We start from the raw sequence: 115,343 nt of genomic DNA on the forward strand, positions 1-115,343 counted from the left end.
TCAGCCCACCGCCCTGCGCATACCGCATACCTCCGGCATACCGCAACAATCATGAAACGTCAGATCCCCACCCGCCATAGCGAGTTCAACCTCAGTAGTACTCCGCAAGGGCATCGATGAGTTCGGCCATCGCCTTGGCCGGGTCCTGCCAGTAGAGCGCGATCTTGCCGTCAAGGGTCAGTATCTCCAGGTACGCGTCCTTCTCCATCTGCACACCGAAGATCCGGACGCCGGAATACCCTCTCGCGGCTTGGACGAGCCGATGCGTCCAGGCGTTTCCGATCGTGGCGGCTGTTCCGCAGAGGACGATCGGGCTTCCCCGCAGGAGTGCCTGTGACGTCTGCTCGGGAATTGATTCGCCGACCAGGACCGTGCCGCCGTGGACGACCTTGTACCCGGCCCGTGCGAGGGGCATGGCGATTGCCTCGGCGAGGTGCTCCTCACCCTCGGTGTGCGCGATCAGAACCTGTACCACTTGTCTCCCCCCGGTCTCGCGGATCGGACTGGATCGCAGATCGACGAATCAACGGATCAACGGATCAGCGGGTCAACGAATGGCCTTGATCAACTGACCGATTCCGATGTCCCAGTCCTTCGCGAGGTCCGCGTACTTGAGATCGGCGAGGATCGCCGGCGCCGATCCACCGAACTTCACCGGAAGAATGCGGATGTCGTGGCCTTCGAGTTGGCGGTACAGGGCGGACATCCACTCGCGCGAGGTCCATGGGCTCATGACACCGTCCGGCGCCGCCGAGTAGCACAGGATCAGGTATGAGGTGCCTGCCAGTCCGGCGTTGATCCGTTCGACGATGGAGTCGCCCAGTGCGATGTCCCATTCGTCGAACCACACGGTGTGGCCGACCGAGGAAAGGTCCCGGGCGAGGCGCTCCGCAGTCGCTGCGTCGTCTTTCCGGTGACTGACAAAGACATGAGCCAATTCGGTTCCCAAGGGTTGTCGGCCAGCACTCGGTCACCCCATGTTACGCACGAACCCCGCAGCCGGGTCCTCCTCGGTCGCGGTCAACTGTCCGTTCCGGAAGGGCCGTTCAGGCACCGTGGTTCTTCCTCCGTGACTCGTCGTCCCCACCCCGGACTTCCGCCTCGCGGCCGAGTTCTGGCAGATCGCCGACCCGCGCACCGCATTGCTGACCAACGCCATCGTCGGCGGCACCCCTGCCTACCGCCGTGAGTTCACCCAGGGCGACACCTCCACCGGGCCGGACGATTTCGACGACTGGGTCACCCGCGCCGTTCTCAACCCGGCGCGCCCGCTCTTCCGGGAGGCCCGATACCTTCTCGCCGAAGAGCCCGAACTCCACGACACCGCGCTGTACCACTCCCTACGGGCCGCCATCGCCGCGGGCAACGCCGCCCGTGGCGGTATCGCCGACTACCTCGGCCGCAAATCCACTGACCTCGCGCATCCGCTGAGCGTTCTGCAGGACATCGGCGTGATCACCCACGAAGCCGACGCCTTCCGCCGCAACCGTTCCGCCTACCGCATCGCCGAACCGCTCGTCACCTTCTACCACGCGGTCATGCGCCCGGCCTGGGGCGACCTGGAACGCCCCGGGCGGGCACCCGCCGTATGGCGCCGTGTCCAGTCCACCTTCCGCAGCAAAGTCGTGGGCCCGCGATTCGAGCAGGTCTGCCGGGAATGGGCCCGCTGGCACGCGGCGCCCGACACTCACTGCGGACAGGTCGCGCGCGTGGCCGGCGGCACGGTCAACGACCCCGCCGCCAAGACCGGCCACGAAGTCGACGTCGCCGTCCACGGCGAGGCCCACAACGGCCGCGAGACGCTGCTTGCCATCGGCGAAGCGAAGTGGAACGACGTGATGGGGGTCGGGCACCTGGAACGCCTCCGGCACATCCGCGGCCTTCTGACCGCGCGCGGCTCGGCCACCGAGGCGACGAGGCTGCACTGCTTCAGCGGTACCGGCTTCACCGATGAAGTGCATCACCTGGCCAAGAACGACCCCACGATCCAACTGATCGACCTGGCCCGCCTCTACCACGGGGAATGACCGCGGATCCGTAGACCCGGACGGCGGTCTCCACCCCGTCAGCACTCGATGATGTTCACCGCCAGCCCGCCCCGAGCCGTCTCCTTGTACTTGACCGACATGTCGGCGCCCGTGTCCTTCATCGTCTTGATGACCTTGTCCAGCGACACCTTGTGCGAGCCGTCGCCCCGCATGGCCATCCGTGCCGCGGTGACCGCCTTCACCGCGGCCATGCCGTTGCGTTCGATGCACGGGATCTGGACGAGGCCGCCCACCGGGTCGCAGGTGAGGCCGAGGTTGTGCTCCATGCCGATCTCGGCGGCGTTCTCGACCTGTTCGGGGGAGCCGCCCAGGACCTCGGCCAGGGCGCCCGCTGCCATGGAGCAGGCGGAGCCGACCTCGCCCTGGCAGCCGACCTCGGCACCGGAGATGGACGCGTTCTCCTTGAAGAGCATGCCGATCGCGCCCGCGGCCAGCAGGAAGCGGACCACGCCGTCCTCATCGGCGCCCGGAACGAAGTTGATGTAGTAGTGCAGTACCGCCGGGATGATGCCCGCCGCCCCGTTCGTCGGGGCTGTCACCACGCGGCCGCCTGCCGCGTTCTCCTCGTTCACGGCCATGGCGTACAGCGTGATCCACTCCATGGAGCGGGCCAACGGGTCGCCCTCCGCCCGGAGTTGACGGGCGGAGACGGCGGCGCGGCGGCGTACTCGCAGTCCGCCCGGCAGGATGCCCTCGCGGGACATGCCGCGTGAGACGCAGGCCCGCATCACCTGCCAGATCTCCAGCAGGCCCGCGCGGATTTCGTCCTCCGTGCGCCAGGCCCGTTCGTTCTCCAGCATCAGCGCGGAGATCGACAGGCCCGTGTCCTTCGTCAGGCGCAGGAGCTCGTCGCCCGTGCGGAAGGGGTACTTGAGCACCGTGTCGTCGAGCTTGATCCGGTCCGCGCCCACCGCGTCCCCGTCGATGACGAAGCCGCCGCCCACGGAGTAGTACGTCTTCGTCAGCAGCTCCGTGCCCGAGGTGTCGTACGCCCAGAGCGTCATGCCGTTGGCGTGGTACGGCAGTGCCTTGCGGCGGTGGAGGACGAGGTCCCTGTCGAAGTCGAAGGGGATCTCGTGCGTGCCGAGCAGGCTGATCGTGCCCGAGCCCTTGATCGACTCCACCCGGCCGTCCGCCCCCTCCACGTCCACCGTGCGCGGGGAGGCGCCCTCCAGGCCGAGCAGCACCGCCTTGGGCGTGCCGTGGCCGTGGCCGGTCGCGCCCAGGGAGCCGTACAACTCGACGCGGAGGGAGGCGACGGAGCCGAGCAGCTCCTCGTTGCGCAGGCGGCGGGCGAACATGCGTGCCGCGCGCATCGGGCCGACCGTGTGGGAGCTGGACGGGCCGATGCCGATCGAGAACAGGTCGAAGACCGAGACGGCCACGGTGACTCCTCAGAACAGGGGTGGTGCGGGGGCGCCCGGCGGGCGCAGGGAGCGGGGCACCGCGCACTTCCGGTTCCAGTGTGCGCGGTGCCCCGAGAAAGGCGACGGAAGGCGACGAACGGCGGCCTACTTGGTGAGCCCCGGATACAGCGGGTGCTTCTCCGCCAGCGCCGTCACCCGGGCCTTCAGCGCCCCCACGTCGTACGACGGCTTCAGCGCCTCGGCGATCACGTCCGCCACCTCGGCGAAGTCCTCGGCGGTGAAGCCGCGGGTCGCCAGGGCCGGCGTACCGATGCGGAGCCCCGAGGTCACCATCGGCGGGCGAGGGTCGTTCGGGACGGCGTTGCGGTTGACCGTGATGCCGACCTCGTGGAGGCGGTCCTCGGCCTGCTGACCGTCGAGCTCGGAGTTCCGCAGGTCGACGAGGACCAGGTGCACGTCCGTGCCGCCGGAGAGGACGTCCACGCCCACGGCCTTCACGTCGTCCCGCACCAGGCGCTCGGCGAGGATGCGGGCCCCGTCCAGCGTCCGGCGCTGCCGCTCCTTGAAGTCCTGCGAGGCGGCGACCTTGAAGGAGACGGCCTTGGCGGCGATCACGTGTTCCAGCGGGCCGCCCTGCTGACCGGGGAAGACCGCCGAGTTGATCTTCTTGGCGAGGTCCTGGACGGAAAGGATCACGCCACCGCGCGGGCCGCCCAGCGTCTTGTGGGTCGTGGTCGTGACGACGTGTGCGTGCGGGACCGGGTTCGGGTGCAGCCCGGCCGCCACCAGACCCGCGAAGTGGGCCATGTCGACCATGAGGTACGCGCCGACCTCGTCCGCGATCCGCCGGAACGCGGCGAAGTCCAGCCGGCGCGGGTACGCCGACCAGCCCGCCACGATCAGCTTCGGCTTGGACTCCTTGGCCAGCTTCTCCACCTCGGCCATGTCGACCAGGCCGTCCTCGCCCACGTGGTAGGCGACGACGTTGTAGAGCTTGCCGGAGAAGTTGATCTTCATGCCGTGGGTCAGGTGCCCGCCGTGCGCGAGGCTCAGACCCATGATCGTGTCGCCGGGCTTGAGCAGCGCGAACATCGCGGCCGCGTTGGCCTGCGCGCCCGAGTGCGGCTGGACGTTGGCGTGCTCGGCGCCGAAGAGCTCCTTGATGCGGTCGATGGCGATCTGCTCGACCACGTCGACGTGCTCGCAGCCGCCGTAGTAGCGGCGGCCCGGGTAGCCCTCGGCGTACTTGTTGGTCAGCACCGAGCCCTGGGCCTCCATGACCGCGACCGGAGCGAAGTTCTCCGAGGCGATCATCTCCAGGGTGGACTGCTGGCGGTGCAGCTCGGCGTCGACGGCGGCGGCGACGTCCGGGTCCAGCTCGTGCAGGGGTGTGTTCAGGACAGACATACGGCTACGACTCCTCAGCCGGCGGAAAAGGCGGCGTACTCGTCGGCGGAGAGCAGGTCGGCCGGCTCCTCCGTGACGCGTACCTTGAACAGCCAGCCGCCCTCGAAGGGGGCGGAGTTCACCAGCGACGGGTCGTTGACCACGTCCTCGTTGATCTCGGTGACCTCACCGGTGACCGGGGCGTACAGGTCACTGACGGACTTGGTCGACTCCAGCTCGCCGCAGGTCTCGCCCGCGGTCACCGTGGCACCGGCCTCCGGGAGCTGGACGAAGACGACATCGCCGAGCGCGTTCGCCGCGTGCTCCGTGATGCCGACCGTCGCGACGCCGTCCTCGGCGCCCGACAGCCACTCGTGCTCCTTGCTGTAGCGCAGGTGCTGGGGGTTGCTCATGGCCTGAATTCTCCTGTATGCGCGGGAGTGCTGATGAAGGGGGACTGCTGGAACTGCTGGTGGGCACAGGTTATGTGCGCAGGGTCAGGGTCTCGCTACGGGCCGCGCCCAGCGTCTGACACGCTCAGCGCGTCGTCGGGAGCGACAGCCAAGTCCCAACGACCCGAGCGGGTCCCGTATTTGCTCTGGCGGCCGGGAGGGTCGTCGCTGGGCAGGCACGACCTGTCAAACTCCCCGGAGCGATCCATGGGGAGAGTCTCCCGGCTTCAGCCGGGAGAGAACTTCAATTCTGGCGCTTGTAGAACGGCAGCGCCACGACGCGGTACGGCTCGTGGCTACCCCGAATGTCCACACCGACACCCGGGGTGTCCACGGCCGCGTGCGCCGCGTCGACGTACGCCATCGCGATCGGCCTGCCCAGGGTGGGCGAGGGGGCGCCGGAGGTGACCTCGCCGATCACCCGGCCGTCGGCGACCACCGCGTACCCGGCGCGCGGGACCCGGCGCCCCTCGGCCACCAGCCCGACGAGGACGCGCGGAGGGTTGGCCTCGGCACGGGAGGCGGCCTCGGCCAGCGCCGCCCGCCCCACGAAGTCCCCCTCCTTCTCGAACTTCACGACCCGCCCGAGCCCCGCGTCGAAGGGGGTGAGCGAGGTCGACAGCTCGTGCCCGTACAGCGGCATGCCCGCCTCCAGGCGCAGGGTGTCCCGGCAGGACAGGCCGCAGGGCACGAGCCCCACCGGGGAACCCGCCTTGGTCAGCGCCTGCCACAGCTCGACGGCGTGCTCCGGCTTCACGAACAGCTCGAAGCCGTCCTCGCCGGTGTACCCGGTGCGCGCGATGAGCGCCGGGACGCCCGCGACCGTGCCGGGCAGGCCCGCGTAGTACTTCAGGCCGTCCAGGTCGGCGTCGGTCAGGGACTTGAGGATGCCGGGGGACTCGGGGCCCTGGACGGCGATCAGCGCGTACGCGTCCCGGTCGTCGCGCACGGACGCGTCGAAGCCCTCGGCGCGTTCGGTCAGCGCGTCCAGCACCACCTGGGCGTTGGAAGCGTTGGCCACGACCAGGTAGTGAGGAGACGCGGCCTCGGTTTCGGCCAGCCGGTAGACGATCAGGTCGTCGAGGATGCCGCCGTCCTCGCGGCAGATCATGGTGTAGCGGGCGCGGCCGGCCTTGACGCCCCCGATGTTGCCGACCAGCGCGTAGTCGAGCAGTGCGGCGGCGCCCGGACCGGTGACCGTGATCTCGCCCATGTGCGAGAGGTCGAAGAGGCCCGCCTTGGTGCGCACGGCGAGGTGCTCGTCGCGCTCGGAGCCGTAGCGCAGGGGCATGTCCCAGCCGGCGAAGTCGGTCATCGTCGCGCCGAGCGAGCGGTGCACGGCGTCGAGCGCGGTATGGCGCGGTCCAACAGGTCCAACAGGGGAGTTGCTGCTCATCGGTTCTGCTCCCAGGGCATGACGGGCGAGGAAAGTTCCTCCCCATCTGTCATCGGAACCTGAGAGGTTCATCATGACCGTACGTACTGCTGGTCATGACTTGCACCTTGGGTGGAGCCACCACGACAGCGGCTCGCTTTTCAGATGTGCCTCGCCCGCGCGGTAACGGGGCCTGAGAGATTCAAGGGAGGGACTTGCTCCTTCGGCGCCCCGGCGAAACGGTGCTGGGGACTCTCCCGCGCGGATTCAAGCGGCCGGTATGCAGTTGGCGGGCACATCATTGCACGCATCGGTGCGGCACGGCAGGGGGACCTCGCACAGCCCGCGCACAGCGTCCACAGGGAGACACGGCAGGCGACACAGCGTCCTGTAGCAGGCTTGTGTCGGTACGCGGACAGAAACAGGAGGCATACGCCATTACCTTCTCTTTACGCTTTACGGGCATGGGACTCCGTACCCATTGGGGAGGACGAACACGGTGAACAGGACCACGGCGTACGCGACGACCTCGGGCATCGCGCTGCCCGAGCAGCCCACTGCCCCGGCCCGGGAGGCGTGCGGCCCGTTCCCGAAGGCGGTCGTCCGCGATCTGCGGGAGCGCTCGGGGCGCAGCCCGCACGGACTCTCCTTCGGACCCGACGACCTCGTCGTGGTCACCGGCCTGCCCGGTAGCGGCAAGTCGACGCTGATGCGCCGCGCGGTGCCGGGCGTACGTATCGACTCCCAGGACACCCGCGACCGCTTCGACGCGCGCCTGGCGCGCTTCCTGCCGTACGCGGTCTACCGGCCGTTCGTACGGTTCGCGCACTACGCGGGTCTGCGCCGCGCCCTGCGTGCCGGCGGGGGAGTCGTCGTGCACGACTGCGGTACTCAGGCGTGGGTGCGCGGCTGGCTCGCCCGCGAGGCCCGCCGCCGGGGCGGCGTCCTGCATCTGCTGCTGCTCGATGTCACCCCCGGCCAGGCCCGTGACGGCCAGCGCGAGCGCGGCCGCGGGGTCTCCCGGTACGCCTTCGTCCGGCACCGCGGTGCCATGGCCCGGCTGCTGCGCTCCGTGGAGACGGGAGACCTGCCGGACGGCTGCGGCTCGGCGGTCCTCATCGACCGGGACGCGGCGAACGCGCTCAAGCGGATCGACTTCGCGGGCTGAGCCGATTTCGCGGGCTGAGCCGACGGGCCGAGCTGCTCTTAGGGCCTGAGCCGACCTCGCGGCCTGAGCCGACCTCGCGGCCTGAGCCGACCTCGCGGCCTGAGCCGACCTCGCGGCCTGAGCCGACCTCGCGGCCTGAGTCGACCTCGCGGCCTGAGTCGACCTCGCGGCCTCAGCCGACGGGCCGAGCCGGCCTCATGGCCTGAATCGACTTCGCGGGCCTGGTGGCCGTATCCCCCCTACGCGCTAGGGTTTTCGCCACCAGGGCAACACAGGACAAGCGGCAGGCAGAGATGGACTTCCCGGCGGACTTCCCGGCACAGGCGCACCCCCAAGGTCACGGCGGATGGCCCGGCAACGAGCTGGAGGAGGTCCTCTCCGTCTCGCTCGGCCAGCCCTCGGCGGGCGGCCGGATCATCGAGGTCCTCGGCCGCAGCTTCCTCTGGGTGCCGCTGCCCGAGGGCGGCGGTCCCCGCAGCGGCCCGCTCGACCTGCCCGGCATGGAGATCGAGGGGCAGGCGTACGTCCCGGTCTTCAGCTCGGAGGAACAGTTCCGCCAGGTCGTCGGCACCCACATGGGGTACGCGGTCGCGCCCGCAGCCGAGTTCGCGCGCGGGCTGCCCCCGCAGGTCGGCATCGCGCTGAACCCGGACGGCGTCGTCGGCGTACCGCTCCCGCCGCCCGCCGTGGCCGAGCTCTGCCAGGCCGGCCGGACCCCGCTGGACGGTGCGAGCGGCGCCCGCGTACGCCTGTTCGAGCCCGACTGGCAGGACGATCCGGTCGACTTCCTCACCGCCGCCTCCGCCGAGTTCGACGGCACCGGCGTCGTCCTCACCGCCCGCCGCTGCCTGGCCGCCATCGAGACCGCCGACCCGGTGATGTTCGTAGGCGTGGAGCTGTCCGCATGGGAGGCCGACTCACGTACCCTCCCGATGGACGCCCTGGGCCGGGCGTTGGGTAAGACCCCGGTGAAGTGGCCGGTAAACCTGGTCCTCATGGACGTAACCCAGGACCCGGTGGCCGACTGGCTGCGCAACAGGGTCCGCCCCTTCTACCAACGCTGACTGCAACCGCGCCCCTTAAGGGGCGCGGGGCTGTGTTGACATACGGCTCCGCCGCGCGGGCGCGACAAGCCACAAACAACTGGCAGTCAACGGATCACAGCCAGCCCCTAGCTCCCACGGCACAACCCAGAGGAGCGCCTAAGCTGGTTTCATATCCAGGGTCCAGGTCTCCAAGGTCCAACTCGAAGGGCGGTAAACGTGAGCGCGAGCGGCACGGCCGCAGCCGGGCAGGTAGAGCACATGCTGCGCCAGGTGACGCCCGGGCGTTACGACGCCTACGAGGCGCTCCTCCGCGCGCTCGCGACCCCGTCCTCCGGCCAGGTCTGGATGCTGTTGTGGCACGGCCAGGCGGGCTCCCCCGACGCCCAGTACGGGAACATGGAGGTGGACGGCTACGGCTACGCCCCGTGCGTCACCTCCGCCCAGGAACTCTCCGCCAGCGGCTGGAACCGCTCGTACGAGGTGGTCGACGGAGTCGACGTCGCCCGGACCCTCTACCCCGACCACTACGGCCTGTGGCTCAATCCGCATGCCCCGGGCGGCGGCGTCGGCATCCCCTGGCTCGATCTGCGCCGGATCGCCACGGGCCTGGAGCGCCAGCCCTCGGGCCCCCTCCGCCTCTCCGAACCGGGCATCGAGATCCCGCAGTTCTACGCCCTGCTCTCGCAGAACGCGCACCGCACCCCGGCCGTCCGCTCCCTGCGCCGCGCCTGGGTGCAGCCCGCGCTCGGCGCGCCGTACCTCGCCATCGGCCTCGACGTGTACGACACCTCGCCGCCCGCCGTCGACTCGGTGCGCGCGATGATGCAGCAGTCCATCGGCGCGGTCCCGGACGGGCTGCCCGTCTCGACCGTGGCGATGTCCGACGAGTACGACCCGGTCGCGATGTGGCTGCGCGCCAACACCCGCCCGTTCTACGACCGCGAGGCCCATGGCGCCGCCCCCGCCGGGGACTACGGCTATCCGCCGGTCCCCGGCCACCAACCGGGCGCCGCTGCTCCCCGGGCGTACTGACCGGCATCTGCCGCACCCGACGGCACCCGCCGACGGCCCAGAACCCGCTGTAGCCCGGCCGACCCGCCGTCCAGGCACCCCACGCCGTCCGGCAGACCTGCCGGACGGGCCGGTTCGCCGAAGGGCTGATCTGTCGGCAGGGCGCTCTCGTGCCGTCGCGTGGGTCGGCGTTCGGCTGGTCTGCCGCCCGTATACCCTCGCGCCGTCCGGTCGGCCTGCCGTCGGGCGGGTTCGTCGTCCGGTCGGTCCGCTGACCGACCGGTCAGGAAGCCCTCGGCCCGCTCTGTATCACCATTCGGAACACCCGATTCCCGGCCGAGCGGCATCCGCGGAACCTCTCGCACCCTTGTGCCCACCGACTGCCGCCTGTATCAGGCAAGTTAACTGCACGCATCCTTGATGTACCGGAAGCTTGCGTTTTGGTGAGTGTTCAGATCTCAGGTAGGTATCACCGCTATGCGGACTGTTCTCGGTCGGGTGCCGCGTCTGTAGTGTGCGGGGGTCAACACGCATTCCTCACAGCGGACCCCCGGAGTGGCCCCCTATGCGCATACGCAGATCCCGAGCCGCCAGGGCGATCACGGCCGCGTTGACGGTCGGTCTGATCGCCACCGGTTGCGCCAGCGAGCGAGACACGGAGGACGAGAACGGCGGCGAGGACACGTTCGTGTTCGGCGCCCCGGGCGACCCGGGCTCGCTGGACCCGGCACTCGCGAGCGACGGTGAGACCTTCCGGGTCACTCGCCAGGCCTTCGAAGCGCTCCTTGAGCACGAGTCGGGCGGCAGTGAGCTCGTCGGCGGTCTCGCCGAGAGCTGGGAGAGCAACGACGAGGGCACCGTCTGGACCTTCAACCTCCGCAAGGGCGTGAAGTTCCACGACGGCGAGGACTTCAACGCCGAGGCCGTGTGCGCCAACTACGACCACTGGTTCAACTGGACGGGCACCTACCAGTCCAGCGCGGTCTCCTACTACTGGCAGTCCATCATGGGCGGCTTCGCGAGCAACGAGGACGAGGAGACGGCGGAGGCGAACTACAAGTCCTGCACCGCTCAGGACGAGAACACCGCCGTCATCGAGGTCAAGGAGCCCTCCGCGAACCTGCCGGGCGGCTTCTCCCTCCAGGCCCTGGCCATCCACTCGCCGAAGGCCATCGAGGAGTACGAGAAGCAGGAGGCGACCGCCAAGGGCGACGCCATCACGTACCCCAAGTACAGCCAGGAGGCCGGCACGGTCGCCGGCACCGGCCCGTACCGGATCACGAAGTGGAACAAGGGCAACAAGGAAGTCACCCTTGAGCGCTTCGACGACTACTGGGGCGACAAGGCCAAGGTGAAGAACCTGGTCATCCGCACCATCGACACCGAGGAGGGCCGCCGCCAGGCGCTCCAGGCCGGTGACATCGACGGTTACGACCTCGTCTCGCCCGCCGACGTCAAGACCCTGGAGGACGAGGGCTTCGAGGTCCCGACCCGCGGTGTCTTCAACCTCTTCTACCTCGGCATGACCCAGGAGAAGAACGCGGCGCTGAAGAAGAAGGAAGTCCGCCAGGCCATCGCGCACGCCCTCGACCGCGAGAACCTGGTCAAGACCCAGCTGCCCGAGGGCGGCAAGGTGGCCACGCAGTTCATGCCGGACACGGTCGCCGGCTACTCGGACGACGTGACGACGTACGAGTACGACACGGCCAAGGCCGAGCAGCTCCTCGCGGACGCCGGTGAGAGCGGCCTGGAGATCGAGTTCTGCTACCCGACCGAGGTCACCCGCCCCTACATGCCCGCCCCCCAGGACCTCTTCGAGCTGATGAAGGCCGACCTGGAGAAGGCCGGCATCAAGGTCACCCCGAAGCCCATGAAGTGGGCCCCGGACTACCTCGACGCCACCGAGGCCGGCTCCTGCGCCCTGCACATGCTGGGCTGGACCGGTGACTTCAACGACGGCTACAACTTCATCGGCACCTGGTTCGCCGGGTACGACACCCAGTGGGGCTTCAAGAACCAGGAGCTCTTCGACGCGGTGAACGCCGGTTCGGAGCTGGGTGACGCGGACGAGCGCACCGCGGCGTACAAGAACGCCAACGAGGTCATCATGGACTACCTGCCGGGTGTCCCGATCTCCTCCTCCCCGCCTGCCATCGCGTTCGCCAAGAATGTCAACCCGCCGAACGTTTCCCCGCTGACCCAGGAGAACTTCGCGGAAGTCTCCTTCAAGTAGGCAGAGACAGGCACAGCACAGGTCCGCCCGGCCGCTGCAACTCGGCGACCGGGCGGACCCGTATCTGAAGTCACACACGCTAGAAAGGGGCATGCGGGGTGCTGCGTCTCGTCGTACGAAGACTGCTCCAACTCATTCCCACCCTGCTCGGCCTGTCGGTTCTGCTGTTCCTCTGGCTGAACCGGCTGCCCGGCGGACCCGCCTCAGCGATCCTGGGGGAGAGAGCCACCGAGGCCGAAGTGGCGCGCATCAACCGCGCGCTGGGGCTCGACGAGCCCCTCCATATCCAGTACTGGCGCTTCCTCAGGCGGATCACCGAACTCGACCTGGGCACCTCCGTGCAGACCGGACAGCCGGTGTGGGACGAGTTCACGCTGCGCTTCCCCGCCACCATGGAGCTGTCCGTCGCCGCGATCCTCATCGCCGTGGCGGTCGGCGTCCCGCTCGGTTACTTCGCCGCCCGCAAGCGGGGCGGCTGGCTGGACGTCACGGCGGTCTCCGGTTCACTCGTCGGGATCTGCGTCCCGGTCTTCTTCCTCGCCCTCATCCTCAAGGGGATCTTCGCCGTCGAACTCGGGATCTTCCCCAGCTTCGGCCGCCAGTCCACCGGTATCAACGCCACCGACGTGACCGGGTTCGCCGTCCTGGACGGCATTCTCACCGGGGAGTTCGACGCCTCCTGGGACGCCATCACCCATCTGGTGCTGCCCGCCGTCACCCTGGCCTCCATCCCCCTCGCCGTCATCGTGCGCATGACCCGCGCCAGCGTTCTGGAGGTGCTGGGCGAGGACTACGTCCGCACCGCCGAGTCCAAGGGCCTGCAGCGGCGCGTCGTACGGGGACGGCACGTGCTGCGCAACGCCATGCTGCCGGTGGTCACCGCCGTCGGCCTGCTCACCGGCTCGCTGCTGTCGGGGGCCGTCCTCACCGAGTCCGTCTTCGCCTTCGGCGGCATCGGCTCCTTCATCCGGACCGCGATCGACAGCCGTGACTACCCGGTGCTCGTCGGCTTCATCATGTTCATCGCGATGGTGTACGTCCTGATCAATCTGCTGGTGGACGTGGCGTACAGCCTCATCGACCCGAGAGTGCGGGTGCACTGACGTGAGCACCACGAAAACCGAGAAGATCCAGCGCCTCGCGGAGCTTACCGCCCAGCACGAGACCACGACCGGCGCCAGTCTGTGGCGGGAAGCCTTCCGGCGGCTGAAGTCCAGCAAGATGGCGATCATCGGGGCCGGCATCATCGCCGTCTTCGTCGTCCTCGCCGTCGTCGGCCCCTGGACCGCCCCCTACTCGCCGACGGCACAGACCTGGCGCGGGGATGTCCTGGTCAACCAGGGCCAGTTCGTCGGACCGCGCGGCGAGAACTGGCTCGGCCTCGACCACCTGGGCCGGGACATGTTCTCGCGCATGCTGGTCGGCGCCCGGCAGACACTGCTCGTCGGTGTCGTGGCGACCCTCATCGGGCTCGTCGTGGGCTTCCTCATCGGCGGGATCTCGGGCGCCGCGGCCACGCTCGGCGGCGCGGCGGGCAAGCGCCTCGACTCCTTCGTCATGCGCGTCACCGACATGATGCTGGCCCTGCCCTCGCTGCTGCTCGCCGTCTCCGTCGCCGCGGTCATGGGCCAGTCCCTGACCACCGTGATGATCGCTGTGGGTGTCGTCCAGGTGCCGATCTTCGCCCGGCTGCTGCGCGGTTCGATGCTCGCCCAGGGCGGCGCCGACTATGTGCTGGCCGCCCGTGCCCTCGGCGTCCGCAGAAGGCGCATCGTCCTCACCCAGATCATGCCCAACTCCCTGAGCCCGGTGATCGTTCAGGCGACGCTGTCCCTGGCCACCGCGATCATCGAGGCGGCCGCCCTGTCCTACCTGGGCCTCGGCAACCCCGATCCGGCGGTTCCCGAGTGGGGTGTCATGCTGTCCCAGGCGCAGCGCTTCTTCGACAACGCGCCGATGATGGCGGTCTATCCGGCCGTCGGCATCATCATCACCGCCCTCGGCTTCACCCTGCTCGGCGAGGCCATGCGGGAAGCCCTCGACCCGAAGTTGCGAGGCTGAACCACCATGCCACTTCTCACAGTCGACGAACTGACCGTCACTTTCGGCGGCGGGCACGGCCGCAAGGAGTCGAGGGCCGTCGACGGCGTCTCGTTCGCCGTCGGCCAGGGCCAGGTCGTGGGACTGGTCGGTGAATCCGGCTGCGGCAAGTCCGTCACCTCCCTGGCACTGATGGGGCTGCTGCCGCGCAAGGGCGTCACGGTCGGCGGCCGTGCCGACTTCGACGGCGCCGACCTGCTCACCATGGACCGGAACAAGCTGCGCGATCTGCGCGGCAGCCGCATCGCCATGATCTTCCAGGACCCGCTGTCCTCCCTCAACCCGGTCGTTCCCATCGGCGTCCAGGTCACCGAGATCCTCCGGCGCCACCGGGGACTCAAGGGCGAGCCCGCCCGCAAGGAGGCGGCCCATCTCCTCGACCGGGTCGGCATCCCCGACCCCACCCGGCGGCTCAAGGAATACCCGCATCAGATGTCCGGCGGGATGCGTCAGCGCGCCCTGATCGCCATGGCGGTGGCCTGCGCCCCGAGCCTGCTCATCGCCGACGAACCCACCACGGCCCTCGATGTGACGATCCAGGCCCAGATCCTGGAACTGCTCAAGGAACTGGTGGACCAGGAGGGCACCGCGCTGCTGATGATCACCCACGACCTGGGCGTGGTGGCCGGACTCTGCGACCAGGTCAACGTTCTGTACGCGGGCAAGGTCGTGGAGTCCGCCGGGCGCCGCGAACTGTTCGCCCACCCCACCCACCCCTACGCGCACGGACTGCTGGGCTCCATCCCGCGCCTGGACGCGCCGCGCGGCGACCCGCTCAACCCGATCCGGGGCTCCATCAACGACCGGATCGCCTGGGCCGAGGGCTGCGCCTTCGCCCCCCGCTGCGACCGCTACGAGCTGGACTGCCTGACGGGCACGCCCCGGCTCACCGAACCTCGCGCGGCCGGTCACCAGGTGCGTTGCGTCAACCCCGTACTCAAAGACGCCCGGGCCGAGGAGGTCCCCGCATGAGCCTGCTCGTACTGGACGGAGTGAAGGTCCACTTCCCGGTCAAGGAAGGCATCCTCTTCAACCGCACGGTCGGCCACGTCCACGCGGTCGACGGTGTCTCGCTCACGGTTGAGGCCGGTCAGACCTACGGCCTGGTCGGCGAGTCGGGCTGCGGGAAGACCACGCTCGGGCGGGCCGTGCTGCGCCTGGTGGACATCACCGAGGGCGAGGTCGTACTGGACGGCACCGATCTGGCGAAACTGCCCGAAGAGGAGATGCGCCGTTTCCGCCACCGCCTCCAGATGGTCTTCCAGGACCCGCTGGGCTCCCTCAACCCCCGGCAGAACATCGAGTCGATCCTCTCGGAGGGCATGCTCGCCCACGGTATCGGCGCCACTCAGGAGGAGCGCCGGGAGAGAATCAAGAAGATCCTGGCCAGGGTCGGTCTCCCGACCAACGCCCTGTCCCGCTATCCGCACGAGTTCTCCGGCGGCCAGCGCCAGCGCATCGGCATCGCCCGTGCCCTGGTCCTGGAACCCGATGTGATCATCTGCGACGAGCCGGTGTCGGCGCTGGACGTATCCATCCAGGCGCAGGTGATCAATCTTCTGGAAGAGCTCCAGGAGGAGCTGGGCCTGACCTACGTGGTGATCGCCCACGATCTGGCCGTGGTCCGCCACATCTCCGATGTGATCGGTGTGATGTATCTGGGCGCCCTGGTGGAGGAGGCGCCGAGCGACGCCCTGTACGCGGAACCGAGGCACCCTTACACCAAGGCCCTGATGTCGGCGGTGCCGGTGCCCGACCCGGAGGTCGAGGACCGGCGTGAGCGCATCCTGCTCACCGGCGACCTGCCCTCGCCGGCCAATCCGCCCACCGGGTGCCGCTTCCACACCCGCTGCCCGTGGGTGCAGGACACCCGCTGCGCGACCGACCGGCCCGAGCTGACAGACATCGGCGGCGGGCACCGGGTTGCCTGCCACTACGCCGCCGAGATAGCGGCCGGGACGGTGCGGCGGACCGTGGGCGAAGTGGCGCCGGCGGCACGGGAGGGGATGGCCGACCGCCTGCTGTCCGCGGAGGCGGAGAAAGCAGAAGAGGTGGAGACGATGGAGACGATGGAGGAGGCGGAGAGGGTGGACAAGGCTGTGTAACGGGTCCGGTACATCGGGGTCCACGGCCTGACGTACGTGATCATCGCTCACGACCTGTCCGTCGTACGGCACGTGTCGGACCGGATCGCGGTGATGTACCTCGGCAAGATCGTCGAACTCGCCGACCGCGAAGCGCTGTACAAGGCGCCGATGCACCCGTACACCAAGGCGCTGATGTCGGCCGTACCGATCCCCGACCCCAGGCGCCGTGCGGCCAAGGGCGAGCGCATCCTGCTCAAGGGCGACGTGCCCTCGCCGATCTCGCCGCCGAGCGGCTGCCGCTTCCACACCCGGTGCTGGAAGGCGACCGAGGTCTGCAGGACGACCGGGCCGCCGCTGGTGGAGCTGAAGCCGGGGCCGAGCGTGGCCTGCCACCACCCCGAGGCCGCATCCGATGTGCGGCTACCGCAGGAGTCGGAGTCGGATTCGGAGTCGACCGAGAAGTAGGGTCTGAAGCCTGGTGTGAGCCCCTGCCTTGTAATGTAAGGCAGGGGCTTGCGTGTGGGTGAGAATGTTCGGGTGAGAATGGGTGGGTGATCCAGGACCTCTTCACTCCCTCCATCCAGCACTCGCTGGACCTGATAGGCATCTTCGTCTTCGCCATCTCCGGCGCGCTGCTGGCCGTCCGCAAGAACTTCGACGTCTTCGGCATCGCCGTCCTCGCCGAGGTCACCGCGCTGGGCGGAGGGCTGTTCCGGGACCTGGTCATCGGTGCGGTACCGCCCGCCGCGTTCACCGACCTCGGCTACTTCCTGACCCCGCTTCTCGCCACCCTGCTCGTCTTCTTCCTCCACCCCGAGGTGGAGCGCATCCAGACCGGCGTGAACGTCTTCGACGCGGCCGGCCTCGGCCTGTTCGCCGTCACGGGCACGACGAAGGCGTACGAGTACGGCCTGGGCCTCACCGCCTCCGCGGCCCTCGGCCTCGCGACCGCGGTCGGGGGCGGTGTGCTGCGGGACGTCCTCGCCAACGAGGTGCCGTCGCTGCTGCGCTGGGACCGGGACCTGTACGCGGTGCCCGCGATGGTGGGCGCGGGTGTGGTCGTCCTCTGCATCCGCTTCGACGCGCTGACGACCCTCACATCGGGGCTGGCGGCGGTGAGCGCGTTCGCGCTGAGGCTGCTGGCGATGCGGTTCAGCTGGCGGGCGCCTCGGGCGTGGAACCGGAGGTCGGCGGCGAGCGAAACCTAAAAAGCTACCGCTTAGTAGTCACTTGTTGTACGGTACCGCCATGGCTCAGGCATCCCAGGCGACCATCGGTGACAGCGAGTTCGACCGCGACACCGCCGTCACACCGCGCGAACCCGGCGTCTACGACATCGACCTCTCGGCAGGCTGGACGATCGTCAACGCCGTCAACGGCGGCTACCTGCTCGCCGCCCTGGGCCGTGCCCTCGCGGACGCGCTGCCGCACCGGGACCCGTTCACGGTCTCCGCGCACTACCTGACCGCCTCCCAGCCGGGCCCCGCGGTCATCCGCACGTCCACCGTCCGCACCGGCCGCACCCTCTCCACCGGTCAGGCCTCCCTCTTCCAGTGCGACGACGAGGGCCGCGAGGTCGAACGCATCCGCGTCCTCGCCTCCTACGGCGACCTCGACTCCCTCCCCGACGACGTCCGTACGGTCGCCGAGCCGCCGGCGATCCCGCCCATCGAGCAGTGCTTCGGGTCGCAGGACGCTCCCGGCCCGATCCCGGGGAGCTCGGCCCTCATCGACCGGCTGATGCTCAAGCTCGACCCCGCGACGCTCGGCTGGGCCCTCGGCGCGCCCTCCGGCAAGGGCGAGATGCGGGCGTGGTTCGGCCTGGCGGACGGCCGGGACGCGGATCCGTTCGCGCTGCTGCTCGCGGTGGACGCGCTGCCGCCGACCGCTTTCGAGCTGGGCCTGTCGGGATGGGTGCCGACGGTCGAGCTGACGGTCCACGTACGGTCCCGTCCGGCGCCGGGCCCACTGCGGGTGTCGATCACGACGCGCAACCTGGCGGGTGGGTTCCTGGAGGAGGACGCGGAGGTCTGGGACAGCGCGGACCGGCTGGTGGCGCAGTCGCGGCAGTTGGCACGGGTGCGTCTGGGCTGAGGGGCCCGGGACTGTGACGGCAGCCGGCGGCGGCGGCCGTCTCCGTTCACGGGGCTGTACCAGAGGGGAGTTGCGGGGGAGATGTGAACTCCCAGGTCAGGCGAGGGGTGTTGGGGGCGTTGGTTCCATGCCCGCCTCAGGACTCCCTCATCTGTTCTGGAGTTGTTCCGCATGAAGCGTGCGCGTCTCGTCCCCGCCGTGGCCCTGCTGGCCGCCGCGCCCCTGTTCCTGGTGGCATGCGGCTCGGGCGACTCCTCGTCGTCCGCCTCGGACAGCGGTGACTCCGGGCAGCAGCAGAGCTGCCGGGCGCCGTCGGGCATACCGTCGGACATGCCTTCGGGGGCTCCCTCCGGTGCGCCTTCGGGGGCACCCTCGGACATGCCGTCAGGGATGCCGTCCGGGGCGCCGAGCGGTGGCCCCGGTGGTGGTCAGGGCGGCGGCCCCGGCGGTGATGGTGGGTGCGGTGGCCCGGGTGGTCAGCCGGGGCAGGCGTCCGGTGGGGCGGCGACGGCCACGGAATCGGCGACGGACGCGGACGCGGATGCGACTGTGGATGCGGCTGTGGAGTCGGACAGCTGACCTCGGGGGACCGGTCACCCGAGCCAGTGACGGCGGCCGATGCTGATGAGCCGGAGCCGTCGGCCGGCCAGGCGGGTCACGCGGTCGCGCTCCTCCTGGGGGGCGCCCAGGGCCTCGACGAAGAGTGAGGCCGTGATCAGCATCTGGTCGACGTACAGACCCGCGAGCATCAGCAGGTCGTCGTCGCTCCAGCCCGCGAAGTCCGGGTGCTTGGCGAGTCCGGTTCTCACCTCGTGGGCGAAACGGTCCAGCTCGTGCTTGATCGCCTCGCGTACGGGCTGGACGCCGCCGTGGATCTCGCGGGCGATGAAGCGGACGTGGGCGGGGTGCGCGTCCACGTGGCGGGCGATCAGGTCGACGGCGTTCGCGATGAGTTCGTCGCTGTCGCCGATCGCGGTCATCAGGCTTCCGATGACGGGGTGCAGGCTGCCGAGCGCCTCCTCGACGAGTGCGACGCCGAGGTCCGCCGTCGAGCGGAAGTGGCGGTAGAAGGCGGTCGGGGCGACTCCGACGGCGCGGGTGACCTCGCGCAGGCCCAGGCTGCTCAGGCTCTGCTCCTCCAGCAGGGCCAGCGCCGCGTCCAGCAGGGCCTGTCGGGTCTTCTGTTTCTGCGCCTGCCGGATGCCGAGGGTGTGACTCATGCCATGGAGTCAACAACCGTTCTCTGGAATTGCAAAGCCGTGGGGCGCGCTAGACTCATAAGTCAGTGAACAAGTGTAACTACAAGCGTTCACCGAAACGACATGAGAGGCACAACTGTCATGCTGGTCCTCGTCGCCGCGCTCCTTCTGTTCGGCATGGTGCTGGGCACCGTGGCTCATGTACCGGTCTCCGTCAGCCTCGCCGCCGCGGCCGTCATCGGCCTCTGGCTCGCCGTCTTCGCGTACCGCGAGCGCCACGGTCGTGGGCGCCGCACCGCCAACTGACTCCGTCGGGAGCTGACCTGTCATGGAACTCACCGCTACGTCTCAAGGACCTACCCGTACCCGTACCGGTGTCGGTGTCCGGGACGCCGACGGTATGGCCGTCGCGTCCTTCATCCTCGGCCTGCTCGGCCTCCTGGTCCTCAATGTCTTCCTCGGGCCCGTTGCCATCGCCCTGGCCTGCGTGTCCCTCTGGCGTGGCACGGCTCGGCGCGGGCGGGCGTATCTGGGCCTGGGGTTGGGGGTGGCGGATCTGCTGGTGCTGGTCACGGTGATGCAGCTGAGCGGCACGGTGTCGTGGAGCTTCTAGGGGTTTTCCCACTCGCACCGCCCGTGCGGCTCAGGTGACGGGTGCCGCTTTCCTGCGGGGGTGTCTCGTCGGCGGCGGCTTCCGGCGAGTGCGTCCGGCTCCGCCGCTGTGTCTGCCCGCCAGTTCTCCCAGCAGCTCAGCAGACGCCTTTCGGCCTCACGACCCTGTTGCCAGGCATGGCGTGAATGGGCCGCCCCAGGGGCCGCGCCTGGGCAGGTGCACCATGCCGGGGCGGAGGCCGGAGACCGTAGAATCGGGCCCATCATGGCTTACCTCGACCACGCAGCGACGACCCCGATGCTCCCCGAGGCGGCGGAGGTGCTGACCGCCCAGCTGAGCGTCACCGGCAACGCCTCCTCGCTGCACGCGGCCGGCCGCAGGGCCCGGCGTACCGTCGAGGAGGCCCGTGAGACGCTCGCCGAGGCCCTGGGCGCCCGCCCCAGTGAGATCGTGTTCACCTCCGGAGGCACCGAGGCCGACAATCTCGCGGTCAAGGGCCTGTACTGGTCCCGCCGCGACGCCGACCCGGCCCGCACCCGGGTCCTCGCCAGCCCTGTCGAGCACCACGCGGTCCTGGACGCCGTCCACTGGCTCGGCGAACACGAGGGCGCCACCGTCGAGTACCTCCCGGTCGACTCGTACGGCCGAGTCCACCCGGACGCGCTGCGCGAGGCCATCGCCCGCAACCCCGACGACGTGGCCCTGGCGGCCGTGATGTGGGCGAACAACGAGATCGGCACGGTCATGCCGATGCGTGAACTCGCCGATGCGGCCGCCGAGTTCGGCGTCCCGTTGCACGCCGACGCCGTCCAGGCATTCGGTCAGGTCCCCGTCGGATTCGGCGATTCCGGCCTCGCCGCGATGGCCGTGTCCAGCCACAAGATCGGCGGCCCGTACGGCATCGGCGCGCTGGTCCTCGGCCGCGAGTACAGCCCCGTACCCGTACTGCACGGAGGCGGCCAGGAGCGCCACGTCCGCTCCGGCACCCTTGACGTCCCGGCCATCGCCTCCTTCGCGGTCGCGGGGCGGCTGGCCGCCGAGCAGCGTGAGTGGTTCGCCCGGGAGATCGGCGCCCTGCGGGACGACCTGATCGCCGCGGTCCGATCCGCCGTCCCCGACGCGATCCTCGGCGGCGACCCGGCCGACGAGGGCCGTCTCCCCGCCAACGCCCACTTCACGTTCCCTGGCTGCGAGGGCGACTCCCTGCTCCTGCTGCTGGACGCGCAGGGCATCGAGTGCTCCACGGGCTCCGCCTGCACGGCGGGCGTCGCCCAGCCCAGCCACGTACTCCTCGCCACCGGCACCGACCCGGACCTGGCCCGCGGCACCCTCCGCTTCTCCCTCGGCCACACCTCCACGGAGGCCGATGTCGAGGCGCTCGCGAAGGCGATCGGCCCGGCGGTGGAACGGGCCCGGGCGGCGGGTCTCACCTGAGCGACCGAGCACTGGGGCGGGCGCGTTCCCATCGCCCGCACATTGCACACATGGCACATGACACATGGCGCACATGGCAAGGTCACCCGCGCTCTCAGGACGTTTGTGACGGCCTTGAAGCCGTCCTCCGACCCGGAACGGCTGTCCCTGAAGCGGCCATCAGCGCCTCATCAGGCGATTCGTGCCAGGCCGACGGACAGCCCGGCGGGCGGTCAAGAGCCATCAGAACGTCCTGGAGCCGGGCCCCTCTCGCCGCACCGGAGCGACGATGGCGCGAGCCGTTGGCACGGCGGGCGGCGGGGACCACCCGCACTTCCCCGGACCTGCTCAGGCAGGGGACCCCGCCGCGAGCCATACAGCCGTGCGCTCAGTGGTGCGTGCCCGTGCCCAGCAGCTCCGGCAGCGGGTTGACCAGGCCGTCGCCCGGCGACTGCCGCTGCGCCCCGGCCGTCGGCCAGACCGCGGGGCAGTGGGTGCCCCGGGGCGGGGTGCGGAGCGTGGTCAGGTAGGTGTCGATCGCGGTACGGGCGCAGGGGCTCAGCCAGTAGTCGCCGTGGCCGACACCGTCGTACGTCAGCAGCACGGCCTCCCGGCCGATCTGCCGGGCCGCGTTGGAACCCCAGGAGTACGGGGTGGCCACGTCGTAGCGGCTGTTGGTCACCAGGATCGGTGGGGTGCCGTCGACATCGAGCCGGTGCGGCGGGTTGGTCACCTTCGTCGGCCAGTTCTGGCAGCCGGTCAGATCCGTCCAGGCCAGCGAGCTGAGCCGGGTGACCGGGGCGATCTTGGCGAGCTTCCGCTCGAACCGGGCGAGGGTGGCGTACGAGGGGACGTCGAAGTCGTAGTCCTGGCACATCACCGGCAGGTACGGGAACTCCGTCGGCTCGCCGCGCTTCCGCAGACCCTCGACGGCCGCGCTCATGGTGCCGGTGTCGAAGGACTCCAGGACGTCGGCGAAGGAGAACCAGTCCACCGGGTCGTACATGAACGAGAAGGCGATCGCCTGGAGGTCCGCCGTGGTGATCGGCTGCGGCGGGTCCGACGGCCAGGTCAGGTCACCCGTCTCCGCCCGCTTGTAGAGCCGCTCGAAGAGGTCGCGTACGTCGCTGCCGTACAGGGCGCAGCCCGGCGTCCGCTCGCACCAGTCGGCGAACTGGCCGAACGACTCCTCCATGGCCACGGTCTCGGTCTTCTGGTAGTTCCACCGGTTCAGGCTGTGGTCCATGTTCGAGTCGAGGACCATCGCGCGGACGCGGTGCGGATAGCGCTCGGCGTACTGCTGGCCTATGCCGGTGCCGTAGGAGACGCCGTAGTAGCTGATCTTCCGCTCGCCCAGACCGGCACGGATCGCGTCCATGTCGCGGACGACGCTCGCGGTGTCCATGTGGTCGACGAGCGGCCCGGTGAGATCGCGGCAGCTCTCGCCGAGCTCCTGGTTGGCCTGCCGCAGGGCTGCGAACTCGGTGGCGTTCCGCGGGTAGAGCAGTTCGCCCTGGGTGACGACCTTGTCCTCGTCGCAGAGCACCGGGTTGCTGCGGGCCACGCCGCGCGGGTCGAAGCCCACGATGTCGAAGCGGGCGAGGAGTTCGGGCGAGAAGATGCTCGGCGCGCCCAGCGCGAAGCCGACGCCCGAGCCGCCGGGGCCACCGGGGTTGATCAGCAGGGAGCCGATCCGCCGGTCCGGGTCGGTGGCCAGGTGCCGGGCGAGCGCCAGGTCGACGGTCGCGCCGTGCGGCCGCTTCCAGTCCACGGGCACGGTGATGGTGGCGCACTCGAAGCCGCCCTCGTCGGAGGGCGGATCGCACGGCTCCCAGGCGATGCGCCCCGGCTGCGGGGAAGTGGTGGAGGGCGTGGCGGTGGCGGTGCCGGCCAGGAACTGGCCGAACAGCGCGGTGATCAGCGCGCCGACGGCGAGTCTTCTGCGCACGCGGGAGCGTGAGGTTGTGGTTGCCGGGGTTGTCGTGGTTAAGGGCGTGGGGGATGGCACGGAAAATCCTCCCTGAGGCGGAAGTTCACAGATCGATCACAGCATGAACCGAACTTCCGCTCAGGCCAAGTGAATTGACGTACCGTCAAATAGTGGGGTTACGGCTGGAGAGGCAGGGCTACGCCCCGGCGGCGCTCGCCTCGCGCACGAGCCGCATGTACCGGTCCCAGTCCCAGAGCGTCCCGGGGTCCGTGTGGTCCGTGCCCGGCACCTCGACATGCCCGATGATGTGCTCCCGGTCGACGGGTATCCCGTACCGCGCGCAGACGCCGGCCGTGAGCCGCGCCGAGGCCTCGTACATCGCGTCCGTGAACGAGGACGCCTCGTCGACGAACCCCTCGTGCTCGATGCCGACGCTCCGCTCGTTGTAGTCGCGGTTCCCCGCGTGGTACGCCACGTCCAGCTCGCGGATCATCTGCGTGATGTGCCCGTCCTTGCGGACGATGTAGTGGGAGGCCGCGCCGTGCCCGGGGTCCTGGAACACCTTCACCGCGCTGTCGAAGCTGCCCTGGGTGACGTGGATGATCACCATGTCTATGCCGTAGTCGTCGGGCCGGTCCGCGCGCCGCCAGTTCGCCGAGGACGCCGCCACCCAGCGGGCACCCCGGAAGTCGACCTCGCCCTCCTCGCGCGGCTTCTCCACGCCCGGCGCGCGCCACCACAGCCGCCCCAGCTCGTCACGGGCCAGCACGGCCGTGCCCACCGCGGCCGCGGCTCCGCCGATCAGCAGGGCCCGCCGCCCGACGCGCCGGTCCGCGTCCTTGTCCTTGGATGCTCTTCTCGCCCCCATGCGATCTTCAACGGATACTCGCGGGCTCCGGTTCCCGGTGACCCGTACCCTTGAAGAGTTATGACTGAGACCTCGCAGCGCCCCCTCCGCGTCCTCGCCGCCATGTCGGGCGGAGTCGACTCCGCCGTAGCCGCAGCCCGCGCGGCCGAAGCGGGCCACGATGTGACGGGCGTCCACCTCGCGCTGTCCGCGAACCCGCAGTCGTTCCGCACGGGCGCGCGTGGCTGCTGCACCATCGAGGACTCGCGCGACGCCCGCCGCGCCGCGGACGTCATCGGCATCCCCTTCTACGTCTGGGACCTCGCCGAGCGCTTCCGCGAGGACGTGGTCGAGGACTTCGTCGCCGAGTACGAGGCCGGCCGCACCCCGAACCCGTGCCTGCGCTGCAACGAGAAGATCAAGTTCGCCGCGCTCCTCGACAAGGCCCTGGCCCTGGGCTTCGACGCGGTCTGCACGGGCCACTACGCCAAGGTGATCGTGGGCGAGGACGGCTCGCGCGAACTGCACCGCGCCTCCGACATGGCCAAGGACCAGTCGTACGTCCTCGGGGTCCTCGACGACAAGCAGCTCGCCCACGCGATGTTCCCGCTGGGCGACACGGTGACGACCAAGGACGAGATCCGCGCCGAGGCCGAGCGCCGCGGTCTCTCGGTCGCCAAGAAGCCCGACTCGCACGACATCTGCTTCATCGCCGACGGCGACACCCAGGGCTTCCTGTCCCGGCGGCTCGGCAAGGCCGAGGGCGACATCGTCGACGAGTCGGGCGCGGTCCTGGGCACCCACGAGGGCGCGTACGGCTTCACCATCGGCCAGCGCAAGGGGCTCCGCATCGGGACCCCGGCCCCCGACGGCAAGCCGCGCTACGTCCTGGACATCTCCCCGGTGGACAACACGGTGACCGTGGGCCCGGCGGCCTCCCTGGACGTCTCGGCCCTCACGGCCGTCAAGCCCCGCTGGTGCGGCACCGCACCCTCCGGCCCCGGCACCTACACCGCCCAGCTCCGTGCCCACGGCGGCGAGACCGAGGTCACCGCGGAACTCGTCGGCGGCTCCTTGGAGGTCACGTTCACCGAGTCGGTCCGCGGCGTGGCCCCCGGCCAGGCGATCGTCCTGTACGACGGCACGCGCGTCGTGGGCTCGGCGACGATCGCGACGACCACGCGGGCGACGGCGGGCGCGGCCTGAGCCGCCTGATTTTCCGCCCGCGCGACCGCCGGATGAGCGCGCCGGGGCAAACGAGCAGGGTGCTCACGCGACCGAGGACCGGAGAAGGTGATCTGGACTCGGAAGGCGTCTGCATTCCGTTCGGCGGTTTTTGATCAGTCGAACGATGAGTTCTTGCGAGCTGCCGAGTCGGTATGGACATGACTGCTGTGACCACACCGCCGGTCGTCTCCCGTACCGAGTGGCTGGCCGCAATCGACACCTTGCGCGCCCGGGAGAAGGCGCACACCCGGGAGGGCGACGCGATCGCCGCCGCACGGCGACGCCTGCCGATGACTGAGGTGGCCCCGTCGACTCCGCCCGTCGGAGGCAACGGAGCTGTCCCCGGACAAGCTCCGCGCGGCCGTGGAGCTGGCCGAGCAGCACGGCGATCCCGTCCCGCTCTTCGTGGCCCGCGTTGAATACGGACGGCAGGTGTCCAAGCGGCGGCTGGCCGACGGTCTGGCACAGCTGCGGGAATCGGAGCGTATGTACGCCTCCGATCCGGGCCTCGGCGGCACCGGTGACCCGGTTCTCCAGCACACCCGCAACCTGGGGGAGATGCAGCTCGGCATCACCCTCTTCGACAGCGGGCACCTCAGCGAGGCGCTGACCAGGCTGATCCGCTGCGTCCAGCGGCTGCGCGACGAACCGCTGAAGGCCGAGCTGCCCATAGCGCTCAACTACCTGGCACAGGTGCACACGGGCCTCGGTTCCTGCAGGGAAGCCGAGGACGTCCTGCGCGAAGCGCTCGACTCCGAGGCCGGCCGCGGAGGCGACAGCGGCTGGCACGCCTACAACCAGGCGTTGCTCGCCCACCTTCTCGTCCAGCAGCCGACACGGCGTGAGCAGGCCCTGGAGCTGATCGCCGACGCATGGGCGGAGACGGAGCGGACCTGGCTGGCGAACCTCGTTCCCATCGTCCGCAACATGTACGCCGAGATCCTGCTGGTCGCGGCTGACGGACCTGGGGAACTCCTTGACCAAGCCGACCGCCTGGCGGTCGCCACCTGCGTCGAGACCCAGCGCAGTGGCATGATCCGCAGCCAGATCGCCGCGCACTCCCTGCGTAGCCGAATCCTGCTCCGCCAAGGCAACAGAGTTGCCGCCCAGGATCAGACCCGTCAGGCCGTTCGCATCCTGGACGAGGTCGGGGACATGCCCGCCCTGCGTACGGAGGAGGTCCTCTACCACTCCGCCGTGGTGCAGGCCGCCGGGGGCGTACCGGAAAATGCGCACGCACTCCTGGCACGCGCTCGGCGCGCGGTTGCCCGCAAGGCGGACCTGGTCACCGACGACTCGCTGCGCGACCGCTTCCTCACACGGGTCCCCCTCAACATCGCCATCCGCGAGGGCGAAGGGATCGACCAGTGATCAGGGCGGACGGCCATCAAGAGGGCCTGACAGCAGGTGGCAGACTGGAGCCGTCATGCTGACGATCACCAAGGAGTTCCACTTCTCGGCCAGCCATGTCCTCGACCGGCTGCCGAGCCGGCACCCCTGCGCCCGCATGCACGGTCACAACTACGTCGTCGTCTTGGAGCTGTCCGCCCGTCGTGAGGACCTCACCGAGGCGGGGTTCGTTCGCGACTACCGTGAGCTCGATACCTTCAAGAAATGGATGGACGACACCCTTGACCACCGTCACCCGAATGAGGCGATGGGGGGCGGTATCTCACCGTCGGCGGAGAATCTGGCCGCGTGGATCTTCGACCTCTGGATCGAGCGATTCCCTGAGCTGACAGCGGTCAGGGTGTCCGAGACGCCCAAGGCCTGGGCGGAATACCGGCCAGAGCGGTGAAACGAAGAATGGCAGCCCACTTCAGCCTTTTCACACACCTGGTTTGGAACCGGTCAGCTGTGCCGGGGAAACGGGAGAAGAGGTCCACGACGAACGCGACGTAGACGATCCCCGACCAGGTGGCGACATAGGTGAAGTCCGCCACCCGCCTCTCGTTCGGCCGGGACGCGGTGAAGTCGCGTCGCAGCAGGTCAGACGCCCGTTCATGCCCATCGTCGCGGATGGTGGTGCGGATCTTCCGGCCCCGCCGGGCACGCTCCAGGCCCGCCGCCTTCAAGATCTCATCGGCCCGCCGCAGTTCGGCGTTCTCGGCCTTCAGCCGCTTGGTCTCCGCGGCCTCCTCCGACGAGGTGCCGGGACGCTGACCTGCGTCCACCTCGGCTCTGCGGACCCAGGTCCGCACCGTCTCCGCCGCGCCGATGCCCAGCGTCGCCGCGACCGCCTTCATCGGGGCCCACCGGTCGGATGGTTCGGACGGATCTCCGTGCGTGGTCCCGGCTGTCGCATCGGCCTGACGAGCGGGACTCCCGTTTCCGTCACTGCATGCGGCACCTCTGCTGTCACCGGCCTCACCCCTGGCGGCATGTCACGGCTTGTGACGCCTGCCGGCGTCACGCAGGTGCCGGCGGGTTTGGTGGCGCAGTTGCGGGAGCGGAGCGTTGGCACCGAGCCGCTGGATGAACTCGTCCGCCTTCCACGTGATCAGGCCGCCCTGGCGAGACAGGTACAGGCCGACGTGGTCGATGCCGAAGGCGTCGTCGTAGTCGAGGAGCAGGTATCCGGCGAGTTGGTAGATCTCCTCGCGGCCCAGGCGGCGGGGGTCTTTGGTGGCTTTGCAATCCAGTAGGAGGCCACCGAGGATGTAGTCGGCGTCGGCACCGCCGATGTCGGTGCTGCCGGTGAACACTGGTCCGCAGATCCGGTGCCGGCCCGGGAGGGCACGGAACGGGGCGAAGGGGGCTTCGGCGAGTTCCATCTGCTGGTGGATGTCATCGAGTACGTATTCGGGGACTGCGGCGGTGAGGTCGTCCAAGCCAGTGGCGGGGGTGGCGTGGGCGAGCATGCTGAAGCGGCGGATCTGGCCGGTGCGGGCGATGTCTTCGAAGAACCCGGCGACGAAGCACAGCCGGGTGAGTGCGTGCTCGTCCAGGCTTCCGGGGGCAGCGAGGCAGGCGTCGACGGTGGCCAGGAGCTGCTGGCCTGCCGCGTGAAGGGCCTTGCGGCTCTCCGGCCCTGGTACACCGCGCAGGGGCTGGACGTCGTCGAGGGCCAGGACGCCGGCGGTGACGGCGGGCCCGAGTCGCCCGCCGAGCGACAGGCGTAGCCGGTAGTCGATGGCATGGCCGAGGGCTGACCAGTTCGGGTGCTGTACGTCGATGGGCTGGACGGGGGCCGGGAGGCGAGAGATACGGATCTGGTAGTCGCGCACCAGGTTCTGGTGGTGGGGGAGACGGTGCGCCATGAACTGCGAGACAGGTGAGGAGTCGTACTTCAGCTGCCCGGTCAGGCTCAGCTCGATCATCGGCCGCCCGGCGACGGTTCCGTCGCGGCCTGCGTCGGCCATCGAGGTCTCGTACTCGTCGATCCAGGCGATGCCCTCGGTGTCCAGTTGGTGGCGAGCACGGGTGACGGCGACGTAGATCAGGCGGGCCTCGCTCGGGATCAGCGAGCGTTGCAGTCCGTCGTCATCGACGGACGGGGCCTGGAACCCCTTGCTGATCCGTACGGTGGCCCATTCGCGGCCCTTGGCCTTGTGCGCGGTGGACACGGTGACCTTCGCGTCGTCCTCGGAGGAGAGGCGGTCCACGGCGGCGATGATCTGGTCCGGGCCGTAGGTGTCGACCAGCTTGACGATGGCCTTGAGGTCCTGGGCGGCCTTGTCGTGTTCGGCGTATTCCTGCACCTCGCCCCAGGAGCTGAACAGGAACAGCTCGGGGTGGCTGGTGCGCTTGCCCGCCTTCAGCTCCATGGCCGCCGTGGCGATGCGGTGCAGCGCGCTGCCTCCGCCGGTCAGCGCCACCGGGATGCCCAACTCCATGTACGCCAGGACTTCCTGCATGGCGTCGGCGTTGCCGCGGCACAGCACCGCGTCCGGGTGCGTCACCGTGCTGACGCGGGAGGTACCGGGACCGTGGCCGGTCAGCTGCATTTCGGAGTCGGCGTGCTTGAGCCAGCGGTTGGCCACCTTGGCGATGGCCGGGCCGAAGCGGAAGGACTGGGTGAGGTGGAGGTGCTCGGCCGGGAAGCCGGTCATGACGTCGCGCGCGTTGCGCCAGCCGTAGATCTGCTGGGCCGGGTCGCCGACGCATATCCGCTGTGCCTGCTGGGCGAGGAAGATCTCTTCGAGTACGGGGTTGGTGTCCTGGGCTTCGTCGAGCAGGATGAAGTCGGCCGGGAGCACCGGCTCGGTCATGGCCCACAGCTTCATGTAGTGGTCGTGTTCGAACCGCAGTTTGCCGTTGGGGGAGCAGATGTCCGCCCAGGCCCGGTGCGCGTGCGGCAGCAGGACGCGGGCGACGTACTCCTGAGCCTGGTCGTCGAGACCGTTGAGCCACTCCATGTGACGGGCCATGACCTGCCGGTCGGTGGTGTAGCAGAACTTGCGGACCATGCCCATCACCAGGCGGGCCTGGTGACTGACCTTGATCCGACGGGAGTTGACGACCAGGTCACGGTCGATGCCCAGCATCTGCGCGGTGTGCCGGGCAGGGATACGTGCCGAGGCGTTCAGGCGCTCGCGGTAGAGATGCCCCACAGCCCTGAAGGCGAGGGAGTGTGCGGTGCGGCATTCCACGTTCGGCCCGAAACGTCTGCGGGCGTCGTCGGCGATGGCCCGGTTGAACGCCACGTACAGTCCGCGCTTGCGGGTGCTCGCACCCATGAGAATCAGCGTGGACGTCTTGCCCGTTCCAGCGCCGGCGACCAGGGCCAGGTCCTGGCCTGAGACGAACAACTCACGGGCAGCCTTCTGCTCTCGGGTCGGCTCAATGGCCACAGGAGTCCTCTCCGGGAATCGCGGCTTTATGTACCGCAGTCCGCAGGGTGCCCGTTGGTGTGACCGTACGTCAATTGGTTCTTACGTTCGGTAGGCATCTCCTGCCGGGCATCCACGTTTTCTCCCCTCGGATGGTGGCGAACATTTCAGTGGCCTGGGGCCCTCACTGGATTGGGCGACCGCATGCCTCCTCCGCCACAGCGGTCTGGCAGGGCTCGTGGTGTCGGCATCGTGACGGACGATTACGAAAGCCATGGCACGCCACTGGCCGAGTATCGGCTCACACGAGCTGATCAACGGCGCCAGGAGGAGAGAGAGCGGAGGGCTGAGTACATTCGCCGCGTGGTGGACAGTGCGCCACAGTTGTCTGCTGAGGCTGCCAGTAGATTTCAGGAGCTTTTGGGGCCCTTTCAGTCTCCGTGCCCGTCTTCAGTGGGGTGCGCCGCGCCTTCGGGAGGCGATCCACGCGTGCGCTCCTCGATCCCGTCACGCTTACGCGTGACGCTTCAAGATGGGCACGCGTGTGTGCCCCCGTGGCACACGCGCGTGCCCGAGATCGGTCATGCCCCGAAGAACTCCGCCAGCACCGGGGCGAGGGCGACCGGGTCCACCATGTGGGTCTGGCCTTCCAGGCTCTGGTACGTGCCCTCGGGTGCGGCCTCCGCGATCGCGTGTGCCGCCTGCCGCATCCACGCGGGGCTGTCGCCGCCCGCGAGGGCCAGGACGGGCACGGTGATCGACGCCAGCCGGTCGCGGGGCACCGGGCCGTCGCCCAGCACGGCGTTGTCGTACGCCAGGCTCGGTGCGATGGCCTCCATGCCGGCCCACATGGGCGACTGGCGGGCGCCCTGGATCACCTCCTCGGCCATGCCGGTGAGCCGGAGGAAGTGCTCGACCGCGTCCCCGCGGCGCCCCTGTGCAAGGGCCTCGGTGAGCCGCTCGGTGTACTCGGCGAGATCCTTCTCGCCGCCCTCGTAGACGGCGAACGGCACCTCGTACACGGCGGCCCGACGCACCGGCAGTCCGCTCGCCACCGCCTCCAGGACCAGCGAGCCGCCCGACGAGATACCGCACAGCGCCGCCTCGTCGCCCACCGCCTCGATCAGCGCCGCGAGGTCCTCGACCTCACGGGCCACCGCGTACGGCGCCGTGTCACCGCTCTCGCCGCGCCCCCGCCGGTCGTAGTACACGACGCGGAACCGGTCCGACAGGGGCACGGCCAGCGGCGCCACCGTGGCCCCCGTCGACATCGCGCCGCTGACGAGCACGACCGCCGGGCCCTCACCGGTGCTCTCGTACGCGATGGACGTGCCGTCGCGCGAAATCACGTTCTTGTCCATGCCTGTGGAGACTGCCGCACGGCAGGGAGCCAATCGCTCACGACACTTCGACTTCGTAGAAGCAGAGGTGATCCTTGATCTCCGCCACGTCCGGCTTCGGGTCGGGGTACGCCCAGACGAGGTCCGCGGCGTCCGGGAGGGACCAGTAGGACGCCGTCCCCTTGAAGGGACAGTACGTGTGCGTCTCGGACGGTGTCAGCAGGTCCAGCCGTACGTCCTCGGCCGGGATGTAGTACCGCGCGGGGAAGCCGGTCTCCCGCAGGACGAGCGACCGGTCGCTCTCCGCCAGGACCTGGTCGCCGTGGACGGCACGGACATGTTCGCTGACCTTTTCGATGGTGATGCGGTGTCCTTCGGTCACGGTCCTGCCTCCTTGGGGTAGCACTCTTCTGACACTTCAGCGCACGCTGTTCGCGAATTCTTCCCCCCGACGTCGCGCGGGGCCGAGCCGAGGAGGTCCTCATGGGAGCCGGAGCCCTGCTCAGAAACCGGCGGAGCCTCGTCCACCAGGTCCGCTACGCCCTGCGTCACCCGGAGCGCGTCCCCGCCCACGTCCGGCGGGCCGCCCGCGATGCCTGGCTGCGGCTGCGGTACCGGGACCACATCGCGTACTACCGGGCCGTGATGGCCTCCGACGCGGCCCGCAGTCCCGAGGCCGCGGTCGGCCACAACCCGTCGGTCGAGCGGTGGGCGCGGATCGGCCGTATGCAGTTCGACTACCTCGTACGGCACGGACTCCAGCCGCACCACCGGATGCTGGAGATCGGCTGCGGGAACCTGCGTGCCGGGCGGCTGTTCATCGACCACCTGGACAGCGGCCACTACTACGGGATCGACATCTCGCCGGACATCCTGCTCGCGGCCCAGGACACCCTCGTACGCGAGGGTCTGCAATCCAAACTGCCCTACCTGGCACTCGCCGACGACCTCACCTTCGCCTTCCTGCCCGACGGGCACTTCGACGTCGTCCACGCGCACAGCGTGTTCTCGCACTCGCCGCTGCACGTCATCGAGGAGTGCTTCGCCCACGTCGGGCGGATCCTGGCGCCGGACGGGTTCTTCGACTTCACGTTCGACCGCACCGAGGGCAAGGAACACCAGGTGCTGCACGAGGATTTCTACTACCGCACACAGACCCTGGCCCAACTCGCCCGGAAACACGACTTGTCGGCCCGCTTCATGGACGACTGGGAGCAACTCCCGCACGGGCAGTCGAAGCTGCGCGTGAGTGTGACCTCGGTAAAAGCCTGAGGCGTTGTCGGTGGCGGACCGTAGCGTGGAGTCATGAATATCTGTGTCTTCCTCTCCGCCGCCGACCTCGACGACCGTTACACGCGCCCCGCGCGGGAGTTCGCCAAGCTCCTCGGCAAGGGCGGACACACCCTGGTGTGGGGCGGCTCGGACGTCGGGCTCATGAAGGTGGTCGCCGACGGGGTACAGGAGGCGGGCGGCCGACTGCTGGGCGTCTCGGTCGCGTTCCTGTCGGCCAAGGCGCGGCCCGGCACCGACGAGATGGTGACCGCGCGCGATCTCGCCGAGCGCAAGAAGCTGCTCCTGGAGAAGGCCGACGCCGTTGTGATCATGGTCGGTGGGACGGGCACTCTCGACGAGGCGACCGAGATCCTGGAGCTGAAGAAGCACGGCCACACCGACAAGCCGGTGGTGCTGCTGAACACGGCCGGTTTCTACGACGGCCTCAAGGAGCAGTTCCGGCGCATGGAGGACGAGGGCTTCCTGCCGCGCCCGCTGTCGGACCTCGTCTTCTTCGCCGAGGAGCCGGTGGGGGCGCTGGCGTACCTGGAGGAGGCGTTCGGGACGAGGTGAGGCACCTGGGCAGTTCGTACGGCCTGGGGGTGGCCGCTGGGCAGCTGGTGAGACGGGTCCGCGCGGGCGTCCCCCGATGGGTGTGAGGAGACGGGTGCGAGCATGGGCACATGGCTACACATGTGATCACCGGGGCGGGTTCCGGTATCGGCGCCGCCGTCGCCCGCCGCCTCCACGCGCGCGGGGACGACCTCGTGCTGCACGTCCGCGACGCGGGCCGCGCGAAGGAGCTGGCGGCCGAGTTCCCCGGAGCGAAGACCCTGGTCGGCGATCTGGCGGACCCGGACAAGCTCAGCTGGGCCTTCTCGCACCAGTCGCTCCCGGACCGCGTGGACTCCCTCCTCCACATCGCGGGCGTGGTCGATCTCGGCGCGGTCGGTGAACTGACCCCGAAGTCCTGGCGTCACCAGCTCAACGTCAACCTCATCGCTCCCGCCGAGCTGACCCGCCACTTCCTGCCCCAACTCCGCGCCGCCCGCGGCCACGTGGTCTTCGTGAACTCCGGCGCCGGCCTGAACGCCCATGCCTCCTGGTCCGCGTACGCCGCCTCCAAGCACGGTCTCAAGGCCCTCGCCGACTCCCTCCGCCACGAGGAGCACCCCAACGGCGTCCGCGTCACCACCGTCTACCCCGGCCGCACCGCCAGTCCCATGCAGGCCAAGGTCCATCAGCAGGAGGGCAAGCAGTACGACCCGTCGCGGTGGATCGACCCCGAGTCGATCGCGACGACCATCCTCATGGCCCTGGACCTGCCGAGAGACGCGGAGATCAATGACCTGACGGTGCGGCCGGGGAACTGACGGCGACTTTTCTCGCCCCCCGCCGCCCCTACCCGTCCCATTCCCGGGGCGCTGCCCCGGACCCTCGCTGAGGGCTGCGCCCCCAGGCCCCCGGGTGGGGGTGTCCGGGCGGGTGGGGTGGGTGGGACGGTGGGGTGTCCGGGGTGGGTGGGGCCGTGCGGGTGGGTGGGTGGTTTATCGGCCTGGCGGCCTCGGGGGGGGGGGGCCGGGGGGGGGGGGGGGGGGGGTTTATCGGCCTGGCGGCCTCGTCCTCAAGCGCCGGACGGGCTGAGGGAGGGGTGCGAGGCCCGCTTTTTGGCCTACCGAGTCGGGTGGTGGGTGGGCATAGGTCCGGGGGTCCAGGGAGCGGAGCCCCCTGGCGGGGTCGAAGGGGCGGAGCCCCTGGGGCCGGTGCCCGCACCGGCGCCCCGCAGCCCGAGGCATACGTAGGCTTCACCCGTGAACGACAACATTCGCTTCGGCCCGGCCACCGGCATCGGCTCCCTGCCCGGCGGCGACGCCAGGGAGGCTGCCAGGACAGTCACCGGCTCCTTCGAGGACTTCCCGTTCCTCGCGGAGCTGCCCGCCCGCGGCCCCGGCGCGGACATGATCGGGCGGACCGCGGGGATGCTCGTCGAGCTGTACGCGCGCGTGGAGCCGAGCGGCTGGCGGATCGGGGACCGGCCGGGGCGGGACACCAGGCGGGCGAGGTCGTGGCTCGTGGAGGACCTGGACGCGCTGGAGGAGTTCACGCAGGGTTACGAGGGACCGCTCAAGGTGCAGGCGGTGGGGCCCTGGACCCTCGCCGCCGCCCTGGAGCTGAAGAACGGGGAGGCCGCGCTGTCCGACCCCGGCGCCTGCCGGGACCTCGCCGGCTCGCTCGCCGAAGGGCTGCGGGAACACCTCGACGACGTACGACGACGGGTGCCCGGCGCCCGCATCGTCCTCCAGCTCGACGAGCCGTCCCTCGTCGACGTACTGCGCGGGCAGGTGAAGACCGCGAGCGGCTACCGGACCCACCGGGCCGTGGACCGGCAGGTCGTCGAGGCCACCCTGCGGGACGTCATGGGTGTACAGGGTTCCGACGGCCCCGTCGTGGTCCACTCGTGCGCCCCCGACGTCCCGTTCGCCCTGCTGCGCCGCACCGGTGCCGCCGGAATCTCCTTCGACTTCTCGCTGCTCACCGAGCGTGACGACGACGCGATCGGGGAAGCCGTGGAAGGGGGCACGACGCTCTTCGCCGGTGTCGTGCCGGGCACGGACGGCCCATTGTCAGACCCTGCCGGTAGCGTCATGGGTGTCAGGACGCTGTGGCGCAGGCTGGGGCTGAATCCGGGGCTTCTCACGGAGGCGGTCACGGTCACTCCGTCGTGCGGGCTCGCGGGGGCTTCCCCGGCGTACGCGCGAGCGGCGCTCGCCCACTGTGTCCGGGCGGCGAGATCCCTCGCGGACAACCCAGAGTAACGGGAGGACAACACGGTGGCCGGCGAAAAGCAAGCGGAGACGACGGTGCCCGGCGAGGCACGGGAGAAGCACGCGAAGCTCGCTGAGCAGATCGAGGAGCACCGCTTCCGGTACTACGTGAAGGATGCTCCCGTCATCAGCGACGCGGAGTTCGACAAGCTCCTGCGCTCCCTGGAGGCATTGGAGGACGAGCACCCGGAGCTGCGTACGCCCGACTCGCCGACCCAGAAGGTCGCGGGGGCGTACGAGACCGATCTCGCCGAGGTCGAGCACCGCCAGCGCATGCTCTCGCTCGACAACGCGTTCGACGAAGAGGAGTTGGCGGCGTGGGCGGACCGCGTCGCCAAGGACGTGGGCACGAGCGACTTCCACTTCCTCTGCGAACTCAAGGTCGACGGCCTCGCGGTGAACCTGACCTACGAGGACGGCAGGCTCACGCGCGCGGCCACGCGCGGCGACGGCCGCACCGGCGAGGACATCACGCCCAATGTCCGCACGATCGGGGAGATTCCCGAGCGGCTGAAGGGCGATCGCGTTCCGCGGCTCGTCGAGATCCGCGGCGAGGTCTACTTCCCGATGGAGGCCTTCCAGGACCTCAACGCACGCCGCGTGGAGGCCGGCGAGAAGCCGTACGCCAACCCGCGCAACTCCGCCTCGGGCTCACTGCGCCAGAAGGACCCCAGGGTCACGGCGACGCTGCCGCTGCACATGGTCGTCCACGGCATCGGCGCCCTGGAGGGCTTCGACGGCATGAGCCGCCTCTCCCAGGCGTACGACCTGCTGCACGAGTGGGGCCTGCCCACGACGCGGCACAGCAAGGTCGTCGACGACCTCGACGGCGTACGGGAGTTCATCGGGTACTACGGGGAGAACCGCCACTCCGTGGAGCACGAGATCGACGGCGTCGTCGTCAAGCTGGACGAAATCCCGCTCCAGGGACGGCTGGGCTCCACGTCCCGCGCCCCTCGCTGGGCGATCGCCTGGAAGTACGCGCCCGAGGAGGTCAACACCAAACTCGTCAACATCCGCGTGGGCGTGGGGCGTACGGGCCGGGTCACGCCGTACGCGCAGGTCGAGCCGATCACGGTCGCGGGCTCCGAGGTCGAGTTCGCCACCCTGCACAACCAGGACGTGGTCAAGGCCAAGGGCGTCCTCATCGGTGACACGGTGGTGCTGCGCAAGGCCGGTGACGTCATCCCGGAGATCCTCGGCCCGGTCGCCGACCTGCGCGACGGCAGCGAGCACGAGTTCGTGATGCCGGCCGAGTGCCCCGAGTGCGGTACGGCCCTCGCACCGGCCAAGGAGGGCGACGTCGACCTGCGCTGCCCCAACAGCCGCACCTGCCCGGCCCAGTTGCGCGAGCGCCTCTTCTACCTCGCCGGACGCAAGTGCCTGGACATCGAGCACTTCGGATACGTCGCCGCCGCCGCGCTCACCAAGCCGCTGGAGCCCGCCGAGCCACCGCTCGTGGACGAGGGCGACCTGTTCGACCTCACCATCGAACAGCTGCTGCCCATCAAGGCGTACGTCCTCGACCAGGACAGCGGCCTGCCCAAGCGCGACCCGAAGACGGGCGAGGAGAAGGTCGCCACGGTTTTCGCCAATCAGCAGGGCGAGCCGAAGAAGAACGCGGTCGCGATGCTGGAGAACATCGCGGCGGCCAGACGGCGGCCGCTCGCCCGCATCCTGACCGGTCTGTCGATCCGTCATGTCGGCCCGGTCGCCGCCGAGGCGCTGGCCCGCGAGTTCCGCTCGATCGAGCGGATCGAGCAGGCCTCGGAGGAGGAACTCGCCGCGACGGACGGTGTCGGTCCGATCATCGCGGCCTCCCTCAAGGAGTGGTTCACGGTCGACTGGCACCAGGAGATCCTCCGCAAGTGGAGGACCGCCGGAGTCCGTATGGAGGAGGAAGGTGCGGGCGAGGACCAGGGGCCGCGTCCGCTCGAAGGGCTCACGGTCGTCGTCACCGGCACACTCGAACACCACACACGGGACGGCGCGAAGGAGGCGCTGCAGAGCCGGGGAGCGAAGGTGACCGGCTCGGTTTCGAAGAAGACCTCCTTCGTCGTGGTGGGTGAGAATCCGGGATCGAAGTACGACAAGGCGATGCAGCTCAAAGTGCCTGTCCTGAACGAGGAGGGCTTCGCCGTCCTGCTCGAACAAGGGCCGGAAGCGGCCGCGGAAGTCGCACTTCCGACCGAGGAGTAGCGGTTGAAGGCCACCCGTTTGGCGCATACCAGATGCATACGGGTGGCCGGGTCGCATTCGGGCAACCGTCGACGACCGCTGCCCGTGGAAGCCTTCTGCGGCCTACTGTTGAGATGTGCGCCTGCCGTGCCCAGCTGCGGTTGGGGCATTTCCCGGCTCACCGAGGGCCCGGGGAACGGTTTTCAGACGCGGTGCCGTTGACGGTTTGTCGGGAGCAACGGGCCGCGTGGCGTGGGCACCGCCGGCTGTGAGAGGGACGGGAATGGAACCGACCGAGAGCGCCGCTCCGGACTCACGGCTGCGTCAGCGCCGGGTGTCCGGGGCATGGCGATGGGGGCGCTCCCTGTTCACGGGCGCTTCCCGGCTCGACCGCGGCCGCGAGTGGGGCAGGGGCCGGGACCCCGGAGCGGGCCGCCGAACGGAAGCCGGGCGGCTGCCCGGGCACGGGGGCACGGACGCGTACGGCACCGTCGTACGGGATGCCGCCGGACGCGGTTCAGCCGTGGTGCGCAGCTCCGTCCCCCTCTCCGCCGCCGATCGCGACCCCGGGCTGCCGGGGCACGACACCGAGCGGCACTTCTCCTGGCCCGCGCTGCCCGCCGCGATCGTCGCCCTCGCCGGAGCGGTGCTGGGCGCCGGCTTCTACCGGGCGTTCAGCGGGCAGCACGCGCTCTTCCCGTCCGGCACGGCCGGCTGGTCGCTGGCCGTGCTGGCCGGCGTCATCGTCGGCCACCTGGTCGCCATGGGCCGCGCCCGCTGGTGGGGCGGCACCGGCTCCGGAGCCGCCCTCACCCTCGCCGTCCTGCTGCTGTACGGCTGGGTGCCCGCCGGAATGGTCAGCCTCACCGTCGTCGTCCTGGTCGGCATCGCGCGCCGGGGCCGCTGGCGGCAGGGCGTCCTGCACGGCGCGGTCGACATACTCGGCATCGGCGCGGGCGCCCTGGTGCTCGCCGCGTTCGGGCGCGTCCCGTCCGTCGAGTCGCCCTGGAGCCCCGAGACCTGGAACCTCTACACGGCACCCGAGGTGGTGCTCGTCGCCGTCGCGTACCTCGCGGCCAGCCGCGGCCTGCTGTGGTACCTCCACGCGCCGCGCGGCGGTCTGCCCACCGTCGCCCGTACGGCCCTGGTCAGACACGGGCTGGTAGCGGTCGCGCTCCTCGGTATCACGCCGCTCGTCTGCGTCGTGGCCGTCGCCCAGCCCCTCCTGCTGCCGCTGTTCGCCGTCCCTCTCATCGCCCTCGACTCCACGCTGTGGATAGCCCGCGCCCGCGCGGAGGAGCAGTTGCGCGACCCGCTCACCGGGCTGCCCAACCGGCAGTGGCTGCTCGAACGGACCTGGACGGCGCTGGACGACGCCGAGCGCATCGGTGCCCGTTCGGCGCTCATGCTGATCGACCTGGACCGGTTCCGTTCGGTGAACGACACCCTGGGGCATCTGGCGGGCGACCGGCTGCTGCTGCAGATAGCGGACCGGCTGCGGCTGGCACTGCCGCGCGGAGCGGAGGCCGCGCGGCTCGGCGGGGACGAGTTCGCCGTCTTACTGCCCGTGGCCGACTCCACGACGTCCGCCTCGCGCGTCGCCCGCAACCTGGTCGCCGCGCTCGGCTCCCCGCTCGACCTCGACGGGCTCACCCTCGTCCTGGAGGCCAGCGCCGGGCTCGCCGTCTTCCCCGACCACGCGCGCGACGCGGAGGGGCTGCTGCGGCGGGCGGACGTGGCGATGTACCAGGCCAAGCGGGACCGTACGGGGGTCGAGGTCTACGAGTCCAAGCGGGACTCGAACACGCCGGACCGGCTCGGGCTGCTGGGCGATCTGCGGCGCTCGCTCGACGCGCACGAGGTGCAGCTGCACTACCAGCCGAAGGTCCGCTTCGACGGGCAGGTGGCCGGGCTGGAGGCGCTCGTACGGTGGGTGCATCCCGAGCGCGGGAAGGTGCCGCCGGACGAGTTCATAGCGATCGCCGAGTCGTCCGGGCTGATGCCGCATCTCACGGAGTACGTGCTGGAGACGGCGCTCGGGCAGGTCGCCCGCTGGCGGGCGCAGGGGCTGCATGTGCCGGTCGCGGTGAATGTGTCGCCCCGGGATGTGCACACGCCGGGGTTCGCGGGGGCGGTCGCGGCGCGGCTGGCGCGGCACGGGGTGCCGGCGGGGGCGCTCCAGCTGGAGATAACCGAGCATGTGCTGCTGGAGGATCCGCAGCGGGCCGCGGACACCCTGGCCGGGCTGACCGGGCACGGGGTGAAGATGTCGCTGGACGACTTCGGGACGGGGTATTCGTCGCTGGTGCACCTGCGGCGGCTGCCGGTGAGTGAGCTGAAGATCGACCGGTCGTTCGTGGCGCGGCTTGCCGTGGACACCGAGGATGCGGAGATCGTGCGCTGCACGGTGGATCTCGCGCATTCGCTCGGGTTGCTGGTGGTCGCGGAGGGCGTCGAGGACGACGAGACCTGGGAGCGGCTTCGGGATCTCGGGTGCGATGCGGTGCAGGGGTGGCTGGTGGCTGCGGCGATGCCACCGGATGAGACGACCGCGTGGTTGCGGGCGCGGGGGTCTCGGGGGTGGCAGCGGCCTGCGGCGGCGCTGCCTGCGGCTGCGGGGGATGAGTAGGGGGTTGTTTTCGCCCCCGCCGCCCCTACCCGTCCCATCCCCAGGGGCTGCGCCCCTTCGACCCGCTGGGGGTGTCTGGGGCGGGTGGGTTGTCTGCGGGTGGTGTGTGGCTGGTCGCGCCCACGCGGCGGAGCCGCACAATGTGACAGCCCCGCGCCCCTTTCGGGGCGCGGCCCCATTCAGTCCCTCCGGCCCTGGTCATTTCAGCCCCTCCGGCGTTTGAGGAGCGGGGGTCCAGGGGGCGGAGCCCCTTGGCGGGGTCTGGGGCGGAGCCCCAGGGGACGGGAACGGGTAGGGGCGGCGGGGGCGACAAACCCTCCCCAGCCACCCCGCCGCGCGAAACCCGTGCGCGGGCACGCACCGTGGCCCCATAGGATTGGGCCAAACCACACACACTCACCCCAGAGGATCGCTGCATGCCTGGCATCACGCGCGAGGAGGTCGCCCACCTCGCCCGGCTGGCGCGTCTGGAGCTGAAGCCCGAAGAGCTCGACCACTTCGCAGGCCAGCTGGACGACATCATCGGCGCGGTCGCCCGCGTCAGCGAGGTCGCCGACCAAGACGTACCGCCGACCTCGCACCCGCTGCCGCTGACGAACGTCATGCGCGTGGACGAGGTCCGTTCGTCGCTCACCCCCGAGCAGGCGCTCTCCGGCGCCCCGGCCCAGGAGCAGCAGCGTTTCAAGGTGCCGCAGATCCTGGGGGAGGACTGATCACGTCATGACCGACAGCTCCATCATCAAGCTCACCGCGGCCGAGACCGCGCAGAAGATCGCCGTCGGCGAGCTCACCGCCGTCGAGGTCACCGAGGCCCACCTCGCCCGTATCGAGGCCGTCGACGAGAAGGTCCACGCCTTCCTGCACGTCGACCGCGAGGGCGCCCTGGCGCAGGCCCGTGCCGTGGACGAGAAGCGAAAGAGGGGCGAGAAGCTGGGCCCGCTCGCCGGCGTTCCCCTCGCGCTCAAGGACATCTTCACCACCGAGGGGATTCCGACCACCGTCGGGTCCAAGATCCTCGAAGGGTGGATTCCGCCGTACGACGCCACCCTCACCAAGAAGCTGAAGGCCGCCGACGTCGTCATCCTCGGCAAGACCAACATGGACGAGTTCGCCATGGGGTCCTCCACCGAGAACAGCGCCTTCGGGCCCACCGGCAACCCGTGGGACCTGACTCGCATCCCCGGCGGCTCCGGCGGTGGGTCGAGTGCTGCCCTCGCCTCCTTCCAGGCCCCCCTCGCCATCGGCACCGACACCGGCGGCTCCATCCGCCAGCCGGCCGCCGTCACCGGCACGGTGGGCGTGAAGCCGACGTACGGCGGGGTGTCGCGGTACGGAATGGTCGCGTTCTCGTCCTCCCTCGACCAGGGCGGGCCCTGCGCCCGTACGGTCCTGGACGCCGCCCTGCTCCACGAGGTCATCGGCGGGCACGACCCCCTCGACTCGACCTCCATCGACGCGCCCGTACCGCCGGTCGTGGAGGCCGCCCGCAACGGCTCGGTCGCCGGGATGCGCGTCGGTGTCGTCAAGCAGTTCCGCGGCGAGGGCTACCAGGCCGGCGTCGTGCAGCGCTTCGACGAGGCCGTCGCCCTCCTCAAGGACCTGGGCGCCGAGATCGTCGAGCTGGACTGCCCGTCCTTCGACCTGGCCCTGTCGGCGTACTACCTGATCGCGCCGTCCGAGTGCTCCTCCAACCTCGCCCGCTTCGACGGCCTGCGCTATGGCCTGCGTACGGGCGACGACGGCACGCACTCCGCCGAGGAGGTCACCTCCCTCACCCGTGAGGCGGGCTTCGGCCCCGAGGTCAAGCGGCGCATCATGCTCGGCACGTACGCGCTCAGCTCCGGCTACTACGACGCGTACTACGGCAGCGCCCAGAAGGTCCGTACGCTCATCACCCGCGACTTCGAGAAGTCGTTCGAGCAGGTCGATGTGATCGTGTCGCCCACGACCCCCACCACCGCCTTCCCGATCGGCGAGCGCGCCGACGACCCGATGGCGATGTACCTCGCGGATCTCTGCACCATCCCGACCAACCTCGCGGGCAACGCGGCCATGTCGCTGCCCTGCGGCCTCGCGCCGGAGGACGGTCTGCCCGTCGGTCTGCAGATCATCGCCCCGGCGATGCAGGACGACCGTCTTTACAAGGTGGGCGCCGCCGTCGAGGCCGCCTTCGTGGAACAGTGGGGGCACCCGCTGATCGAGGAGGCTCCGTCGCTGTGAGTAAGGCACTGTCCAAGGCCAAGGGCTTCAAGAAGTCCAAGTCCGGTACGTACCTGTCCATGGCCACCACCGCCGCCGGTGCGATCAGTGTCGTCAAGCAGGCCAAGAAGGCCCGCTCCGAGAACGACACGCTCCGCCTGATCGACGCCGCCGTGTCCGCCGCCGCCATCGTCACCGGCCTCGCCATCCTCTACCGCGAGCTGAAGCGCCTGGGCGACGACGACGTCCTGCTGGGCTGAGAGGGAAGTTTCACCGTGACCACCATGACCGACCTGGTGTCGTACGAGGACGCGCTGGCGTCGTACGACCCCGTCATGGGCCTTGAGGTCCATGTCGAACTCGGCACCAAGACCAAGATGTTCTGCGGGTGCTCCACCGAGCTCGGCCAGGGCGCCAACACGCAGACCTGCCCGGTCTGCCTCGGCCTGCCCGGCGCGCTCCCGGTCGTCAACGCGACCGGCGTCGAGTCCGCGATCAAGATCGGTCTCGCGCTGAACTGCGAGATCGCCGAATGGTGCCGCTTCGCCCGGAAGAACTACTTCTATCCGGACATGCCGAAGAACTTCCAGACCTCCCAGTACGACGAGCCGATCGCCTTCAACGGCTATCTCGACGTGCAGCTGGAGGACGGCGAGACCTTCCGTGTGGAGATCGAGCGCGCCCACATGGAGGAGGACACCGGCAAGTCCACCCATGTGGGTGGTGCCACCGGCCGTATCCACGGCGCCTCGCACTCGCTCCTCGACTACAACCGCGCGGGCATCCCGCTCATCGAGATCGTCACCAAGCCGATCGTCGGTGCGGGCGAGCGGGCTCCCGAGGTCGCGAAGGCGTACGTGCGTGAGCTGCGCGAGCTCATCCGTGCGCTCGGTGTCTCCGAGGCCCGCATGGAGATGGGCCAGATGCGCTGCGACGTGAACCTGTCGCTGATGCCCAAGGGCGGCGAGAAGTTCGGCACGCGGAGCGAGACCAAGAACGTCAACTCGCTGCGTTCCGTGGAGCGTGCCGCCCGTTACGAGATCCAGCGGCATGCCGCCGTCCTCGGCGGTGGCGGCACGATCGTCCAGGAGACCCGTCACTTCCACGAGGACACGGGGTCGACGACCTCGGGCCGCGTGAAGGAAGAGGCCGAGGACTACCGGTACTTCCCGGAGCCCGACCTCGTGCCGGTCGCCCCGACCCGCGAGTGGGTCGAGGAACTGCGCGCCGGGCTCCCTGAGCTGCCGCTCGTCCGCCGCAACCGGCTGCGTGAGGAGTGGGGCATCTCCGCGACCGACATGCAGTCGCTCCTCAACGCCGGTGCCCTCGCTCCGATCGTCGCCACGATCGACGCGGGCGCTGACGCGGCCTCCGCCCGCAAGTGGTGGATGGGCGAACTCGCGCGCAGCGCCAACGAGTCGGGCAGGACGCTCGACGAGCTGGCCATCACGCCGGAGCAGGTCGCCCGGGTGACCGCCCTGGTCGCCGAGGGGTCCCTGAACGACAAGCTGGCCCGTCAGGTCATCGAAGGCGTCCTCGCGGGCGAAGGCACCCCGGACGAGGTCGTCGAGAAGCGCGGGCTGAAGGTCGTCTCGGACGAGGGGGCGCTCGGCACGGCCGTCGACGAGGCCATCGCCGGCAACCCGGGCGTCGCGGACAAGATCCGCGGCGGCAAGGTGGCCGCGGCCGGCGCGCTCGTCGGCGCCGTCATGAAGGCCACGCGGGGTCAGGCCGACGCGGCCCGCGTCAAGGAACTCATCCTGGAGAAGCTGGGCGTCAGCGAGGGCTGAGCCCACGCAGTCACAAGCCCCGGGGGACGCACCGACAGCGGTGCGTCCCCCGGGGCTGTCGCTTACGGGCGGCGCCCCACGACCCGTACGAAGCCGAGATGGCGGCCCTCGTCGACCCGCAGCATCTCGACCGCCCGCCGCGACATGATCACGTGGAACTCCTCAGGGCTCTCCTCGGCGCACACCTCGCTCCACAGCAGCCAGTCGCGCCAGCCGTCGGTCAGCCAGTCGGCGGCCTCGACCTCCACGGCTCCGGAGCGTGTCCAGTGCCGCCGCCACCAGGCCGCGGAGTGGAACGCCCAGAAGCCCGGGTCGCCGAACGCCTTGATGTGTTCCGGCAGTTCGACGCGCTCCGGCTCCTCGCGGAACGCCGGCACGACGACGCCGATCCGCCCGCCGGGCTTCAGCAGCCGCGTCAGCGTCGGCAGGTACAGATCGTCGGTGCCGAAGTAGTGGTACGCGTCAATGGAGACGATCGCGTCGAAAGTGCCCTCGCCGAACGGCAGGTCGTGCGCCTCCGCGTGCACCGGCAGCACCCGGTCGGCGACGCCCGCCTCGGCGATGCGCCGGGCGTTGTCGTCGGGCTCGATCCACAGGTCGGCGGCGGTGACCTGGACGCCGTACTCCCTGGCGAGGAAGACGGACGTCATGGCACGGCCACAGCCGAGGTCGAGGACGCGTGCGCCGGGGCGCAGGTCCTCCAGGCCGAGGGCCGGGGCCAGCCACTCCAGCAGCCACAGGGCGTGCGGGCCCATCTGGTTGTCGACGGTCCAGCGGGCGTCGTAGCGGTTGCTGCGCGGGTAGCGGGGGTGGGTCAGGCGGTCAGTGAGGTCGTCTGTCGAGGTCCTGGGTGTGATGTCGGACATCGGTGAACGGGCTCCTTGTGTTCTCGGAAGGAGAAGAACGGGGTGCGTCGGAGCTCGGTCGGACCTTCAAACAATGCACCTGCTTCGGTCGGCGGCGATGTGCCGGGACTGCGGACGCCGGGAAGGTAGCAGCCGGCCTCCCCGCCCCGCACCTGGTTTCTCGGCGAGGGGGCGCTACGCTCGCGCGCCATGAGTGGACGTGCTGATTCCGATCCGGACGAGGAGCCGGACGAGGTGACCGACGAGGTGACCGACGAGGTGACGGACGAGGCGCAGGCCGAGGACTTGGACGACGCGCCCACCGAGGAGTCGGACGAGGAGCCGGACGCCGGTGAGCCGGTGCGGGAGGTGCGCCGGGCCCGCTGGGCGGCAGTCGGGACCGGGGCGCTGCTGGCCCTCGCCGGCCTCGCCGCGTCGGCACTCCGCTCCACCGGCTCCGACCCGGTGCTCGTCCCGGTCGCCTACGCCCTCGGCGCCGCCGTCTGCGCCCTCGCGGCCCTCCTCGGCTTCCGCGGTCACACCCGCCGGGCCCTGTGGCTGCTGGTTGCCGGGGCGATGGTGATGGCATTCGGAGACCAGTTCGACTGAGGCGGCAGAGTCCATGCGATTGTCCTGTGAACTGGCTCGCACTCCTGTGATTAAACCCATGAATGCGTCAAACGATCACTTCCGCCTGTAAGAGTGGTCAGCCATTGCTCATGCGTTCTTTGCGGGCTGTTCAGTTCCATCAGTGGCTGTTCCCGGTCAAAGATCCACAAGTCACCCCCAGGGAGCACGCCTGTGGCAGCCCTCGCGCGCTGGTGCGTCCGGCACCGCCTCGTCGCCGCACTGCTCTGGCTTCTCGCGTTCGGGGGTGTCACCGCCGGTGCCGCCGTGACGGGGGCCGCGTACTCGAACGACTACGACACCCCGGGCACCGAGTCCAGCCGCGCCGCCCAGCTGCTCCAGAACGGCTTCCCGACCCTCGGCGGCGACAGCGACACCGTCGTCTGGCACACCGCGTCGGGCACCGTCCGCTCGGCCGACGTCGAGCAGACCATGACCCGCACCCTGGACCGGATCGCCGACCTGCCCGGGGTGGCCGCCGTCGGCAGCCCCTACGAGGGCCGGGGATCGGGCCTGATCAGCGGCGACGGCCGTACGGCGTACGCCACGGTCATCTTCGGGGACCGGGCCCAGGACCTCGACGAGGAAGAGGTCCGGCAGGTCGTCGACATCGCCAGGGCCGCCGCGACCGACGGGCTCCAGGTGGAGCTGGGCGGCAACGCGATCGGGCTCACCGAATCGGAGGGCGGGCACATCGCCGAGGCGGTCGGCGTGATCGTCGCCGCCGTCGTGCTGTTCCTCGCCTTCGGCTCGCTCGCCGCCTCCCTGCTGCCGATCGCCACCGCGCTGGTCGGCGTCGGCACGGCGTACGCCGGGATCGTGCTCCTCGGCCATGTCATGACCGTCGCGGACTTCGCGCCCATGCTCGGCATGCTGATCGGCCTCGGCGTCGGCATCGACTACGCGCTGTTCATCGTGACCAGGCACCGCAGAGGGCTCAAGCGCGGGCTGCCGGTCGAGGAGGCCGCGCGGAACGCCGTCGCCACCACCGGGCGGGCCGTGGTGTTCGCGGGTGCCACCGTTTGCATCGCGCTGCTCGGCATGCTGATCCTGCGGCTGAGCTTCCTCAACGGGGTCGCGATCGCCGCCTGTCTGACCGTCGTCCTCACCGTCGCCGCCTCCGTGACGCTGCTGCCCGCCCTGCTGTCCTTCATCGGCATGCGCGCCCTCAGCCGCCGCGAGCGCCGCCGCCTCGTCGAGCACGGCCCCGAGCCCGAGCTGCCCACCGGGTTCGCGGCCCGCTGGTCCGCCTTCGTCGAGCGGCACCCCAAGAAGCTCGGCGCCCTCGCGCTCGTCCTCATGACCCTGCTCGCGTTGCCCACCCTCTCGCTCCGCCTGGGCACCTCCGACCAGGGCAACAACCCGGAGTCGACGACCACCCGGCAGGCGTACGACCTCCTCGCCGACGGCTTCGGCCCCGGCGTGAACGGGCCGCTCACCATCGTCACCCCGGTCGACGGCGCCGCGGACAAGCTCGCGCTCGACAACCTCGACGCCTCGCTCCGCGCCACCGACGGAGTCGCCTGGGCGAGCCCGGTGACGTACAGCACGGAGAGCGACACCGCGTACGTCGTCGTCGTACCGGAGTCCTCCCCGCAGTCCGAGCGGACCAGCGACCTCGTCGACCGGCTGCGCACCGAGGTGCTGCCGCGCGCCGAGACCGGCACCTCGCTCGACCTGCATGTCGGCGGGGTCACCGCGAGCTACGACGACTTCGCCGACGTGATCGTCGGCAAGCTGCCGCTGTTCGTCGGGGTCGTCATCGGGCTCGGCTGTGTGCTGCTGCTCGTCGCCTTCCGGTCGATCGGCATACCGCTCAAGGCCGCCGCGATGAACGTCGCCGCCGTCGCCGCCGCCTTCGGAGTCGTCGTCACGATCTTCCAGTGGGGCTGGGGCAGCGAACTGCTGGGGCTGGGCCGCGCCGGGCCGATCGAGCCCTTCCTCCCCGTGATCATGGTGTCCGTCCTCTTCGGACTCTCCATGGACTACCAGGTCTTCCTGGTCAGCCGGATGTACGAGGAGTGGCTGGAGACCGGCGACAACCGGCGCGCCGTCCGTGTCGGCCTCGCCGAGACCAGCCGGGTGATCAACTCCGCGGCGGTCATCATGATCTCCGTCTTCCTCGCCTTCGTACTCAGCGGCGACCGGGTGATCGCCATGTTCGGCATCGCGCTCGCCGCCGCCGTCGCGCTCGACGCCTTCGTCCTCCGTACGCTCCTCGTCCCTGCCCTCATGCACATGCTCGGCGGCGCCAACTGGTGGCTGCCCCGCTGGCTCGACCGCAGGCTGCCGCGCATCAGCATCGAGCCTCCCGAGTGCCGCGCCGCCCATGAAAGGCTGGCCGCTGCGACGGACGCCGAGGTGGCGGACGTACTGGCGAAGGAGCAGCAGCGGGATGTACGCGATATCTCTGGGTGACGACGGAGCCGAACTGCGCCCCCTGGAGCCCTGGCACGCCGAGGAGTTCCTCGCGCATCTGGAGCGGGGACGCGAGTTCATCAACCGGTTCGTACCGTTCGGTGAGAAGGCCACGAACCTGGCCTCCGCGCGGCAGATGCTCCAGAAGTACGCCGACATACGTGCCGCCGACAGCGCCTCCCTGCACGGCCTGTGGCTGGACGACAAGCTCGTGGGCGGGGTGCTCTTCCTCAACTTCGACGCCGAGCAGGGCAACTGCGAGGTCGGCTGCTGGCTGGAGCCCGCCGGTACCGGGCGCGGGCTGGTCACGCGCGCGATGCGGGTGCTCATCGACTTCGCCGTCGAGCAGCGCGGCATCCACCGTGTCGAGTGGGTCGCCGCCTCCGGGAACATCCCGAGCGTCAACGTGGCCCGGCGGCTGGGCATGGCCCGCGACGGTGTGCGCCGGCAGAGCTACCTTCACCACGGCGTACGGCAGGACCTGGAGGTGTGGTCGATTCTCGCCCCCGAGTGGCGCGAGGCACGCGCGCGTGCCGGTCACAGCGATCATTAAGAGAGCTCTCAGACAGCGTCCGTACGGTGCCCGGTATGGGAACCGAGACAGTTGACGAGGCCGGGGCCGAGACCGGCACCGAGGCGAAGCGCGACGAGGAGGCGGTGGACGTCACCAAGGGGGACGTCACCAAGGAGGGCGTCACCAAGGGGGACGTCACCAAGGAAGGCGTCACCAAGGAGGGCGTCACCAAGGGTGAGACGGCGGAGGAGACTTCGGAGGGCGCGTCCGACGCATTCGACTCCTCCGAGGAGCTGACCGACGAGCAGCCGCCCGCCGCCGGGAACGCCTCCGTCGGCGTGGGGCAGGGCGCCGCGGGCATCGTGTCCGTCGCGCTCGGGCTCGTCTCGCTGACCGGCAGCTGGCTCGGCACCGTCGCCCAGGCCCGCGACTCGCTGTACGGCCAGCTGGAGACCGCGGCGGACTCCAGCGTCGCCACGCAGATCGAGCAGGTGTACGGCAACTCCTGGAACGCCAACGCCCTGGTCGCGGGCATCTTCGCGCTGATCGCCCTGATCGTCGGCGTCGTCGTGCTGGTCCGGCCCGCGTTCGGCGACCCCGATCAGGCGCAGGCCCCCTGGATCAAGTCGGTCGCCTGGGCGGGCATCTCGCTCGGCGTCATCGGCCTGGTGCTGGCCACCCTGAAGTACACCGACATCCTGCTCTCCGTGCCGGGCGCCTGAATTTCCCCGGCTCTGAAGGGCCTTTGAGGAGCTTCTGAGTGGCCCCTGAGCGGCCTCTGAGGGGCCTTAGTTCCGCCGTACGACGCTTACGGCGGAACTAAGGCCCCTCGCGCGTTCAAGATGCGGAACTCTCCCGATGTGGCGGACCCGCCTTGGAGACGAAGGTTGAGGCATCGCGGAAAGCGAGAACCGAAACCGACGCTTCAGGCAGGGGTACGAGATGTTCACGTACGAGCTTCACCAGATCCGTTCCGCCGAGCTGATCCGCGAGGCCGAGGACTACCGCCGGGCGCGCGAGGCCCGCCGCGCGGCCCGCGAGGCCTCCGCCCGGCACGACACGGAGGGGCGGGTGCATAGCCGTCGTCCGCGCCGCTACTGGTTCGCCCGCGCCGCGTGATCGCGAGGGAGAGTACGCGGGTGGGCACGGGGGCGAGTGAGGGCGGCCGTACGGGGGACGGCCGCCGTCGGGTGCGTCCGCCGATATCGGGTGCCGCGTTGTCAGACCTCCGTGCGATGCTCTGCGGTGTGGAGACCAGGTCCGTCAGTCCGGTGTTCGTCGGTCGCGCCGACGAACTGCAGGTGTTGCACGACGCGCTCGCCCGCGCCGGAGCTGGGGGTACCTTCCAGGCGTTGAGCACTGGGGGAGAGCCGCAGGCGCTGCTGCTCGGCGGTGAGGCCGGCGTCGGGAAGACGCGGCTGATCGAGGAGTTCGCCGCGGCGGCCGCCCGCGAGGGCGCGGTCGTCGCGCTCGGCGGCTGCGTCGAGATCGGCGCCGACGGGCTGCCGTTCGCGCCCTTCTCCACGGCCCTGCGCGCCCTGCGCCGGCAGCTCCCCGACGAGGTGTCCGCCGCGGCCGCCGGGCAGGAGGAGGAACTGGCCCGGCTCCTGCCCGAGTTGGGGGAGACCAGCCGGGGTCGGCACGACGAGGAGGGCACGGCCCGCCTCTTCGAACTCACCGCCCGCCTCCTGGAACGCGTCGCCGCCGACCGCACGGTCGTCGTCGCCCTGGAGGACCTGCACTGGGCCGACGCCTCCACCCGCCACCTCCTCGCCTACCTCTTCCGCACGCTCCGCACCGGCCGCCTGGTCGTCGTCGCCACCTACCGCGCCGACGACATCCACCGCCGCCACCCGCTCCGGCCGCTGCTCGCCGAACTGGACCGGCTGCGCACGGTCCGCCGTATCGAACTGGGCCGCTTCAACCGCGCCGAAGTGGCCCGCCAGATCGCCGGAATCCTCACCTACGAACCCGACCCCGCCCAGGTCGACGAGATCTTCGAACGCTCCGACGGCAACGCCTTCTTCGTGGAAGAACTCGCCGTCGCCGCCCACGAGGGCTGCCGCACCGGCCTCACGGACTCCCTCCGGGACGTACTCCTCGTCCGCGTCGAAGGACTCCCCGAGGAGGCCCAGCGGATCGCCCGGATCGTCGCCGAGGGCGGCTCCACCGTCGAGTACGCGCTGCTCGCGGCCGTGGCCCGGCTCCCCGAGGACGACCTCATCGAGGCGCTGCGGGCTGCCGTCGGCGCCAACATCCTGCTCGCCGCGCCCGGCGGCGACGGCTACCGCTTCCGTCACTCCCTGGTCCGCGAGGCGGTCAGCGACGACCTGCTGCCCGGCGAGCGCTCCCGCCTCAACCGCCGCTACGCCGAAGCCCTGGAGGCCGACCCGACGCTCGTCCCGGCCGACGGCCGCACCACCCGCCTGGCCAGCTACTGGTACCACGCCCACGACGCGGCCAAGGCCCTGCCCGCCGTCCTCGACGCCTCCGTCGAGGCCCGCCGCCGGCACGCCTACTCGGAGCAACTGCGGCTCCTGGAGCGGGCGATGGAGCTGTGGGAGACCGCCCCCGACGCCGTACGGGACGGACTGCGCCCCGTCGACTACACGGAGGTCTATCCGCCCTGCGGCTGCGACCCGGCCACCACACCCCTGCGCTACCTCGACCTGATGGCCGAGGCCGCCGTCGCCGGGCGGCTGTGCGGGGAGCGGGAGCGCGCTCTGAAGATCACCAAGCAGGCACTGCACCTGATCGAGGAGGAGACGGACGCCCTGCGGGCCGCGTGGTTCTGGGTGCAGCGCTCCCTGCTGGTCCAGGGCCTGGCGCGGGGCGACGGATGGCGGGAGCTCGGCACTGCGCAGGAACTGGTGCGCGGGCTGCCCCCGTCGGAGGTGCACGCCGAGGTGCTGGCCAGGGCCGCGGGCTGGTCCATGCTCCACGCCCCCGGCCCCGAGGCGCTCTCCGCCGCCCAGCGTGCCGTCGAGTACGCGCGCATGGTGGGCGCCGAGGACATCGAGCTGAACGCGCGGATCACCCTCGGCGGACTCATGGTCGACGCGGGCGACGTCGAGGCCGGGCTCGGCGAGCTGTACGCGATCAGGGACAAGGTCGTCGAGCGGTCGCTCCTGACCGTCGTGGGCCGCAGTCATGTGAACCTGCCGTCGAGCCTGGAGTCCGTCGGCCGCTCCTGGGAGGCCGTGGAGGTGCTGCGGGAGGGACTCGAACTCACCGAGAAGCCCGGCATGCTGGAGTCCCAGACCTGGGTCTGGAGCAACCTCGCCGAGTCACTCTTCCCCCTGGGCCGCTGGGACGAGGCCGCCGAGGCCGCGACACGGGCCAAGACCTCCGGCCAGAACACCAAACCGCGCGGCGGCGGCTCCCTCCACCTCGCCGAACTCGCGCTGGCCCGGGGCGACACGGCCGAGGCCGCCCGCCAACTGGCCGACGCCCGCGCCTTCTACGGCACCCATGACCCCATGCCCCAGAGCAGCCTGCCCATGGCCCACGCGGCCCTCGGCATCGCCGCCGCCGAGGGCCGCCTCCTCGACGCCCGCGCGGAGCTCGTGTCCGCCCTGGAGCCCGGATTCCCGCCCGGCACCCAGCGCTACGCCTGGCCGCTGCTGCTCGCCGCCGCCACCGCGGAGGCCGATGCCCTCGGCCTGCCCATCGCCGAGCCGGGGCGTGCCGAGGCACTCGACCGGATCTTCACCGCGGTCAGGAAGCTCACCACGGGGGCGCCGATCTGGCGTGCGTACGACGTCTGGGTGCACGCCGAACTCCAGCGTGCCGAGGGCGTGCTGACCCCGCGCACCTGGTCCGAGATCGCCACCGCCTTCGAGCGCCTGGAACGGCCGTACGACCTCGCCCGCGTCCGGTACCGCCTCGCCGAGGCCCTGCTGACGCACGGGGGCGGTGCGGACGACCGCTACCGGGCCACGGAACTCCTCCGCCTGGCCGCCGCCGTGGCCGACCACCTCGGTGCCCGCCCGCTCGCCGAGGGGATCGCCCTGCTGGCCCAGCGCGCCCGCCTCACCCTGGCCCGCGGCCCCGAGCCCTCCGCCCTTACCCCCGCCGACCCGGCCGCCGCCCTCGGCCTCACCAGCCGCGAACGCGATGTGCTCCGCCTTGTCGCGGCAGGGCGCAGCAACCGTCAGATCGCGGAGGAGCTGTTCATCTCGCCGAAGACGGCGAGCGTCCATGTGTCGAACATCCTGGGCAAGCTGGGCGTCTCGGGGCGGGGGGAGGCGGCGGCTGTGGCGCATCGGCTGCGGTTGTTCGCGGCGGGGGTCGGGGAAGGGGCGGCTGCGGGGTAATGCAGGTAGGCCACGAGTCACGGAGGAGCCGTGTACCAGATCGAGTTCACAGAGCGCGCTGCGACGCAGCGTGACGCACTTCCCGAGGACCAGCGCAAGCTCCTGGAGCGCGGGCTCCTGAAACTGGCCGAGGACCCGTTCACGCCGGTTTCCCAGGCGGTGAGCGGCGAGGACATCCGCGTGGTGTCCGTCGCTCCAGGGCTCACCGTTGGCTACATGGTTCACCGGGCGTTTCTGATCCTTGTCTCCGTGGCGATCCTCGACCACTCGCTCCTCGAAGACGAGTAGCCCGGCGCTCTACTCCACCTCCAGCTCCAGGATCTTGTCGTCGCCGTCCTCCGGGGAGCCCCGGCCGTCCGTCTCGCTCGTGACCAGCCACAGCTTGTTGTCGCCGGCCGAGACGACGGTGCGGAGGCGGCCGTACTCGCCCTCCAGGAAGGCCTGGGGGTCGGCCGAGACCTCGGTGCCCTTCAGAGGGATGCGCCACAGGCGCTGGCCCCTCAGGCCGGCCATCCAGACGGAGCCCTCCGCTATGGCGATGCCGCTGGGGGATGCCTCTTCCACGGTCCACTGGGCCACCGGGTCGATGAAGCCGGACTCGTCGCCCTTGCCCTCGACGTCCGGCCAGCCGTAGTTGCCGCCCGGCTCGATCCGGTTCAGCTCGTCCCAGGTGTTCTGGCCGAACTCCGAGGCCCACAGGCGCTGCTTGGTGTCCCAGGCCAGGCCCTGGACGTTGCGGTGGCCGTACGAGTAGACGACCGAGTCGTCGAAGGGGTTGCCCGGGGCTGGTTCGCCGTCCGGGGTCATGCGGAGGATCTTGCCGCCGAGGGACTCCCTGTCCTGGGCAAGCTGTTCCTCGTACCGCTCACCGGTGGCGGCGTACAGCATTCCGTCGGGGCCGAAGGCGATACGGCCGCCGTTGTGGTTCGTGCCCTTCGGGATGCCGCGCAGGATGGTGTCCGGGGCGCCCAGCTGCCGGCCTTCCGGCTTGTCCGCGTCGTACAGCATGCGCACGATGCGGTTGTCCGACTCCGAGGTGAAGTACGCGTAGATCATGTGCTCCGACGCGTAGTCCGGGGAGATCGCGAGGCCCATGAGGCCGCCCTCGCCGGCCGGTGCGACGCCGGGGACCTCGCCGAGTTCTGTCTTCTCGCCCGACTCCTCGTCGACCAGGGTGATGGTGCCCTCGTCCCGGGAGGACACGAGGAGGCCGCCCTCCGGGAGGGGGGCCAGGCCCCAGGGGGTGTCCAGGCCCTCGGTGACCGTGCGGACCACTTCCACCGAGCCCTTCGCGGGTGGGGCCTCATCCTCGGCCTGCCCGGAGGACGACGCGTCCGGTGCCGTACCGCCGGCCGGGGCGGAGCTTGTGGCTCCGGTCGGTTCCTCCCCGTCGTCGGATGAACAGCCGGCCGTCACCAGAAGCGCGGCGGCGGCCAACACGGCCGTTACAGCTCGACGTTGCACGATCTTGATCCCTTCGACGGGGCGCTTCTACTTGTTCATACACCGCGGGTGCCCCACAGGTTCCATGTCCGACGGATCAAGCCCAATTTTCCGACGGCCCGGGGCGCTTTTCGCCCCGTCGGGGCGGATCTCGGTCCTCTCAGTCCCAAGACCCCCGCGCCGCAGGCAACCCCGCCACCTCCGCCAGATCCTCCGGTGTCAAGGGCACCCCCGCCGCCCCCGCGTTCTCCGTCACCCACCGCTCCCGCTTGGCCCCCGGCACCGGAACCACATGAGGGCCCTGGGCCAGGGTCCAGCCCAGTGCCACCTGGGCCGGGGTCACGGAGTCGCCGTGGTGTCGGGCCACTCTGCGCAGCCCGGCGACGATCGGCTGGTTGGCGGCCATCATCTCGGCCGTGAAGCGGGGGTGGCGGGCGCGCATGTCGTCGGGTTCGAAACCCTCGCCGGGGGTCAGGGTGCCGGTGAGGAAACCGTTGCCCAGGGGCATGGCGGCCAGGAAGCCCACGCCTCGGGCCTTGCACCAGGGCAGCAGGGCGTCCAGGGCCTCGGGGGACCACACCGAGAGCTCGGCCTCCACCGCACTCACCGGGAAGACCTGCTGAACGCGCTCCAGCTGGCGGATCGTTCCGTCGTGCAGACGTGCGCCCGCACGACGGCCGGCGCGGGCACCCACGGCGCACAGGCCCAGCGCCCGTACCTTTCCGGCCTGGACGAGCTCCGCCATCGCACCCCAGGTCTCCTCGACGGGGACTTCGGGGTCCTCGCGGTGGAGCTGGTAGAGGTCGATGACGTCCGTCTGCAGGCGGCGCAGCGAGGCGTCGCAGGCTCGTTTCACGTAGCCCGGGCGGCCGTTGGCCACGATGTGCTGTTCGCCCACCAGCAGCCCCGCCTTCGTCGACACGAAGGCCTCCGCGCGGCGTTCCTTAAGGACCCGGCCCACGAGCAGCTCGTTGGTGAAGGGGCCGTACATGTCGGCCGTGTCCAAGAGGGTCGAGCCCAGGTCCAGCGCCCGGTGCACGGTCCGCAGCGACTCGTCCCCCCGCTGCTGTGAGCCGGAGTACGCCCAGCTCATCGGCATGCACCCGAGTCCGACCGCCCCCACATCGAGCGTCGCCGCGCCGATCGTCCTGCGCTCCACCTGGTCGTACCCTCCCTTGCCCGGCCACCCAAACTAACCTCTGCGGGCGGGAGGGGTTCGCATAGCCTCCTCAGCATGAACGCTGACGTATGGCTTCCCATCCCGCCGCACGAGATCGAGGGGCTTCCCGAAGGGCCCAATTACCTCTTTTGGGACGGTGAGCAGGACTTTCCCGCCGATCCGGGCGCGTGCGTCATGTACGTCGTGCCGTACATGAAGCGGCAGACCGTGAAGGTCCGGCCGCTGAAGCCCATGCGGAACGTCCAGGTCATCCAGACGCTGACCGCGGGCGTCGACGACGTCATGGCGCGGATCTCGGACGTGCCGCCGGGCGTACGGCTGTGCAACGCACGCGGGGTGCACGAGGCGAGCACGGCCGAACTCGCGCTCACCCTCACCCTCGCCTCCCTGCGCGGCATCCCGGGCTTCGTTCGCGCCCAGCAACAGGGGCACTGGCAGAGCGGCTTCCGTCCGGCGCTGGCCGACAAGTCCGCGCTGATCGTCGGCTACGGGTCCATCGGCGCCGCCATCGAAGACCGGCTCGCGCCCTTCGAGCTCGCGCGGGTGGCGCGCGTGGCGCGCTCTGGGCGCACCACGGAGCGCGGACCGGTGCATCCGCTCACCCAACTGCCTTCCTTGTTGCCAGAGGCGGATGTCGTGATCCTTTCCACGCCGCTCACGGAGCAGACGAGAGGGCTGGTCGACGAGGATTTCCTGGCCCGGATGAAGGACGGCGCGTTGCTGGTGAACGTCGCCCGCGGGCCCGTCGTGGACACCAAGGCGCTGCTGGCCGAGTTGGAGAGCGGGCGGATCACGGCCGCCCTGGATGTCACCGATCCCGAGCCGCTGCCGCCGGGACATCCCTTGTGGCACGCGCCCGGCGTGCTCATCAGCCCCCATGTCGGAGGGCCCACGTCCGCCTTCCTGCCGCGCGCGAAAAGGCTCCTGGTGGACCAGTTGCAGCGTTTCGTGAACCAAGAGCCACTGCGAAACGTGGTCCTTACGACAGGCGGGACGGCTGGCCTGTAGTCCACTTCGGGCACCCTCCGCGTTCCTTCGAATGCGTTAGGTGTCCGCATTGCCGCTGGTCGTCACGGAGCGTAGAGGAACTATGTCCCTGAGTGACGAGACTGGTGTATCGTCCCGACAGGGGCTGCGCCGTGCACCGTTCGGCGCCGGGGATGGATATTTCAGACTGCGAGGGGGGCGACGGGCGATGCACGGCCTATGGACCAACGATCCGACGCGGCGGGGCCGCCGCCGGCGACCCTGGCGTGCCACGACGCGCAGACGCAAGCGGAGCGGTCACAGCGGACACGGCGGGCACTGCGGACACTGCGGTCCTCACTACCACCGTGGGCACAGCAGCCGCAGGAGGCACACGCTCCAGGCGCACCGGGACCAGCGGGACTCGGGAGCGGCTCTCATCGGGGAGGCCCGGTGAGTCCCCGCCCCTCTCCCGTCACCACGCTCCCTCCGGCGCCTCGTGCGCAGCCCCTCGCCGACTCGCTGCTGCCCAGCGGGCCGACGACGAGCGGCGGTGGATCGAACCTGCGTGCACAGCTCGGGCTGGCCCTCGTCTGCGCGGTCTACGCCGTCGGTTCCGCGTTCGGCTGGGGCTCCGAGCAGGTCGCCCTGATCATGGGTGACTTCGGGCTCAGCGCCGCGGCCGCGACCGCGGCCGTCTCCTGCTTCCGCTACGCGCGCAGCCGCCGCAGCCGCGTCCGGCCCGCCTGGCTGCTGTTCGCCCTCTCCTCCACGATGGCGGCGCTCGGCAATGGCGTCTGGGGCTGGTACGAGGTCGTCCTCGGCCGCTCCGTGCCCAGCCCGAGCTACGCCGACCTGTTCTTCCTGTGCTTCGCGCCGCCCGCGATCGTGGGGCTGCTGGTGCTGGCCAAGAGGCCCGTGACCAAGGCCGGCTGGGTCTGTCTGGCGCTGGACGCCTGGCTGATCGGCGGCTGCCTGGTCACCCTCTCCTGGAGCCTCGCGCTCGCTCAGGCCGCCAAGGTCGACGGGTCGAGCGTGGCGCACACCGCGCTCTCCCTCGCCTACCCGCTCCTCGACATCGCCCTCTTCAGCATGGTGTTGGCACTGCGCTTCCGGCGCTCGTCGGTGCACCGGTCCGCGGTGAACACCGCGATCGGCGCGCTCGCGCTCACCGTGATGTGCGACGCCCTGTTCGCCTCGCCCCTGCTGCACAACACCTACCGCTCCGGCCAGCTTCTCGACGCGGGCTGGTTCGCGGGCTCCCTGCTCCTCGCGTACGCCCCCTGGGTCGCCCCACGCCACGGACGGGCGGAACACCAGGAGCTCGCGCGCGTGGCGCACGAGCACATCCCCGGACAGCGCCATGACGGACAGCCCGGCGGGCGCCACGAAGGCGACCACGCGCACCAGGGAGGACACCCGCACGTGTCCCTCCAGGGAGGAGGCCACGGCCGCAGTCCGGTCACGCGCCCCATCGCCGGATCGCTGGCCGCGCTCACTCCCTACCTGGCCGCCGCCGTCTGCACCCTGGGCATCCTCTACAACGTCCTCAACGGCCGCAGGGTCGACCGCGTGGTGCTCATCACGGCCTGCACCGTCGTGCTCGCCCTCGTGGTGCGCCAGGGCATCATGCTCCTCGACAACATCACCCTCACCCAGGAACTCGCCCAGAAGGAGAACCACTTCCGTTCCCTGGTGCAGGGCTCCAGCGACGTCATCATGATCGCCGCGCCGAACGGCATCCTCCGGTACGTCTCCCCGGCCGCCGCGGGCGTGTACGGCCGTCCCGCGGAGGAACTCGCCGGGTCCGAACTGGCCTCGCTCATCCACCCGGAGGATCTGGGCTGCGTGGTGCACGAGGTGCGCCGCTTCCTCGCCGCCAGCCCCGTCGAAGAACCCACGACCCGCATCGAGTGCCGCTTCAAGTCCGGCGACGGCGGCTGGCTGAACGTCGAGTCCACCGTCAACCGGCACGACGGCGGCCTCATCTTCAACAGCCGGGACGTGACCGAAAGAGTGCGCCTGCAGGCGCAGCTCCAGCACAACGCCGAGCACGACCCGCTCACGGACCTGCCCAACCGCGCGCTGTTCACCAAGCGCGTGCAGCAGGCGCTCTCCGGCCGCCGCGCCTCGGACCGCGGCGCCGCGCTGCGCGGTACGGCGGTTCTCTTCATCGACCTCGACGGTTTCAAGGCCGTCAACGACACGATCGGGCACCAGGCCGGGGACGAGCTGCTCGTCCAGGCCGCCCGCAGACTCCAGGATGCGGTCCGGCAGGGGGACACCGCCGCCCGTCTGGGCGGCGACGAGTTCGCGGCGCTCATCGTCGGGGACGGCTCCCGTGACCGTGCCGCCCGCGAACAGCACATCTTCGAACTCGCCGACCGGCTCCGCGTCACCCTCTCGCAGCCGTACACCATCGACGGCAATGACGTCCGGGTGGCCGCCTCCATCGGCGTGGCCTTCGCCGAACCGGGCCTCGGGGCAGGCGAGTTGCTGCGCAACGCGGACCTCGCCATGTACCGCGCCAAGGCGGCCGGCAAGGGCCGGGTCGAGCTGTACGCGCCACAGATGCAGCAGGACGTCGTACGCAGGGCCGAGCTGGCCACCCGGCTGCGGGCCGCGCTGAACGACGGCGAGTTCATGCTGCTGCACCAGCCCGTGGTGGCGCTGGAGGACGGCCGGATCACGTCGGTCGCGGCGCAGGCCCGCTGGCGCTCGTCCCAAGGGGTGCCCTTCACGTCGGCCGACTTCCTGCGTGTCTCGGAGGACAGCGACAAGGCTGCCGAGCTGGGCCGCTGGATGCTTGAGGAGGCCGTCGGGCAGGCCGGCGAGCGCACCGCCACCGGCCTGTCGGTGCCCGTCGCCGTCCGTATGAGCGCCCGGCGGCTGCTGGACCGCTCACTGCCCCTCGGTTCCGTCGAGGCCCTCCTGACCCGCCACGGGCTGCCCTCCGGCGCCCTGACGATCGAGCTGTCCGACACCGACACCCGGACTTCCCTGGACGAGCTGGAGCGTCGGCTGAACGCCCTCAGGCGGCTCGGTGTCCGGATCGCCCTGGACGGGTTCGGCGGCGGCTGTGCGGCCATCACGGCGCTGCGGCGGCTCCCCGTCGACGTACTGAAGCTCGACAGAAGCCTGGTCGAGGGAGTCGTCGAGTCCGCGCGGCTGCACAAGATCACCAGTGGGCTGCTGCGCATCGCCACCGACCTGGGCCTGCAGTCCGTGGCGGAAGGTGTCGACCTGCCCGAACAGGTCGTCGCCCTGCGCGCGATGGGCTGCACCCACGGCCAGGGCATGGCCTTCTCCGCGCCGCTGGACGAATACCGGCTGCGCCGGGCACTGTCGTCGGGGCATTACCCGGTGCCCCACGGACCGGCCGAGCCCGCGTTCGCGGGCGGCGGGCGCGTCGGTGTCGAAGGGGCCTGGGGTTCCCCCCGTTCGGGCGAAGTCGAGGGCGCCGGCCCACGGCGGCCCGAAGGTCTCAGCACGGTCGTGCCCTCGACACCGACTGTCGCGCCCCGGAGGTGAACGAGCCATGGGGAACGGGGAGCGGGGGCGTGCGCACGTGGCGTACCCGCTGCCCGCGAAGGCGGAACGGCCCTCCGCTCACATAATGAGACTCCCGTCCCACTCACTTGACACGTGGTGCGTGCCGGGGGGAGGGTCTGTGCCATGCGCACCCGAATTCTCGTACTTGGAAAGCGCGTCGGCTGAAGCTGGGACCCACCGGAGGACGATCCGGAATCCCCAGCGACCGTATCCGGCGCGCTCCCCTCGCTTGCCTCCCGGCACGAGGGGTTTTTTGTTGCACAGGCGCCTGTCGACCAGCGCCGCACACCGCACAAACCTCGCAAAAACCCTCAGCATCGAGAAGAGAATGCCGATGACCGAGCAGGCCACCGGGGCCCACCATCCGCAGCCGCGGCCCCGATCCGGAGGACCGCAGTCCACCCCCGTCGAGCACGTGACGGGCGCGCAGTCCCTCATCCGCTCGCTTGAGGAGGTCGGGGCCGACACGGTATTCGGGATTCCCGGGGGCGCCATCCTCCCGGCGTACGACCCGATGATGGACTCCCGGCGGGTGCGCCATGTCCTCGTCCGCCACGAGCAGGGCGCGGGCCACGCGGCCACCGGCTACGCGCAGGCCACCGGCAAGGTCGGTGTCTGCATGGCGACTTCGGGTCCCGGCGCCACCAACCTGGTGACCCCGATCGCCGACGCCCACATGGACTCGGTGCCGCTGGTGGCGATCACCGGCCAGGTGGCGTCGAAGGCGATCGGCACGGACGCCTTCCAGGAGGCGGACATCGTCGGCATCACGATGCCGATCACCAAGCACAACTTCCTGGTCACCAAGGCCGAGGACATCCCCCGGGTGATCGCGCAGGCGTTCCACATCGCCTCCACCGGCCGCCCCGGCCCGGTCCTGGTCGACATCGCCAAGGACGCCCTCCAGGCGCGGACCACCTTCAGCTGGCCGCCCACCATGGACCTGCCCGGCTACCGCCCGGTGACCAAGCCGCACGCCAAGCAGATCCGCGAGGCCGCCAAGCTGATCACCGCCGCCAGGCGGCCCGTCCTGTACGTCGGCGGCGGCGTCCTCAAGGCCGGCGCCACCGCCGAGCTGAAGGTCCTCGCCGAGCTCACCGGAGCGCCCGTCACCACCACCCTGATGGCGCTCGGCTCGTTCCCCGACGGCCACGCGCAGCACCTGGGCATGCCCGGCATGCACGGCAGCGTGGCCGCCGTCACCGCGCTGCAGAAGGCCGACCTGATCGTCGCCCTCGGCGCCCGCTTCGACGACCGCGTCACCGGCAAGCTGGACAGCTTCGCCCCGTACGCCAAGATCGTCCACGCCGACATCGACCCGGCCGAGATCGGCAAGAACCGCGCCGCCGACGTGCCGATCGTCGGTGACGCCCGCGAGGTCATCGCCGACCTGGTCCAGGCCGTCCAGAAGGAGCACAGCGAGGGCAACCAGGGCGACTACACCGCCTGGTGGACCGACCTCAACCGCTGGCGCGAGACCTACCCCCTCGGCTACGACCAGCCCGAGGACGGCTCCCTCTCTCCGCAGCAGGTCATCGAGCGCATCGGCCAACTCGCACCCGAGGGCACGATCTTCGCGGCGGGCGTCGGCCAGCACCAGATGTGGGCCGCCCACTTCATCGAGTACGACAAGCCCGCCACCTGGCTGAACTCCGGCGGCGCCGGAACCATGGGCTACGCGGTCCCGGCCGCCATGGGCGCCAAGGCGGGTGCCCCGGACAGGACCGTCTGGGCGATCGACGGCGACGGCTGCTTCCAGATGACCAACCAGGAGCTCACCACCTGCGCCCTGAACAACATCCCGATCAAGGTCGCCATCATCAACAACGGCGCCCTCGGGATGGTCCGCCAGTGGCAGACCCTGTTCTACAACCAGCGCTACTCCAACACCGTGCTGCACTCCGGCCCGGACGACGTCAACCCGGATGCCAGGGGCACCCGCGTCCCCGACTTCGTGAAGCTGTCGGAGGCCATGGGCTGCCACGCGATCCGCTGCGAGTCCCCGGACGAGCTGGACAAGGTCATCGCCGAGGCCAACGCGATCAACGACCGCCCGGTCGTCATCGACTTCATCGTCCACGAGGACGCCATGGTCTGGCCGATGGTCGCCGCCGGCACCTCCAACGACGAGATCATGGCCGCCCGGGACGTCCGCCCCGACTTCGGCGACAACGAAGACGACTGAGAGCAGTAGGAAGAGGTACCACCACCATGTCCAAGCACACGCTCTCGGTGCTCGTCGAGAACAAGCCCGGCGTCCTCGCCCGGATCACCGCCCTGTTCTCCCGCCGCGGCTTCAACATCGACTCCCTCGCCGTCGGCGTCACCGAGCACCCCGACATCTCCCGCATCACCATCGTGGTGAACGTGGAGGACCTGCCGCTGGAGCAGGTGACCAAGCAGCTCAACAAGCTCGTCAACGTGCTGAAGATCGTCGAGCTGGAGCCGGGTTCGGCCGTTCAGCGCGAACTCGTTCTGGTGAAGGTGCGCGCCGACAACGAGACGCGCTCCCAGATCGTTGAGATCGTCCAGCTGTTCCGCGCCAAGACCGTCGACGTCTCCCCGGAGGCCGTCACCATCGAGGCCACCGGCAGCAGCGACAAGCTGTCCGCCATGCTCAAGATGCTGGAGCCGTACGGCATCAAGGAGCTCGTCCAGTCCGGCACGATCGCGATCGGACGCGGATCGCGTTCGATCACGGACCGGTCGCTGCGCGCACTGGACCGGTCCGCGTAAGGATGGCGACGGGCGGTCGGCACGGCGAGTGAGCCGAAGGGGCGCGTTGGTGTCGAGCGTACGAGCGCGCGGAGCGCCCGACGAAGAAGGGCCGAGCACGGTCGTACGCTCGACACCGGCTGGAGCGCCCCGGAGGCGAACCGAGCCCTAAAAAAGGGACGCCTTCCGCCCGTATGGCGAGACCCGAAGACTTCCCCGCTCCTCACCGTCATACGGTGGGACGCAACACCTGCACACAAGGAGAGAACCCAAAGTGGCCGAGCTGTTCTACGACGACGACGCCGACCTGTCCATCATCCAGGGCCGCAAGGTCGCGGTCATCGGCTACGGCAGCCAGGGCCACGCCCACGCGCTGTCGCTGCGTGACTCGGGTGTCGACGTCCGCGTCGGTCTGCACGAGGGCTCCAAGTCCAAGGCGAAGGCCGAGGAGCAGGGCCTGCGCGTGGTCACCCCGGCCGAGGCCGCCGCCGAGGCCGACGTCATCATGATCCTGGTGCCGGACCCGATCCAGGCGCAGGTGTACGAGGAGCACATCGCCCCGAACCTGAACGACGGCGACGCCCTCTTCTTCGGCCACGGCTTCAACATCCGCTTCGGCTTCATCAAGCCCCCGGCCGGCATCGACGTCTGCATGGTCGCCCCGAAGGGCCCGGGCCACCTGGTCCGCCGCCAGTACGAGGAGGGCCGCGGCGTTCCGTGCATCGCGGCCGTCGAGCAGGACGCCACCGGCAACGCGTTCGCGCTGGCGCTGTCGTACGCCAAGGGCATCGGCGGCACCCGCGCCGGCGTCATCAAGACGACCTTCACCGAGGAGACCGAGACCGACCTGTTCGGTGAGCAGGCCGTCCTCTGCGGTGGTACGGCCGCGCTGGTCAAGGCGGGCTTCGAGACGCTGACCGAGGCCGGCTACCAGCCGGAGATCGCGTACTTCGAGTGCCTGCACGAGCTGAAGCTGATCGTCGACCTCATGTACGAGGGCGGCCTGGACAAGATGCGCTGGTCGGTCTCCGAGACCGCCGAGTGGGGCGACTACGTCACCGGCCCGCGGATCATCACCGACGCCACCAAGGCCGAGATGAAGCAGGTCCTCGCCGAGATCCAGGACGGCACGTTCGCCCAGAACTGGATGGACGAGTACCACGGCGGTCTGAAGAAGTACAACGAGTACAAGACCCAGGACTCCGAGCACCTGCTGGAGACCACGGGCAAGGAGCTGCGCAAGCTCATGTCGTGGGTCAACGACGACGAGGCGTAAGTCCGTGCGAACGGGGCCGCGGCGACGCGCCGCGGCCCCGTCGCCGAACCCCGGGTCATGCCTCGTCCGTGGAGTACCGGCCACGGACGAGTGATCCTTCCGCAGGGGCGTAAGACGACCTCCGCCGCGCCACTACACTGCCGTACTACATACGCGTCAGGCCCACAGCGTCGTGCGTCTTCCACGCGGACACCACCCCCTCCACCGCCTGCGGCCGTCGGGACGGCCGTCCGCAGCATTGGACTTGTGAGGACTCACGTGAGCTCGAAACCAGTCGTACTCATCGCTGAAGAGCTGTCGCCCGCGACCGTCGACGCGCTCGGGCCGGACTTCGAGATCCGGCAGTGCAACGGAGCGGACCGAGCCGAACTGCTCCCCGCCATCGCCGACGTCGACGCGATCCTGATCCGCTCGGCCACCAAGGTCGACGCCGAGGCGGTCGCGGCCGCGAACCAGCTGAAGGTCGTCGCACGAGCCGGCGTCGGCCTGGACAACGTGGACGTCTCCGCCGCCACCAAGGCCGGCGTGATGGTCGTCAACGCCCCCACCTCGAACATCGTGACCGCCGCCGAGCTGGCCTGCGGTCTCGTCCTCGCCACCGCGCGCCACATCCCGCAGGCCAACACGGCCCTGAAGAACGGCGAGTGGAAGCGCAGCAAGTACACCGGTGTCGAGCTCGCCGAGAAGACCCTCGGTGTCGTCGGCCTCGGGCGCATCGGCGCGCTCGTCGCCCAGCGCATGTCGGCCTTCGGCATGAAGGTCGTCGCGTACGACCCGTATGTGCAGCCCGCGCGCGCCGCGCAGATGGGCGTGAAGGTCCTCTCGCTGGACGAGCTGCTCGAAGTGTCCGACTTCATCACCGTCCACCTGCCGAAGACCCCCGAGACGCTCGGCCTCATCGGCGCCGAGGCGCTGCAGAAGGTCAAGCCGAGCGTCCGCATCATCAACGCGGCCCGTGGTGGGATCGTCGACGAGGCGGCGCTGTACTCGGCGCTCAAGGAGGGCCGCGTCGCGGGCGCGGGGCTCGACGTGTACGCGAAGGAGCCGTGCACCGACTCCCCGCTCTTCGAGCTCGACGAGGTCGTCTGCACCCCGCACCTCGGCGCCTCCACCGACGAGGCCCAGGAGAAGGCGGGCATCGCGGTCGCCAGGTCCGTCCGCCTCGCCCTCGCCGGTGAGCTGGTGCCGGACGCCGTCAACGTCCAGGGCGGTGTCATCGCCGAGGACGTCAAGCCGGGCCTGCCGCTCGCCGAGCGCCTCGGCCGCATCTTCACCGCCCTCGCGGGCGAGGTCGCGGTCCGTCTCGACGTCGAGGTGTACGGCGAGATCACCCAGCACGACGTGAAGGTGCTGGAGCTGTCGGCGCTGAAGGGCGTCTTCGAGGACGTCGTCGACGAGACGGTCTCGTACGTCAACGCCCCGCTGTTCGCCCAGGAGCGCGGCGTCGAGGTGCGCCTGACCACGAGCTCGGAGTCCCCGGACCACCGCAACGTCGTCACCGTGCGCGGCACCCTCGCGGACGGCGAGGAGGTCTCCGTCTCCGGCACGCTGGCCGGTCCCAAGCACCACCAGAAGATCGTCGCCGTGGGCGAGTACGACGTCGACCTGGCCCTCGCGGACCACATGGTCGTCCTCAAGTACGTCGACCGCCCGGGCGTCGTCGGCACCGTCGGCCGTGTCTTCGGCGAGGCGGGCGTCAACATCGCCGGCATGCAGGTCTCGCGTCTGACCGCCGGCGGCGAGGCCCTCGCCGTCCTCACCGTGGACGACACAGTGCCGCAGCCGGTGCTGACGGAGGTCGCCGAGGAGATCGGCGCGACATCGGCGCGGTCGGTGAACCTGGTCTGAGAGTGCGACTCTGAGGTCTGTTCGCACGAGGGCTGAGGCCCGGCCACCTGTGGGCCGGGCCTCAGCCCTTTGCCGGTTGCGCGAGTGCCTACTCGCCTTCGTCGCGGAGCCCGGTTCCTCGAACGCCGGCCGGAGGGCTGACGATCCACCAGCCCGCCCACCTCTCAAGACCATCCCTCAAGAACCCTCACCCCTCAAGCAAGCACCCTCTCCCCCTCCGCGCACTCCGTGTCCCGTACCCGCACCTCCCGCAACGCCCTCACAGCCACCACCCCGGCCCCCAGCAGGACCACCGCCCCCGCCAGCGCGGCGCCCTGCATGCCGGCGGTGAACGCCTCCCGCGCGGCCGCCGCCAGGGCGGAACCCGTCTGCCCGGGCATACCGTCGGCCACGGCGAGCGCGCCGCCCAGGGTCTCCCGGGCCGCGGCCGGGGCGGTGGACGGAATCTCGTCGTGGTAGACCGCCGTACCGATGGAGCCGAGGGCCGCCATACCGAGGGCGCCGCCGAACTCCTGGCCGGTCTCCAGGAGGGAGGAGGCGGAGCCGGCCTTCTCGACGGGGGCCGTGCCCAGGACGAGGTCGGTCATCTGGGACATCACGGTGACGATGCCGGAGGCGAGGACGCCCGCGCCGGCCAGGACCAGCCACAGGGAGTCCGTGCCGGCCAGGGCGAGCAGGCCGTAGCCGGCCGCGGCGGTGACGAAGCCGGCCCCCACGACGTACGCGCGGTTCACGCCACGCTGCACGAGCCGGCCCGTCACCGGTACCGCCACGCCGATGAGCACCGAGGGCAGCAGGGACCACAGCGCGGCCTCCAGGGCGCTCTTGTCGAGGACGGACTGAAGGTACTGGGTCGTGAAGTAGGCCGAGCCCATCATTCCGAAGGCGGCGACGAGGTTCAGAGCGACGGCGGGCGCGAAGCCCCGGCCGCCGAACAGCGACGGTGAGATCAGCGGGGACGCCGTCGTGCGCTGGCGGTGGACGAACAGCGTGGCGAAGAGCAGGCCGACGGTCACCGACATGACGTACCGCACGTTCCAGCCCTCGGACGGGATCTCCTTGAGGCCGTAGATCACGGGCAGGACGGCCGCCATGGACAGGGGCATGCTCAGCAGGTCGAAGCGGCCGGGGGAGGGGCTCCGCGACTCGGGGAGCAGGACGGGGCCGAGGACCAGCAGCAGCGCCATGGCGGGCAGGTTGACCAGGAAGACCGAGCCCCACCAGAAGTACTCGACCATGACGCCGCTCAGCACCGAGCCGAGCGCCACGCCCGCCGTCATCACGCCGGACCAGATGCCGATCGCCTGCGCCCGTTGCCCGGGGTCCGTGAACATCGTGCGGACCAGCGCCATCGTCGAGGGCATCAGGGTCGCGCCGCCGATGCCGAGCACCGCGCGGGCCGCGATCAGGGTCTCGGCGCTGTTCGCGTACGCCGCCACGAGCGATGCGGCGCCGAAGGCGGCCGCGCCGATCAGCAGCAGCCGGCGGCGGCCGATGCGGTCGCCCAGCGCCCCCATCGTCATCAGCAGCCCGGCCAGCACGAACGCGTAGATGTCGAAGATCCACAGCTGCTGGGTGCCGCTCGGCTCCAGGTCCGCGCTGATCTCGGGGATCGCGAAGTAGAGGACCGACACGTCCATCGAGACCAGCAGCAGCGGAAGCATCAGGACCGCGAGGGCGGTCCACTCACGACGTCCGGCGCGCTCGGGAGGGTTCTCGGAGTTCGTCACCATGACAGGGACTGTACGAGCGTTTTATACGCCCGTCTAGTACAAGCGTATAAATCGATCGTCTAGGACGGTTGTATGGATCGGCGGTACCCTGACCCGCATGGGACATCGTGAAGATCTGCTCGAAGGTGCCAAGCGCTGCCTGCTGGAGAAGGGCTTCGCGCGTACGACGGTGCGTGACATCGTCAAGGAGTCGGGGACGAACCTGGCCTCGATCGGCTACCACTACGGCTCGAAGGACGCGCTGCTCGCCCAGGCCTACGTATCGCTGGTCGAGGAGGTCTCCGAAGCCTTCGACGCCACCGAGCAGGCCACTTCCGGGACCGAGCCCGGCTCGGTCGAGCGGTTCCAGGAGGTCTGGTCGAACATCATCGCGACCATGCGCGAGCCCGGTTCGCTGTGGCACCTCAGCATGGAGATCGTGGTCATGGGCGACCGACTGCCGGAGGTGCGCGACCACTTGGCCCGCGCCCAGCGGGAGGGTGGCCGTGGCATCATCCCGATGCTCATGGGCGGGCGGGAGGAGGACGTCCCGGAGGAGGCCGTGGACACGCTCGGCAAGTTCTACACGACCCTCATGACCGGGCTCATCGCCCTGTGGACCTTCGACCCGCCCAGCGCACCCAGCGCGGACGAACTCGCCGACGGGCTGCGCCAGGTGATCGCCGCGGCGACCAAGCCGCGGGAGTGACACCTGCGCCGGCCCCAACCCCGAGCCCCCAGTACGGCAACGAACGCCACGAGCACGAACAGCACGTCGCGGGGCGGAGACGCCGTACGGCCCTCTTCGCCGAGTCGTGAGTCGTCCACCGTCAGGATGACCGGGAGGGATTCGAAGGCGTCCGAGTCGTCGCTGCACGCCTCGTAGCCGATGGAGTCCCCTCATGCCTCGGCCGACACATACGTCTTGGCTCCGGACTCCTTCTGCTCCATGCGGCCGAACATGGCGGGACCGAGATCGACGTCGCGCCGCTCGCAGCCCCCGAGGCCGCCGACCTCGGCCCGGGTCCGCTTCCGCTCGGCGGCGGACTCCTCGCGGCGGGTGTGATCAAGACCAATATCGATGCGATCAAGACAAGCTTCTGAAAACGATTGTCATCGTGCTACGGTCGGCCCACATTCAACTTTTGACCTTGCCCTTACCCGGAGTGTCCCGTGCGCGTCCCCGCCCGTCTTCTTCCCCTCACCGCGGTCACCGCGGCCTCCGCCCTGCTCACCGGCTGTTTCGCGTCGTCCGAGTCGAGTGACACGTCCGCCGAGGGCAAACGCATACGCCTGGCGATGATGCAGCCGCCGAGATCGGGGCTGTCGCCGCTGTCCGACGACGCGTTCAAGCTGTCGCGCTGGTCGACGGCGGAGACGCTGGTGAAGCTGGACGCGGAGGGTGACGCGCAGCCCGCGCTGGCGACCGAGTGGGAGCAGTCCGGGAAGAGCTGGACGTTCACGCTCCGGGACGGGGTCAGCTTCCACGACGGTACGGAGCTGACCGCCGAGGCCGTCGTGAACTCGCTGACCGAGGCGGCGACCGCCTCCCCCAAGCCGCGCATCCTCGACGGCGTCGACCTGACGGTGGAGGCCGAGGGCGACAAGGTGACGGTCACGACGGGCACCGAGGACCCGCTCGTCCCGCAGCGGCTGAGCTCGCCGCAGCTGTCGATCCTGGCGGCGAAGGCGTACGAGGGGAAGACCGTCAACCCCGTCGGCGCGGGCACCGGCCCCTTCGAGCTGACGAAGGTCAACGGCACGTCCTCCGCTTCCCTCGACCGCTACGACGAGTACTGGGGAGGCAAGGCCAAGGCCTCCGGGATCGACGCGAAGTTCGTGCCGGACGGCACCGCCCGCGCGGCCGCCCTGCGCAGCGGCGAGGCCGACATCGTCGAATCGGTGCCGGTGTCTCAGGCCGCGGTGCTCGACCAGGACCTGATCACCGAGGTCCCGATGCCGCGCACGAACACGCTGTACCTGAACACCGAGAAGGGCGTCTTCAAGGACGCCTCGCTGCGGGCCGCCGCCCGTGAGGCCCTCGACACGAAGTCGATCGTCGACGGCGTGTACGAGGGACGGGCCGATGTCGCCGAGGGGCTGCTCGGCCCGGCGCTCCCGTGGGCCGCCGAACTGCGGTCGCCCGTCGAGCGGGAGGCCGAGGCCGGTGACCCGGACGGCGCGACCGTCACCCTCGGCACCTTCACCGACCGCGCCGAGCTGCCCGAGGTCGCGGCCACACTGCAGCAGCAGCTCCAGAAGGCCGGATTCAAGGTGAAGCTCGACATCCGCGAGTACGCGAACATCGAATCCGACATGCTGGCGGGCGAGTTCGACGCCTTCATCCTCTCCCGCGCCACCGTTCTCGACTCCGGCGACCCGGCCGCCTACCTCTACAGCGACTTCGCCTCCGACGGCTCCTTCAACATCCCCCAGCTCGCCGACAAGACCGTCGACGAGGCGCTGGACAAGGCCAATCAGACCGAGACCGGTGATGCGCGCCGCCAGGCCGTCATCGAGGCCGAGGCCGCCGTGCTCGCCACCGACGCCGCGGTGCCGATGCTCCACGAGCGTGTGATCCAGGGCGACGCGGCCGGGGTCGTGGACGCGGCGCACGACCCGCGCGAGCGCGAGCTCGTCACGGTGGACACCTACGTCCAGTGAAAGCCCGTCTGAAGAGGCTGGCCGGCCCCACCGGATCGACCCGTCTCGTCTGTCTCGTCACCGTCGTCGCCGCCGTGGGCCTGCTGCCCTGGCTCTCCGGCCGGGACCCCGCTCTGACGGTCCTGCGGGCACGCTCCGCCGAACAGGAGGCGACCGAGGAGGCGCTGTCCGCGATCCGCGCCGACCTGGGCCTCGACAGCGGTCCCCTTTCGCTGCTCGGGAGTTGGGCGTCCGGGCTGCTGCGCGGTGACCTCGGCACCTCGTGGGTGTCGGGCACGGACGTCCTGCCGTCCGTCGTCTCCGGCCTCCAGGTCTCCCTGGGGCTGATGGGCGCGGCCTTCGCCGTGGCGGTGCTGCTGGCGTGCGCGCTGGTCGCGCCGGTTCTGGTACGGGGCCGGGGGTCGGCCGGGGCGTTCGCCGCGATGCTGGCCGCCGTGCCCGAGTTCCTGCTCGCCACGGTCGCGCTGCTGGTGTGCGGGGTGTGGCTGGGCTGGCTGCCGACGTCCGGCTGGCAGGGCCCGGAGTACATGGTCCTGCCCGCCCTCGCTCTCGGCGTCCCGGCAGGCGGGCTGCTCGGCCGTCTGGTCGCGGACGCGCTGCCCGCCGTGCTGGACGAGCGGTGGGTGGAGCTGTGGCGGGGTGCGGGGGTCGGCCGGGCGCGGATCGCGGGGGCCGCCCTTCGGCGCGTACTGCCGCCCCTGATCCCGCAGTTCGGGATGGTCGCCGTCGGTCTCACCGGTGGCGCGGTCGCCGTGGAGGTGGTGTTCGCGGTGCCCGGCATCGGGCGTACGGCCCTCGGCGCGGCCAGGTCGCAGGACCTGCCGCTGCTTCAGGGCGCCGTCCTCGCCCTGCTCGCCCTCGGACTGGTCACCGGCGCGCTGGCCACGCTCGCACGGCGCCGGATGCTGGGACCCGCCCTGCGCGACGCCGGGCTCAGCCTGCCGCCGGCCCGCCCGGTCCGCGTGCACCCGGCGATCCCGCTGGCGCTCGCCGCCGTCCTCGCCGTGACCATCGGCTGGGGCCTGCTGCGCGACCCGTACCTGGTGGACACGACGAACCGGCTGGCCGCGCCCTCGTGGTCGTACCCGCTCGGCACCGACGGCCTGGGCCGTGACGTGCTCGCCCGGCTCGGGCACGGGGCCGCCTCGACGGTCGGCACGGCGGCGGCCGTCTGTCTGCTCGGTCTGCTGATCTCCCTGGCGCTCGGCTTCCTGCCGGGCGTGGCCGCCGGGGCCGCCGACATCGCCAATGCCCTGCCCCCGGTGATCGTCGGCATCCTGGTCGCGGCGGTCGTGGGGCCCGGCACCGGCGGCGCCGCCCTCGCGGTCACCCTGCTGTCCTGGCCCGCGCTGTCCGCGCACGCGGCGGCGCTGGTGCAGGAGGTGCGGGCGTCGGCGTTCCTGACCGCCCAACGGGCCATCGGCGCACCACCGTGGTGGATCCTCACCCGGCACGTGCTCCCGTCGGTGGCCGGGCCCGTGTCCCGCCACGCCCTTCTCCGCCTCCCCGGCATCGCCCTCGCCCTGGCCTCACTCGGCTTCCTGGGCCTGGGCACCCAGCCGCCCACCCCCGAGTGGGGCCTGCTGCTCGACGAGTCCCGCGCGTACGTGGAACGGGCGCCCTGGGCGGCCCTGGCTCCGGCGGTCGCGCTGGCCGTGATGGCGGGACTGGCGGTGTCGGGCGCCTCCTACGCGGAGGGGCGGCCGCGCACGGCCCGCCGTACGCCTCGGCTCACGTTCCCGTCCCGCACGAAGGAGCGCTCCCTTGTCCACTGACGCTCTGCTGTCGGTCCGTGACCTGCGGGTCGCCTTCGGCGCCGTCGAGGCCGTACGCGGCCTGTCCTTCGACGTCCGCCCCCGCGAAGTCCTCGCCCTGGTCGGGGAGTCGGGCGCGGGCAAGTCGCTCACGGCGCGGGCGGTGCTGGGCATGGCGCCCCGGGAGGCGAGCGTGTCGGGGAGCGTACGGCTGCGGGAGGGGGCCGTGGCCGCGTCGTACGCCGAACTCGTGGACGCCGACCGCCCGATGCTGGCCGCCCTGCGCGGCCGCCGCCTCGCGCTCGTCCCCCAGGACGCCCTCTCCGCGCTCTCGCCCGTACACCCGGTCGGCGACCAACTCGCCGCCGCCGTACGGTCGGTCGCCGGGGTCTCGCGCAAGGAGGCCCGGGCCCGGGCGGTCGCCGCACTCGACCGGGTGGGGATCGCGGACGCCGTACGCAAGGCGCGGGCGTATCCGCACGAGTACTCCGGCGGTATGCGGCAGCGGGCCGTGATCGCCATGGCGACGATCAACGAACCGGACCTGGTCGTCGCCGACGAGCCCACCACGGCCCTCGACGCGGACCTCCAGGAACAGGTGCTCCGGGTCCTCGGCGAGCAGCGCGAGGCCCTCGGCGCCGCGCTCGTGCTGGTCACGCACGATCTGTCGGTCGTACGCGACCACGCCGACCGCGTGCTCGTCATGTACGCCGGCCGCCAGGTCGAACAGGGCCCGGCCGACGAGGTGCTGGCCCGCCCCCGGGCGCCGTACACGGCGGGCCTGCTGGCGTCGCTGCCGCCCGAGGAGCGGGCCGTCGGTGGCCGACGCCTGCCCACCATCCCCGGCACCCCGCCCTCCCCGGCCGCCCTCCCGCCCGGCTGCGCCTTCGCGCCGCGCTGCCCGCTCGCCGAGGACCGCTGCCACCGCGAGGAACCGCAGCCGTGGGCGAACGGCGACGGACGCGAGGTGTCCTGCCACCGCTGGGACGAAGTGCCGTACCCGGCAGCCGAGTTGTTCCTGGAGCAGCCCGTATGACGCAGATGAGCAGCCCTCTACCCAGCAGTCCTCTGCTGGACGTTCGTGACCTGGTCGTGCGCTACGGTGACGTCACGGCCGTCGATCACGTCTCCTTCACCGTGGACGCCGGGGAGACCGTGGCCCTGAACGGCCCGTCGGGCTGCGGCAAGTCCTCCACGGTCGCCGCCGTGCTCCAGCTGCGCCGCCCCGACTCGGGTGAAGTCCACTTCGAGGGCCGTGACTTGACGACTCTCCCCGAACGCGAACTCCGCCCGCTCCGCCCCCGGATGCAACCCGTCTTCCAGGACCCCTACGGCTCCCTCAGCCCCCGCCACCGCATCCGTGACGCGGTCGCGGAACCCCTGCGCGTCCAGGGCCGCTGGGACACGACGGGCCCCGCCCGGGTCGCCGAACTCCTCGACCGCGTCGGCCTCGACCCGGCATACGGCGACCGCCTCCCGCACGAACTCTCCGGCGGCCAGTGCCAACGCGCCGGAATCGCCCGCGCACTGGCTTCCGAGCCGCGCCTGCTCGTCCTCGACGAGCCGGTGTCCGCCCTCGACCCGTCCGTCCGCGCCGGAGTCCTCAACCTCCTCGCCGACCTCCAGGACGAGCTGGGACTCGGGTACCTGTTCATCTGCCACGACCGGGCGGTGGTACGCCACTTCGCGGGCCGTTCGATCGAGATGCGGGCAGGACGGCTCGTACGGCCGTAGCGCTCCTGCGGCCGTACGGTCGCTACGCACCCCCCCGCCCACGCGACCACCATCGCACAGGCGGCCCGGCCAGGAACGCGGCGGGACGGAGCCTCACGAAGACAAGCAACGCAGCCCCAGGACTACTCAGAGCCGATGCGCCTTCAACGCCATGTGCAGCAGCAACCGGTCCTCCCCGTCGTCCAGATCCAGCCCCGTGAGCTGCTCCACCCGTGAGAGCCGGTAGTACAGCGTCTGCCGGTGGACGCCCAGCTCGGCTGCCGTGCGGCCGGCCTGGCCCGCGCGGTCGAGGAAGGCCTCGGCGGTGCGGGCGAGGTCGTGGTGGGCGGGGGTGAGGAGGCGGCGTACGGCGGGGTCCTGCGGGGAGTGTGGGGGGAGGGAGGTGAGGAGGCGGTACGGGCCGATGGAGTTCCACTCGGCGACCGGGCCGAGGCGGGGTTCTGCCAGGGCGGCGCGGGCGGCGGAGGAGGCCTCGTGCCAGGCGGTGGCCAGGTCGGCGAGGCCGGAACGGGGGGTGGTGACGCCGGCCGCGGATTTCGTTCCCGCCCGCTCCAGGAGCCGTGAGGCCGCCGTCAGCGCGGGGGCCGTCGCGTCCGCCGAGCGGAGGCGGACCAGGAGGGCGAGGCTCTGGGTGGTCGCGCCCCACGGGACCGCGCAGAGCGCCGTCGCCCCCGGCACCGTACGGACGGAGGGGTCGGCGCCGGGCCAGGGCGCCACGCAGACCACCGTGTGGATGCCGTCGGCGCGCGGGCCGAGGGCCGTGCGGAGCTCGGTGACCGCCAGGTCACGCTGCCCGTCGCGCTCGGCGACGAGGACCGCCCTCAGTTCGCGGGTCAGGTCGGCGCCCGCCTGGGCCTCGTCGGCGAGGAGGGCGCCGATGCGGGCGGCGACCTCCATGGCGGCGGCGAGCTGGGCGGGGGAGGGGCCCGGCTCGGTCTCCAGGAGCCAGACGTAGCCGAGGACGACACCCCGGTGGCGTACGGGAAGGCAGATCCGGCCCCGGTGGACGCCGGCCTCCGGGGTGCGGGGGATGTGCACCGGACCCGTGGCCCGGGTGATGCCGAAACCCTCGAACCACTCCCGTACCGCGGACGTCGACCGGCGCGTGAGGATCGAGCGGGTGCGCACCGGGTCCAGCGCCGACGCGTCGAGGTCGCCCTCACTGTCGTACGCCCCGAAGGCGATCAGCTCGAAATCGCGGTTCTCCAGGGTCGCGGGGGCGCCCAGGAGCTCCGAGATGTCGTCGACCAGCTCTTGGTAGTCACCCTTGTGTTCCGACGTCACAGGGGCATTCTCCCGCAGATCCGCGCCGTCTTCATACATCTGTCTGAGATCTGCGGCACGGATGCGTGACAGCTGTCGATGGCAGACGATCGGAGGGATCCTTAGGTTTCACGGTGGTTCTCCGTGCCGTACCCGAATCGTCGGGTACCGGCCTCGTGTTGGTTGTGTTGTGGAGGTGCCCCGTGCTGGGTCCCGTGATTCTCGCCGCGTCGCGCAGCGACCGGATGCGACGCCTGATCTCGGCGGCCCCGGTCACCAAGCAGGTCGTCGACCGCTTCATCCCCGGTGAGACGGTGGACGACATCGTCCCGGTCGTCCGGGACCTCACCGGCCGGGGTCTGGAAATGACCCTGGACGTCGTCGGCGAGGACATCACCTCACCGGCGCAGGCCGCCGCTGCCCGTGACGCCTACCTGGAGCTGATCGACCGGCTCAAACCGCTGGAGCTCGGCCCGATGGTCGAGATGTCGGTCAAGCTGTCCATGTTCGGGCAGTCCCTCCCGTCGCCCACCACCACCCTCAACCGAGGGCCCTCCGGGCCCACCTCTACATTCCCGGGCGGTCACGACCTCGCCCTCGCCAACGTCCGCCCCGTCGTCGAGGCCGCCGCCGAGATCGGTACGACCGTGACGCTGGACGCGGAGGACCACACCACCCTCGACTCGATGTTCGCCATCCACGACGAACTGCGGAAGGACTTCCCGCAGACCGGCTGCGTGATCCAGTCCTACCTCTTCCGCACCGAGGCCGACGCCCGCCGCCTCGCCGCGAACGGCAGCCGCGTACGCCTGGTGAAGGGCGCGTACAAGGAGCCCGCCGAGGTCGCGTACCAGCAGAAGTCCGAGATCGACAAGGCGTATGTGCGCATCCTGAAGGTGCTGATGCAGGGAGAGGGGTACCCGATGATCGGGTCCCACGACCCGCGTCTGATCTCCATCGGACAGGAGCTCGCGCGTCGCGCCGGGCGAAAGCTCGACGAGTACGAGTTCCAGATGCTGTACGGCATCAGGAACGACGAGCAGGCGCGGCTCGCCGCCGAAGGGCACCGGGTGCGCGTGTACACGGCGTACGGCACCGACTGGTACGGCTATTTCATGCGCCGCCTCGCAGAGAAGCCCGCCAACCTGCAGTTCTTCCTGCGCAGCATGATCACAAAGGGCTGACTCACACCGCTCAGTAAGGAGTACGGAAACCATGGACGCTGTAACCCAGGTCCCCGCCCCCGTCAACGAGCCGGTGCACGGCTACGCCCCCGGCTCGCCCGAGCGGGTCCGGCTGGAGGCCCGGCTGAAGGAACTGGCCGAGAACCCCATCGACCTGCCGTGCACCATCGGCGGCGAGCAGCGGATGGGTGGCGGCGAGCGATTCGACATCGTGCAGCCGCACAACCACAAGGCCCGCCTCGGCACCTACGGCAACGCCACCCAGCAGGACGCGCAGGACGCCATCGACGCGGCCCTCGCCGCCGCGCCCGCCTGGCGTGCGATGGCCTTCGACGACCGCGCCGCGATCATCCTGCGCGCCGCCGAGCTGCTGTCCGGCCCGTGGCGCGAGACGCTGGCCGCCTCCACCATGCTCGGCCAGTCGAAGACCGCCCAGCAGGCCGAGATCGACACTCCGTGCGAGCTGATCGACTTCTGGCGCTTCAACGTGAAGTACGCCCGTGACCTGCTCGCCGAGCAGCCCCCGGCCAACTCCCCGGGCGTCTGGAACCGCCTCGACCACCGCCCGCTGGAGGGCTTCGTCTACGCGGTCACCCCGTTCAACTTCACGGCGATCGCGGGCAACCTGCCGACGGCGCCCGCCCTCATGGGCAACGTCGTCGTCTGGAAGCCGTCCCCGACGCAGACCCATGCGGCGGTCTTGCTCATGCAGCTCCTTGAGGAGGCCGGTCTGCCCAAGGGCGTCATCAACCTCGTCACCGGCGACGGCGTCGAGGTCTCCAAGGTCGCCCTGGAACACCGTGACCTCGCGGGCATCCACTTCACCGGCTCGACCAAGACCTTCCACTACCTGTGGAAGACGGTCGGCGCCAACATCGAGAAGTACCGTTCCTACCCGCGCATCGTCGGCGAGACCGGCGGCAAGGACTTCCTGGTCGCCCACCCGAGCGCCGACCGGGCCATCCTGAAGACCGCCCTGACCCGCGGTGCCTTCGAGTACCAGGGCCAGAAGTGCTCGGCCACCTCCCGCGCCTACGTCCCGGCGTCGATCTGGAACTCCGGCTTCAAGGAGGAGTTCGCGGCCGAGGTCGACCAGCTGGCCATGGGTGACGTCACCGACCTCTCCAACTTCATCGGTGCCGTCATCGACGAGCGCGCCTTCGCCAAGAACAAGGCCGCCATCGACCGCGCCAAGGAGGACCCGGCCTGCACGATCGTCGCGGGCGGCTCGTACGACGACTCGGTCGGCTACTTCGTGCGCCCGACCGTCGTCGAGTGCAGCGACCCGGAGAACGAGGTCTTCAGGACCGAGTACTTCGGTCCGTTCATCGCGGTGCACGTCTACGAGGACGGCGCGTACGACGAGATGCTGACCCAGATGGAGGCGGTGTCGGACTACGCCCTCACCGGAGCGGTGATCGCGGGCGACCGTGCGGCCGCCGCGTACACGGCGCAGAAGCTGCGCTACGCCGCCGGCAACTTCTACATCAACGACAAGTCGACCGGCGCCGTCGTCGGCCAGCAGCCCTTCGGCGGCGGTCGTGCGTCCGGCACGAACGACAAGGCCGGCGCCCCGCAGAACCTGATGCGCTGGACCCTGACCCGCGCCATCAAGGAGACGCTGGTCCCGCCGACCGACTACACGTACCCGCACATGGGCTGAGGCCCTCACCTACGGACGCCGGGCCCTCGGACCAGGGCCCGGCGTTCTGTCTTTTCTACCATTACCCCAGCTCAGAGCCGTGTGACCCAATGCACTGTCTCAGATAGTAGGAAGCCCAAGTAATTGTGGAGACAGATGCCCGGTCCTCGCTTAGTTTTGTAGGAGCCGAACGTCTCGCTCGATCCAGCGAATGGCGGTCGTGAGCCGGAGCCCGAAGGCAGGCAACCCCTGCGGCACCGCTCCCCGCCCCATCTGGGGGCACCTCCCACGCCCTTAAAGGCAGTGGGGGAGTCTCGTAACCCCTTTTCCGCACTCCGGGATTTCGAAGGAGTCGATCCCCCATGGCCGAGACGACCGTCCGCCGCCGAGTCCGTCACCTCTCCCGTACGACGAGCGAGTCCGACCGCAAGCAGGCCGCCGCCGCGCTCCAGCGCGCCCTCGACCGCAGGGACAACGGCGGATCCACGGGCCACTGAGCCCTGACCAGCCGCACCACCACAAGGATCAGCCGCACCACCACAAGCCGGGAGCCGCACCCGCACGGGGTGCGGCGCGGGCCGGGTCTCAGGCTCAGGCTCCGCGCCGCACCTCGAAGTGGTCGATCCGCGCCCCGTTCTGCGCGAGCGCCGACACCTTCAGCCGGGCCGCCGCGCCGGTCTCCGCCTCCACCGAGAGGAACGAGAAGCCGGTGTAGCGCACCCGCGACCACTCCACGGTCTCCGAGTCCTTGTCCCGCGACTCCGTCCAGGAGTACGACTTCACCGGCTCGCGGTCCGTCTCCGCCCGGCCCTCGTAGCTGTCCGCGACCCCGTCCGGGAACCCGTACAGCGTCTTGCCCGCGCCGCCCGCCGTCACGTACACGATCCCGTCCCGCGTCGGATCGGTCGACGCCCCTACCGGCACCGCCCGGCCCACCTCGCCGTCCTTGATGGCGTCGGTGCGCTCGTACACATGGTTGTGGCCGTTGATCACCAGGTCCACCTGGTGCCGGGTGAACAGGGGCAGCCAGGCGTCGCGCAGGCCGCCGTCCGAGGCGTGTGTGGACGTCGAGTACATGCAGTGGTGGAAGAAGACCACGATGAAGTCCACGGAACCGGACGCCCGCAGCTCGTCCAGGCGCTTGTCCAGCCACGCCGTCTGCCTGCCGTCCGTGTAGCCCCTGTTGGCGGGGATCTCGTACGACACGTCGTTCGCGTCCAGGGACACGACGCCGACGTTGCCGTACACGAACGAGTAGACGCCCGGCGCCCCGCGTGGGTCGAAGCCGTTGTCCGGCAGTGTCCAGCGGGCGAGTTGGCCGCCGTAGCCGTCCGGTGAGTACCAGGCCTCCATGTCGTGGTTGCCGTACGAGACCATCCACGGCACCGACTTGGCGACCGACTCGGTCTGCGCGAGGAACTGGTCCCACACGCGGGCGTCGTAGGTGTCGTCCTCCTTGCCGTGGCCGGTCGTGTCGGCATAGCAGATGTCGCCCGCGTGGAGGTGGAAGGCGGGGTTCCGGCCCAGGATCACCTGGTCGTTGGCGAGTGCGTCGTAGCTGACGCCCTGGTCGCCGAAGGCGGTGAAGGTGAAGGACTCCGCGCGCGCCGGTGCCGTACGGAAGATGCCGAGCGTCTCCAGGCGTTCGGCGGGGTCGAAGCCCTCGTGGCCCACGCCGTAGTAGTACGTCGTGCCGGGCCGGAGGCCGTCGAGGGCCGCGTGCAAGTAGTACTGGTCGACCGCCGGGAGCTTCTTCGACAGGGACGGGGTGTGCAGGTCCCGCACCTCCGCCTCGATCCGGCGGCTCAGGTCCCAGGGCTTCAACCCGACCCGGACGTACGGCTTGCGGATGGCGAACGGCACCTGCCAGGAGATCCGCATCTGCGTCTTCGGGTCGGCGCCGAAGGCGAGTCGGCGGCCGAACGGGGCGACGACGGCACCGTCGACCTGAGCGGTGGCCGGGGCCGGAGCGGGCGTCCGACGCCGGGTGGGCGTCTCGGAATCCGTGCAGCCGGCCGTCAGCAGCCCGCTCGCCACCGCGCCCGCCGTCACCAGGGCGCGGCGCCGCGACAGCTTCGTACGCAGGTACTCGTGCTGCTCCGGCATGCTCAGCCGGCGCGCGAGCGGCTCCGGGATGCCGACGTTCGGGGTGTCCATGAGTAGGGAACTTCCCAGCAGTCCCCAACTCCCCGCAAACATACGGGTGAACGCCAGTCAACGGATGAGGGCCGGAGTGACCCGTACGCGTCCACATCACGGACACCCCGTGTCATCCCATGGGACAAGGAGTACGGTGCCGTCATGTCTCGCAGCATCAATCTCGCAGTGATCCCCGGGGACGGTATCGGCCAGGAAGTCGTGGCCCAGGGTCTCAAGGTCCTCTCCGCCGTCCTTCCGCAGGATGTGAAGCTGGAGACCAAGGAGTACGACTTCGGCGCCCAGCGTTACCACGCCACCGGTGAGACCCTCACCGACGCCGACCTCGCCGCCCTCAAGCAGCACGACGCGATCCTGCTCGGCGCGATCGGCGACCCGAGCGTTCCTTCCGGCGTCCTGGAGCGCGGCTTCCTGCTCAAGCTCCGCTTCGCCTTCGACCACCACGTCAACCTGCGCCCGAGCAAGCTGCTCCCCGGTGTCGCCACCCCGCTCGCCGGTGAGCCGCAGATCGACTTCGTCGTGGTCCGCGAGGGCACCGAGGGCCCGTACACCGGCAACGGCGGCACCATCAGGAAGGGCACCGAGCACGAGGTCGCCACCGAGGTCTCCGTGAACACGGCCTTCGGCGTCGAGCGCGTGGTCCGCGACGCCTTCGCCCGCGCCCAGGCCCGCCCGCGCAAGAAGCTGGCACTGATCCACAAGAACAACGTGCTGACCTTCGCGGGTCACCTGTGGACGAACATCTTCAACAAGGTGGCCGAGGAGTTCCCCGAGGTCACCACCGAGTACATGCACGTGGACGCGGCGACCATCTACCTGGTCACGCAGCCCGAGCGCTTCGACGTGATCGTCACCGACAACCTCTTCGGCGACATCGTCACCGACCTCGCCGCGGCCGTCTCCGGCGGCATCGGCGTCGCCGCGAGCGGGAACATCAACCCCTCCGGTGAGTTCCCGTCCATGTTCGAGCCCGTGCACGGCTCGGCCCCGGACATCGCCGGCCAGGGCAAGGCCGACCCCTCCGCCACGGTCCTGTCCGTCGCCCTCCTGCTGCGCCACCTCGGCTACGACGCCGAGGCCGCCCGCATCGAGGAGGCCGTCTCCGCCGACCTCGCGGAGCGCGTGGGCAAGCCGGCCCGCAGCACCGACGAGATCGGTGACGCGCTCACCGTACGAGTAGCCGGCTGACCCCGCCGCCACTCGCTCCTCAGTAGCAGTAGCCGCCGGGTCGCATTCGCACCCGGCGGCTTTTCGTATGCGGCGCCGGGTGCCACCATCATCCCCTGGGTCGCATTCACGCCGTTTTCGGCCACGGTCTTCCGCACGCGATAATCGAACGCGGAGCCGCGGTATGAGGGAATGCTCGGACGTCCTAACACTGGCCACTGGCAGTACGGATGTGAGCGCGGCCCGTCACACACAACCGGTGAAGGACAAACCACTCATGACGACGCCCACGATCGAGCTCAAGCCCTCGGCCTCGCCACTCTCCGACGCGGAGCGCGAGGCGATTCTGGCCAACCCCGGCTTCGGCCGCCACTTCACCGACCACATGGTGACGATCAAGTGGACGGAGGGGCGCGGCTGGCACGACGGCGAGCTCGTCCCGTACGGCCCCCTCTCCCTCGACCCGGCGAACATGACCCTGCACTACGCGCAGGAGATCTTCGAGGGCCTCAAGGCGTACCGCCGCCCCGACGGCTCGGTGGCCACCTTCCGCCCGGAGATGAACGCCCGGCGCTTCCAGCGGTCCGCCCAGCGCCTGGCGATGCCCGAGCTGCCGGTCGAGACCTTCGTCGAGGCCTGCGACGTCCTGGTCCGGCAGGACAAGGCGTGGGTGCCCGCGCACGGCGGCGAGGAGTCCCTCTATCTGCGCCCCTTCATGATCGCCACCGAGGTCGGCCTGGGCGTCAAGCCCGCGAGCGAGTACCTCTTCCTGGTCATCGCGTCCCCCGCGGGCGCCTACTTCGCGGGCGGCGTCAAGCCGGTCTCCATCTGGCTCTCCGAGGACCACGTCCGCGCCGTCCCCGGCGGCATGGGCGACGCCAAGACCGGCGGCAACTACGCGGCCTCCCTGCTCGCCCAGGCCGAGGCCGCCGCCGAGGGCTGCGACCAGGTCTGCTACCTCGACGCGGTCGAGCACAAGTGGATCGAGGAACTCGGCGGCATGAACCTGTACTTCGTGTACGGGGACCGCATCGTCACCCCGTCGCTCACCGGCACGATCCTGGAGGGCGTCACCCGGGACTCCCTGCTCACGGTGGCCCGCGACCTCGGCCACACCGCGGAGGAGGGCCGCGTCTCCATAGACCAGTGGCAGACCGACGCCGAGAACGGCACCCTGACCGAGGTCTTCGCCTGCGGCACGGCCGCGGTCATCACCCCGGTCGGCACGGTCAAGCGCACGGACGCCGAGTGGCAGCAGTCGGGGGGCGAGCCGGGACCGGTCACGCTGAAGCTCCGTGAGGCCCTGCTGGACATCCAGCGCGGCACGGCCGAGGACAGGCACGGGTGGATGCACGAGCTGGGCTGACACCGAGCCGAGCGGTGTCACGTCCGAGAGCGGGACGTCTTCGTACGCCACCTCCCGTGATCGGTTCCTCACGCGGAGCTGCCCGCATCCTGAGACGCCCATGAGCGCGGGGGCGGTCTGTGCCAGACTGCCCCCGTGCTCTCGTTCGCCATGATTATTGGCAGCAGGCGCGCCGGTCCGCAGTGACCGCCACGTACGACCAGGTACGGGCGGACACCGTCGTCCTCGACCCGCGCGCAGACCTCTCGCACCCGCGAGGGGTTTTTCTTTTGCCCGGACCACCACACACCGGGAAAGAAGCGCGAGGGACCATGGGGGGACGGTGGAGCCGGTCATTCCGGTAGACCGAGATCCAACATCAGGAGCCTTCAGACCATGACCGAGACCGAAACCAGCGAGCTCGACGACCGCTTCCACGTCTTCGACACCACCCTGCGCGACGGTGCCCAGCGCGAGGGCATCAACCTCACTGTCGCGGACAAGCTGGCCATCGCACGGCACCTGGACGACTTCGGCGTGGGCTTCATCGAAGGCGGCTGGCCCGGCGCGAACCCGCGGGACACCGAGTTCTTCGCCCGTGCCCAGCAGGAGATCGACTTCAAACACGCCCAGCTGGTCGCCTTCGGCGCGACCCGCCGCGCGGGCGGCAAGGCCAGTGAGGACCCGCAGGTCAAGGCGCTCCTCGACGCCGGCGCCCCGGTGATCACCCTGGTCGCCAAGTCCCACGACCGCCATGTGGAACTGGCCCTGCGCACGACGCTGGACGAGAACCTGGAGATGGTTCGCGACACGGTCTCCTTCCTGCGGGAGCAGGGCCGCCGGGTCTTCGTCGACTGCGAGCACTTCTTCGACGGCTACCGCGCGAACCCCGAGTACGCGAAGGCGGTCGTACGGGCGGCCTCGGAGGCCGGCGCCGACGTGGTCGTCCTCTGCGACACCAACGGCGGCATGCTGCCCGCCCAGGTCCAGGCCGTCGTGGCCACGGTGCTCGCCGACACGGGCGCCCGGCTCGGCATCCACGCCCAGGACGACACGGGCTGCGCGGTCGCGAACACACTGGCCGCCGTCGACGCGGGCGCGACCCACGTCCAGTGCACGGCCAACGGCTACGGCGAGCGCGTCGGCAACTCCAACCTGTTCCCGGTCGTCGCCGCCCTGGAGCTCAAGTACGGCAAGAAGGTCCTCCCCGAGGGCCGGCTGAGCGAGATGACGCGGATCTCGCACGCCATCGCCGAGGTCGTCAACCTCACTCCGTCCACGCATCAGCCGTACGTCGGTGTCTCGGCCTTCGCGCACAAGGCCGGCCTGCACGCCTCCGCCATCAAGGTCGACCCGGACCTCTACCAGCACATCGACCCCGAGCAGGTCGGCAACACCATGCGGATGCTGGTCTCCGACATGGCGGGCCGGGCGTCGGTGGAGCTCAAGGGCAAGGAGCTGGGCATCGACCTGGGCGGCGACCGGGAGCTGGTCGGCCGGGTCGTGGAACGGGTGAAGGAGCGTGAGCTCAAGGGCTACACGTACGAGGCGGCCGACGCGTCCTTCGAACTGCTGCTCCGCGAGGAGGTCGAGGGCAAGCCCCTGCGCTACTTCCGCGTCGAGTCCTGGCGCGCCATCGTCGAGGACCGCCCCGACGGCAGCCACGCCAACGAGGCCACCGTCAAGCTCTGGGCCAAGAGCGAGCGCATCGTCGCCACCGCCGAGGGCAACGGCCCGGTCAACGCCCTCGACCTGGCCCTGAGGGTCGGCCTGGAGAAGATCTACCCGCAGCTCGCCAAGCTGGACCTCGTCGACTACAAGGTCCGCATCCTGGAGGGCAAGCACGGCACCCAGTCCACCACCCGTGTCCTGATCACCACGAGCGACGGAGACGGAGAGTGGTCCACCGTCGGCGTCGCCGACAACGTCATCGCCGCCTCGTGGCAGGCCCTGGAGGACGCGTACACGTACGGGCTGCTGCGAGCGGGGGTCGACCCGGCGGAGTAGCGCCGACGGCTCGGCTCATCGACTGGGGGCGCCCCGCCGGGGAGTGTCGGGGCGCCCCGCCGGTGCGGCGTCGGTGCTTCCCGTTGCCCCGAAAAGCGTCTTGACGGTCCAGGGCGGCCTGAGTTCACTCGCGCATGAGCCATGTCTCCAGAGGACGACGAGAGTTAAGCGCCATGTGATTCCTGAGCCGACTGGAGGGACATCCATGCGAAAAACCGCTCTGTTCGTCTCCGCCGCCCTGGCCCTGGCTATGTCGTCCCCCTTCACCCCCGCCCCCGCACAGGCCGCCGCCGAGCCACCCCAGCCACGGATCGCCACCGACGCCACCGTGTACCACGTCGCCGAGGGCGGCACGGCCCACGTACGGCTCACCGTCACCGGCGGCCCGCTCTCCGCCCCGGTCACCGTCGCATACGAGACGACGACCACCGGGACCGCCTCCCCGCGCGACCACACCCCCGTCAAGGGCACCCTGACCTTCCCGCCGGGCACCCCCTCCGGCACCTCGCACACCATCGACGTACACACCCTCCAGGACGACTCCGCCGAAACCGCCGAGTCGATCCCGCTGAAGCTGAAGGTGACCGGTGCCAAGGCGCCGACGGCGACCCCCGAAGTGATCGTCGCCGCCCACGGCCTGCCGTACCTGAACCCCGAGCTGCCCGTGCCGGAGCGCGTCGCGGACCTCGTGAGCCGCATGACCCTGGAGGAGAAGGCCGGCCAGATGACCCAGGCCGAGCGCGGCGCACTCACCGCACCGGGCGACATCACGACGTACGCCCTCGGCTCCCTCCTCTCCGGCGGCGGCTCGACCCCGGCCTCGAACACGCCTGCGGGCTGGGCCGAGATGACCAACGGCTTCCAACGGCAGGCCCTGGCAACGCGGTTGCAGATCCCCCTGATCTACGGCGTGGACGCGGTCCACGGCCACAACAACCTCGCCGACGCCACGATCACCCCGCACAACATCGGCCTGGGAGCGTCCAGGGACCCCCAACTCGCCTACAAAATCGGTGAGTTGACGGCCGTCGAGACCCGCGCCACCGGCATCCCCTGGAACTTCTCCCCCTGCCTGTGCGTGACCCGCGACGACCGCTGGGGCCGGGCGTACGAGGCCTTCGGCGAGGACCCGGCGCTCGTCGAGTCCATGGAGACGATCATCGAGGGCCTCCAAGGCGCCCCCGACGGACGGGACTTGGCCCGCAACGACAAGGTGCTCGCCACCGCCAAACACTTCGTCGGCGACGGCGGAACCGAGTACGGCTCGTCCACGACCGGCACGTACACCATCGACCAGGGCGTCACCAAGGTCACCCGGCAGGAGCTGGAGGCGGTGCACCTCGCGCCGTACCAGGACGCCGTGGACCGGGGCGTCGGCTCGGTCATGCCGTCCTTCTCCTCCCTCGACATCCTCGGCGACGGCAAGGGCGCGGTGAAGATGCACGCCCGCGCCGACATGATCAACGGGGTCCTGAAGGACCGTATGGGCTTCGACGGCTTCGTCATCAGCGACTGGCAGGCCATCGACCAGATCCCCGGCGACTACGCGTCCGACGTCCGCACGTCCATCAACGCGGGCCTCGACATGATCATGGTCCCGTACGCCTACCAGGACTTCCACCGGACCCTCGTCGCCGAGGTGAGGGCGGGCCGCGTCAGCGAGCAGCGGATCGACGACGCCGTGTCGCGCATCCTCACCCAGAAGATCAAGCTCGGCCTCTTCGAGAACCCGTACGCCGACACGGGCAACGCCCCGAAGATCGGCTCCCCCGAACACCGGGCCGTGGCACGCGAGGCGGCCGCCAAGTCGCAGGTGCTGCTGAAGAACGCGGGCGGCGTACTGCCCCTGAAGACCTCGCAGAAGGTGTACGTCGCGGGCTCGAACGCCGACGACCTCGGCAACCAGACCGGCGGCTGGACCATCACCTGGCAGGGCTCGTCCGGTGACATCACCGAGGGGACGACGATCCTTCAGGCCATGCGCAAGAACTCCGCGCAGCTCACGTACTCCAAGAACGCGTCGGCGCCCACGGCCGGGCACGACGTGGGTGTCGTGGTCGTCGGCGAGACCCCGTACGCCGAGGGCATCGGCGACGTCGGCAACGGCCACGACCTGCTGCTGAGCGCGGCGGACCGGGCAGCCGTGGACAAGGTCTGCGGAGCCATGAAGTGCGCGGTGCTGATCGTCTCCGGGCGTCCGCAGCTCATCGGCGACCAGCTCGGCGCCATGGACGCGCTCGTCGCCTCCTGGCTGCCGGGCACCGAGGGCGACGGCGTGGCCGACGTGCTCTACGGCAAGCGCCCCTTCACCGGCCGGCTCCCCGTCACCTGGCCGAAGTCCCTGGCCCAGATCCCGATCAACGTCGGCGACACGTCGTACGACCCGCAGTTCCCGTACGGCTGGGGGCTGACGACGCTGACGGAGGCGCCGAAGGGCGGTGCGGAGGCGTTCACGAGCAAGGCGGTCGGAACGGACAAGGCGGCCGGACGCGCCGTCGTGACCATGGCCAGGCTGCTGGTGCAGCAGAAGGCCGGCCAGAAGATCACGGAGGCGGTGGCGAAGCCGTTCGCGGAGGCCGATCACCTGTCGCTCACGGGCCGGTACGGCGCGGCGCTGGCGAAGCTGTGGGAGGCGTACCGGGCGGCGTGACCCGTCCCCGGTGGGGAGCCCGGAGGCCGATTCCGCGGAAGCCCGGGCTCCCCACCAGGCAGATCGTCCGTTTCGTCCCCGGGCGAGGTAGCTTCGAAGGTATGAAGGCTGCACTGGTGCGTGGTCTGGTTCGCCTGCTGCTCCTGCCGTTCGTCGCGGCACTGGCGGTGCTGTCGGTCGGTGTGCCCGGCGCGCACGCGGCCACCGACGTCTCCAAGGTCGCCGAGGCCCTGCGGGAGAGTCCCGTCTACGTCGATCCGGCCGCCTCCGCCCACCTGTCCTCGGCGGACGCCGAAGCGCTCGCCGACAAGATCGAGGACGCGGACAAGCCGGTGTTCGTGGCGGTCCTGCCGGCGGACCAGCCGACCGAGGACCTCTTCGCGAACCTCCGCACCGAGACGGGCGTGACCGGCCTGTACGCCATCCGGCTCGGAGAACGCTTCAACGCGCAGGCCGACAGCGTCGTGCTGAGCGACCAAGCGGTGCGCAACCTGGTCACGGCCGTACAGGGCACGGGTGACGCCAAGGCCCAGCTGAACGACTTCGTCGACAGTGCCCTGCGCAACGTCGGCGGCTCGGCCCCGGCCGGCTGGAGCGAGGGCGACGGCGGCGTGGACGCCGGTGCCCTGGCCGTGGTGGGTGGCGTGCTGGCCGCGGGCGGCATGGGCGCGTACGCGCTGGTCCGCCGCAGCCGCCGTATGGAGGAAGAGGAGCGCCGCGAGGCACTGGAGAAGCTGCGGGTCGTGGTCGACGAGGACATCACCGCCTTCGGCGAGGAACTGGACCGCCTCGACTTCCACCCCGCCGAACCGGGCGCGGACGACGCGAAGCGCGCGGACTACGAGCGCGCCCTGGACGCGTACGACCAGGCCAAGTCCTTCATGGCGGCCGCCCAGCGCCCGGAGGAGGTCCGCGCGGTCACGCAGGCCCTGGACGACGGCCGCTTCTCGCTGGCGCTCCTGGCCGCCCGCCGCGAGGGCAAGCCGCTTCCGGAACGCCGCGCCCCCTGCTTCTTCGACCCCCGCCACGGCCTGTCGGTGGCCGACGTGATGTGGACGCCGCCCGGTGGCACGGAGCGCGATGTCCCGGTCTGCGCGGCCGACCGGGCCCGCCTTGCCGAGGGCCAGGACCCGATGGTGCGCGAGGTGGACACCGACTCCGGCCGCCGCCCGTACTGGGAGGCGGGCCCGGCCTACGGCCCCTGGGCCGGCGGCTACTTCGGCGGCGGCATCCTCCCCGGCCTCCTCATCGGCACGATGCTCGGCAACATGATGGCCACCTCGTCCTACGCGGCCGTCTATGGCGCCGGTTACGGCGACTTCGGCGCCGCGGGCTACGAGGGCGGCGACGTCTCGGGCGCGGACTTCGACACGGGCGACTTCGGCGGCGGCTTCGGCGGAGGGGACTTCGGAGGAGGGTTCGGGGGTGGCGGGGACTTTGGCGGGTTCTGAGATTCTGAGGTTCTGAGGCGATGGTTCGCGGGGGTGTCACGGGCCCGGCGCCTTTGCGGCACCGGGCCCGTGAAGGTGATCACAGCGACCGTGGCGGCCACTGCGCGCGCCGCGTGACCGGCGGCCGCCGCTCACGGGCGTAACGCTCACCGGCCGCATGCCACCAGGCGGGCGGAGAGGGAGAGGCGGGCCGCGAGGTCGGCTGATCGGGATGCAGCCCGAGCCGCCGCAGGGCAGGCGCCCCGACAGACACCGTGACCCACCCCCGCCAACGCCCGTCCGGGCCCGGCCCACACGCATGATCCAACCGGACCTCGTCCAGGACGAACGGCATCCAGTCGATCCCACGCTCCCGCAGTCAAGCGTGCAGGGCGGCAAGGGGGAGAGGCCCACCCGGAACGTTGTCGTACGAGGCGATGCCGATCCAGTCGGTCTGTGTCCGCTCGGGCTCAGCCGGTGACGCGCTCAAGGAACACGCTCCAGGTGGTGGGGGAGATGGTGAGCACGGGGCCGGTGGGGGCCTTGGTGTCGCGGATGTGGACGGCGGAGGGGTGGGTGGCGATCTCGACGCAGTTGCCCCCTTCACTGCCGCTGTAGCTGGACTTGCGCCAGGCGTGGGCGACTTCGAGGCAGTTGCCGCCCTCATTGCTGCGGTAGCTGGACTTGAACCACGCCAGGTCGTTGGAGGGAAGCTGCTGCCGTGCTGCGGTGTTCATGACTCTCCAAGCAGTCCGTTCAAGAGGCGCACGCTCTCGTCGGGAGAGAGGGCCTGTGACCGCAGCATTCCATACTTATGGAGATAGTCACTGACCTCGTCGGGATCATCGACGAGGAAGCTGGCGCGCTGCACTTCCAGGTAGACCAGCCGCTCGTGCTCGGGTGTCTCCAGCAGCACCATGGGGCCGTCGAGACCGCAGTGCGGCGTGCGGTCCATGGGCATGATCTGCATGCTCATGTGGATGGGTTCGGTGTACTCCAGGATCTGGCGGATCTGCTCCCGCATCACCTCAGGACCGCCGACCTGCCGTCGCAGGATGCTCTCCTCCAGGACGAAGTGGCCCACAGGAGGCCGATCTCGCTGCCAGATCAACTGTCGTTCCATACGAGCGTTCACCCACTGCTCGGCCGTCTCGCTCCCGAGCGCCGGATACCGATAGCCGAAGACGGCACGGCAGTACTCCTTGGTTTGTAGCAGCCCCGGCACCACCTGAGCCTCGTACGAAAGGAAGCTGACCGCCTCCTGCTCGTGATCCACCAGCCCCTGCGCGAACTGCACGATCCGCTCCCGCACGGGCAGCTTGGCCACCAGCACAGCCAACGCCCCACCCGTCCCCAACAGTTCATCGAACTGCTCCGCCCGATCCGGCTGAAGCGCCAGCCTCCCCTGCTCGATCGACCCCACCGTGTCCACGTGAATGCTCGCCAACTCGGCGAACTGCTCCTGCGTGAGGCGGGCTTGTTTCCGGTAGTGCGCCACGAGCGCCCCAACCGCCTGCCACGAACCGACCTTCTTTGGCTTCTTCACCGCGTGCATGGCTCTGCCTTTCCCCCGTTGCGTCCCGAAGTCCTCGTAGTGGACTCGTAGCAATCAGAACTACGACGTCACTCACTGCCCCACTCTAGTGACTCCCTGTGACAGTCGCCCCATGAACGCACAACCCCAACTCCTCCACACCCGCGAGGCGTTCTACCGTCGCGACCGCCGATCGGTCCGCCTGGCCCGCGAGTTCACCCGCGAGACCCTGACCGACTGGGCGGTGGCCGAGCGCGGCGACGAGGTACTGCTCTGCGTCAGCGAACTGACCACCAACGCACTCCTCCACGGCGTATCGCCGGGCCGCGGCTTCCGCCTTCAACTTGCCTTGGACTCCGCCGGGTTGCTGCGGGTCGAGGTCCACGACAGCGGTGGCGGTCCCGAGGACGTCCGTACGCCGGAGTCGTCGGCCGAGGCGGAGGGCGGGCGGGGGCTGCTGCTCGTGGCCGCGCTGGCGGACAAGTGGGGAGTGAGGGAGCGGGAGCCCGGGAAGGTGGTGTGGTGCGAGTTCGCGGTAACAGCGTTCCCGTGTCCGACTGCCTGAGGGCTCGTTAAGGGATGCGTACTTCCGGGAAGCGTACTTCCCTAAGCGATTCTTCTGGAGACGTGATGGCTCGCACTCGCGCTCACCTGCCCAAACCCCCCGACATGTTCGCCCGTGACTGGGAATGGAGCGAGCTGACCGCCTTCGCCACCGACGACGGCCCCGAGGCGACCATGGCCGTCGTCTCGGGGCGGCGACGGCAGGGCAAGTCGTTCCTTCTCGACTCGCTGACCAGGGCTGCCGGAGGCTTCTACTTTTGCGCATACGAGGCCACTGAGGCCGAGTCGCTGCGCCGCTTCGGCGAGGAGCTGGGCCAGCACAGCGGGAGCATCGCTCCCATGCGGTTCGACCGTTGGGAGGAGGCGATCGACGCTCTGCTGGCCCTTGGCAAGGACCGGCCCGTCCCAGTCGTCATCGACGAGTTCCCGTATCTCGCCAGAGCGACCCCTTCGCTGCCTTCCATCGTGCAGGTCGCGTACGGCCCTCGACGCCCGGAGCGGCTCGAATCGCGAACTCGCCTGCTGCTGTGCGGCAGTTCGCTCTCGTTCATGGGCAAGCTGCTCAGCGGCACCTCGCCCCTGCGGGGACGCGCCGGACTCGAACTCATCGTGCAGCCATGGGACTTCCGCCAGGCCGCGGCCTTCTGGGGCATCGACGACCTGCGGCTCGCACTGCTCGTGCACAGCGTGGTGGGCGGAACGCCCGCGTACAGGAGGGAGTTCGTACGTGATGACGTACCCGCCGACCTCGCCGACTTCGACGCCTGGGTCTGCCGTACTGCTCTGTCCCCGCGCTCGCCGCTGTACCGAGAAGCACGCTACCTCCTCGCGGACGAGTCCGACCTCCGGGACCGCGCCCTGTACCACTCCGTGCTCGCGGCGCTGGCCTCCGGCAACGCCACGGCGGGGCGGATCGCGGGCTGCCTGGAGCGGCCCACCAGTGACATCACCCATCCCCTCACGGTCCTTCAGGACTGCGGACTCGTACGCCGGGAGACGGATGCCTTCCGCAGGAACCGCAGTGTCTACCGAGTGGGCGAACCGCTGATCGCCTTTGACCACGCCATCTCCCGGCCCAAACTGCCCCTGCTCGACCGGGGCATGGCCGAACAGGTCTGGGGGGTCTCCCGTGCCTGTTTCCTCTCCGCCGTCGTGGGGCCGCACTTCGAGCAGGTCTGTCGTGAGTGGGTGGTTCACTTCGCGGCACCGGACACCTTCGGCGGCATGCCGATCGACGTCTCGTACGGCACGGTCCCCGACCCCGCGGCGCACACGAGCCACGAGATCGACGTGGTGGTACGGGGAGCGGCGGGCCAGGACAACGGGGTTCTGCTCTCCCTGGGCGAGGCCAAATGGGACCAGGTGATGGGCATCGGCCATCTCGAACGGCTCCGCCATGTCGAGGAGTTGCTCACCGGGCGCGGGGTCGACACGTCGGCTTCACGGTTGGCCTGCTACAGCGGGGCGGGGTTCACGGGCGAGTTGAGGGCGGCGGAAGAGAGGGGGGAAGTGGTGCTGGTGGATCTCGCTCGGTTGTACGCAGGCGAGTGAACGCCGGGGCACACTGGACGCCGTGATCGACATAACCGCAGACCTCGTACACACCCTGGTTTCCGGGCAGTTCCCCGAGTGGAGCGATCTTCCGGTCGAGCCGGTGGCGCGGCAGGGATGGGACAACCGGACGTTCAGGCTCGGCGAACGGCTGGCCGTGCGACTGCCCAGCGCGGAGGGCTATGTGGCCGCCGTGGAGAAGGAGGACCGCTGTCTGCCCGTGCTGGCCGGGCATCTGCCGTTGCCCGTGCCGGAGCCGGTCGCTGTCGGGCGGCCGGGGGCGGGTTATCCGTTTCCGTGGTCGGTACGGCGCTGGCTGCCGGGGGACACGGTCGAGGCCGCGAGGGACATGGATCGCGCCCGACTCGCCCGTGATCTCGGAGGGTTCCTGACCGCGCTCCGTCAGGCCCCGACCCCGGACGGGTCGGCCGCCGGTCGCCACTCCTACTTCCGGGGCTGTCACCCCAGCGTCTACGGCGATCAGGTCGAAGCCGCCCTCGACCGACTCAAGGATGTCGTCGACGTCGCCGCCTGCCAGGCCGTCTGGGCGGACGCGCTGACCACTGCCTGGCCGTATGAGCCGACCTGGTTCCATGGCGACGTGGCCGTCGGCAACCTGCTTGCCACCGACGGGGCCTTGTCCGCCGTCATCGACTTCGGCACGTCCGGTGTCGGTGACCCGGCCTGTGACCTCGTCATCGCCTGGAACTACTTCGTCGGCGACGAGCGCATGGCCTTCCGCGAGGCTGTCGGCCTGCCCGACGACGCCTGGCGGCGAGCGCGCGGGTGGGCACTGTGGAAGGCGCTGGTGACCACAGCCGGGCTGTCCAGCCCCGACCCCGAGGGGTTCCAGGGCCGGGTGCTTGTGGAGGTGCTGGAGGATTCGGTCGTCGATTGAGCCGGTGGGTCGATTGGGCGGCTGTCGATCGAACTGGTATCTGTCCGGCCTGCGTCTCTTCGCTAGGTCAGGTTCTGGCCTATATCCCTCCTACCGTGGCTTCATGACCGCTCCCGACGCCACGGAAATCCGGGCATTCGACGACACCGCCCAACTCGACGCCTGGCTCGCCGCCCACCCCGCCCCGCACCCCGGCCTCTGGGTGAAGGTGGCCAAGAAGGGCGCGGGGGCGGCCTCGGTCAGTGCGGGGGACGTCAACGACGTGGGGCTCTGCCACGGCTGGATCACCGGGCACCGGCGGCGGCTCGACGAGTCGTACTTCCTGCAGCGGATCACACCGCGCAGGCCGGGCAGCGACTGGTCGATGGTGAATGTGCGGCGCGTCGAGGAGCTCGCCGCGGCCGGGCGGATGAGGGCCGGTGGGCTCGCCGAGGTGGCGGCGGCGAAGGAGGACGGGCGGTGGGCCGTGGCGTACGAGTCGCAGAAGAACGCCACGGTGCCGGAGGATCTGGCGGCGGCGCTGGAGCGGAGTCCGCGCGCCCGGCGGGCCTTCAAGGGGCTCGGGAAGACCGGCCAATACCTGGTGATCCTGGGGCTGTTGAAGGCCCGGAACCCCGAGACCCGGGCCGCCCGGCTGACGGCGGCCGTCGTGAAGCTGGAGGCGGCGGCACACGGCTGAGCGCCCGCCCTCCGCCAAGGGGGAGTGGAAGGGGGCGGGCGCGCTCAGGGGCTCAGGGGGCTACGCGAGGCCGTCTCTCACGGTGTGTTCCCCCGCTGCTCGCCGGAGGTTCACGCGTTCTTGATCGCCGAGATGTCGAAGTTCAGCTTGATCTTGTCGGAGACGAGGACGCCACCGGTCTCCAGGGCCGCGTTCCAGGTGAGGCCCCACTCGGAGCGCAGGATCTCCGCCTTGCCCTCGAAGCCGACGCGCTCGTTGCCGAAGGGGTCCTTGGCGGAGCCGTTGAACTCCAGGTCGATGGTCAGGGGCTTGGTGGTGCCGAGGATGCTGAGGTCACCGGTGATGCGGTAGTCGTCGCCGCCCAGGGCCTCGGCCTTGGTGGAGCGGAACGTCATCGTCGGGAACTCCTCCGTCTTGAAGAAGTCCGCGCCCTTGAGGTGGCCGTCACGGTCGGCGGAACCGGTGTCGATGCTGTCCATCTTGACGTCGATCGTGGCCGTGGACTTCGACGGGTCGGTGCCGTCCAGGTGCAGCGAGCCGGTGAAGTCGAGGAAGCCGCCCTTGACGTTGGTCACCATGGCGTGGCGGGCCACGAAGCCCAGCGTGGAGTGGGACGGGTCGATGGTGTAGTCGCCGGTCAGCGCGGCGAGGTCGGGGTTCACCGCGGCGGGGGCGGTCTCGGTGGTGGTCTTGCGGCCGAAGATGCCCATGACGTGCTCCTTGGGGACGGGCCACGGGTTCCTTCGGAAGCCGTGGCGGGAGTTCTTGAAATTTTGAACAACCCAACGCGGCCCACCGTAGACCCATTCCGTTCAACATTCAACATCATCGCACCGATGTGTCGCCGGACACCGCTACGCTCTCCGGGGGGCGCGGCCCCGTCCTGACCCACTTGTGCAACCCCTACAAGCCCCATGTCCCCTGAGCAGTCGGAACGCCTGCATGCCGGGGCGGTTCTGTTCAGGGGTACCAGGAAAACGCGCCGGAGACTGTACGGAGTCGACGGCCCGCTTTTCTTGGTGAGTTTCGTAAGGTCGCTACATGACCGTTTTGGACGAGACGCCGGGCGAGCCCACCGACGCGCGGGGGCGGGTGGCGGAGCTGCACGAGATCCGTGCGCAGGTGCTGGCCGGCCCCAGTGAGAAGGCGACCGCCGCCCAGCATGCCAAGGGCAAGCTGACTGCCCGCGAGCGGATCGATCTGCTCCTCGACGCGGGCTCGTTCAGCGAGGTCGAGCAGCTGCGTCGGCACCGCGCCACCGGCTTCGGCCTGGAGGCGAAGAAGCCCTACACCGACGGCGTGATCACCGGCTGGGGCACCGTGGAGGGCCGTGCGGTCTTCGTCTACGCCCATGACTTCCGCATCTTCGGCGGCGCCCTCGGCGAGGCCCACGCCACGAAGATCCACAAGATCATGGACATGGCCATCGCGGCCGGTGCCCCCCTGGTCTCCCTGAACGACGGCGCCGGCGCCCGCATCCAGGAAGGCGTCAGCGCGCTGGCCGGCTACGGCGGCATCTTCCAGCGCAACACCAAGGCCTCCGGCGTCATCCCGCAGATCAGCGTCATGCTCGGCCCGTGCGCGGGCGGCGCCGCCTACAGCCCCGCGCTGACGGACTTCGTGTTCATGGTCCGCGAGACCTCGCAGATGTTCATCACCGGCCCGGACGTGGTCAAGGCGGTCACCGGCGAGGAGATCACCCAGAACGGCCTGGGCGGCGCCGACGTACACGCCGAGACGAGCGGCGTCAGCCACTTCGCGTACGACGACGAGGAGACCTGCCTCGCCGAGGTGCGCTACCTGCTGTCGATGCTGCCGCAGAACAACCGGGAGAACCCGCCGCGCGCGGAGTCCTCCGACCCGGCCGACCGCCGTAGCGACGTCCTGCTGGACCTGGTCCCGGCCGACGGCAACCGGCCGTACGACATGGCCAAGGTCATCGAGGAACTCGTCGACGACGGCGACTACTTGGAGGTCCACGAGCGCTGGGCCCGCAACATCATCTGCGCCCTGGCCCGCCTGGACGGCCAGGTCGTGGGCATCGTCGCCAACCAGCCCCAGAGCCTGGCCGGGGTCCTGGACATCGAGGCGTCGGAAAAAGCTGCACGCTTTGTCCAGATGTGCGACGCTTTCAACATCCCGATCGTCACACTGCTGGACGTCCCCGGGTTCCTTCCGGGTGTCGACCAGGAGCACGGCGGGATCATCCGGCACGGAGCCAAGTTGCTGTACGCGTACTGCAACGCGACCGTTCCGCGGATCTCACTGATCCTGCGCAAGGCGTACGGAGGTGCCTACATCGTGATGGACAGCCAGTCCATCGGCGCCGACCTCACCTACGCCTGGCCGACGAACGAGATCGCCGTGATGGGCGCCGAGGGTGCCGCCAACGTCATCTTCCGCCGGCAGATCGCCGAGGCCGAGGACCCCGAGGCCATGCGGGTGCGGATGGTCAAGGAGTACAAGGCCGAGCTGATGCACCCGTACTACGCGGCCGAACGCGGCCTGGTGGACGACGTGATCGACCCCGCCGAGACCCGCGAGATCCTCATCCGCGCGCTGGCCATGCTCCACACCAAGCACGCGGACCTGCCCTCCCGCAAGCACGGCAACCCGCCGCAGTAACCCAGCGGATTCCTCGCGGTACCCCTGCGGAAACCTCTTCCACGGAGACTGACACCCATGAACCTGCCTGACATCCGCGTCGAGAAGGGCCACGCCGAGCCCGAGGAAGTCGCCGCCCTCACGGCCATCCTCCTGGCCCGCGCGGCCTCCACCCCGTCGACTCCGGCCCACCGCGGCCGCGCCCGGGCCGGCTGGCGGCGCCTGGAGCGCGAGCCGGGCTTCCGGGCGCCGCACAGCTGGCGCTGAGGCTTCGAGCGCGTACACGGCCCCGCTCTCCCTTTGGGGACGCTGTTGGCGAAGTCCGGGCTGTGGCGTGGGCGGACCGACGAGTGGACCATGTGTGGCGGTGCCCGACTCGGAAGCGTGAACACTTCGGCCCGAAGTGTTCACGCTTCCGCGACAGCCCCCACCCGCACTGGATTCGCCAACAGCATCCCTTTGGGGAGGGCGGGGCCGTGGCGTGAGGTTCAGCAATGGACGACCGGCGTTCCCGCTCTCGCCGCCTGCCTCCCAGCCACAACTGTGCAGCAGGCAACGACAAAAGGGGCCCTCTCCAGCCGGAGAGGGCCCCTTTTGTCGGCAGTCACCTACCGTAGCCGCGCCATCAGCGCGTGCTCCACCAGCGTGATCAGCGTCGACTTCGCGTCGGCCCGATGCCGTGCGTCCGTCGTGATGATCGGGGTGTCCGGGCCGATCTGGAGGGCCTCGCGGACCTCGTCGGGGTTGTACGGCTGCTGGCCGTCGAAGCCGTTCAACGCGATGACGAAGGGCAGGCCGCTGTTCTCGAAGTAGTCGACGGCCGGGAAGCAGTCCGCCAAACGACGGGTGTCGACCAATACCACCGCGCCGATGGCGCCGCGGACCAGGTCGTCCCACATGAACCAGAAGCGGTCCTGGCCGGGGGTGCCGAACAGGTACAGGATCAGGTCCTGGTCCAGCGTGATGCGGCCGAAGTCCATGGCGACGGTGGTCGTCGTCTTGTCTCCGGTGTGGGTGAGGTCGTCGATGCCCGCGGATGCGGACGTCATGACGGCCTCGGTGCGCAGCGGGTTGATCTCCGAGACGGCGCCGACGAACGTGGTCTTGCCCACGCCGAAGCCGCCTGCCACCACGATCTTCGCGGACGTGGTGGAGCGGGAAGGCCCTCCGCTAGAGCTTGCGAAGTCCACTGAGCACCCTTTCGAGCAGTGTCACGTCTGGCTGGCCACCGGCGTTCTCGTCGCCGCCGGGCTGATGGATGGCGACCAGGCCCGCCTCCGCCAAGTCGGCGACGAGGATCCTGGCCACGCCGAGGGGGATGGTCAGAAGCGCCGAGATCTCGGCGACCGACTTGATCTCTCGGCAGAGGTTGCAGATCCGCTGATGCTCGGGCAGTTGGCCCTGCATCTGGTGCGGCTGCGCGGTGGTGTGCACCAGTGCCTCGATGGCGAGCTGGTACCGCGGCCTGGTGCGACCGCCCGTCATGGCGTACGGGCGCACCAGGGGGTTGTGCGACGCCCCTGCGGGCGCCTGCTCGGGGGTGCGGCGCTGCGGCTGCACAGGTTGGATGCGCGGTGCCGGCGGCTGGTCGTAGGGCGACGACCCGGGTCCCTGGGGACCCGAGGGCGCGTACGGCTGCTGCTGCCGGCTCGGTGCGGAGGGGAAGTTGTACCGGTTCTGGTCACCCTGGCCCTGACCCTGGCCAGGGTTGTAGGACCAGTTGCCGGATGACGAACCGCCTGGGGGTGTTGCCACGTTCTCTCCTCCTCCGACTGTGCCGGGCACCCATCACTCTGGAAGCCGCGTCTCGAAACCTTACGGCCCCGCGACGTCAAACCGCACCGTCAGTCTGTTAGTTGAGAAGGCTCCCTTGGAGCTCCGCACGAAGATCGGGTGTCAGGACCGTACCGGCACGGTCCACCAGAAGAGCCATCTCGTACCCGACGAGACCGATGTCGGCTTCCGGATGTGCGAGAACGGCGAGGGACGAACCGTCGGAGATGGACATGATGAAGAGGAAACCCCGCTCCATCTCCACAACCGTCTGGTTGACGCTGCCGCCCTCGAAGATGCGGGAGGCACCCGCGGTCAGTGAGGTCAGACCGGAGGCGACGGCCGCAAGCTGATCGGCGCGGTCGCGGGGAAAGCCTTCGGACATCGCCAGAAGGAGTCCGTCGGCGGAGACCACCACGGTGTGGGACACCCCGGGGGTGTTGTCCACGAAGTTGGTGATCAACCAGTTCAGGTTCTGTGCCGCCTGGCTCATCGGGCTCACACTAACGCTCCTGGTTGTAGGTGCTGTCAGGACCGAAGCCCTGGCCGTTCGTTTCACTGCCTGCACTGCGTCCCCGCTGGACACCCCGGCGCAGGTTGCTCAACCTGCCCCGCACGTCCTCGGGGGCGCGGGAGACCTGCGGGCCGCCCTGCGGGGTCGCTTCCGCGGCACCCTCGACCAGGTTGGCCTTGGGCACCCGACGCGGCAGGCCGGAGGAGGTCACCCCGCCCGCCTTGGGCTTCCGGAGTTGCGAGGCCTGCTGCCAGCGCTCGTCGTTGGACGAGCGCCAGTCGGGGCCGCTGCCGTTCTCCGTGGCCGCGGGCGGACCCTGGGTCACGTGCTGCTGGCCGTTGGTGGTGCCGTTCGCGGTGGACCCGCGGCGCGGCAGCCCGGCGTCGGTCAGCTCGTGGCCGGCGGAGGGGGCCGGTTCCGGACGGTCGAAGCCTACGCGGTCCGCCTCCGTCACGTCAGCGGCCTGCGCAGATTCCGGTTCTGGAGCGTACTCGGACTGGTACGGGCTCTGGTAGCCGTTCTGCTGCGGCCAGTCGTCCTGATAGGACGGCTTTTCGAAGGCCGAGAAGGACTCCGGAGCGGCCGCGGAGGCGTGGGAGTGCTCCTCCTGCTCCGGCTCCGCATAGGCGGGCTCGGGGTAACCGCCGGTAGCGGTGAACGAGTCGTTCTGCTGAGGGCCGCCGCCCGGCTGGAAGTACGGCTCGTTGTACGCAGGCTGCTGGGGCTCCTCGTACGCCGTCCGCTGGTCGTACGCCGCCTGCTGGGCCTGGTACGCACTCTGCCCGTTGTCGTAGGCCGGCTGCTGCGAGGAGTCGAAGTTGTCGCCGTACAGCGGGGTCTCCGCCTCGGGCTGCCCCTGGCCGTCCGGGGTGGTCTGGGCCTCCAGGGCGGCGCGGCGCTCCTCGCGCATCAGCGAGCGGCCGACGGGGTCCAGCTCACGTATGTCGTCCGGGACCTCGGTGTAGCGGCTGTCGTCGAAACCGAGCTCGGCGGCCGTACGCATCGGGGCGGCGACGGGCTGGTAGACCTGCTGCTCCGGGATGATCTGCGAGACGGTGAACTCGTCGCGCGGGGGCTGCTGCTCGCCGCCTCCGCCGTGGGTGATGGCGTCGGGGAGCATGACCAGCGAGGTCGTACCGGCCTGCTCGCCCGAGGGGCGCAGCTGGACGCGGATGCCGTGCCGGTCGGACAGCCGGCCGACCACGAACAGGCCCATGCGCTGGGAGATCGCGGCGTCCACGGTCGGCGGGTTGGCCAGCTTGTGGTTGATGTCCGCGAAGTCCTCGGCGGTGAGGCCGATGCCCTTGTCGTGGATCTCGATCATGACGCGGCCGTCGGGCAGCCGGGTCGCGGTGACCCGGACCTTGGTCTGCGGGGAGGAGAACGTGGTGGCGTTCTCCAGCAGTTCGGCGAGCAGGTGTACGAGGTCGGTCACGGCGCGGCCGTGGATCTCGGCCTCCGGGACGCCGGACAGCTCGATGCGCTCGTACTGCTCCACCTCGGAGGAGGCGGCGCGCAACACGTCGACCAGCGGGACCGGCTGGTCCCAGCGGCGGCCGGGCTCCTCGCCGGCGAGGACGAGGAGGTTCTCGCCGTTGCGGCGCATACGGGTGGCCAGGTGGTCCAGACGGAAGAGGTTCTCCAGCTGGTCCGGGTCGGCCTCGTTGTTCTCCAGGTCGGTGATCAGGGTCAGCTGGCCCTCGATCAGCGACTGGTTGCGGCGCGAGAGGTTGGTGAAGATCGCGTTGATGTTGCCCCGCAGCAGGGCCTGCTCGGCGGCGAGCCGGACGGCCTCGCGGTGGACCTGGTCGAAGGCGCGGGCGACCTCGCCGATCTCGTCCGTGGTGGTGATCGGGATCGGCGCGACCCGGGTGTCGACCCGGCCGGGGTCGGTCCGCGAGAGCTGGTCGACCAGCATCGGCAGACGCTGCTCGGCGACCCCGAAGGCGGCGTTGCGCAGCTGGCGCATCGAGCGGCTCATCTGGCGGGCCATGATCCCGGCGATGATGAACGCGGCGAGCAGGGCGATCACGACGATGGCGCCGGTGACGAAGGTGTCCTGCCTGGCGTCGTCGGCGATGGACGCGGCCTCGGCCACGGCGCCCGCGGTGAGGTCCGACTCGATCGTGCGGTAGGCGTCATACTTCAGCGTGTTGACCGTCCACCAGTTCTCGGGCGTGATGCCGTCCTGGGCGAGCGCGCCGCGGGCCGACTCGTCCGTGGAGTTCAGCCCGGCGACGGCCGTGACCATGTCGGCGGGGTCGGACGGCGGTGGCACGTAGTCCGGGTTCTCCTGGGCGGCCTGCCTGGCCAGCTGCTCGCCCTCGGCCTGGACCTCGGCGGTCAGGTCCTGGAGCTTCTGGGCGTCCGCCTCGGTACCACCCGCGATGTACTCCGCGATGGCGATCCGCTCGAGATAGGCGTACGAGGAGAGCGCGACGCTCTGGGTGGCGAGGCCGCCCTGGCCGGGGCCGGGCCTGATCAGTATGTGCATGCCGATGGAGCGCTCCAGCGACAGCGCGGCCTTGGTGAGCGAGATGGCGTAGACGGTACGGCCGTAGCTGGTGATGTTTCCGGCGCCGAGGGCCAGCTCGTTGGAGAACTCCGCCAGAGGGTGCGTGATCTCGGTGTAGCTCTCCTCGGACTGCACACCGACCAGCTTTGAGGTGTACGCGGCGGCGCGCACGTCCTCCAGCTTGGGCTCGGCCTCGCGGAACAGCTGCAGGCGGCGCTCCAGGCTGGCCTTCTGCGGGATGTCCCGCGCGGCGGCGTCGAAGGCGTCGGCGGCGTCGTCCGTGGCCGCGCGGGCCTTGACGACCGTTTCGTTGTCCTGGCCCTCGCCCTGCAACAGAGGGGCTGCGGTGATGTCGCGTTCCCTGAACAGCGCGTCACTGTAGGTCAGGGCGGCCTGCACGAGGCGCGCGGTCTTCTCCGCGTCCTCGGCCTCCTGCCAGGTGTCGATCGAGCCCTTCACCTGGAAGCCGCCCATGACCAGGCCGACCAGCACGGGTATGAGCAGGATCGCGTTCAGACGGGTGGGTACGCGCCAGTTGCGCGGAGAGAGACGACTCCCGCTGGGCGCGGGCGGCGCCGCGGGCTCCGGGCTGGACACTTGTGCGGGTGCCGCTCCGCGCGGCGGCGGGGTGAAGTTGCCCCGTGCCGATGGCTCGGGACTGCGCTTGCTTCGCCTCACTCGACCAACAACCTCTCGGCGCCGGCACCGTTGTGCCGCGGGTGTCTCCTGTGCCCTGTACGTCTTTGACTAATGGGCAGTTCAGGCATTCCAGCACGTCAGGCTGTGCAGCTCCAAACACCGGAAACATGGGAATCCATGTGATGTAAGTCCCAGATAAAACGGTCATAAAGAGCGAGCCCCGGCAAAAGAGGGGTCCTTCGTCGACACAGTGACACCGGTCGACCGCGTCGCGTGGTCGTACCCCCCCATTTCTCTGTCGAAACGTTATGAACACCGGAGCCGACCGTGTCAAAAGACACAGCCGACGCCGGTGCGTCTACGACAACTGCCGTACAGCACAGTCGACTTGATCAGTTTCCAGCTACTGACTCTGTACTACGTCGGCCTTTCCCTACCGCTCCCTACCGCAACCGTGCCATCAGCGCATGCTCGACCAGAGTGATCAGCGCGCTCTTGGCATCGGCGCGATGACGGGCGTCCGTCGTGATGATCGGGGTGTCACTGCCGATCTGGAGCGCCTCGCGGACCTCGTCCGGGTTGTACGGCTGGTGTCCGTCGAAGCCGTTCAGGGCGATGACGAACGGCAGGCCGCTGTTCTCGAAGTAGTCGACCGCCGGGAAGCAGTCGGCGAGGCGGCGGGTGTCGACCAATACCACCGCGCCGATGGCGCCGCGGACCAGGTCGTCCCACATGAACCAGAAGCGGTCCTGGCCGGGGGTGCCGAACAGGTACAGGATCAGGTCCTGGTCCAGCGTGATGCGGCCGAAGTCCATGGCCACCGTGGTGGTGGTCTTGTCCCCGGTGTGGGTGAGGTCGTCGATGCCCGCGGACGCGGACGTCATGACGGCCTCGGTGCGCAGCGGGTTGATCTCCGAGACGGCGCCGACGAACGTGGTCTTGCCCACGCCGAAGCCGCCGGCCACCACGATCTTCGCGGACGTGGTGGCCCGGCCCGGTTCAGAGCTTGCGAAGTCCACTGAGCACCCTTTCGAGCAGTGTCACATCCGGAGCACCGCCGTTGCTTTCGTCGCCACCGGGCTGGTGGATCGCGACGAGTCCGGCCTCGGCGAGGTCCGCGACGAGGATCCGTGCCACGCCGAGCGGCATGGACAGCAGGGCCGACACCTCGGCCACCGACTTCACCTCACGGCACAGATGGCAGATCCGCTGGTGCTCGGGGAGCAGCCCCATCAGATGAGCCGGGTCTGCCGTGGTGCTGATCAGTGCCTCGAGAGCCAGCTGATAACGCGGCCTGGTCCGGCCACCGGTCATCGCGTACGGCCGGACCAGCGGCTGGTCGCCCTCGTCCCCGTACGGCTCTGCGTACGGATCGTGATGGGCGGTGGGCGGGGTCATGGAGTCCTCCGGGCGGGACAGCAAGTCGGTCAGTCGTGCCGTCTGACGGGGCCGGTGGGGGGAGGGCGGCCGGACGGTTTGTGCGTTCGGTGGGGCCGGATTTCTAGTGGAGCAGGCTGCCCTGCAGTTCGGCGCGCAGGTCGGGCGTGAGTACCGCGCCCGCACGGTCGACGAGCAGGGCCATTTCGTAGCCGACGAGGCCGATGTCGCAGTCCGGGTGGGAGAGGACCGCGAGCGACGATCCATCCGAAATGGACATCAGGAAGAGGAAGCCGCGCTCCATCTCCACGACCGTCTGAGCCACGGTCCCGCCCTCGAAGATCCGGGAAGCCCCGGCCGTGAGCGAGGTCAGCCCGGACGCGACGGCGGCCAGCTGGTCCGCGCGGTCGCGCGGGAAGCCTTCCGACAACGCCAGAAGGAGGCCGTCGGCGGAGACGACGACGGTGTGGGACACCCCGGGGGTGTTGTCCACGAAGTTGGTGATCAACCAGTTGAGATTCTGTGCTGCCTGGCTCATCTGGCTCAACTAACGCTCCTGCTGGTGAGTGGGGCTCGGGAAGCTGCCGGTCTGGCCGGTACCGGCCTGGCGACCCTGAGCGATGCCCCGACGGAGATTGGTCAGCCGGCCGCGTACGTCATCGGGCGAACGCGAGACCTGCGGACCGCTTTGGTGCTGTTGCTGCTGAGCCGTACCCGGAACGAGGTTCGCCCGGGGGACCCGACGCGGCAGGCCGGAGGTGGTGACTCCGCCCGCCGACGGCTGACGGACGCGCTCGGCCTGACGGACGAGTTCGTCGTTGGGGGTGGCACGCCAGGAGGACGTCGCCGGAGCGGCCGGACGCCGGTCGGCGGCGGGCGCCTGCGACTGCTGCTGGGTGCCGTTGCTGTTGCCGTGGCCACTGCCATTGCTGTTGCCGTGGCTCTGGGGCTCACCGGGCTGGCCGCCCTGACCGTGGAACCAGTTGGTCTCCAACGTGTCGTACAGGGGGGTACGGCCGTCACCGGGACCCGCCGGCGGCAGGGCCTCGGGCTCCTGCGGACGCGCGGGCCGCTGCGGCGGCATCGGCGGACGCTGTCCGGCCGGGGGCCGGGACCCGCCGAAGTCGCCCGGACCGCCGCCGGCCCGGGGCCGCTCGAACTGGCCCGTGGACGAGGAGTCCTGGCGGCCGCCGTAGCCCTGCGCCGGGAACTGGCCGGTGCCGGCGGGGTCGTAACCCTGAGCCGGGAACTGTCCGGTGTCCTGCCCGTCGCCGCGGCCCTGAGCCGGGAACTGGCCCGTGCCGTTGGGCGGGTTGGGGGCGCCGAACACGTCCGAGCGGACGAACGAACCCGTGTTCTGCGGATCGGGACGCGCGAAGTCGTTCGAGGGGGGAGGACCCTGGCGGTCGTCGACCCGGGGGATCTCCGCGGTCGAGCCCGGGCCCTGCCGGTCGTCGATCCGCGGCATGCGCGACGTCTGCTCGGCGTCCGGCTCCTCGTGGCCGCGCGGGGCGTCCAGCGAGGCACGCGGCGGCGCCGGCGGCTGCGCGTTCTCGTCGCTCCAGCTCGGCGTGCGCTGCTGCGCGGGGCCGCCGGGCAGCTCGGCCCGCGGACCACCGCGACCGGGGAGGATCGGCCTGCGCCTGCCGGAACGTTCCTTGGGCTGCTTCGGCGGTACGGCACCGGAATCGCCCTCGGGCCGTCCGGCACCGGAGCCCGGGTCACCGAACGAACCGCCCGGCCGCAGCCCCGAGCCGCCACCGGCGAAGCCGCCCCGGCTCGCGGAGTCGTCGAAGTTCTGCGGGGCACCGGTCCCGGCGGCCTGCAGGCCCTGCGGGGCACCCGGCGCCTGACCGCCGCCGAAGCCGCCGACGCCGGCCCCGGCCGGAGGACGGCCCTGCGGCGGAGCGGGCGGACCGCCCTGCGGGCCGCGAGGTCCACCGGGGTTGCCGGGCAGCGCGGCCCGGGGACCCTGGCCGGCGCCCACCTGCCCGCGCTGCGGGCCGGTGCCGGGCCGTCCGGCGTTGCCGCCGCCGCCCGGAGTACCCCCGCCAAGGGGCTGGCCACCACCGCGGCGGGCGGCGGCCACCCCGGCCGCGGCCTGCGCGGCGGCCGGACCGCCGCCGGAGGGAGCGCCCTGGCCGGGCTTGCCCGGAACGGGCTTCTTGCCGCCCTGGGCGACGTCGACCGGAAGCATGACCAGGGCGGTCGTACCACCGGAGTCGGACGGGCGCAGCTGGATGCGGATGCCGTGCCGCTGCGACAGCCGGCCGACCACGAACAGACCCATGCGGCGCGACACCGACACGTCCACGGTGGGCGGCGAGGCGAGCCGCTCGTTGATCGCGGCGAGGTCCTCGGGGGACAGACCGATACCGGTGTCGTGGATCTCGATCAGCACCCGCCCGTCGGGCAGTGCGTGACCGGTGACCTTGACCTTGGTCTGCGGCGAGGAGAACGAGGTGGCGTTCTCCAGCAGCTCGGCGAGCAGGTGCACGAGGTCGTTGACGACGCGGCCGGCGACCTCGGTGGCCGGGACCGATGCCAGCTCGATGCGCTCGTACTGCTCCACCTCGGAGGCGGCGGCACGCAGCACGTCGACCAGCGGAACGGGGCGGGTCCACCGGCGGCCCGGCTCCTCACCCGCGAGAACCAGCAGGTTCTCACCGTTACGGCGCATACGGGTCGCGAGGTGGTCGAGCTTGAACAGCGTGGACAGCTGGTCGGGGTCGGCCTCGCGGGACTCCAGTTCGGAGATCAGCGACAGCTGGCGCTGGATCAGACCCTGGGTACGGCGCGAGAGGTTGGTGAACATCGCGTTGACGTTGCCCCGCAGCAGGGCCTGCTCGGCGGCGAGGCGGACCGCCTCGCGGTGCACGTCGTCGAAGGCCGCGGCCACCTGGCCGATCTCGTCCTTGGAGTGCAGACCGACCGACTCCACGGAGGTGTCGACGTCCTGCGGGTCGGACTCGGACAGCTGCTTGACCAGGTCGGGCAGCCGGTCCTGGGCGACCTTGGTCGCGGTGTCCTGCAGCCGGCGCAGCGAGCGGATCATGGACCGGGCCACGACGAAGGCGCCGACGAGGGAGATACCGAGGACGAGCAGGATCAGCGCACCGGAGATGATCGCCTCGCGCTCGGAGTCGCTGCGCAGCGTGCGGGCCGTCTGCTCCATCTCGCCGAGGAGCTGGCTCTCCATCCGCTTCATCAGCTCGATCTTGGTGGAGTCGTCGTCGACCCAGTCCTTGTACGAGCGCTTCTGCTGCGTCCGCAGACCGTCCTCGTCGCTGAGCACGCGGCCCGCGTAGAGGTCGGCGGCCTCGACGACCGGGCTGCCGTCGGTGATCGGCTTGAGCAGTTCCTCCGAGTTGTCCTCGCCGTAGATGCTGCGGAAGCTGCGGAGTTCCAGCTCCTCGCTGTTCAGCGCGGAGAACGCGTACTGCCGGTCGTTCTCGGACAGCGCGCCGAAGTCGTCCTTGTTGTCGGGCAGCGCCGCCGCGATGGTCGCGCGCTGTACCGAGGCGTACTCCTTGGCGGAGGAGAAGGCCGCCAGGGCGCGGGTGCGCTGGATCATGTCCGGGTTGCTGGTGGCCTCCGCCATGTCCTGGGAGAGGTTGAGCAGCTGGGTGATCAGCCGGTGGTAGGCCTCCACCGTCAGGGTGGAGTTCTCCACCTCCTGGTAGGCGTCACTCCGGATGGTGCTGAGGTTGCCCAGTTCGCCGACGAGGCCCACGAGGCTCTCCCGGACGCCGCTGAGTCCGGCGTCCGCGGTGACGTTGTCGGCCTCCTGGACGGCTTCGAGGAACTGGGACCGGGACTGGTCCGTCCTGTCGCGGACGCCCTTGACGGTGACGTCGGAGCCCTGGTCGTGCGCGAGGGGGCCGGCCGAGAGGTCGCGCTCCCGCTGGAGCGCGTCGGCGAGCTCGGTCGCCTGCTTGGTCATGTCGGTCAGCAGCCGCATGTTGTCGAGCTGCTGGATGTCGTCCACGTTGTCGCTGATGCGCAGGGCGCCGAGCGAGGTGGCGGCGACCACGGGGAGTGCGAGCAGCGAGACGAGACGGGTCGAGATGCGCCAGTTGCGCAGGGCTATTCGCGAGCCGGGGCCACCCGGGCCGCTCTTCCCGGGGCTCTTTCCGCCGCCCTTGGGCTTCGCGGGGGGAGTCGCCGGGGCCGACGCGGACGCACCCGGGCGAGCTGCGGGCGCACCCGGGCGACCGGAGCGCTCACCGCGTTCACCGCCGTCGCCGGACTGTGCCGGGCCCGGGTTCTGGGCGTGCTGGGGCGAGGAACCGCGGTCGGTCCCGCCGTGCGGCTCCGACTCCGCCGAAGCGCTGCCATCCCTCTTGAAACGTCCCTGCACTAGCGTCGCAACCTCTGGACCAGGCGCCCCTCCGCGTGAACGGCGGGACGGTGTCGGCGTCGTGGGAACGCCCTGAATGCGCACCCATTGATGGTCGTGAGTGACCGGCGCTGGATCCCCCTGTCTCGCCGCCACTCGGCGCCGCGTTGCGCCCTTGCGCGCCAGGTCGATCCTGCGGCGGTCCGTGGAATTCCAGCACAGTGCCGGATCTCCAACAAGGCCAATGGGTCACAGTGTGTCCAACGTGACACCTCGTGAGGAGGGAGTCACGACACGTGGAGATTGATCCCGTACATAACGGGCGTATGCCTACGAGTCGCAGGGGTGCGCGGGCTGTCCCAATCTCCATGATCAGGAGCGGAATGCGCGCTTCAGTGGGGCAATGTCCTTTTGGTCGGGGTGGATTAGTGGTCCGGATTGACCGAATTGCCCATGAGTGAGTGAGCAAACTCACACACCGATCATGCCGTCTTCACGGCTTCGCCCAGGAATTGAATGTTTAGCCTGAACGCTTTACGAGGGGGTTGGCTCTGCCAACCCATCTCCCCCGTACGCCCGTTGCGCCGGCCCGCCCGGCGCCCGTACCGACGAGGTCACGTACAACTGTGAAGACGACGATGATGTTCCGCAACATAGCCAACCCGCGCCGCACCACGCTGGTGCACCTCACCGACACCGGTGAACTCACGACGCCGGAGCAGGAGCACTCCGTCGACCTCCCCTCACAGACCGCCAACCCCCGGCGGACCGTCCTCATGGAGGCCCCCACCGCCTCCGTCGCCGGGTAATACGCGCGCGGACCGCCGATCACTCACACCGGAACCGGTGAATTCGATCAGACGGTCACCCGCACACACGAAGGGCGCCCTTGACCTCGCCGCAGACGTCAAGGGCGCCCTTCGTATATGGGCGCGGCCGGCGCCCTCTGCCGCGCTAGCCTGGAGCGTCAGACTCCAGCAGGCACAAGTGAGGGGCACCAGGCACCCGTGCGCATCGCCAGATTCTCCATCGATGGGAACGTCGCCTTCGGCGCGGTCGAGGGCGACAGGCCGGACGAGCTCGTCCTCGACATCATCAGGGGCATCCCCTTCACGGAATTCGAGCTCTCCGGTACGAAGGTCCCGCTGGCCAAGGTCCGGCTGCTGCCGCCCGTGCTGCCGAACAAGGTCGTGGCCTTCGGCCGCAACTACGCCGAGCACGCGCGCGAACTCGGCAACGAGGTGCCCGACGCCCCGTTCGCCTTCTTCAAGCCGTCCACCTCGGTGATCGGCCCCGGCGACGACATCCAGTACCCGCCCTTCTCCGAGGACCTGCACCACGAGGCCGAGCTGGCCGTCGTCATCGGCCGCATGTGCCGCGAGGTCCCGCGCGAGCGCGTCAAGGACGTGATCTTCGGCTACACCTGCGCCAACGACATCACCGCCCGCGACGTCCAGAAGCGCGAGAAGCAGTGGGCCCGGGCCAAGGGCTTCGACAGCTCCTGCCCGCTCGGCCCCTGGGTGGAGACGGACCTCGACCCGTCCGACCTCACGCTCCAGCTCACCGTCAACGGGCAGCAGCGGCAGCTGGGCCGGACGAGCGAGATGATCCACTCCATTGAGGACCTGATCGTCAACATCACCGAGGCCATGACGCTGCTCCCCGGCGACGTGATCCTCACGGGCACCCCGGCAGGGGTCGGCCCTCTCAACGTCGGCGACGAGGTCGCCGTCACCATCGAAGGCATCGGCACTCTCACCAACAAGGTTGTCAAGCGTGGCTAGCGCACCCGGCTCCCCCGTCCGCGTTCGTTTCTGTCCGTCGCCCACCGGTAACCCCCATGTGGGTCTGGTCCGCACGGCCCTGTTCAACTGGGCATATGCCCGCCACACCGGCGGTACGTTCGTGTTCCGTATCGAGGACACCGACGCGGCCCGCGACTCCGAGGAGTCCTACGAGCAGCTCCTGGACTCGATGCGCTGGCTGGGCTTCGACTGGGACGAGGGCCCCGCTGCGTTCGATAGCGCCTCCGGCGCGGGCGGCGGCCCGCACGCCCCGTACCGCCAGTCGCGGCGCATGGACGTCTACGTGGACATCGCCGAGAAGCTCCTGGAGTCCGGCCACGCGTACCACTGCTACTGCACCACCTCCGAGCTGGAGGAGCGCCGCGAGGCCGCCCGCGCCGCCGGCCGGCCCTCCGGCTACGACGGCAAGTGCCGCACGGTCACGCCCGAGCAGAAGGCCCGGTACGAGGCCGAGGGCCGCGAGTCGATCGTCCGCTTCCGCATGCCCGACGAGACGATCACCTTCACGGACCTGGTCCGCGGAGAGCTGACGTTCACGCCGGAGAACGTGCCGGACTACGGCATCGTCCGCGCCAACGGCGCGCCCCTGTACACGCTCGTGAACCCCGTCGACGACGCCCTGATGGAGATCACCCACGTCCTGCGCGGCGAGGACCTGCTCTCCTCCACCCCGCGCCAGATCGCCCTCTACAAGGCACTGATCGAGCTGGGCGTGGCCAAGCGGATCCCGGCCTTCGGCCACCTGCCGTACGTCATGGGCGAGGGCAACAAGAAGCTCTCCAAGCGCGACCCGCAGTCCTCCCTCAACCTCTACCGGGAGCGCGGCTTCCTGCCCGAGGGCCTGCTCAACTACCTCTCCCTCCTCGGCTGGTCGCTCTCGGCCGACCAGGACATCTTCACGATGGACGAGATGGTCGCGGCCTTCGACATCGCGGACGTGAACCCCAACCCGGCCCGCTTCGACCTCAAGAAGTGCGAAGCGATCAACGGCGACCACATCCGCCTGCTCGACGTGAAGGACTTCGCCGAGCGCTGCGCCCCCTGGCTGAAGGCCCCCTTCGCCCCGTGGGCGCCGGAGGACTTCGACGCGACCAAGTGGCAGGCCATCGCGCCGCACGCGCAGACCCGCCTGAAGGTCCTGTCCGAGATCACGGACAACGTCGACTTCCTGTTCCTCCCGGAGCCGGTCTTCGACGAGGCCAGCTGGACCAAGGCGATGAAGGAGGGCTCGGACGCGGTCCTCCGCACGGCCAGGGAGAAGCTGGAGGCGGCCGACTGGGCCGACCCCGAGTCGCTCAAGAACGCCGTCCTGGCCGCCGGCGAGACCTACGGCCTCAAGCTCGGCAAGGCCCAGGCCCCGGTCCGCGTCGCCGTCACCGGCCGCACCGTCGGCCTGCCCCTCTTCGAGTCCCTGGAGATCCTGGGCAAGGAGAAGACACTGGCCCGCATCGACGCGGCCCTGGCGAAGCTCACGGCGGCGTAACGCACACCGCGAAGGGGGCGGCGGCCACGGAGGCTGCTGCCCCTTCGGCATGCGTATGCGCGGCACCGGCCGGGGGTAGCGTCGGACCATGACGATCGCAGCCGTGGTGTGGGACGTGGACGACACCCTCTTCGACTACAGCACGGCCGACCGCGCCGGTATGCGCGCGCACTTGGCGGCCGAGGGTCTGCTCGACCGGTTCGAGAGCGTGGAGAAGGCGCTCGTGCGCTGGCGGGAGGTCACCGACCGGCAGTGGGCGAGATTCGCGGCCGGGGAGATCGACTTCGAGGGACAGCGGCGGGACCGCGTACGGGTCTTCCTCGGTGCCCAGGCGCTGACGGACGCCGAGGCGGACGACTGGTTCTACCGGTACATCGCGCACTACGAGGCCGCCTGGGCGCTCTTCCCGGACGTCCTGCCCGTCCTGGACGCCCTCGCCGCCAGCCACCGGCACGCGGTGCTGTCCAACTCCAGCCTCACCGTGCAGGACCACAAGCTGCGCGTCCTCGGCCTGCACGACCGCTTCGAGACCATCCTGTGCGCCGCCGAGCTGGGCGTCTCCAAGCCGGACGCCGAGGCCTTCCACGCGGCCTGCGACGCCCTGGAGCTGCCCCCGCACCAGGTCGCGTACGTCGGCGACCACCCGGAGATCGACGGACGGGGCGCCGCCGACGCCGGTCTGCTGTCGGTCTGGATCGACCGCGAGGGTACGTACGTCACCAGCGGCGCCGTAACCGCCGGACCGCACCGCATCGCCACACTCGCCGAACTCCCCGCGCTGCTCGGCGCGGATACCCGTTTTGGAGCGCCGTCCACCTTCGGGTAAGGTTCTTCCTGCGCCGCCGGGAAGCGGGCCGAGAGGCCAAGATCCGGAAGCGCAAGCTAGAACAAGAACCCCTCAGGGGCTTGCGTTCCAGTGGCCTATGGTGTAATTGGCAGCACGACTGATTCTGGTTCAGTTAGTCTTGGTTCGAGTCCAGGTAGGCCAGCTCGCAGAGCTCATCTGCAAAGCCCCCGTTGTGTAGCGGCCTAGCACGCTGCCCTCTCAAGGCAGTAGCGCCGGTTCGAATCCGGTCGGGGGTACTGATTCCGATCTTCTCGGGATCGCCAGGGCCCCCGTTGTGTAGCGGCCTAGCACGCCGCCCTCTCAAGGCGGTAGCGCCGGTTCGAATCCGGTCGGGGGTACGCAGCTGGTCTAAACCACATTGGTCTATGGTGTAATTGGCAGCACGACTGATTCTGGTTCAGTTAGTCTTGGTTCGAGTCCAGGTAGACCAGCTCGGATCTGCGGAAACGTAAGATCCTCGCCCCCGTTGTGTAGCGGCCTAGCACGCCGCCCTCTCAAGGCGGTAGCGCCGGTTCGAATCCGGTCGGGGGTACGTGAATCGATGGGCCCCCACTTCGGTGGGGGCCCATCGGTGTTCCCGGCGCCGGCCTACTCGATGCCGTACCGCCGCGCCGACTCCTCCTCCTGCGCCAGCCGGTGCAGCGCCCGCAGGACCGGTTCGAAGAGCACGGCCGCCGCGACCGCCGTCTCCACCCGCTCTGCCTCGGACGCGTGGGTCTCCAGGTAGTCCAGGTCCCGTACCGCCGCCTGGTGCATCAACTCCGCGTACGGCGCCATCAGTTCGGCATCCCAGGAATAGCCGAGCCGGATCAGCGTGGCCACCGCCACCACCAGCGAACGGTGCACGGGGGAGAGGGTGCCGAGTTCCCGCGAGGTCTCCCAGCCCAGGTTCTCCAGCAGCCGGTCCACCTCGCGGCGGGCGGCCACCACCGCCGGGTCCTCCTCATCGGGCTGTGGCCCCTGCGGCAGGGCCCACAGGGCGGCGCCCAGACGGACCGTACGGCCCAGGGACTCGCCGTCGACGTGGCCGAGCACCTCGCGGGCCGCCGCCACGGGGACGCGTCCCACCTGGATCAGCGCGCGCACCAGGCGCAGCCTGCGCAGATGGTCCTCGCCGTACTCGGCTGTCGTCGCGTTGACCTGGCGGCCGGGCGGCAACAGCCCTTCGCGCAGGTAGTACTTGATGGTCGCGGTCGAGACACCGCTCCGTCGGCTCAACTCCGTCAGCCGCATGTCTTGCGCCCTTCGATGGGTACCGGCACTATCCAAACATGGAAAAGCCGATACCGGCACGCCGTACCACCGCGGCCGCCGAGGGCGAGGTGGTGGTCCTGCTGATCGGCATGCGGATCAACCACTTCTGGGCCGTGCACCACTGGCTGCCGGTCTTCGCGGCGATGCTGCGCATGCTGCACGAGCTGAGGAGAAACCCCGGCCGCGGGCTGCTCTCCCGCGTTGTGCTGACGGCCTCTCCGCGGACGTACTACGTCGTCCAGTACTGGGAGTCCAAGGAACAGCTCTACGCGTACGCGGCGTCGCCCGACATGTTTCACCACAAGGCATGGGCGATCATCAACCGCAAGGAGAAGGCGGGGAAGGTGCGCGCGCACGTCGGGCTGTGGCACGAGACGTACGTCGTGCCGGAGGGGTCGTACGAGGCGATCTACGCGTACATGCCGCCCTTCGGGCTCGCGGCGGCGCACGGGGTGCTGCCGGTCGAGAAGCGGGGGCGCTCCGCTAGGGAACGGTTGGGTTATCGGGCGAGGTCGGGTATGGATGCGTGAGCGCTCCGCTGGAAGTGCCGTGATGTGCCTGCCGTCGTTCGTCTGCGGCGGCGTCGTGGCTGGTCGCGCCCCGCGGCGGAGCCGCATATGTACACAGCCTCGCGCCCCTTTGGGGCGCGCCCAACCGCTGGGGACTTCCCGCTGCGGCGCGTATCGAATAGAGCCCCGCGCCCCTGGGCTGGCTGTCCCGCTGGCGGGATAGGGCTGCCGCGGCGTTGAGGCTGCCCTGTCCCGGTGTGCGGTCGGCCGTCAGCTGGTGCGGCGCAGGGCCTCGGTGAGGCGGGCGGCGGCATCGATGACCGCCTGGGCGTGCATACGGCCCGGGTGGCGCGACAGGCGCTCGATGGGGCCGGAGACCGAGACGGCGGCCACCACGCGGTTGGAGGGGCCGCGCACCGGCGCGGACACCGACGCGACGCCCGGCTCGCGCTCGCCGATCGACTGGGCCCAGCCCCGGCGCCGTACGCCGGAGAGAGCCGTCGCCGTGAAGCGGGCGCCCTGGAGGCCGCGGTGCAGGCGCTCCGGCTCCTCCCAGGCCATGAGGATCTGGGCGGAGGAGCCCGCCTTCATCGTGAGCGTGGAGCCGACCGGGACCGTGTCCCGCAGGCCGGACAGGCGCTCCGCGGCGGCGACGCAGATGCGCATGTCGCCCTGGCGGCGGTAGAGCTGGGCGCTCTCGCCCGTGATGTCACGGAGGTGGGTCAGCACCGGTCCGGCGGTCGCGAGGAGGCGGTCCTCGCCCGCCGCCGCGGCCAGCTCGGCCAGCCGGGGGCCGAGAATGAAACGGCCCTGCATGTCCCGCGCCACCATGCGGTGGTGTTCCAGAGCCACGGCCAGCCGGTGGGCCGTGGGTCGTGCCAGTCCGGTGGCCGCGACCAGGCCCGCGAGGGTGGCCGGACCGGACTCCAGGGCGCTCAGGACAAGGGCTGCCTTGTCCAGAACGCCGACGCCGCTACTGTTGTCCATGCAACGATACTCGCGTCTCACTCTGTGAAACGCAAGTTCAATTTTCGGTGGAACGCGCCACTCTGGAAGTCACAGTGGCCCGCGGACCAACGGGCTCGGCGGCACAGGCCCGGAACAACGGGGGTACGGGCGGTGCCACCCCCAAAGATCTCTAGATGGGTCGGCGCACGGATGGGTCGGCCGGAGGGAACAGCGATGGGTAGGACACTTGCGGAGAAGGTCTGGGACGACCATGTCGTCCGGCGCGCCGAGGGCGAGCCCGACCTCCTCTTCATCGATCTGCACCTGCTGCACGAGGTGACCAGCCCGCAGGCCTTCGACGGCCTCCGCAAGAGCGGGCGGAACGTGCGCCGGCTCGACCTGACCATCGCCACCGAGGATCACAACACCCCGACCCTCGACATCGACAAGCCCATCGCCGACCCGGTCTCCCGCGCCCAGCTGGAGACCCTGCGCAAGAA

97 protein-coding genes, 5 tRNA genes, 3 pseudogenes and 2 riboswitches (1 of these 107 running past the window's edge) are annotated in these 115,343 nt (G+C 70.2%); of the genes and pseudogenes, 73 read left to right on the plus strand and 32 right to left on the minus strand.

Translation table 11 applies throughout. From position 1 onward, the window contains the following. Nucleotides 1–91 precede the first annotated feature (91 nt). Nucleotides 92–475, minus strand: coding sequence for a hypothetical protein (locus ACWD3C_RS05680; protein WP_451140429.1), 384 nt, complete (start codon nt 473–475; stop codon nt 92–94). 72 nt (nt 476–547) lie between these two features. Beyond that, the gene (locus tag ACWD3C_RS05685) at nt 548–949 is read right to left on the minus strand and encodes a toll/interleukin-1 receptor domain-containing protein (protein ID WP_451140431.1); all 402 of its coding nucleotides are present in this window, start codon (nt 947–949) and stop codon (nt 548–550) included. A gap of 193 nt (nt 950–1,142) precedes the next feature. Here ACWD3C_RS05685 and ACWD3C_RS05690 point away from each other — a divergent pair, with 193 nt between their 5' ends. Further along, nucleotides 1,143–2,027 (plus strand): hypothetical protein, encoded by an 885-nt coding sequence (locus ACWD3C_RS05690; RefSeq protein WP_451140433.1) that lies wholly within the window; start codon nt 1,143–1,145, stop codon nt 2,025–2,027. A gap of 38 nt (nt 2,028–2,065) precedes the next feature. Here the strand turns inward: ACWD3C_RS05690 and ACWD3C_RS05695 are convergent, their stop codons facing one another. The 4 genes from ACWD3C_RS05695 to gcvT all read right to left on the minus strand — a co-directional run bounded on the left by ACWD3C_RS05695 (nt 2,066) and on the right by gcvT (nt 6,649). Beyond that, nucleotides 2,066–3,433 (minus strand): L-serine ammonia-lyase, encoded by a 1,368-nt coding sequence (locus tag ACWD3C_RS05695; RefSeq protein WP_451140435.1) that lies wholly within the window; start codon nt 3,431–3,433, stop codon nt 2,066–2,068. Nucleotides 3,434–3,559: 126 nt separating this feature from the next. Next, nucleotides 3,560–4,822 (minus strand): serine hydroxymethyltransferase, encoded by a 1,263-nt coding sequence (gene glyA / locus ACWD3C_RS05700; RefSeq protein ID WP_451140437.1) that lies wholly within the window; start codon nt 4,820–4,822, stop codon nt 3,560–3,562. Nucleotides 4,823–4,836: 14 nt separating this feature from the next. Then, nucleotides 4,837–5,214 (minus strand): glycine cleavage system protein GcvH, encoded by a 378-nt coding sequence (gene gcvH, locus ACWD3C_RS05705; RefSeq protein ID WP_451140439.1) that lies wholly within the window; start codon nt 5,212–5,214, stop codon nt 4,837–4,839. A gap of 283 nt (nt 5,215–5,497) precedes the next feature. Further along, entirely contained in the window at nt 5,498–6,649 is a 1,152-nt protein-coding gene (gene gcvT / locus ACWD3C_RS05710) for a glycine cleavage system aminomethyltransferase GcvT (RefSeq protein ID WP_451140441.1), read from the minus strand. 36 nt (nt 6,650–6,685) lie between these two features. Beyond that, nucleotides 6,686–6,799, minus strand: a riboswitch (glycine riboswitch). Next, a riboswitch (glycine riboswitch) is annotated at nt 6,800–6,898 on the minus strand. It lies immediately after the preceding riboswitch. Between the two features lie 229 nt (nt 6,899–7,127). Between gcvT and ACWD3C_RS05715 the strand changes: the two genes are divergently transcribed. The 12 genes and pseudogenes from ACWD3C_RS05715 to ACWD3C_RS05770 all read left to right on the plus strand — a co-directional run bounded on the left by ACWD3C_RS05715 (nt 7,128) and on the right by ACWD3C_RS05770 (nt 18,946). Beyond that, on the plus strand, nt 7,128–7,796 hold the full coding sequence (locus tag ACWD3C_RS05715; RefSeq protein WP_451140443.1) for an AAA family ATPase: 669 nt from the start codon (nt 7,128–7,130) through the stop codon (nt 7,794–7,796). A 293-nt stretch (nt 7,797–8,089) separates the two neighbouring features. Further along, complete coding sequence (locus ACWD3C_RS05720; RefSeq protein ID WP_451140445.1) at nt 8,090–8,860, plus strand: enhanced serine sensitivity protein SseB; 771 nt, start codon at nt 8,090–8,092, stop codon at nt 8,858–8,860. Between the two features lie 198 nt (nt 8,861–9,058). Continuing rightward, nucleotides 9,059–9,874 carry an enhanced serine sensitivity protein SseB C-terminal domain-containing protein gene (locus tag ACWD3C_RS05725; protein WP_451140447.1) on the plus strand — a complete coding sequence of 272 codons (816 nt, stop codon included), beginning with the start codon at nt 9,059–9,061 and terminating at the stop codon, nt 9,872–9,874. A 544-nt stretch (nt 9,875–10,418) separates the two neighbouring features. Then, the gene (locus ACWD3C_RS05730) at nt 10,419–12,086 is read left to right on the plus strand and encodes an ABC transporter substrate-binding protein (protein ID WP_451140449.1); all 1,668 of its coding nucleotides are present in this window, start codon (nt 10,419–10,421) and stop codon (nt 12,084–12,086) included. Between the two features lie 98 nt (nt 12,087–12,184). Next, complete coding sequence (locus tag ACWD3C_RS05735) at nt 12,185–13,189, plus strand: ABC transporter permease (protein WP_451140451.1); 1,005 nt, start codon at nt 12,185–12,187, stop codon at nt 13,187–13,189. Between the two features lies 1 nt (nt 13,190). Beyond that, entirely contained in the window at nt 13,191–14,147 is a 957-nt protein-coding gene (locus tag ACWD3C_RS05740; protein WP_451140452.1) for an ABC transporter permease, read from the plus strand. Between the two features lie 6 nt (nt 14,148–14,153). After that, nucleotides 14,154–15,158: an ABC transporter ATP-binding protein gene (locus ACWD3C_RS05745; RefSeq protein ID WP_451140454.1), complete on the plus strand. Its 1,005-nt coding sequence runs from the start codon at nt 14,154–14,156 to the stop codon at nt 15,156–15,158. Further along, nucleotides 15,155–16,291, plus strand: a complete 1,137-nt coding sequence (locus tag ACWD3C_RS05750; protein WP_451140456.1) for an ABC transporter ATP-binding protein — start codon at nt 15,155–15,157, stop codon at nt 16,289–16,291. The genes ACWD3C_RS05745 and ACWD3C_RS05750 overlap by 4 nt, the downstream gene beginning before the upstream one ends. A gap of 24 nt (nt 16,292–16,315) precedes the next feature. Beyond that, nucleotides 16,316–16,738 (plus strand): annotated as a pseudogene (locus tag ACWD3C_RS05755) (oligopeptide/dipeptide ABC transporter ATP-binding protein); the annotation flags it as partial. An 86-nt stretch (nt 16,739–16,824) separates the two neighbouring features. Then, nucleotides 16,825–17,481 (plus strand): trimeric intracellular cation channel family protein, encoded by a 657-nt coding sequence (locus ACWD3C_RS05760; RefSeq protein WP_451140458.1) that lies wholly within the window; start codon nt 16,825–16,827, stop codon nt 17,479–17,481. A 40-nt stretch (nt 17,482–17,521) separates the two neighbouring features. Beyond that, nucleotides 17,522–18,367, plus strand: coding sequence for a thioesterase family protein (locus tag ACWD3C_RS05765; RefSeq protein WP_451140460.1), 846 nt, complete (start codon nt 17,522–17,524; stop codon nt 18,365–18,367). A gap of 171 nt (nt 18,368–18,538) precedes the next feature. Continuing rightward, nucleotides 18,539–18,946, plus strand: a complete 408-nt coding sequence (locus tag ACWD3C_RS05770) for a hypothetical protein (RefSeq protein WP_451140462.1) — start codon at nt 18,539–18,541, stop codon at nt 18,944–18,946. A gap of 14 nt (nt 18,947–18,960) precedes the next feature. On the opposite strand, the gene ACWD3C_RS05775 is transcribed toward ACWD3C_RS05770, so the two are convergent. After that, entirely contained in the window at nt 18,961–19,587 is a 627-nt protein-coding gene (locus tag ACWD3C_RS05775) for a TetR family transcriptional regulator (RefSeq protein ID WP_451140464.1), read from the minus strand. A gap of 102 nt (nt 19,588–19,689) precedes the next feature. Here ACWD3C_RS05775 and ACWD3C_RS05780 point away from each other — a divergent pair, with 102 nt between their 5' ends. From ACWD3C_RS05780 to ACWD3C_RS05790, 3 genes are all read left to right on the plus strand, one after another. Beyond that, nucleotides 19,690–19,872, plus strand: a complete 183-nt coding sequence (locus ACWD3C_RS05780) for a hypothetical protein (protein WP_451140785.1) — start codon at nt 19,690–19,692, stop codon at nt 19,870–19,872. Nucleotides 19,873–19,894: 22 nt separating this feature from the next. Then, complete coding sequence (locus tag ACWD3C_RS05785) at nt 19,895–20,179, plus strand: DUF4190 domain-containing protein (RefSeq protein ID WP_451140466.1); 285 nt, start codon at nt 19,895–19,897, stop codon at nt 20,177–20,179. A 264-nt stretch (nt 20,180–20,443) separates the two neighbouring features. Next, nucleotides 20,444–21,613, plus strand: coding sequence for a cysteine desulfurase family protein (locus tag ACWD3C_RS05790; protein WP_451140468.1), 1,170 nt, complete (start codon nt 20,444–20,446; stop codon nt 21,611–21,613). Nucleotides 21,614–21,980: 367 nt separating this feature from the next. Here ACWD3C_RS05790 and ACWD3C_RS05795 read toward each other — a convergent pair whose 3' ends face one another. Both ACWD3C_RS05795 and ACWD3C_RS05800 read right to left on the minus strand, forming a co-directional pair. Next, entirely contained in the window at nt 21,981–23,540 is a 1,560-nt protein-coding gene (locus ACWD3C_RS05795; RefSeq protein WP_451140470.1) for an alpha/beta hydrolase, read from the minus strand. 178 nt (nt 23,541–23,718) lie between these two features. Next, the gene (locus ACWD3C_RS05800) at nt 23,719–24,390 is read right to left on the minus strand and encodes an N-acetylmuramoyl-L-alanine amidase (RefSeq protein WP_451140472.1); all 672 of its coding nucleotides are present in this window, start codon (nt 24,388–24,390) and stop codon (nt 23,719–23,721) included. 60 nt (nt 24,391–24,450) lie between these two features. On the opposite strand from ACWD3C_RS05800, the gene mnmA reads away from it, so the two are divergent. From mnmA to ACWD3C_RS05820, 4 genes and pseudogenes are all read left to right on the plus strand, one after another. Then, nucleotides 24,451–25,575 (plus strand): tRNA 2-thiouridine(34) synthase MnmA, encoded by a 1,125-nt coding sequence (gene mnmA / locus ACWD3C_RS05805; protein ID WP_451140474.1) that lies wholly within the window; start codon nt 24,451–24,453, stop codon nt 25,573–25,575. Nucleotides 25,576–25,754: 179 nt separating this feature from the next. Then, nucleotides 25,755–25,940 (plus strand): annotated as a pseudogene (locus tag ACWD3C_RS05810) (DUF899 family protein); the annotation flags it as partial. Nucleotides 25,941–25,959: 19 nt separating this feature from the next. Continuing rightward, nucleotides 25,960–26,967: a hypothetical protein gene (locus ACWD3C_RS05815; protein ID WP_451140476.1), complete on the plus strand. Its 1,008-nt coding sequence runs from the start codon at nt 25,960–25,962 to the stop codon at nt 26,965–26,967. A gap of 55 nt (nt 26,968–27,022) precedes the next feature. After that, on the plus strand, nt 27,023–27,394 hold the full coding sequence (locus ACWD3C_RS05820) for a 6-pyruvoyl trahydropterin synthase family protein (RefSeq protein WP_451140478.1): 372 nt from the start codon (nt 27,023–27,025) through the stop codon (nt 27,392–27,394). A gap of 70 nt (nt 27,395–27,464) precedes the next feature. On the opposite strand, the pseudogene ACWD3C_RS05825 reads toward ACWD3C_RS05820, so the two are convergent. From ACWD3C_RS05825 to ACWD3C_RS05840, 4 genes and pseudogenes are all read right to left on the minus strand, one after another. Beyond that, a pseudogene (locus ACWD3C_RS05825) lies at nt 27,465–27,854 on the minus strand (hypothetical protein); the annotation flags it as partial. A gap of 126 nt (nt 27,855–27,980) precedes the next feature. Next, entirely contained in the window at nt 27,981–30,389 is a 2,409-nt protein-coding gene (locus ACWD3C_RS05830) for a UvrD-helicase domain-containing protein (RefSeq protein WP_451140480.1), read from the minus strand. Nucleotides 30,390–30,949: 560 nt separating this feature from the next. After that, complete coding sequence (locus tag ACWD3C_RS05835; RefSeq protein WP_451140482.1) at nt 30,950–31,729, minus strand: alpha/beta fold hydrolase; 780 nt, start codon at nt 31,727–31,729, stop codon at nt 30,950–30,952. A gap of 37 nt (nt 31,730–31,766) precedes the next feature. Then, nucleotides 31,767–32,090: a DUF427 domain-containing protein gene (locus tag ACWD3C_RS05840; protein WP_451140484.1), complete on the minus strand. Its 324-nt coding sequence runs from the start codon at nt 32,088–32,090 to the stop codon at nt 31,767–31,769. 101 nt (nt 32,091–32,191) lie between these two features. On the opposite strand from ACWD3C_RS05840, the gene ACWD3C_RS05845 reads away from it, so the two are divergent. From ACWD3C_RS05845 to gatB, 10 genes are all read left to right on the plus strand, one after another. Beyond that, complete coding sequence (locus ACWD3C_RS05845) at nt 32,192–32,980, plus strand: class I SAM-dependent methyltransferase (protein ID WP_451140486.1); 789 nt, start codon at nt 32,192–32,194, stop codon at nt 32,978–32,980. A gap of 33 nt (nt 32,981–33,013) precedes the next feature. Continuing rightward, complete coding sequence (locus ACWD3C_RS05850) at nt 33,014–33,553, plus strand: LOG family protein (protein ID WP_451140488.1); 540 nt, start codon at nt 33,014–33,016, stop codon at nt 33,551–33,553. 110 nt (nt 33,554–33,663) lie between these two features. Beyond that, nucleotides 33,664–34,353 (plus strand): SDR family oxidoreductase, encoded by a 690-nt coding sequence (locus tag ACWD3C_RS05855; protein ID WP_451140490.1) that lies wholly within the window; start codon nt 33,664–33,666, stop codon nt 34,351–34,353. A gap of 438 nt (nt 34,354–34,791) precedes the next feature. Further along, nucleotides 34,792–35,796 carry a methionine synthase gene (locus ACWD3C_RS05860; protein ID WP_451140492.1) on the plus strand — a complete coding sequence of 335 codons (1,005 nt, stop codon included), beginning with the start codon at nt 34,792–34,794 and terminating at the stop codon, nt 35,794–35,796. Between the two features lie 15 nt (nt 35,797–35,811). Beyond that, entirely contained in the window at nt 35,812–38,004 is a 2,193-nt protein-coding gene (gene ligA / locus ACWD3C_RS05865; protein ID WP_451140494.1) for an NAD-dependent DNA ligase LigA, read from the plus strand. 262 nt (nt 38,005–38,266) lie between these two features. Next, entirely contained in the window at nt 38,267–40,612 is a 2,346-nt protein-coding gene (locus tag ACWD3C_RS05870; RefSeq protein WP_451140496.1) for a putative bifunctional diguanylate cyclase/phosphodiesterase, read from the plus strand. A 416-nt stretch (nt 40,613–41,028) separates the two neighbouring features. Then, nucleotides 41,029–41,325 carry an Asp-tRNA(Asn)/Glu-tRNA(Gln) amidotransferase subunit GatC gene (gatC, locus tag ACWD3C_RS05875; protein ID WP_451140498.1) on the plus strand — a complete coding sequence of 99 codons (297 nt, stop codon included), beginning with the start codon at nt 41,029–41,031 and terminating at the stop codon, nt 41,323–41,325. Nucleotides 41,326–41,332: 7 nt separating this feature from the next. Beyond that, nucleotides 41,333–42,832, plus strand: a complete 1,500-nt coding sequence (gene gatA / locus ACWD3C_RS05880) for an Asp-tRNA(Asn)/Glu-tRNA(Gln) amidotransferase subunit GatA (protein ID WP_451140500.1) — start codon at nt 41,333–41,335, stop codon at nt 42,830–42,832. Beyond that, a complete protein-coding gene (locus tag ACWD3C_RS05885; protein ID WP_451140502.1) occupies nt 42,829–43,071 on the plus strand; it encodes a hypothetical protein in 243 nt (80 codons plus the stop codon). The genes gatA and ACWD3C_RS05885 overlap by 4 nt, the downstream gene beginning before the upstream one ends. 15 nt (nt 43,072–43,086) lie before the next feature. Continuing rightward, nucleotides 43,087–44,601 (plus strand): Asp-tRNA(Asn)/Glu-tRNA(Gln) amidotransferase subunit GatB, encoded by a 1,515-nt coding sequence (gatB, locus tag ACWD3C_RS05890; RefSeq protein WP_451140504.1) that lies wholly within the window; start codon nt 43,087–43,089, stop codon nt 44,599–44,601. A 62-nt stretch (nt 44,602–44,663) separates the two neighbouring features. Here gatB and ACWD3C_RS05895 read toward each other — a convergent pair whose 3' ends face one another. After that, nucleotides 44,664–45,467 (minus strand): SAM-dependent methyltransferase, encoded by an 804-nt coding sequence (locus ACWD3C_RS05895; protein WP_451140506.1) that lies wholly within the window; start codon nt 45,465–45,467, stop codon nt 44,664–44,666. A gap of 189 nt (nt 45,468–45,656) precedes the next feature. Here ACWD3C_RS05895 and ACWD3C_RS05900 point away from each other — a divergent pair, with 189 nt between their 5' ends. The 7 genes from ACWD3C_RS05900 (at nt 45,657) to ACWD3C_RS05930 (ending at nt 53,609) form a co-directional block, all read left to right on the plus strand. Next, nucleotides 45,657–46,055, plus strand: a complete 399-nt coding sequence (locus ACWD3C_RS05900; protein ID WP_451140508.1) for a hypothetical protein — start codon at nt 45,657–45,659, stop codon at nt 46,053–46,055. A gap of 192 nt (nt 46,056–46,247) precedes the next feature. Continuing rightward, on the plus strand, nt 46,248–48,491 hold the full coding sequence (locus ACWD3C_RS05905) for an MMPL family transporter (RefSeq protein ID WP_451140510.1): 2,244 nt from the start codon (nt 46,248–46,250) through the stop codon (nt 48,489–48,491). Next, nucleotides 48,469–49,044 carry a GNAT family N-acetyltransferase gene (locus ACWD3C_RS05910; RefSeq protein ID WP_451140512.1) on the plus strand — a complete coding sequence of 192 codons (576 nt, stop codon included), beginning with the start codon at nt 48,469–48,471 and terminating at the stop codon, nt 49,042–49,044. The genes ACWD3C_RS05905 and ACWD3C_RS05910 overlap by 23 nt, the downstream gene beginning before the upstream one ends. A gap of 35 nt (nt 49,045–49,079) precedes the next feature. Continuing rightward, nucleotides 49,080–49,727, plus strand: coding sequence for a hypothetical protein (locus ACWD3C_RS05915; RefSeq protein ID WP_451140514.1), 648 nt, complete (start codon nt 49,080–49,082; stop codon nt 49,725–49,727). A gap of 220 nt (nt 49,728–49,947) precedes the next feature. Then, nucleotides 49,948–50,124 (plus strand): hypothetical protein, encoded by a 177-nt coding sequence (locus ACWD3C_RS05920; protein ID WP_451140516.1) that lies wholly within the window; start codon nt 49,948–49,950, stop codon nt 50,122–50,124. Nucleotides 50,125–50,240: 116 nt separating this feature from the next. Further along, nucleotides 50,241–53,321, plus strand: a complete 3,081-nt coding sequence (locus tag ACWD3C_RS05925; protein WP_451140774.1) for a helix-turn-helix transcriptional regulator — start codon at nt 50,241–50,243, stop codon at nt 53,319–53,321. A 30-nt stretch (nt 53,322–53,351) separates the two neighbouring features. Further along, complete coding sequence (locus ACWD3C_RS05930; RefSeq protein WP_451140518.1) at nt 53,352–53,609, plus strand: type II toxin-antitoxin system RelE family toxin; 258 nt, start codon at nt 53,352–53,354, stop codon at nt 53,607–53,609. Nucleotides 53,610–53,618: 9 nt separating this feature from the next. On the opposite strand, the gene ACWD3C_RS05935 is transcribed toward ACWD3C_RS05930, so the two are convergent. After that, nucleotides 53,619–54,785, minus strand: coding sequence for a PQQ-dependent sugar dehydrogenase (locus tag ACWD3C_RS05935; protein ID WP_451140520.1), 1,167 nt, complete (start codon nt 54,783–54,785; stop codon nt 53,619–53,621). Nucleotides 54,786–54,924: 139 nt separating this feature from the next. After that, entirely contained in the window at nt 54,925–55,923 is a 999-nt protein-coding gene (locus ACWD3C_RS05940) for an aldo/keto reductase (RefSeq protein WP_451140522.1), read from the minus strand. A gap of 75 nt (nt 55,924–55,998) precedes the next feature. Here ACWD3C_RS05940 and ACWD3C_RS05945 point away from each other — a divergent pair, with 75 nt between their 5' ends. The 6 genes from ACWD3C_RS05945 (at nt 55,999) to serA (ending at nt 66,301) form a co-directional block, all read left to right on the plus strand. Continuing rightward, nucleotides 55,999–56,952, plus strand: coding sequence for a 2-hydroxyacid dehydrogenase (locus ACWD3C_RS05945; RefSeq protein ID WP_451140524.1), 954 nt, complete (start codon nt 55,999–56,001; stop codon nt 56,950–56,952). Between the two features lie 411 nt (nt 56,953–57,363). Continuing rightward, a complete protein-coding gene (locus tag ACWD3C_RS05950; protein WP_451140526.1) occupies nt 57,364–60,441 on the plus strand; it encodes a putative bifunctional diguanylate cyclase/phosphodiesterase in 3,078 nt (1,025 codons plus the stop codon). 355 nt (nt 60,442–60,796) lie between these two features. Then, nucleotides 60,797–62,647, plus strand: a complete 1,851-nt coding sequence (locus ACWD3C_RS05955; protein ID WP_451140527.1) for an acetolactate synthase large subunit — start codon at nt 60,797–60,799, stop codon at nt 62,645–62,647. Between the two features lie 26 nt (nt 62,648–62,673). Next, nucleotides 62,674–63,198, plus strand: coding sequence for an acetolactate synthase small subunit (gene ilvN / locus ACWD3C_RS05960; RefSeq protein WP_451140529.1), 525 nt, complete (start codon nt 62,674–62,676; stop codon nt 63,196–63,198). Nucleotides 63,199–63,451: 253 nt separating this feature from the next. Beyond that, complete coding sequence (ilvC, locus tag ACWD3C_RS05965) at nt 63,452–64,453, plus strand: ketol-acid reductoisomerase (protein ID WP_451140531.1); 1,002 nt, start codon at nt 63,452–63,454, stop codon at nt 64,451–64,453. 258 nt (nt 64,454–64,711) lie between these two features. Next, nucleotides 64,712–66,301 (plus strand): phosphoglycerate dehydrogenase, encoded by a 1,590-nt coding sequence (serA, locus tag ACWD3C_RS05970; RefSeq protein WP_451140533.1) that lies wholly within the window; start codon nt 64,712–64,714, stop codon nt 66,299–66,301. A gap of 194 nt (nt 66,302–66,495) precedes the next feature. Here serA and ACWD3C_RS05975 read toward each other — a convergent pair whose 3' ends face one another. Beyond that, nucleotides 66,496–68,034, minus strand: coding sequence for an MFS transporter (locus ACWD3C_RS05975; RefSeq protein WP_451140535.1), 1,539 nt, complete (start codon nt 68,032–68,034; stop codon nt 66,496–66,498). A 97-nt stretch (nt 68,035–68,131) separates the two neighbouring features. Here ACWD3C_RS05975 and ACWD3C_RS05980 point away from each other — a divergent pair, with 97 nt between their 5' ends. From ACWD3C_RS05980 to ACWD3C_RS06000, 5 genes are all read left to right on the plus strand, one after another. Further along, a complete protein-coding gene (locus ACWD3C_RS05980; RefSeq protein WP_451140537.1) occupies nt 68,132–68,722 on the plus strand; it encodes a TetR/AcrR family transcriptional regulator in 591 nt (196 codons plus the stop codon). 464 nt (nt 68,723–69,186) lie between these two features. After that, a complete protein-coding gene (locus ACWD3C_RS05985; RefSeq protein WP_451140539.1) occupies nt 69,187–70,677 on the plus strand; it encodes an ABC transporter substrate-binding protein in 1,491 nt (496 codons plus the stop codon). After that, nucleotides 70,674–72,452, plus strand: coding sequence for an ABC transporter permease subunit (locus ACWD3C_RS05990; RefSeq protein WP_451140541.1), 1,779 nt, complete (start codon nt 70,674–70,676; stop codon nt 72,450–72,452). The genes ACWD3C_RS05985 and ACWD3C_RS05990 overlap by 4 nt, the downstream gene beginning before the upstream one ends. Then, nucleotides 72,442–73,467 carry an ABC transporter ATP-binding protein gene (locus ACWD3C_RS05995; RefSeq protein ID WP_451140543.1) on the plus strand — a complete coding sequence of 342 codons (1,026 nt, stop codon included), beginning with the start codon at nt 72,442–72,444 and terminating at the stop codon, nt 73,465–73,467. Before ACWD3C_RS05990 ends, ACWD3C_RS05995 begins: the two co-directional genes overlap by 11 nt. Then, the gene (locus tag ACWD3C_RS06000) at nt 73,464–74,165 is read left to right on the plus strand and encodes an ATP-binding cassette domain-containing protein (RefSeq protein WP_451140545.1); all 702 of its coding nucleotides are present in this window, start codon (nt 73,464–73,466) and stop codon (nt 74,163–74,165) included. Before ACWD3C_RS05995 ends, ACWD3C_RS06000 begins: the two co-directional genes overlap by 4 nt. A gap of 126 nt (nt 74,166–74,291) precedes the next feature. Here ACWD3C_RS06000 and ACWD3C_RS06005 read toward each other — a convergent pair whose 3' ends face one another. Then, a complete protein-coding gene (locus ACWD3C_RS06005; RefSeq protein WP_451140547.1) occupies nt 74,292–75,488 on the minus strand; it encodes a PucR family transcriptional regulator in 1,197 nt (398 codons plus the stop codon). Between the two features lie 143 nt (nt 75,489–75,631). Here ACWD3C_RS06005 and ACWD3C_RS06010 point away from each other — a divergent pair, with 143 nt between their 5' ends. The 3 genes from ACWD3C_RS06010 to ACWD3C_RS06020 all read left to right on the plus strand — a co-directional run bounded on the left by ACWD3C_RS06010 (nt 75,632) and on the right by ACWD3C_RS06020 (nt 78,751). Continuing rightward, nucleotides 75,632–76,612, plus strand: a complete 981-nt coding sequence (locus tag ACWD3C_RS06010; RefSeq protein WP_451140549.1) for a proline dehydrogenase family protein — start codon at nt 75,632–75,634, stop codon at nt 76,610–76,612. A gap of 31 nt (nt 76,613–76,643) precedes the next feature. After that, nucleotides 76,644–78,275, plus strand: coding sequence for an L-glutamate gamma-semialdehyde dehydrogenase (gene pruA / locus ACWD3C_RS06015; RefSeq protein ID WP_451140551.1), 1,632 nt, complete (start codon nt 76,644–76,646; stop codon nt 78,273–78,275). Nucleotides 78,276–78,616: 341 nt separating this feature from the next. Then, entirely contained in the window at nt 78,617–78,751 is a 135-nt protein-coding gene (locus ACWD3C_RS06020; protein ID WP_451140553.1) for a hypothetical protein, read from the plus strand. Nucleotides 78,752–78,845: 94 nt separating this feature from the next. Here ACWD3C_RS06020 and ACWD3C_RS06025 read toward each other — a convergent pair whose 3' ends face one another. After that, entirely contained in the window at nt 78,846–80,411 is a 1,566-nt protein-coding gene (locus ACWD3C_RS06025) for a purple acid phosphatase family protein (protein WP_451140555.1), read from the minus strand. 144 nt (nt 80,412–80,555) lie between these two features. On the opposite strand from ACWD3C_RS06025, the gene ACWD3C_RS06030 reads away from it, so the two are divergent. From ACWD3C_RS06030 to ACWD3C_RS06050, 5 genes are all read left to right on the plus strand, one after another. After that, nucleotides 80,556–81,599: a 3-isopropylmalate dehydrogenase gene (locus ACWD3C_RS06030; protein WP_451140557.1), complete on the plus strand. Its 1,044-nt coding sequence runs from the start codon at nt 80,556–80,558 to the stop codon at nt 81,597–81,599. Nucleotides 81,600–81,855: 256 nt separating this feature from the next. After that, nucleotides 81,856–82,944: a branched-chain amino acid aminotransferase gene (locus tag ACWD3C_RS06035; protein WP_451140559.1), complete on the plus strand. Its 1,089-nt coding sequence runs from the start codon at nt 81,856–81,858 to the stop codon at nt 82,942–82,944. A gap of 375 nt (nt 82,945–83,319) precedes the next feature. Then, on the plus strand, nt 83,320–84,930 hold the full coding sequence (cimA, locus tag ACWD3C_RS06040) for a citramalate synthase (protein ID WP_451140561.1): 1,611 nt from the start codon (nt 83,320–83,322) through the stop codon (nt 84,928–84,930). Nucleotides 84,931–85,135: 205 nt separating this feature from the next. Beyond that, nucleotides 85,136–87,580, plus strand: a complete 2,445-nt coding sequence (locus ACWD3C_RS06045) for a glycoside hydrolase family 3 N-terminal domain-containing protein (protein ID WP_451140563.1) — start codon at nt 85,136–85,138, stop codon at nt 87,578–87,580. 101 nt (nt 87,581–87,681) lie between these two features. Continuing rightward, on the plus strand, nt 87,682–89,031 hold the full coding sequence (locus ACWD3C_RS06050) for a hypothetical protein (RefSeq protein WP_451140565.1): 1,350 nt from the start codon (nt 87,682–87,684) through the stop codon (nt 89,029–89,031). Between the two features lie 449 nt (nt 89,032–89,480). Here the strand turns inward: ACWD3C_RS06050 and ACWD3C_RS06055 are convergent, their stop codons facing one another. Beyond that, a complete protein-coding gene (locus ACWD3C_RS06055; RefSeq protein ID WP_451140567.1) occupies nt 89,481–89,747 on the minus strand; it encodes a DUF397 domain-containing protein in 267 nt (88 codons plus the stop codon). Beyond that, nucleotides 89,744–90,565, minus strand: coding sequence for a helix-turn-helix domain-containing protein (locus ACWD3C_RS06060; RefSeq protein WP_451140569.1), 822 nt, complete (start codon nt 90,563–90,565; stop codon nt 89,744–89,746). Before ACWD3C_RS06060 ends, ACWD3C_RS06055 begins: the two co-directional genes overlap by 4 nt. Nucleotides 90,566–90,677: 112 nt before the next feature. Between ACWD3C_RS06060 and ACWD3C_RS06065 the strand changes: the two genes are divergently transcribed. The 4 genes from ACWD3C_RS06065 (at nt 90,678) to ACWD3C_RS06080 (ending at nt 94,236) form a co-directional block, all read left to right on the plus strand. After that, nucleotides 90,678–91,109, plus strand: coding sequence for an ATP-binding protein (locus ACWD3C_RS06065; RefSeq protein ID WP_451140571.1), 432 nt, complete (start codon nt 90,678–90,680; stop codon nt 91,107–91,109). 65 nt (nt 91,110–91,174) lie between these two features. Next, entirely contained in the window at nt 91,175–92,659 is a 1,485-nt protein-coding gene (locus tag ACWD3C_RS06070) for an AAA family ATPase (RefSeq protein ID WP_451140573.1), read from the plus strand. Nucleotides 92,660–92,681: 22 nt separating this feature from the next. Beyond that, nucleotides 92,682–93,557, plus strand: a complete 876-nt coding sequence (locus ACWD3C_RS06075; protein ID WP_451140575.1) for an aminoglycoside phosphotransferase family protein — start codon at nt 92,682–92,684, stop codon at nt 93,555–93,557. Nucleotides 93,558–93,660: 103 nt separating this feature from the next. Beyond that, on the plus strand, nt 93,661–94,236 hold the full coding sequence (locus tag ACWD3C_RS06080) for a YdeI/OmpD-associated family protein (RefSeq protein ID WP_451140577.1): 576 nt from the start codon (nt 93,661–93,663) through the stop codon (nt 94,234–94,236). A gap of 110 nt (nt 94,237–94,346) precedes the next feature. On the opposite strand, the gene ACWD3C_RS06085 is transcribed toward ACWD3C_RS06080, so the two are convergent. Beyond that, the gene (locus ACWD3C_RS06085; protein WP_451140579.1) at nt 94,347–94,946 is read right to left on the minus strand and encodes a YceI family protein; all 600 of its coding nucleotides are present in this window, start codon (nt 94,944–94,946) and stop codon (nt 94,347–94,349) included. A 331-nt stretch (nt 94,947–95,277) separates the two neighbouring features. Between ACWD3C_RS06085 and ACWD3C_RS06090 the strand changes: the two genes are divergently transcribed. Further along, nucleotides 95,278–96,861 carry an acyl-CoA carboxylase subunit beta gene (locus ACWD3C_RS06090; protein ID WP_451140581.1) on the plus strand — a complete coding sequence of 528 codons (1,584 nt, stop codon included), beginning with the start codon at nt 95,278–95,280 and terminating at the stop codon, nt 96,859–96,861. 57 nt (nt 96,862–96,918) lie between these two features. Next, entirely contained in the window at nt 96,919–97,107 is a 189-nt protein-coding gene (locus ACWD3C_RS06095) for an acyl-CoA carboxylase subunit epsilon (RefSeq protein ID WP_451140583.1), read from the plus strand. Between the two features lie 341 nt (nt 97,108–97,448). On the opposite strand, the gene ACWD3C_RS06100 is transcribed toward ACWD3C_RS06095, so the two are convergent. The 8 genes from ACWD3C_RS06100 to ACWD3C_RS06135 form a co-directional block, all read right to left on the minus strand. Further along, on the minus strand, nt 97,449–98,030 hold the full coding sequence (locus ACWD3C_RS06100; protein ID WP_026243582.1) for a GTP-binding protein: 582 nt from the start codon (nt 98,028–98,030) through the stop codon (nt 97,449–97,451). Further along, nucleotides 98,011–98,595, minus strand: a complete 585-nt coding sequence (locus ACWD3C_RS06105; protein WP_451140585.1) for a DUF742 domain-containing protein — start codon at nt 98,593–98,595, stop codon at nt 98,011–98,013. The genes ACWD3C_RS06100 and ACWD3C_RS06105 overlap by 20 nt, the downstream gene beginning before the upstream one ends. Nucleotides 98,596–98,692: 97 nt before the next feature. Continuing rightward, nucleotides 98,693–99,106: a roadblock/LC7 domain-containing protein gene (locus ACWD3C_RS06110; RefSeq protein ID WP_033321188.1), complete on the minus strand. Its 414-nt coding sequence runs from the start codon at nt 99,104–99,106 to the stop codon at nt 98,693–98,695. A gap of 10 nt (nt 99,107–99,116) precedes the next feature. After that, on the minus strand, nt 99,117–102,320 hold the full coding sequence (locus ACWD3C_RS06115; protein ID WP_451140587.1) for a nitrate- and nitrite sensing domain-containing protein: 3,204 nt from the start codon (nt 102,318–102,320) through the stop codon (nt 99,117–99,119). 404 nt (nt 102,321–102,724) lie between these two features. After that, on the minus strand, nt 102,725–103,300 hold the full coding sequence (locus ACWD3C_RS06120) for a GTP-binding protein (RefSeq protein WP_451140589.1): 576 nt from the start codon (nt 103,298–103,300) through the stop codon (nt 102,725–102,727). Beyond that, on the minus strand, nt 103,281–103,679 hold the full coding sequence (locus tag ACWD3C_RS06125) for a DUF742 domain-containing protein (protein ID WP_451140591.1): 399 nt from the start codon (nt 103,677–103,679) through the stop codon (nt 103,281–103,283). Before ACWD3C_RS06125 ends, ACWD3C_RS06120 begins: the two co-directional genes overlap by 20 nt. Nucleotides 103,680–103,782: 103 nt before the next feature. Beyond that, nucleotides 103,783–104,196 carry a roadblock/LC7 domain-containing protein gene (locus ACWD3C_RS06130; RefSeq protein WP_033321189.1) on the minus strand — a complete coding sequence of 138 codons (414 nt, stop codon included), beginning with the start codon at nt 104,194–104,196 and terminating at the stop codon, nt 103,783–103,785. A gap of 9 nt (nt 104,197–104,205) precedes the next feature. Beyond that, complete coding sequence (locus ACWD3C_RS06135; protein WP_451140593.1) at nt 104,206–108,018, minus strand: nitrate- and nitrite sensing domain-containing protein; 3,813 nt, start codon at nt 108,016–108,018, stop codon at nt 104,206–104,208. 605 nt (nt 108,019–108,623) lie between these two features. Between ACWD3C_RS06135 and ACWD3C_RS06140 the strand changes: the two genes are divergently transcribed. The 9 genes from ACWD3C_RS06140 to ACWD3C_RS06180 all read left to right on the plus strand — a co-directional run bounded on the left by ACWD3C_RS06140 (nt 108,624) and on the right by ACWD3C_RS06180 (nt 112,664). Then, nucleotides 108,624–108,806, plus strand: coding sequence for a hypothetical protein (locus tag ACWD3C_RS06140; protein ID WP_451140595.1), 183 nt, complete (start codon nt 108,624–108,626; stop codon nt 108,804–108,806). A gap of 198 nt (nt 108,807–109,004) precedes the next feature. Further along, nucleotides 109,005–109,781 carry a fumarylacetoacetate hydrolase family protein gene (locus ACWD3C_RS06145; RefSeq protein WP_451140597.1) on the plus strand — a complete coding sequence of 259 codons (777 nt, stop codon included), beginning with the start codon at nt 109,005–109,007 and terminating at the stop codon, nt 109,779–109,781. Further along, the gene (gltX, locus tag ACWD3C_RS06150) at nt 109,774–111,285 is read left to right on the plus strand and encodes a glutamate--tRNA ligase (protein WP_451140599.1); all 1,512 of its coding nucleotides are present in this window, start codon (nt 109,774–109,776) and stop codon (nt 111,283–111,285) included. The genes ACWD3C_RS06145 and gltX overlap by 8 nt, the downstream gene beginning before the upstream one ends. An 88-nt stretch (nt 111,286–111,373) precedes the next feature. After that, nucleotides 111,374–112,111: an HAD family hydrolase gene (locus ACWD3C_RS06155; protein WP_451140601.1), complete on the plus strand. Its 738-nt coding sequence runs from the start codon at nt 111,374–111,376 to the stop codon at nt 112,109–112,111. A gap of 91 nt (nt 112,112–112,202) precedes the next feature. Further along, nucleotides 112,203–112,274: transfer RNA gene (locus ACWD3C_RS06160), tRNA-Gln, on the plus strand. 21 nt (nt 112,275–112,295) lie between these two features. Next, nucleotides 112,296–112,368 (plus strand) — tRNA-Glu (locus tag ACWD3C_RS06165). A gap of 29 nt (nt 112,369–112,397) precedes the next feature. Then, nucleotides 112,398–112,470: transfer RNA gene (locus tag ACWD3C_RS06170), tRNA-Glu, on the plus strand. A gap of 21 nt (nt 112,471–112,491) precedes the next feature. Further along, nucleotides 112,492–112,563, plus strand: a tRNA-Gln gene (locus ACWD3C_RS06175). A gap of 28 nt (nt 112,564–112,591) precedes the next feature. Then, nucleotides 112,592–112,664 (plus strand) — tRNA-Glu (locus tag ACWD3C_RS06180). Between the two features lie 56 nt (nt 112,665–112,720). Here ACWD3C_RS06180 and ACWD3C_RS06185 read toward each other — a convergent pair. Then, a complete protein-coding gene (locus ACWD3C_RS06185) occupies nt 112,721–113,365 on the minus strand; it encodes a MerR family transcriptional regulator (RefSeq protein ID WP_451140603.1) in 645 nt (214 codons plus the stop codon). Nucleotides 113,366–113,403: 38 nt separating this feature from the next. On the opposite strand from ACWD3C_RS06185, the gene ACWD3C_RS06190 reads away from it, so the two are divergent. Next, nucleotides 113,404–113,916, plus strand: a complete 513-nt coding sequence (locus ACWD3C_RS06190; RefSeq protein ID WP_451140605.1) for a DUF4188 domain-containing protein — start codon at nt 113,404–113,406, stop codon at nt 113,914–113,916. 249 nt (nt 113,917–114,165) lie between these two features. Here the strand turns inward: ACWD3C_RS06190 and ndgR are convergent, their stop codons facing one another. Beyond that, nucleotides 114,166–114,882 (minus strand): IclR family transcriptional regulator NdgR, encoded by a 717-nt coding sequence (gene ndgR / locus ACWD3C_RS06195; protein WP_451140607.1) that lies wholly within the window; start codon nt 114,880–114,882, stop codon nt 114,166–114,168. Between the two features lie 195 nt (nt 114,883–115,077). Here ndgR and leuC point away from each other — a divergent pair, with 195 nt between their 5' ends. Continuing rightward, nucleotides 115,078–115,343, plus strand: the beginning of a protein-coding gene (leuC, locus tag ACWD3C_RS06200; RefSeq protein ID WP_451140609.1) for a 3-isopropylmalate dehydratase large subunit. 1,165 nt of this gene lie beyond the right edge of the window; only the first 266 of its 1,431 coding nucleotides appear in the window; the start codon lies at nt 115,078–115,080; the stop codon falls past the right edge of the window.

This window comes from Streptomyces sp. NPDC002845, assembly GCF_053591955.1.

Excerpts from the sequence above, each read along its gene's own strand:
- gcvH (WP_451140439.1), bottom strand. The coding sequence starts at position 5,214 with ATGAGCAACCCCCAGCACCTGCGCTACAGCAAGGAGCACGAGTGGCTG.
- ACWD3C_RS05900 (WP_451140508.1), top strand. The coding sequence starts at position 45,657 with ATGAGTGGACGTGCTGATTCCGATCCGGACGAGGAGCCGGACGAGGTG.
- ACWD3C_RS05945 (WP_451140524.1), top strand. The coding sequence starts at position 55,999 with ATGAACGCTGACGTATGGCTTCCCATCCCGCCGCACGAGATCGAGGGG.
- ACWD3C_RS06035 (WP_451140559.1), top strand. The coding sequence starts at position 81,856 with ATGACGACGCCCACGATCGAGCTCAAGCCCTCGGCCTCGCCACTCTCC.
- ACWD3C_RS06050 (WP_451140565.1), top strand. The coding sequence starts at position 87,682 with ATGAAGGCTGCACTGGTGCGTGGTCTGGTTCGCCTGCTGCTCCTGCCG.
- ACWD3C_RS06045 (WP_451140563.1), top strand. The coding sequence starts at position 85,136 with ATGCGAAAAACCGCTCTGTTCGTCTCCGCCGCCCTGGCCCTGGCTATG.
- ilvN (WP_451140529.1), top strand. The coding sequence starts at position 62,674 with ATGTCCAAGCACACGCTCTCGGTGCTCGTCGAGAACAAGCCCGGCGTC.
- ACWD3C_RS06080 (WP_451140577.1), top strand. The coding sequence starts at position 93,661 with ATGACCGCTCCCGACGCCACGGAAATCCGGGCATTCGACGACACCGCC.
- ACWD3C_RS06190 (WP_451140605.1), top strand. The coding sequence starts at position 113,404 with ATGGAAAAGCCGATACCGGCACGCCGTACCACCGCGGCCGCCGAGGGC.
- ACWD3C_RS06095 (WP_451140583.1), top strand. The coding sequence starts at position 96,919 with ATGAACCTGCCTGACATCCGCGTCGAGAAGGGCCACGCCGAGCCCGAG.
- ACWD3C_RS06000 (WP_451140545.1), top strand. The coding sequence starts at position 73,464 with ATGACGCAGATGAGCAGCCCTCTACCCAGCAGTCCTCTGCTGGACGTT.
- ACWD3C_RS05850 (WP_451140488.1), top strand. The coding sequence starts at position 33,014 with ATGAATATCTGTGTCTTCCTCTCCGCCGCCGACCTCGACGACCGTTAC.
- ACWD3C_RS05895 (WP_451140506.1), bottom strand. The coding sequence starts at position 45,467 with ATGTCCGACATCACACCCAGGACCTCGACAGACGACCTCACTGACCGC.
- ACWD3C_RS05765 (WP_451140460.1), top strand. The coding sequence starts at position 17,522 with ATGGCTCAGGCATCCCAGGCGACCATCGGTGACAGCGAGTTCGACCGC.
- gatA (WP_451140500.1), top strand. The coding sequence starts at position 41,333 with ATGACCGACAGCTCCATCATCAAGCTCACCGCGGCCGAGACCGCGCAG.
- ACWD3C_RS06185 (WP_451140603.1), bottom strand. The coding sequence starts at position 113,365 with ATGCGGCTGACGGAGTTGAGCCGACGGAGCGGTGTCTCGACCGCGACC.
- ACWD3C_RS05955 (WP_451140527.1), top strand. The coding sequence starts at position 60,797 with ATGACCGAGCAGGCCACCGGGGCCCACCATCCGCAGCCGCGGCCCCGA.
- ACWD3C_RS06065 (WP_451140571.1), top strand. The coding sequence starts at position 90,678 with ATGAACGCACAACCCCAACTCCTCCACACCCGCGAGGCGTTCTACCGT.
- ACWD3C_RS06125 (WP_451140591.1), bottom strand. The coding sequence starts at position 103,679 with ATGACCCCGCCCACCGCCCATCACGATCCGTACGCAGAGCCGTACGGG.
- ACWD3C_RS05730 (WP_451140449.1), top strand. The coding sequence starts at position 10,419 with ATGCGCATACGCAGATCCCGAGCCGCCAGGGCGATCACGGCCGCGTTG.
- ACWD3C_RS05920 (WP_451140516.1), top strand. The coding sequence starts at position 49,948 with ATGTTCACGTACGAGCTTCACCAGATCCGTTCCGCCGAGCTGATCCGC.
- gatC (WP_451140498.1), top strand. The coding sequence starts at position 41,029 with ATGCCTGGCATCACGCGCGAGGAGGTCGCCCACCTCGCCCGGCTGGCG.
- ACWD3C_RS06155 (WP_451140601.1), top strand. The coding sequence starts at position 111,374 with ATGACGATCGCAGCCGTGGTGTGGGACGTGGACGACACCCTCTTCGAC.
- ACWD3C_RS06090 (WP_451140581.1), top strand. The coding sequence starts at position 95,278 with ATGACCGTTTTGGACGAGACGCCGGGCGAGCCCACCGACGCGCGGGGG.
- ndgR (WP_451140607.1), bottom strand. The coding sequence starts at position 114,882 with ATGGACAACAGTAGCGGCGTCGGCGTTCTGGACAAGGCAGCCCTTGTC.
- pruA (WP_451140551.1), top strand. The coding sequence starts at position 76,644 with ATGGACGCTGTAACCCAGGTCCCCGCCCCCGTCAACGAGCCGGTGCAC.
- ACWD3C_RS06030 (WP_451140557.1), top strand. The coding sequence starts at position 80,556 with ATGTCTCGCAGCATCAATCTCGCAGTGATCCCCGGGGACGGTATCGGC.
- ACWD3C_RS06130 (WP_033321189.1), bottom strand. The coding sequence starts at position 104,196 with ATGAGCCAGGCAGCACAGAATCTCAACTGGTTGATCACCAACTTCGTG.
- gcvT (WP_451140441.1), bottom strand. The coding sequence starts at position 6,649 with ATGAGCAGCAACTCCCCTGTTGGACCTGTTGGACCGCGCCATACCGCG.
- ACWD3C_RS05915 (WP_451140514.1), top strand. The coding sequence starts at position 49,080 with ATGGGAACCGAGACAGTTGACGAGGCCGGGGCCGAGACCGGCACCGAG.
- ACWD3C_RS06070 (WP_451140573.1), top strand. The coding sequence starts at position 91,175 with ATGGCTCGCACTCGCGCTCACCTGCCCAAACCCCCCGACATGTTCGCC.
- ACWD3C_RS05800 (WP_451140472.1), bottom strand. The coding sequence starts at position 24,390 with ATGGGGGCGAGAAGAGCATCCAAGGACAAGGACGCGGACCGGCGCGTC.
- ACWD3C_RS06110 (WP_033321188.1), bottom strand. The coding sequence starts at position 99,106 with ATGAGCCAGGCGGCACAGAACCTGAACTGGTTGATCACCAACTTCGTG.
- ACWD3C_RS05775 (WP_451140464.1), bottom strand. The coding sequence starts at position 19,587 with ATGAGTCACACCCTCGGCATCCGGCAGGCGCAGAAACAGAAGACCCGA.
- ACWD3C_RS05870 (WP_451140496.1), top strand. The coding sequence starts at position 38,267 with ATGGAACCGACCGAGAGCGCCGCTCCGGACTCACGGCTGCGTCAGCGC.
- ACWD3C_RS06020 (WP_451140553.1), top strand. The coding sequence starts at position 78,617 with ATGGCCGAGACGACCGTCCGCCGCCGAGTCCGTCACCTCTCCCGTACG.
- ACWD3C_RS05770 (WP_451140462.1), top strand. The coding sequence starts at position 18,539 with ATGAAGCGTGCGCGTCTCGTCCCCGCCGTGGCCCTGCTGGCCGCCGCG.
- ACWD3C_RS05855 (WP_451140490.1), top strand. The coding sequence starts at position 33,664 with ATGGCTACACATGTGATCACCGGGGCGGGTTCCGGTATCGGCGCCGCC.
- ACWD3C_RS05835 (WP_451140482.1), bottom strand. The coding sequence starts at position 31,729 with ATGGACAAGAACGTGATTTCGCGCGACGGCACGTCCATCGCGTACGAG.
- ACWD3C_RS05980 (WP_451140537.1), top strand. The coding sequence starts at position 68,132 with ATGGGACATCGTGAAGATCTGCTCGAAGGTGCCAAGCGCTGCCTGCTG.
- ACWD3C_RS06060 (WP_451140569.1), bottom strand. The coding sequence starts at position 90,565 with ATGCACGCGGTGAAGAAGCCAAAGAAGGTCGGTTCGTGGCAGGCGGTT.
- ACWD3C_RS05750 (WP_451140456.1), top strand. The coding sequence starts at position 15,155 with ATGAGCCTGCTCGTACTGGACGGAGTGAAGGTCCACTTCCCGGTCAAG.
- mnmA (WP_451140474.1), top strand. The coding sequence starts at position 24,451 with ATGACTGAGACCTCGCAGCGCCCCCTCCGCGTCCTCGCCGCCATGTCG.
- ACWD3C_RS05720 (WP_451140445.1), top strand. The coding sequence starts at position 8,090 with ATGGACTTCCCGGCGGACTTCCCGGCACAGGCGCACCCCCAAGGTCAC.
- cimA (WP_451140561.1), top strand. The coding sequence starts at position 83,320 with ATGACCGAGACCGAAACCAGCGAGCTCGACGACCGCTTCCACGTCTTC.
- ACWD3C_RS05910 (WP_451140512.1), top strand. The coding sequence starts at position 48,469 with ATGTACGCGATATCTCTGGGTGACGACGGAGCCGAACTGCGCCCCCTG.
- ACWD3C_RS05785 (WP_451140466.1), top strand. The coding sequence starts at position 19,895 with ATGGAACTCACCGCTACGTCTCAAGGACCTACCCGTACCCGTACCGGT.
- glyA (WP_451140437.1), bottom strand. The coding sequence starts at position 4,822 with ATGTCTGTCCTGAACACACCCCTGCACGAGCTGGACCCGGACGTCGCC.
- ACWD3C_RS06005 (WP_451140547.1), bottom strand. The coding sequence starts at position 75,488 with ATGTATGAAGACGGCGCGGATCTGCGGGAGAATGCCCCTGTGACGTCG.
- ACWD3C_RS06085 (WP_451140579.1), bottom strand. The coding sequence starts at position 94,946 with ATGGGCATCTTCGGCCGCAAGACCACCACCGAGACCGCCCCCGCCGCG.
- ACWD3C_RS05845 (WP_451140486.1), top strand. The coding sequence starts at position 32,192 with ATGGGAGCCGGAGCCCTGCTCAGAAACCGGCGGAGCCTCGTCCACCAG.
- ACWD3C_RS05780 (WP_451140785.1), top strand. The coding sequence starts at position 19,690 with ATGAGAGGCACAACTGTCATGCTGGTCCTCGTCGCCGCGCTCCTTCTG.
- ACWD3C_RS05745 (WP_451140454.1), top strand. The coding sequence starts at position 14,154 with ATGCCACTTCTCACAGTCGACGAACTGACCGTCACTTTCGGCGGCGGG.
- ACWD3C_RS05790 (WP_451140468.1), top strand. The coding sequence starts at position 20,444 with ATGGCTTACCTCGACCACGCAGCGACGACCCCGATGCTCCCCGAGGCG.
- ACWD3C_RS05820 (WP_451140478.1), top strand. The coding sequence starts at position 27,023 with ATGCTGACGATCACCAAGGAGTTCCACTTCTCGGCCAGCCATGTCCTC.
- ACWD3C_RS05925 (WP_451140774.1), top strand. The coding sequence starts at position 50,241 with ATGCTCTGCGGTGTGGAGACCAGGTCCGTCAGTCCGGTGTTCGTCGGT.
- ACWD3C_RS06025 (WP_451140555.1), bottom strand. The coding sequence starts at position 80,411 with ATGGACACCCCGAACGTCGGCATCCCGGAGCCGCTCGCGCGCCGGCTG.
- ACWD3C_RS06055 (WP_451140567.1), bottom strand. The coding sequence starts at position 89,747 with ATGAACACCGCAGCACGGCAGCAGCTTCCCTCCAACGACCTGGCGTGG.
- ACWD3C_RS05975 (WP_451140535.1), bottom strand. The coding sequence starts at position 68,034 with ATGGTGACGAACTCCGAGAACCCTCCCGAGCGCGCCGGACGTCGTGAG.